This window comes from Williamsia sp. z71 (genome assembly GCF_059553375.1).
Map to the genome: position 1 here is coordinate 1 of NZ_JCANWX010000013.1, position 110,546 is coordinate 110,546.

Genomic DNA, 110,546 nt, shown 5'->3' on the forward strand with positions numbered 1-110,546 from the left:
GTTTCAAAAAAATATGTCCTGAAGAGATTTCATAATCCCAACCAAACAAAAACTGACACCACCACAGGACTCAAAACCTGCGATGGGATCAAAAAATTATCTAACTAATGCCGGCACCACACATCCGCCAACCCGACCAAACCCCAGACTGGGATTTCGTCACCGTGACAGACATACAGCACCTAAATTGGCACTAACAATCCATCGACACACTATCGAGTTCTCAAAGAACACACCCGCACCGACTTCGACACTGTCTAGCAGCGCCATCCCGGAGGAGTAGTTATGTTATGTAGCTTAGAAGTTTCTGCGTCCCAGACTCTGTCCGGCGCAGGTCTCCCAACCTACCAGCTTCGAAACTCTCCTGCAACACGCTGGTAACCAGCTTGCGGCGTTCGGGTTTCTCAACCTCGTTCCACCCGCGCTTGAACGCTCCACTCGAAGGTGGATCTGATTCTCACTTGGGCGGTCTGCGTTGTTCCTTCAGGAAAAGACTTCCCTGTCGGTGTTCTCGGCTCCCGGCTTCTTGCTCTCCGGCGCCTCACTCGCTGACTTGAAGAAAGTTACGCGGTTGTCGGCAGTGCGTCAAATCGGCTGGTCAGAGGCTTTTGCGTTCCGAACCATCGAGCGACGACTCATCCGATCTTCGCGCCGGCCAGGTTCTTCTTGCCGCGACGCACCACGAGCCAGGCACCGTGGAGCAGATCGTCGCCCGCCGGCGTCCACTCGTCACTGGTGATCTTGACGTTGTTCACGTAGGCGCCGCCCTCGTTGATGGTCCGACGGGCAGCCTTGTTGCCTTCGGACAGCCCGGTCGCAACAAGCAGCTCGACGATCGTCGGGGTGGAGCCGGCCTCGAACTCGGCCACAGTGGTCTCCGACAACGCGGCAGCCAAGGTGCCTTCGTCCAGGCTGTCGAGCTCGGCCCGACCGAACAGCGCCTGACTGGCGGTCTGCACCGCATCAGTGTTGGCCTGCCCATGAACCAGGGTGGTCATCTCCTCGGCCAACCGTCGCTGAGCCGCCCGCAAATGCGGCGAATCAGCCGTGACCTGCTCGAGTTCCGCGATTTCCTCCCGACCCAGGAACGTGAACCACTTGAGGTAGCGGATGACGTCGGCGTCGGCGGTGTTCAGGAAGTACTGGTACCAGGCATACGGCGTGGTCATCTCCGGGTCGAGCCACAGGCTTCCGCCCCCGGTCGACTTACCGAATTTTTTTCCGTCGGACGAGGTGACCAGCGGCACCGTCATTGCGTGTACCGCGTGACCGTCCACCCGCCTGGTCAGGTCGACTCCGGCGATGATGTTGCCCCACTGATCCGATCCGCCGACCTGCAACGCGCAGCCGTACTCCCGGTGCAGCTGCAAATAGTCGTTGGCCTGCAACAACATGTAGCTGAACTCGGTGTAGCTCATCCCGTCGGATTCGAGACGGCGACGAACCGTCTCGCGGGCGAGCATCACATTCACGGAAAAGTGTTTGCCCAGGTCACGTAGGAAGTCGACGGCCGTCAGTTTGGCGGTCCAGTCCAGGTTGTTGACCACGATGGCGCCGTGGGGCGAGTCGTCGAAATCGACAAAACGCTCGAGCTGGCCCTTGATCCGACGGGCCGACTCGGCGACGGTCTCGGCGGATTGCATCGTCCGCTCCCCCACGTCACGGGGATCACCGATCAGCCCGGTGGCACCGCCGGCCAGCACGATCGGACGGTGACCTGCGCGTTGGAACCTCTTGAGCGTCAGCAGCGGTACCAGGTGCCCGGCATGAAGGCTCGGTGCGGTGGGGTCGAAGCCGGCATAGAGGGTGGTCAGCTCGGACAGCACTTTCCCCAACTCGTCGAGGTCCGTGCTCTGGGCGATGAGCCCACGCCAAGTCAGTTCGTCCAGGATGTCTGCCGGTGCGAGATTTGCTGCGGTCACGAAGTCGATCCTCCCCCATCGGCGACCGGTACCGACAGCCGGAGGGGTGCGGCCCGCCGGTACTTGGACACCGCGGGGCTGCGTTCGTCCCAGAGTCGCCACGGATGATCCTGTGCGGTACTCACTCCGACCCGGGGGCCATGTACGACGGCTGATGCCGGGATGCGCGGTCCGCGAAACAGACGCACCGGCGAGTCCGCGGTGCAGACAGCTGCCCCGTTGAAGCTCCGGTCGATCGCCATCGCAGACCCGACATTGCCTGGGCCACAAGCCAATTGATTGTCATTACGCGCGGTCGGCCGTCGGTTGCGGGCAACCTCGATACCGGCGACGACCTCGCCGGCACGCATCAGCACACCACCGCACTGCCCGACCGGGCCATAGGAGATGTTGCCGCACCAGTGGATGCCATACGAGCGGTAGACGTACAGGTGCCCGGCCTCGCCGAACATCACGACATTTCGGTCCGTCGGGCCGCGGTAACCGTGCGAGGCCGGATCCGGGTACGGGCTGCCCGGCGGACCGCCGTAGGCCTCGACCTCGACGATGCGCATCCGCACCGTCCCACCCGGGCCGTCGACCTCGAGGTAGGACCCGAGCAGACGGCGGGCGGCCTGCGCCGGCGTGGCAGTTGCCAACCGGCGGACATCGAACAGGACGGGCGCGGACAAACGATCAGTCGGCGACGGGGCCGGTTGTCGCTGTCGCGCGCGAGAGAAGTTGCTCATGCTCGTCGTCGTCGACGTCACGGGCGTCGTCGATCAGCAACGCGGGAATTCCGTCATCGATCCGGTAGGCCCGGCGCAGGCGTGGGTTGTACATCTGCTCGTTGCCGATGACCAGCAAGGGACCGTGATCTTGTGGGCAGGCCAGCAAGGTCAACAACAAGGGACTCAATCCGGCTTCGTGTGACACGGCGTCAACGGTACCCGGGACCCGGTTCCCACCCGCGTTGGTGGGCGATCGCCTTGGTGAGTCTGCGGTATCGGCCTCCCTCGTCGCGGTACCAGACCGACGCACCGGCGGCCGGAATCCCGGCGGCCCGGAGCGCCGATGCCTGCGGTCGGAACGAAGGGGTCAGATCGATGTGGTCGAGGATCGAGATGATGTGGGGACGCTGCGCAGGCGTCAGGCCGGCCAGCGCCAAACGCAGTGCGGATCCGGTCGGTGAACCGGTACCGTCCTGCTTGGAGACCGCAGCGATCGCGATCTCGTCCCCCGGTTCCCCCAACTTGTAGACAACCGCGTGTTTGACCTGGACCAGACGGGACAAGCCGTCCACGATCGGCTGTGGGTAGATGTATCCGTCGGCCGAATCGACCACGGCGCAGGCGTGCCCCATGAACCAGAAGTCGCCGTCGGCGTCGCGGCGGAACATGTGCTCCGACAGCTGCCACCGGTCGCCCACCGCGAACACATCACGGAGCACCGTGGCACCGACTTCGTACTGCTGCTGACCTTTTGACATCATCACGCCGACCTCGTCGACCCGCGCTTCGCGCACGAAACCGGTGTCATCGGTGATCAGGCGTCCCTCGGACAGATCAAATGCGGCGACCGCGACATCGTTGACACCGGGTACCGGACGGCCGGACGAACCCACCTTCGTACCGGTCACGTTCGCCAGGATCGCCGACCCGTCGCCGGTCGCGAAGAACTCCAGAACCCGGGCCCGCGGGAACTTCTCGTTCACGTCCTCCCACAGTCCCGCAGACATTCCCGAACCCATGAACAGCCGGATCGTGTTGTGGTCGGAGATGGTGAAGTCGTCCGAGCCGATGATGTCCTGGAGCATCGACCACGTGTACGAGACGACGGTGATCCCGTACCGGGAGATCTCTGCGGCAAACGTATCCGGGTCGAGCCCGGCGGACAGGGCGATGCGGGCGCCGCCGGCAACGGTGCCACCGAGAGCTGTCAGGAGTCCGGACGCATGGTGGAGCGGCGTCAGGCAGTACACGGTGTCGTTGCCGCTGAGCGCGGCCGCAGAGGCGGCGCCGAACGCCGACAACGCCCACCGATGGTTGGTCACCGGCCATCTCTCGAGGTTGTCGCCGTTCTTGCTGAACAGCACAAACGCGAGATCTCCCGCGCGCCCGGGATCGGGCCGATACCAGGAGGGCACCTCCACCGACTCCGGATCGATCTGTTCCATGTCGATGATGCGCTCGCCGTCGGCCTGCGCGAGTGTCCGCTCATCACCGCCACCGAGTACCAGCACCCGGTCGGCCACCGCGGCGACCTCGTCGAGGTTGGTCGGATCGGTCATGACCAGCGAGCAATCCCCCAGCCGCAGCGACAACTCGAGGTCGGCGCCCGCGGACAACATCACCGCGACCGCTCCGAGCCGCGACAATGCGGCAATGGCCACCAGCGCGCTCGGACGGGTCGGCATCCGCACGCCGACATGTTCGCCGGGCCGGACCCCACAAGAGATGAGTCCGCGGACCACATTGTCGATCCGGTCGTTGACCTGGCGATGACTCAGGACGCGGTCCTCGAACAGGAACAACTCCTGTCTGCCGTTGCGGCGCGCGTTCTCGTTCATCAACTTGCCGAGTGAAATGGTTGTGCGGGACTGGATCTGACCGAGTCTGACCAGTCGGGGCAACACCCGCAGCGATTCGCGCCGCACCGCATCGGCGGTCCGACCGACCGAGATGGCCGCACCGACGATGTCGCGTCCGGTGTCGGCACCGACCCCGGCGGCCGACCCGAGCCCATGGGCAACCCGGGACGAGAAGCTGACACCGGTCCCCCGGCCCTGGTCGACGTCGTCGCGCATCTTCTCGATGGCTTCGGGCTGATCCCCCGATCCATCGATCCAGCGGATCCACTGCGCCGATGTCGGCCAGGTCCGTGAGCCTGCGGTCGATCCGACGACCAGCCCGAAATGCCCTACCGGCAATGACGATTCATAGACCTGCGCCATCGGTGAGGCTCGCAGGATGCCGCGGACCGCCACCGGTTGCCCGATGTCGTCGGCCTCGCCCACGAACGCCAGCACCGGGCAGGTGATCTCGGCGAGCGTGACCGCCTGATCGTTGATCACGAACCCACCGCCGACGAGCCGATTGTGGACCACGAACTGGCGCAGCAACTCTGCCACCGCGGGTCCGGACCACGCCACCCAGCCGTCGACCTCGATGAACCGTCGTGAATCCTCGCGCGGCAGCAACGCTTCCCGGTCGTGGAGTTGGCGCAGGAAATCGATCCGGCTCCGGGCGGCCTTCACCGGGTCGACGAGCTGAAAACCGGTGCGGGCCAGCCACCCCGGGATCGCGATACGGTTGAACACGTTGTCGGCCAGGAACTGTGCGCCGGGTGTCACCAGCGCCGCGGGCAGGCCCAGGGGAAGCGCGCCCAGCACATCCACCGGGCTGCCATAGGTGACGATGCTCGCGATGCCCGCCGAACGCCGGTAGGCCGCAGCCTGATAGCAGAACATGCCGCCCTGCGAGTACCCCGCCAGGTGCACGTCCTTGCCGGTCACCGCGCACACGCGGTCGATGATCTCGTCGATTGCCACGATGTGGTCCGCCAGCGTGCGGCGCATGCCCCCGGCGACCTTGTCGGGTGAACCGAAGTCGACGACCCACGGGTCGAGTCCGGCCCGGTGCAGGATGCTCACCGCTCCGTTGTCGGTGGTGACGTCATAGACGTTCGCCGACACCATCATCGGCGGGACCAGCACGACCGGCGGACCCTGCGCCACATCGTCCGGGAAGTACCGACGGAGCCGGTACATCGGGACGGTCTCCTCCACCCGGAACGGAGCGGGCCGGGTCCCGGTTTCGAGACTGCCGTACCGGATGACCTCTAGCCCGTTCTGCGCCGTGGCCACAACGCGATCAAGGGATTCCTTGATGTTGGGAACGCCTCGCACAAAACCCCCCTCAGAACCGCAGCCAAGTATTGGAGACTGCCGTCACATGCTACCCGGCGTCGTGGCCTGCGCCCCCCGGTCGAGCATCCCTGCCGTCACTTCCCCCCGAACTCAGAAGTTGCGGTGCGCTGCCGCCTTCTCCGCCAGTCGCTGCAACTGCTCGGCGACCCGCACACCGGCCGTACCGCCGAGTGCGTCACGGGAAGCGATCGAGCCCGCCACCGTGAGGACCTCGCGAACATCGGGGGTCAACGCCGGATTGATCGCCGCGAACTGCTCATCGGTCAGATCAGCAAGTCCGACACCACGTTCCTCGGCGGCCCGCACGCAGGCACCGGCGACTTCGTGGGCGACCCGGAACGGCACACCGGCCCGGACGAGCCACTCCGCGATATCGGTCGCGAGGGTGAATCCGGCCGGAGCGAGCTCCGCCATCCGCTCCTCGTGGAATGTCAGCGTGCCCACCAGACCCGCGATCGCCGGCAACAGCAACTGCAACTGGGCAACGGAGTCGAAGACCGGTTCCTTGTCCTCCTGCAGGTCGCGGTTGTACGCGAGCGGTTGCGCCTTGAGGGTGGCCAGCAACCCGGTGAGGTTGCCGATCATCCGGCCCGACTTGCCTCGCGTGAGCTCGGAGACGTCCGGGTTCTTCTTCTGCGGCATGATCGAACTACCGGTCGACCATTCGTCGGCAAGAGTGATGTAGCCGAATTCCGGTGTGCTCCAGAGGATCACCTCTTCGGCCATCCGAGACAGGTCGACACCGATGAGCGCGAACACGAAGGCCGCCTCGGCCGCGAAGTCCCGCGAGGACGTGGCGTCGATGGAGTTCTCGGCCGCGCTGTCGAACCCGAGGTCTTCGGCGATCGCGGCGGGGTCCAGCCCGAGCGACGATCCGGCCAACGCACCCGAACCGTACGGGGAGACCGCAGCACGCTTGTCGAAGTCCTTGAGTCGCTCGACATCCCGCAACAACGGGTGCGCGTGGGCCAGCAGATGATGGGCCAACAGGACCGGCTGTGCTGCCTGTAGATGTGTCTTGCCGGGCATCACCGCATCGGGATGGGCCTTTGCCTGGGCGATCAGCGCATCGACCACGTCGAGCACGCCGGCGGCAACCTGACGGACCGCGTCCCGCAACCACATGCGGAACAGCGTTGCCACCTGATCGTTGCGTGAACGACCGGCCCGCAGCCGTCCGCCGACCTCCGGACCGACCCGCTCGATCAGGCCGCGCTCGAGGGCGCCATGGACGTCCTCATCGGACTGCGCCGGACCGAACGCACCGGACCGGACGTCGTCGGCCAGCCGGGAAAGCCCTTCCTGCATCGTGGCCAGGTCGTCGTCCGACAACAGTCCGGCCTTGTGCAGGATCCGGGCGTGCGCCTGCGACGCCCGGATGTCGTACGGAGCCAGCACCCAGTCGAAGTGGGTCGACTTGCTCAGGGCCGCCATGGCGTCGGCCGGTCCGGCTGCGAACCGGCCGCCCCACAGCGAACCCTCGTTGGTCCCGGAACCTGAAGACGGGGTCATCTACAGGCCCAGGTCCCGCTTCGCGGCGATCTTCGAGGACAGGCCGTGCAGGTGAACGAATCCCTTGGCGGCCGACTGATCGAAGGTGTCGCCCTCGTCGTACGTGGCGAGGTTGAAGTCGTACAGCGATTCACCGCTGCGTCGCCCGGTGACCGCGATGTGGCCGCCGTGCAGGTCGAGCCGGATGTCACCGGAGACGTGCTGCTGGGTGTGATCGACAAACGCTTCGAGCGAGGCCTTCAGCGGCGAGAACCACAGACCGTCGTAGACCAGCTCGGCCCACTTCTGATCGGTGTGGCGCTTGTAGCGGCCCAGCTCGCGTTCGAGGGTGACGTGCTCGAGCTCCTCGTGCGCACGGATCAGGACCATGGCGCCGGGCGCCTCGTAGATCTCGCGGCTCTTGATGCCGACCAACCGGTCCTCGACGACGTCGAGACGACCGACGCCGTGTGCACCGGCGCGACGATTGAGTTCGACAATCGCCTCGAGCACGCTGACCGGTCGGCCGTCGATGGCCACCGGGCGGCCCTTGTCGAAGCTGATGATGACCTCGTCGGGAGCCTGCCAGTGCGTGGTCGGGTCCTCGGTGTACGAGTAGACGTCCTTGGTCGGCGCGTTCCACAGATCCTCGAGGAAACCGGTCTCCACCGCGCGACCCCAGACGTTCTGGTCGATCGAAAAAGGAGACTTCTTCGACACGTTGATCGGGATGCCGTTCTCCTCGGCGAACGCGATCGCCTTCTCCCGGGTCCAGGCGTAGTCGCGGACCGGTGCGATGACGTCGAGTTCGGGCGCCAACGACGCGAAACCGACCTCGAAGCGCACCTGGTCGTTGCCCTTACCGGTGCAGCCGTGGGCGACGATCGTGCCGCCGTGATCACGTGCGGCGGTGACCAGATGCTTGACGATCAGCGGCCGCGAGATCGCCGACACCAGCGGGTACCGGTCCATGTACAGCGCGTTGCTGGTGATGGTCGGCAGGCAGTACTCGTCCGCGAACTCGTCCCGGGCGTCGACCACCACCGACTCGACAGCGCCACAATCGATGGCTCGCTGACGAACCACCTCCATGTCCTCGCCGCCCTGACCGAGGTCGATGGCAACGGCCACGACCTCCTTCCCGGTCTCTTTACCGATCCAGCTGATGGCCACCGAGGTGTCCAGGCCGCCCGAGTACGCGAGGATTACGCGCTCCGCCATGAGGGGGTCACTCCTTGTTTTTTGTCTTGATTGTGAAGTCTTGATGTTCGGATAACGTGTGCGCGGTGGTACACGGCCATGGTCAGAATCTCATGCCAGGGCCTCCAGCATTTCGGCCAGGTCTGCTCCGGTCATGGGTTCTCGGGCGAGTACGAACAAAGTGTCGTCTCCGGCAATGGTTCCGACCACCTCCGGAAGGGTCGCCCGGTCCAGTGCGCTGGCGAGATAGTGCGCCCCACCCGGCGGGGTCCGCAGCACCGCCATCGTGCCGCTGGAGTCGACCGAGACCAATAGCTCGCCGAGCAGCCGGGACAGGCGATCGGTGCCGCCGGTGACGCCGCGAACCGGCGACCCGTCCTCCGGCACGACGTAGATACCCGATCCACCGTCGGCCCCGCGCAGTTTCACCGCACCGAGCTCGTCGAGGTCCCGCGACAGCGTCGCCTGGGTGGCCTCGATGCCTTCGTCCGCCAGCAGCGTCTGCAACTCGGTCTGGCTGTGCACCTGCGCACCGGAGAGCAGTGCCACGATCCGGGCGTGACGTCCCGCCCGGGTGGTCACCGTTGTCCCAGAAGCCACGAGAGCACCGCTTTCTGTGCGTGCAAACGGTTTTCGGCCTCGTCGTAGACCACACTGCGCGGGCCGTCGAGGACCTCGTCGGTGATCTCTTCCCCGCGGTGGGCGGGCAGACAGTGCATGACGATGGCCTCGGGGTCGGCGAGCGCGACCAGTTCGGCGTTGATCTGGTACGGCCAGAACGGCGCCACCCGGTCTTTGCCGTCGTCCTCCTGGCCCATCGACGTCCAGGTGTCGGTGACCAGGACATCGGCCCCGGCGGCGGCTTCGCGGGGATCACCGATGACGGACACGCTGCCACCGGTCAGTGCGGCGCGTTCGGTGGCGTAGCCGACGAACCTCTCGTCCGGGGTGAATCCCTGCGGTGCACTGACCCGGATGTGCATACCGGCGGTGGCGCCGCCGAGCATCAGCGAGTGGGCCATGTTGTTGGCACCGTCACCGAGGTAGGTCAGCGTCAACCCGGCCAGTGTGCCCTTGTGCTCGGCGATCGTCTGCAGGTCCGCCAGCACTTGGCAGGGATGGAAGTCGTCCGAGAGCGCGTTGACGATCGGGACCGTCGCCGCCGACGCCATCTCCTCGAGCCGGTCCTGGCCGTAGGTCCGCCAGACCACGGCCTCGACGTACCGGGACAGCACCCGTCCGGTGTCGGCGAGTGTCTCCTCGCGGCCGAGCTGGGTGGCCTTGCCATCGACGACGACGGCGTGACCCCCGAGTTGCGCGATGCCCATCTCGAACGAGAACCGGGTCCGGGTGGAGTTCTTGTCGAAGATGACACCGACACCCCTGGGGCCGGCAAGTGGCTTGTGGGCGAAGGGATCCCGCTTCATCTCGGCGGCGAGTTCGAGCACGCGGGCCTGCTCGTCCGGCGACAGGTCGTCGTCGCGCAGGAAGTGGCGGGTCATGACGCAGCCCCTTTCGCGGCGTCGAGCATCTCCGGGAGGTCGTTCACGAACGCGGTTGCCTGCTCCTCGGTGAGGATCAGCGGCGGGGCGAGTCGCAGCACGTCCGGACCCGGGGCGTTGATGAGATAACCATGGTCGCGAGCCACCGCCTCGACGGCCGGAGCTATCGGCTCGGTCAGCACGATGCCGATCAGCAGACCCGAGCCGCGCGAGTGGTCGATGATCCGGTGACCGAGCTCTTCGATCGACGACGTGATGTGCTTGCCCAGTCGCGCAGCATGATTGGTCAGATCGAGGGTGTCGACCTGTTCGAGTACGGCCAGAGCCGCTGTGGCGCAGACCGGGTTGCCGCCGAACGTGGTCCCGTGTTGTCCGGGCTGGAACAGATCGGCAGCTACGCCGGTGGCCACCACGGCACCGATCGGCATACCACCACCGAGGCCCTTGGCCAACGTCATCACGTCCGGGGTGACTCCGGACGCCTGATGCGCATAAAACGTTCCGGTACGGGCGATTCCGGTCTGGACCTCGTCGAAGATCAGGAGTGCGCCGTGCTCGACGGTCAACGCCCGGACCGCGGCCAGGTAGTCCACCGGCGGCACGATCACACCGCTCTCCCCCATGATGGGTTCGAGGATGACCGCTGCGGTCTGCGGCCCGATCGCGGCCTTCATCGCCTCGAGGTCGCCGTAGGGAACGTGGCGCACCCCGGCCGGCATCGGCTCGAACGGTTCCCGCTTGGCAGGCTGACCGGTCATCGCGAGCGCGCCCATGGTCCGGCCGTGAAAGGCCTTCTCGGCAGCGATGATCTCGGGCCGGCCGGTCAGGCGCGCGATCTTGAACGCGGCCTCGTTGGCCTCGGCGCCGGAGTTGCAGAAGAACGCCTTGCCCTGCACACCCCACCTCGACAACAACGACTCGGCCAGCTTGACGACCGGTTCGGTGAGATAGAGATTCGACGTGTGTCCGAGCGTGGAGAGTTGCTCGGTGACCGCATCGATGATCGCCGGATTACCGTGCCCGAGGATGTTCACCGCGATGCCACCGAGGAGGTCGAGGTACTCGCGACCATCGACGCCGGTCACCACCGCACCCTTGCCCGAGCGCAGCGCCACCTTCGGGGTGCCGTAGTTGTTCATCATCGAAGCCGTCCACCGCTCCTGCAGTGCGACAGTCGGATCGGTCTGCTGACTGACATCGGCTTGCTTGGTCATGATTTGTCCTCGATAGGTGGCTGCCGGCCGTAGGCGGCCGGGACCGCATGGTCGGCCTCGGGCACGACCATGGTGCCGTTGCCTTCGGCGGTGAACAGTTCGAGCAGTGTCGAATGCGGTGTGCGGCCGTCGATCACGTGTGCACGGGGCACTCCCCCGGCCACCGCGCGCAGGCAGGCCTCCATCTTCGGCACCATCCCGGCATCGAGGGTCGGCAGCAATTCGGCCAATGTGGTCGTGTTGATCTCCGACACCAGCGATCCGCGATCGGGCCAGTTGGTGTAGAGGCCTTCGACATCCGTGAGGACGACGAGCTTCTCGGCACCGAGCGCCTGGGCCAGCGCTGCCGCGGCGGTGTCGGCGTTGATGTTGTGGACCACGCCGTCGGCGTCGGGCGCGATGGTGGAGACAACCGGAATGCGCCCGGCCGCAATGAGATCGGTGACCGCTCCCGGATTGACGGTGGTGACATCGCCGACGAGACCGATGTCGGTCGCCGCGCCGTCGACCATCACCGAACGCCGGGTCGCGGTGAACAGGTGTGCGTCTTCACCGGAGATACCGACCGCATACGGTCCGTGGGCGTTGATCAGGCCGACGAGTTCGCGACCGACCTGTCCGAACAGGACCATCCGGGCAACATCCATCACCTCGGGCGTGGTCACCCGGAAGCCGCCCTTGAACTCACCGGTCATCCCGAGTCGGGCGAGCATGGCCGAGATCTGCGGACCGCCGCCGTGCACCACGACGGGATGAATCCCGCAGGTACGCAGGAACACCATGTCTTCGGCAAACGCCGCCTTGAGGTCTTCGTCGACCATCGCGTTGCCGCCGTACTTGACGACGATGATCTTGCCGGCGAACCGCTTCAGCCAGGGCAGCGCCTCACCGAGCACATGCGCCTTGTCCAGGGCGCTCAGTGTCTCCGTCACGGGTCGAGCTCCGCTCCGCTGCGTCTCCGTCATGACGAATAGGCCGAGTTCTCTTCGACGTAGGCGTGGGAGAGGTCGGTGGTCCGGATGAACGCCGTCCCCGAACCGATGCCGAGGTCGACGGTGAGGTCGATGTCGATGCCGGACAGGTCGGCGTCGCGCGCACCTTCCACGCCCATGCCGTTCTCGCAGACCGGATGGTCGTTGAACCGCACCGAGATCCGATCGGGGTCCAGTTCCACCGGAGCCATGCCGACCGCGGCCAGCACCCGGCCCCAGTTGGGATCCGAACCGAACAGCGCCGTCTTGACCAGGCTGTCGCGGGCGATCGTGCGAGCGGCGGCCAGCGCATCGGCATCGCTCGCCGCACCGGTCACGGTCACCACAACCCGCTTGGTGACGCCCTCGGCGTCGGCCTGCATCTGGACGGCGAGGTCATCACAGACCAGCCGGACGGCCTCGTTGAGCGCGGACTGATCCGGCGTCTTCTCGCTGGCACCCGAACTCAGCAGCAGCACGGTGTCATTGGTGGAACACGAACCATCGACGTCCAGACGGTCGAACGTCAGCGCGGTGGCCGCCCGCAGCGCTTCGTCCAACTGCGCGGCCGATACCGCGGCGTCGGTGGTGATCACACAGAGCATCGTGGCCAGCGACGGCGCCATCATTCCCGCGCCCTTGGCCATGCCGCCGACATTCCAGCCATCACTGTGGTGGAAGGCCGCTTGTTTGGGCACGGTGTCGGTGGTCATGATCGCGTATGCGGCGTCGGTGCCACCGGTCAGGCCGCCGCCCATCTCGTGAACGATCTCGGTGACGCCGGCGAGCACCTTGTCCATCGGAAGGCGATCGCCGATCAAACCCGTGGAACAGATCGCAACTTCGATGGCACCGGTCTCGGTGCCCCAATCGCTGATCGCCGCTGCGGTCGCTTCGGCGGTGGCATGGGCATCCTGGAATCCACCCGGACCGGTGCAGGCATTGGCGCCGCCCGAGTTGAGGACCACTGCGCGCAGCCGTCCGGTGCTCAAGACCTGCTGGCTCCACAACACCGGGGCAGCCTTGACCTTGTTGGAGGTGAACACTCCGGCCGCCGCATAGTCGGGACCCTCGTTGAAGACCAGCGCCAGATCTTCCCTGCCGCTGGCCTTGATCCCGGCCTTGATGCCCGCCGCCCGGAAACCCAGCGGTGCGGTCACACCCTGCAGGTTCGTCATGCGGTGTCCACCGTCGACGTCGCGCCAGTTCGCGGTCACATCCACCACCTCGTCACCGGTTCCATCTGCCCCGCTTGCAGCCACATCGTCACTGCCCTTGTTCACGGTGCCACTCCCACGGTGCTCAGTCCTTCGGTTTCGCCCCATCCCAGGGCCAGATTCATCGATTGCACGGCACCGCCACCGGTGCCCTTGGTCAGATTGTCGATTGCGCCGACCGCGATCAGGGTGCCCGACCGCTCGTCGACGCCGACACTGAGCTGCACCGCATTCGACCCGATCACCGAGCCGGTGGCCGGCTGACGGCCCTCCGGCAGCACGGTCACGAACGGTTCATCGGCGTATGCCTTCTCGTAGATCGCCCGCGCCTGCGCCGACGTCGCCGACGTCGGTGCGGTGCAGGTCGCCAGGATTCCGCGGGCCATCGGCGCCAGTACCGGCGTGAACGAGACACTGACCGGGGCGTTGGCCACCGCCGACAGGTTCTGGATGATCTCCGGGGTGTGCCGGTGAGCGCCGCCGACGCCGTACGCGCGGGCCGAACCGATCACCTCGGCGGCGAGCAGGTCGACCTTCGGCGACCGCCCGGCGCCAGAGGCACCGCTGACCGCGACGATGGTGATCTGCGGGGCGATGATGCCTGCGGCGACCGCAGGCAGCAGCGCGAGCGTGCTCACGGTCGGATAACAACCGGGCACCGCGATCCGGTTGGCACCGGAGAGGACATCACGGTTCCCGGGCAGCTCCGGGAGTCCATATGGCCAGCTACCGGCGTGGGTACCGCCGTAATACCGCTCCCACTCCGCCGGATCCTGTAGCCGGAAGTCGGCTCCGCAGTCGATCACCAGGGTGGCAGGCGGCAACGCATCTGCGACGGGCCCGGAGGTTCCGTGCGGCAGGCCCAGGAAGACGACGTCGTGCCCGGAGAGGATCTCGGTGGTCGTCTCCGACAACTCCCGATCCGCCAGCGGCAACAGGTGGGGATGGTGCTCCCCCAGCAACGAACCGGCATTCGATCCGGCCGTCAGGGCACCGATCTGCAGCTCTCCTGTTGCATATTTCGGATGACCGAGAAGCAGACGAAGAATCTCGCCACCTGCATACCCGCTTGCGCCGGCTACTGCGACTGTGACACTCATATGATTCATTATGCACCCCACCGTAAGTTAATTCACAAGCGGGTCCCTGCGCTTCACCGGCGGACCGGGTGCGCGACGCGGTAAGACTGAACGGTGACCCCGTCCGCAGCGATCATCGCGCAGTCGCTTGTGGTCAAGCGAGGCGGCAAACCGGTCCTGCACCACCTGGATCTCACGGTACCCGCGGGATCCATCACCGGGCTTCTCGGTCCGTCGGGCTGCGGCAAGACCACCCTGATGCGCGCCATCGTCGGCACCCAGCAGATCGAATCCGGCTCGGTGACCGTCCTCGAGCAGCCGGCCGGCACCGCGGCGCTGCGACATCTGGTCGGCTACGTCACGCAGGCCCCGTCGGTTTACACCGACCTGACCGTCGAGCAGAACGTGGCGTACTTCGCCGACCTCTACGGCAACCGGGCCGGCGTGGGCAGCGCCATCGACGCGGTCGGTCTGAACGAGTTCCGCACGCACAAGACGCGGCACCTGTCGGGCGGTCAGGTCAGTCGCGTCTCGATCGCCTGCGCACTGGTCGGCTCCCCGACGCTGCTGATCCTCGACGAGCCGACCGTGGGCCTCGATCCGATCCTGCGTGAAGACCTGTGGAACCGTTTTCACGCGCTGGCCGATGCCGGTGCGACCTTGCTGGTGTCGAGTCACGTGATGGACGAGGCAGACCGCTGCGACAACCTGATCCTGATGCGGGAGGGACGGATGGTCGCCGAACTGACACCGGACGAGCTCCGAGAACGCACCGGCCAAACCAACCTGGAAACCGCATTCCTTCGGCTGATCACCAAGGGATCGCGCTGATGCACCGGCGTCCGTTCGTGTCCACCACGCGACGCATCCTCCGGCAACTGCTGGACGACCGCCGCACCGTCGCGCTGATCCTCGTGGTGCCGTGCGTCCTGATGGTGTTGCTGTACTACATGTTCGAGGACCAGCCCGGCCGGATCCCGGGGACCTCACGCTTCGACGAGATCGGGATCATCATGCTCGGCATCCTGCCGTTCGTGTTGATGTTCATCACCACGTCGATCGCCATGGTCCGGGAACGCACGTCCGGCACGCTTGAACGCCTACTGACCACACCGCTGGGCAAACTCGACCTGCTCGCCGGGTACGGGGCCGCCTTTTCCATCGCCGCCGCGGCGCAAGCACTGCTCGCCAGTGCCGTGGCCTTCTGGATCCTCGACCTCGACATCGCCGGCCATGCCATCTGGGTGGTCGTGATCGCCGTACTGGTCGCGATCCTCGGGGTGGCATCGGGACTGTTCTTCTCGGCATTCGCCCGCACCGAATTTCAGGCCGTGCAGTTCATCCCGGTGGTGGTCATACCCCAGCTCCTGCTGTGCGGACTGTTCGTGCCACGCGATCAGATGGCTTCCTGGCTCGACTGGATCAGCAGGATCCTGCCGGTCACCTATGCCGTCGACGCACTGCAGCAGGTCGCGGCGCACCCTGGACCCACCGGCCAGATGTGGCGCGATCTGCTTGTGGTGCTCGCCTTTTCGATCGTCGCCCTGTGCCTGGGTGCGGCCACCCTGCGTCGCACCACGGCCTGAGGCCGCGCCCCTCACTCGGCAATACTGAGCGCAAGGACGAAATCGACCCTGTCGTGCAGCGTCGCCAGACTTCGCTCGGTCAGTTTCTCGACCCGCTGCAGCCGATATCGCAACGTGTTGACGTGGATGTGCAGCCGTTCGGCGCTGCGGCTCCACGACCCCGACTCCTCGAGAAACACCTGCAGTGTGGGAAGCAGGTCGGTCCGGTGCCGTTCGTCGTGTTCGGCGATGACGCCGACCAGCCGTCGCCGGAAGACCCGCTTGATCTCCTCCGGCACCGCAGCCACCAGCAGCAGATGCGACGACAGGGAATTGTTGTCCGCGAACCTGATCGGTCCACTGCCCTGAGTCGCGTACCGGTGGGTGTACTCGGCCTCGCTCATCGACACCCGGGCACCTTCGGGCAGCTGCCCGGGGGTACCCGTGCCGATGGCCACGTACCCACGATCCAGCAGCGGACTGAGCCGCTGCGCGATCGAACGAACCTGCGCGGAAAGGCTGTTCGCCGCCTCGGACGTCAGCTCCGGATCGACGCCGACGAACATCAGGAATGCCTCTGAAGGCAGTTTCACCGGAGCAGTCGACAGCGGCATCTCGTCGTGCAATTCCTCGAGGATGACACCGGCCAATTCGGTTCCGTAGCGGGTGTCCCGAGAACTCACCACGATGCAACTGACCGGTGCGTCGCCGTCGAAGCCCAGACTCCGGAACTGGCTGTGGGCGCCGGCCGAGTCATGCCGCTGCAATCGGGCCAGCACCTCCCGGACCATGCGCTCCTCGAGCCGCCGCGATTCATATCTGGTGGACCGGTCCATCGCGAGCAGTGCACAGACCTCCTCGACCGCGGCGGACATCCATGGCGCCTGGGTGCGGTGGTCACTTGCGATGGCCACATAGGCGACAGCCGGGCGCCGGGCCACCGGCGATCCGACCGCGAAGAAGGAGACGTCCTCCTGATCGCCGACACGCTGGGCCGAGGGGAACGTCCACTCGTTCAGCGCCTTTCGGAAGGCGTCGGCCAACTGGGCAGGTCCGGTTCCGGTCAGCCCACCGGCCACCATTCGACCCGTCGCGGTGATCACCGCACAATCGACACCCAACGCCCGGCGAAGCGAGGCGACCAATCCACTCGGCCCCTCCCCGGATGCGAGATCCGCCACCAGATCGCGGTGCAGCGTCAGCTTTCCCGCCGCGCCGGCGAGCACCCGCATCACGGTTTCGGTCAGGAAGCGGAAGGACACGGCGCCCTCGACCGCGAACAGCGCCAGCCCCGCCTCTTCGCAGGCCCGGACCAGAGGTGGCGGCACCTCACCGATCGCGGCCAGACCCACCACCAGAGCAGTGGCATGACCACCGGTCAAGGCGCCCACAAAGGTCTGGGCGTCGGCCGGTTCCCGGTACCACAGCCCACTGGTCAGCACCAGTTCCCCGCCATAGAGGAACGCCAATGGATCTCCGAGATCGGTGGTGTAGACACCGTGGACCTGAGGATCGCCCTCGCCGGCCACCACCTCGATGAAATCGAGATCGGGAATGGTCGCTATATCCGACAACCGCACCGCTCAACCCCTTTCGGCACCGACATGTGATCAGTACCTCAGCGGACGCCAACGAGTTGTTACGCCCAGGAAACCACTTTAAATCAGCTTGGAGATTCCTACTACTCGGCGCGACTCGAGGCCCACCGTTTTCGGTGAATCGTCCATGTCGGGGCGCGCGTGCGTGGACTTGACTGTTGACACAGCCCACGCGCCGCCATCAGGTACACAGAGGAGAAGTCATGAACGCTCGAAGTCCCGAAACGGGTTTTCGCGCAACCGGTATCGACCTCGCAGGAGTGTCGAAGCGGTTCACGATGAAGCGGCAGCAGGTGACCGCTCTCGACAATGTGAGCCTGCAGACCGACCGGGGAAGCTTCGTCTCCCTGCTCGGGCCGTCTGGCTGTGGCAAGTCGACCATCCTGCGCCTGCTCGCCGACCTCGAGTCCCCCACCAGCGGATCGATCCTGGTCGACGGCCGGACACCGAACGAGCTTCGTAACGAACACATTCTGGGTGTGGCGTTCCAGGATTCGGCGCTGCTTCCCTGGCGCAGCGTCGAGGCCAACATCCGCGTTCCGCTCGAAGCCGCCGGAAAGCCGGTGTCACACAAAGAGGTCAGCGATCTGATCAAACTCGTCGGACTGGACGGTTTCGAAGGCGCCAAGCCCGGCCAGCTCTCCGGCGGTATGCGGCAGCGGGTGTCGATCGCACGCGCGCTCATCCTCAAACCCATGGTCCTGTTGCTCGACGAACCGTTCGGTGCGCTCGACGACATGACCCGGCAACGCCTCAACACCGAACTCATGCGCATCTGGACCGAACGGCCGTCCACCACACTGATGGTCACCCACGGCATCTCCGAGGCGATCTACCTCTCCGATCGGGTGGCCGTGATGTCGGCGCGCCCGGGCCGGATCCAGCAGGTGATCGACATCGACCTGCCCCGTCCCCGAAAGCCGGAGATCATGCGGAGTCCGGAGTTCCGGAGTTACGTCGAACAGGCATCCGACCTCCTGTTCGCACCACCGGCGGAGTCGGTGCAACGATGACCACAGCAACCACGCCCCTGACCGCCGGTGTGATGCGCCGGCTGCCCAAAGCCGAAGTCCACGTTCACCTCGAGGGCTGCTTCGACGTCGCCGACCTCGTCCAGTCCGCGCGCGAACTCGGCGTCGGCCTACCGGGACCGGCCGCAACACTTTTCGACACCTCCACCCATCACGTCGAGCGTGATCCGCAGGGTGCTGCCGTCAAGGGCATGGGCGTCGGCACCTTTCTGCAGTTCCTGGACTGGGAGGGATCACTGGTCCGGACCCATGAACACCTCGCGAGCGCCGCGTACCGCGCCTGCGCACGAGAGAGCGCCTCGGGTGTCCGGTACGCGGACATCATCGTCAACCCCACCCACTGGGGTAGCTGGCAGGGACGGCTGACCGACTTCACCCGAGCCATCGCCGAGGGTTTCGACGAAGCCGCCCGCGACGGCCTGTGCGAGGCCAACCTCTGCGTCTCCCTGTTGCGTCAGCAGTCCGGAGAGTCGGCGATCGAGGTGGTCGAAGAGATGATCCGCGCGCGTGTCCCCCGGGTTGTCGCACTCTCGATCGACGGCGATGAAACCCATGCCGGCGACACCAACGCGAAGTTCGCACCCGCCTTCACCCTCGCCCGCGACGCCGGATTCCGGCGCACGGTGCATACCGGCGAATCCAGTGGCCCGGAAAGCGTCTGGGGCGCACTGGATCTGCTCCACGCCGAACGGATCGACCACGGGGTCCGGTCCATCGAGGACCCACGACTGGTCGAGGTACTCGCCGAACGTGAGATCCCGCTGGGGATGTGCCCCCGCTCCAACGTCGAAGGACTGAAGGTGTATCCATCGTTGGACGTACATCCCATCGAGCCACTGCGTCTGGCCGGGGTCAAGGTCTCGATCAACACCGATGACCCGGCGCCGATGAGTGTTCGGATCGAGGATGACTACGCCGACTGTGCGCGCACATTCGGCTGGGATCTCGCCACGGTGAAATCCATCGCCGCGACGTCGATCCACGCCAGTTTCGCATCCGACGAGCTCAAGTCCCGCATGCTCGCCGACCTCGACGCTTTCGAAGGCTGAGGCCCACATGTCGACAACCCTGACCGCGCCGATCCCGCCGCGTCTGAACCTGACCGGCCTCCTGGCGAAGGTGAACGTACTAGCCCTCGGCAGCGTCATCGCCCTGGTCGTCGTATGGCAACTGCTCGCAAAGACGGTCTTCAGTGATGTCTACGCCATCGCCGCGCCCCTGGACATCTTGGCCACCGCAATCGACGACTTCGCTTTCGTCTGGCCGAACCTGCTGACCACCGCCGGCGAGGCGGGCTGGGGATGGTTGCTCGGAAACGCGATCGCCGTGACACTCGCGGGATTGTCACTACTCCTGCCGTGGACCCAGGCCATCGTGATGAGAGTCGGCGTGGTCGCGTATTGCCTTCCCATCGTCGCCATTTCGCCGATCCTGGTCGCGGTCACGACCCGATACATGTCGGTCGTGCTCATCTCCGCGCAAGGCGTTTTCTTCACCACGCTGGTCGGGGCCGTCCTCGGTCTGCACAGTGCATCGGCCACCCGGGTGGACGTCATCCGGGCGGCGGGTGGTGGACGCGGAAAAGTCCTGCGGATGGTCCAGATCCGGTCGGCCGTACCGGCCCTGTTCGCCGCGCTCCGCGTCGCCGCACCCCTGGCGGTCCTCGGCGCGATGATCGGTGAGTATCTGGGCGCGGACAAGGGACTCGGCGTCGCGATGGTCTACTCGCAGCAGTCACTCGACGTCGACCGCACCTGGGCCCTGGCGCTGTACGCCGCCCTGCTCGCCGCCGGTGCCTACGGGCTGACCGTGCTCGCCGAGAAACTCGTCTACACGTGGCGGGATCAGGAGACCGTCTCCGATATCTCGGTGGCCTCCGCGCCTCAGGTGACCAAGTCCCGAAACATGATGGGCGTCGTATCGCAGTTCGCGGTGACTTTGGTGCTGGTCTTGGGTGGCTGGTACCTGATCGCGCGATCGGTCGACCCCTACTTCGGGAAGACACCGGTGGATGTCTGGAACTACCTGACCTCCGGCCGAGATCTGTCGGACATGTGGGCGGCGTTGCGGCTCACCATCGTCCACACGGTGGTCGGATTCGCCAGCGGCCTGGGACTGGCGCTGATCGGCGCCGTTGTCGTCGTCCTGTCCCGCACCGCGGAGTCGATCATCATGCCGATCGCCATGTCGATCCGCACCGTCCCGCTCGTGGCGATGACCCCATTGATCGCGCTGATCTTCGGGCGCGGGTTCATCACCTTGATCGTGGTGTCCGGCGTCGTGACGTTCTTTCCGGCACTGGTGACGATCGTCGGCGGTATCCGGTCCGTCCCGCCCAGCGCCCGCGAGGTGGTGTCGGTTTCCGGCGGCGGTCCGGTGAAAGTGCTGTGGATAGTCCAGCTTCCGGCCGCCCTGCCGTCGTTCTTTGCCGCCGCACGCGTCACCGCACCGCTGGCGATGACCGGTGCACTCCTGTGCGAGTGGCTCGCCACCGGGGACGGAGCCGGCTTCATGATGCTCAGAGCCGGTGTGAGCGGCAACTATTCACTGATGTGGACACTGGTTGCCCTTGTCACCCTGTCCGCGGCAGCGCTCTACGGGATCGCGGCACTGGCCGAGAGCGCCATCAATCGCATTCGAACCTGATCCCTCCCACATCTTCTCGACCACGGTCAACCCTCTCGCAACCAGGAGTTCCCCATGCCGTTTTCACCTTTGTCCGCACCGATCAGCCGCCGGTCACTCTTCCGCGGCGGTCTCGGTATCGGCGCCACCGCTCTCGTCGGTATCCCGATCCTCAGTGCCTGCGGGTCGGATTCCACATCGCCGGGCGACGGCAGCGTCTCGGCCCAAACCGGCTGGGTACCAACGGTCGAGCAAGCCGGAACCTATATCGCCGCGAGCAACGGCTACTTCACGTCCCGGGGCGTCGACGTCAACATCCTCGCCGGCGGACCCAACACGGCTGTGGACACGGTGGTCGTGTCGGGCAAGGCGGCACTCGGGAACGGCTACGCGGACGCGGTGGCCGAGATGATCAACAACGGCGCGGACGTCAAGATCATCGCGACCCGTTTCCAGCGCAGTCCGTTCTGTGTGTACTCACTCCAGGACAAGGCCCTGACCGAACCGAAGCAGATGGTCGGCAAGAAGATCGGCGTCGCGGCGCAGAACGAGGCGCCGTTCCGCGTCCTGTGCGCGATCAACGACATCGACGTCGACGATCTGGACATCGTGCCGGTGCAGTTCGACCCGGCGCCGACCGCGAACGGTGAGGTCGACGCACAGGTCGGCTTCCTCATCGACCAGCCGGCCACGCTGCGGGCCCAAGGCCTCGACGTCAACACGATGTTTTTCTCGGACTTCGGTTACCAGGCCTTCTCGAGCGTCTGGTTCGCCACCACGGAAACCATCGAGAACCGGTCCGACATGCTCGTCTCGTTCCTCGGCGGCGAGCGGCAGGGCTGGCAGGAAAATCTCGAGGACCCGGCGCTCGGCGCCCGGCTCGCCGTGGAGGTGTACGGCAAGAACACCGGCCTGGACCTCGCCCAGCAGACCCTCGCCTCGGAAAGCATCGAGGCACTGATGGTCAGTCAAGAGGTTCCCGCGGCCGACCTCCTGACGATGACCGACGCCCAGATCGCCGGCAATATCGCCACACTCAAGTCTGCCGGAATCGACATCTCCGCCGATCAGCTGTTCGACACCAGCATCTTGGCCCGGTTGTGAGTTTCGACCACCGCCCCGGCCGGGAGATCACCGGCGAGCGCATCCAGCACGCACCAGCACACGACCACACGAGGAGCCCGGCATGATCCAGCAGGCCGACATCGCCATCACCGGAACCACCGTGATCATGCCGGACGGTATGGATCCATTGGTCGACCACACGGTCCTGGTGGCCGACGGGCTGATCTCGGGTCTGGTGCCCGCCTCGACACCCGTGCAGGCGGCAAGGGTGATCGACGGGACCCACTCCGCGGTACTACCCGGAATGGTCAACGCGCACACCCACATCGCGTCGAACATGTTGCTGCGCGGACTGCTCGAGGACACCGAGCTGTTCGCTTGGCTCGACACCATGTGGCGGCTCAAGCAGAACTTCGACCACGAGACCCTCTACTGGGCGTCGATGTGCGGGCTGGTCGAGATGGCCAAGGCCGGGATCACCTGTTTCAACGAACATTTCGACGCCTACGCGGTGACGCCACAGGCGCGGGCCCTGCGCGAGGTGGGCCTGCGGGCCACGCTCGGTTACGGGTTCGCCGACGGCGGGGTCTACCGCGATGTCGGTCCGTGGTCCTGGGCGGCGGTCGAGGACTTCGACGCCGCGACCGCACCGGTGTCCGGGCTCATCGATGATCGCGTCCGCCTGGCGCTCTCCCCCCATGCGCCGTACTCGTGCAGTGGTCCACTCTGGCAGGCGATCCGAACTCTGGCCGATGAACGGTCACTGCCGATCCACACCCACATCGCCGAGGGCCTGAACGAGAGTGCCTACATGGCCTCGACCTACGGTCGCACCACCGTCGAATGGCTCGACGACCTCGGCTTCCTGGGGCCCGACATCACCGCCGCACACTGCACTCAATTGACCGCAGGCGACATTGCTCTGTTCGCCGAACACGGGGTCAAGGTGGCCCACTGTCCTTGCTGCAACGCAAAACTGGTGTCCGGCACGATGGATTTGAAGGGGCTGTGGTCGGCCGGGGTCACCGTCGGCCTCGGCACCGATGGACCGGCGAGTCAGAACACCCTGGATATGTTCGGGGAGATGAAGTTCGCCGCCGTCACCCACAAACAGTCCACGGCCGATCCCACGTTCCTGACCACCCGCGAGGTGCTGACCATGGCCACGGAGCGGTCGGCGATCGCGATGCATCGACCCGAGTTGGGTGCGATCCGGGTCGGGGCGCCTGCCGATCTGGTTGTCGTCGACCTCGACCGCCCGCACGTGGCACCGGTCTACGACGTCGAGGCGGCCCTGGTCTACAGCACCCGCGCCGACGACGTCACGCACACCATCGTCGGCGGCGAGTTCGTCGTCGACAACGGTGAGGTCATCGGGGTCGACGAAGCACAGGTGGTCGCGAAGTTCCGAGAAAGCGCACTGCGCCTTCGTGATCGGTCACAACCCACCGGACCACGCTGACCCCGCCCGTCCACCATCTCTCCGGTGGTGTGGGCGCACCCCCCGCCGTCAGCCCCGCATCACGGCGCCGACGGTCAACGTCGCATGAGCCAGCGCGGCGTCGCGGCCGGCGGTGGCCTCGTCTTCGGTCAGCGTGCGGTCGTCGGCGCGGAAACGCAGTGAGAACGTGAGCGACTTCTTGCCCTCACCGACCTGCTCGCCGGTGAAGACATCGAACAGGACGATGCTCTCGAGCAACTGTCCGGCTCCGGCCTCCAGCGCGGAGCGCACGTCCTCGGCGGCCACATCGTCATCGACGACCACCGCGAGATCCTGCAGGACCGGCGGGTACGGCGAAATCCGCGGGGAGACAAGGTCATTGTTCACCGGGACGGCGTCGAGGTCGATCTCCAGCGCCAGCGAGCGCGGCGGCAGGTGCAACTTCTCCAACACCGCCGGGTGCAGTTCACCGGCCCAGCCGACCACTGCGTCGTCGGCGAGGATCTCACCGCAACGACCCGGATGCCAGGGCACCTGCGCGGCGGACCGCAGTTTCAGCTCGACTCCGGCGGCCTGTCCGATGATCGCCACCGCGTCGAAGATGTCGGTGGTGTCGGCTGTACGTCCCTTGCCCCACGGCCCGGCCGGTTCACGCAGACCGGTCAGCACCGCCGCGACGTGCAGCGGCTGGGCCGGAAGCGATTCGACCAGCTCGGCGATCTGTTCCGCAGTCGGCCGCCGGTCCACGGGCAGCGCATCGATCGGGCGGACGTTCTGTCCACCCAGCACCACCTGGCCGATGGTGTACATCGACAGATCACGTTGTCCCCGAGCAATATTGCGGCCGACCATCTCGAGCAGTCCGGGCAGCAACGTGGTGTTCAGCTCGGGGCGGTCGGCCTCGAGCGGATTGAGCACCCTGACCGTGGCCCGACGCGGATCGTCAGCGGGCAGATTCCAGAGGTCGAAGACGCCGGCGGGCATGAACGGGTACGGCAAGACCTCCACGTACCCCGACAACGCCAGGCTGCGTCCGACACTGCGGCGACGGAGCTGACCCTGGGTCAGGCCTCGTCCACCGGGCGCCTTGGGGAGCACGACGGGAATGTTCTCGTAGCCCTCCAGACGCAGCACCTCCTCGACGAGGTCGGCACTCAGACGCAGATCCGGCCGCCAGCTCGGCGGGGTGACGGTGAGCATGTCGCCCGCCGGTTCCACCGAGCAACCGACCTGGACCAGACGCCGCTGCGCGGTGCCGACCGGGTAGTCGATCCCGGCAGTATCCGACGGAGCCCGCTCCGACATCAGCACGGACACCGCAGGTGCCACCGAACCGGCGTCGGTGTAGGTGGAATCAACGGTGCCACCGCAGATCTCGGCGAGCAGCGAGGCTGCTCGCAGAAGTGCGATGTCGGTGACCTCCGGGTCGACGACCCGCTCGAAGCGCTTGCTGGCCTCGCTGGTGAGTCGGTGGCGCTTGGCGGTCCGGAACACCGCGACCGGGTTGAACGTCGCCGATTCCAGCAGCACATCGGTGCTCTGCGCGTTGATCTCGGTGGCACCGCCGCCCATGACACCGGCCAGGGCGATCGGACCGGTGTTGTCGGTGATGACAACGTCTTCCGGATCCAGATCCCGCACCACGTCGTCCAGGGTGGTCAGCTTCTCCCCCGCGATCGCCCGGCGCACCCGGATGTCACCGGAGAGCTTGGCGGCGTCGAAGGCGTGCAGCGGCTGGCCGAGTTCGAGCATCACGTAGTTGGTGATGTCCACGGCAGCCGAGATCGGCCGCACCCCGGACAGCATCAGCCGCTTGACCATCCACCACGGACTCGGAGCCGACGGATCGATACCCCGCACGATCAGCGCGCAGTACCGGGTGGCCCCGGACTCCGGATCGAGGTGCACGGTTGGGCCCGACTCGCCGGCCGTGGTCGGCAGCACCGGCGCTGTCGCCGGATCGGCGAACGGCAGATCGAAGCTGCAGGCGAGCTCGCGGGACAGACCACGCGCCGAGAACGCGTAGCCGCGGTCCGGGGTGACATTGATGTCGATGATCGTGTCGTCGAGACCGAGCACCTCGCGTGCGTCGGCACCGGGTGCGGCGGTTTCGGGCGGCAGCACCAGGATGCCGCTGTGATCGTTGCCGACACCCAACTCGGTGACCGAACAGATCATCCCGTCGGACACCCGGCCGTACGTCGTGCGGGTCGCGATCGCGAAGCCACCGGGCAGCACGCAGCCAGGCAACGCCGCAACGATCAGGTCACCTTCGGTGAAGTTCCTTGCACCGCAGACGATGTCGCGGTCCTTGTCCTCACCCACGTCGACCTGGCAGAAGCGGATGGGCTTCTTGAACTCGGTGAGTTCTTCGATCCGGGTGACCCGGCCGACCACCAGCGGTCCGGTGATCTCCGGCAACGGTGTGATGTCTTCGATCTCGAATCCGACGCGAACAAAGGCCTCATCGATCTCGGCGGACGGCTTGGACCACCCGGGAGTGCCCTGTTGCAGGATCTCTGTCAGCCACGACTGCGCTAATTGCACTGGAAACTCAGCTCTTTCGTTGGTTCTGCGTACTCAGGCGCCGGGACCGAAGGGCACCGTGAAGCGGATGTCGCCCTCGACCATGTCGCGCATGTCGGGTAGGTCGTTGCGGAACTGCAGGGTCCGTTCCAGTCCCATCCCGAAAGCGAAACCGGAGTAGACGTCGGGATCGATCCCACTGGCGCGCAACACATTCGGATGGACCATGCCGCAGCCGCCCCATTCGACCCAGCCGGCGCCACCCTTCTTGCCGGCGAACCAGACGTCCACCTCTGCCGAGGGTTCGGTGAACGGGAAGTAGCTCGGACGCATCCGGGTGACCGTCTCGGGGCCGAACAGCGCCTTGGCGAAGTGGTCGAGGGTGCCCCGCAGATGCGCCATCGTCAGGCCCTTGTCCACGGCGAGGCCTTCGACCTGATGGAACACCGGGGTGTGGGTCGCATCGAGCTCGTCGGTCCGGAAGGTACGGCCCGGGCAGGCCACATAGATCGGCAGCTCGCGCGACAACATCGCGCGCACCTGCACCGGGGAGGTGTGCGTGCGCAGCACCTGCCGCGACTCGGGCGGTGCGATGTAGAAGGTGTCCTGCATCGACCGGGCCGGATGATCCGGCAGGAAGTTCAACGCATCGAAGTTGAAGTGCTCGGTCTCGACCTCGGGACCTTCGGCGATCTCCCAGCCCATCCCGACGAACACGTCGGCGACCTGGTCACCGATCACCGTGATCGGGTGGCGGGCGCCGGGTGTCCGGCGTGCGGTCGGCAGGGTGACGTCGATGGTCTCGGCGACCAGCACCGCGGCGTCGCGCTCGGCCGTCAGAACCGCGAGCCGGTCTTCGTAGGCCTTCTGCGCCTGCCCACGGGCAACGTTGACGAGCTTGCCGGCCTGCGCCTTCTGCTCCTTCGGCAACGCGCCGAGTTCGCGGCGGGCCAAGGCGATCGGCGAGCGGTCACCGAGGTGCTCGGTCTTGGCGGTTGCCAGCGCTGGCAGATCAACCGCGGCGGAAAATGCTGCGACGGCAGCGTCCACTGCGGTCGCCAGGCTCTGGCTGTCGACGTCGGCCACGGCTGTGTTGACTCCCTTGAATATGACTTCGTCGAGCTGAAGTACGTCTGATGGAACCGGCTTGGCTCACCTGCGAGGGTAGTCGACCGCTCGGGTGGCATCGGCGCTGGCATAGAGGCAGATCGCGGCCGCGGCAGCCAGGTTGAGGCTCTCCGCGCGACCATGGATCGGAATGGAGATCCGATGATCGGCCTGCGCCAGGATGTCGTCGGGCAGTCCGTGTGCCTCGTTGCCGAACAACCAGGCGGTCGGCCCGGCGAGCACGTCGCCGGCGTCCGGCAGGCTCAACTCGGCATCTCCCGCGGTGGCGCAGATCGCCACACCGGCCCGGCGCAGCGCGGCCAGGACCTCGTCGACACTGCGCTCCCGGGCGACCGGAACGTGGAACACACTGCCTGCGGTGGACCGCACACACTTGCCGTTGTGGGGATCGACACTGTCACCGGCCAGGATGACACCGTCGGCGCCCATCGCATCGGCGGTCCGGATGAGGGTGCCGGCGTTGCCCGGATCGGTCATCTCCACGGGCACCGCGAGCAGACGCGGGGTGGTGCTCAGCACGTCGGACATCGGCACGTCGACCAGATCGCACACGACGAACAACCCGGTGCTGGTGATGGTCTCGGCGAGCTTGTCGGCAGCACCCGAGGTCACGTGCAGGACCTCGACGCCGCCGGCCTGCGCCAGGCTCACCAGGTCTCCATATCGGTCGAGGGCCTCATCGGTCGCGAGCAAGACCCGCGCGCGACGCGATGCGATGGCCGCGTCGACGGCGTTGAAACCTTCGGCCAGGAAACTACCCGCTTTACGCCGCGCCGCGGAACGGTGCAGCTTTGCATATGAAACAACCCGCGCCGAACGTTCGGTGAGAACGTCCGGCGCGGGGATGTTTATCTCGCCGCCGATTAGGCTGCGGGGGCGTTGACGTCAGCCGGCAGTGCCTTCTTGGCAACTGCGACCAGACCGGTGAATGCCTCGGGATCGCTCACGGCGATCTCGGCGAGGATCTTGCGGTCGACCTCGACACCAGCGATCTTCAGACCCTGGATGAAGCGGTTGTAGGTGATGTCATTGGCCCGCGCCGCAGCGTTGATACGCGCAATCCACAGCTTGCGGAACTCACCCTTGCGAGCACGACGGTCGCGGTAGGCGTAGGTCAGCGAGTGCAGCTGCTGCTCTTTGGCCTTGCGGTAGAGACGCGAACGCTGTCCGCGGTAGCCCTTGGAAGCTTCCAGGGTCGAACGACGCTTCTTCTGGGCGTTTACCGCCCTTTTTACGCGTGCCATTGTTGATTTACCTCTTAGAATGTGGCGGCCGGGAACCGGCAGCGAGTGGTCTGGTGGGGAGCGTTAGATCTTCAGCAGGCGCTTGATGCGGGGCGCATCGTTCTCGGAGACGACAACGGTGCCATCGAGACGACGGGTCTGCTTGGAGGGCTTGTGCTCCATCAGGTGGCGACGGCCCGCACGCTGACGGACGATCTTGCCGCTACCGGTCACCTTGAAACGCTTAGCGGTTCCCTTGTGGGTTTTTGTCTTGGGCATGGGAATGCCTTTCTCTTCGTAACGCCTGTGGAGAGGTCAGCTCTCAGGGTTGGCGGCCGGAGCCGGTCCTGAATCTGCCGCAGGCTTGGTGGGTGCACTCTGCTGGGGTTGCGCTTTTGGTGCTTGAGCTTGCGCTTGTGCTTGCGCCTTGGTCTTGGCGCCCTTGTGCGGGGCCAGGACCATGGTCATGTTGCGGCCATCCTGCTTGGCGGAGGTCTCGACGAACCCGTACTCGCCTACGTCGGAGCCCAAACGCTGCAGCAGTCGGTAACCGAGTTCGGGGCGCGACTGCTCGCGGCCACGGAACATGATCGTCACCTTGACCTTCGACCCGGCTTCGAGGAAGCGGATGACGTGACCCTTTTTGGTCTCGTAATCGTGGTCGTCGATCTTGGGGCGGAGCTTCTGCTCCTTGATGACGGTCATCTGCTGGTTGCGACGCGATTCGCGCTGCTTCTGTGCCGCCTCGTATTTGAACTTGCCGTAGTCCATGATCTTGCAGACCGGCGGACGAGCATTCGGGGCCACCTCGACCAAGTCGAGATCGGCCTCGATTGCCAAGCGCAGGGCATCTTCCACGCGGACAATGCCTACCTGCTCCGAGTTGGGGCCGACAAGACGGACCTCGGGAACTCGGATGCGCTCATTGATACGAGTCTCAGTGCTGATGGGGCCTCCTCATTTGTGTCCGCGTACGAAGTGGTTCCTCGTGGCAGACGTTTTCGTCTCAGGTTGACCGCGGTAGCAACTGGTGAAACAGATCCTCAGCGAAAAGGCCCCGGATCGATGATGATCATCGACGGGGCCCACACCGACCGGCACATGTCACCTATCGCATCCCAGCGATCCCAGCCTTCAACCAGAAGACTCCCGGAGATATTCCGCTTTCGCGGCATCTCCGGCGACAAAACCGGACCGTTCAACCGTACAATTCTTCTTGCGAAGAGATCGACGTCGAGCGGTGGGAGTGTGAACTCCACTTGCAACCCCGGCGTGAACCAGGGCGGTCGTAGGTGAAAGTCTAACAGCCATGACGGAAAACCTGAATTCCGAGCCCGAAGTGCGCGACCTGGCCGAAATCCCGGCCATCGAAGTGATCACCCGAGCCGCGGTCATGCTGATGAGCGCTGCGGCCGAAAAACTCGGCCTGTCCGAGCAAGATCCGTCGAGCAGCCCGCACCTCGATCTCGACGAAGCCCGCAAACTGATCACCGCCCTCGCCGGCCTCATCCAGTCGTCGGTCGCCGACCTGGGCATCCACGCCTCCGCGCTGCGGGACGGCCTCAAGAGCCTGCAGCTCGCGTTCCGCGAGGCCAGCGCCCATCCCGACGAACCCGGCCACGGTCCGGGAGAAAAGCAGACCGGCCCCGTCGCCGACTAGCCCCACTCCCCGATGATGTGCCCTTTTGGCGGTGCCCACCTGGGCTTTTACTCGCCAAAAGGGCACATCATCGGGGTGCGGCAGGGGGTTCGTCAGTGGGTGACGGCGCCGACCGAGGCCGAACGGACGAGCTTGGCGTACTTGGAGAGCACACCCCGCTGATATTTGTGGTCAAGCGGCTGCCAGTCCTGCTTGCGTGACTCGATCTCGTCGTCGTCGACGAGGAGGTCGAGGGTGCGGCCGGCGATGTCGACCCGGATACGGTCACCGTCCCGGATGAAGGCGACCGGTCCCCCGTCGGATGCCTCCGGCGCGATGTGCCCGATGCAGAGTCCGGTGGTGCCACCGGAGAACCGACCATCGGTGAGCAACAACACATCTTTACCCAGGCCGGCGCCCTTGATCGCACCGGTGATCGCCAGCATCTCCCGCATTCCCGGTCCGCCCTTGGGGCCCTCGTACCGGATCACCACCACATCGCCCGCCTGGATCACGCCATCGGCCAGAGCTGCCAACGCACTTTGTTCGCGTTCGAAGACCCGCGCCGGACCCTCGAAGGTGTCGGCGTCGAAGCCGGCCGACTTGACCACCGCGCCCTCCGGGGCCAGTGAGCCGCGCAGAACGGTGATGCCACCGGTCTTGTGAATCGGATTGTCCAGTGCGCGAATGACTTTCCCGTCGAGCGGGCCGATCTCCATCGCGTCCAGATTCTCCGCCATGGTCTTGCCCGTGACGGTGAGCGCGTCACCGTTGAGCAGGTCGGCGTCCAGCAGGGCCTTCATGATGACCGGGATGCCGCCGTGACGGTCGAAGTCGTTCATCACGTACCGGCCGAACGGCTTGAGGTCGCCCAGATGGGGTGTGCGGTCACCGATGCGGTTGAAGTCGTCGAGGTTCAGATCGACCTCGGCCTCATTGGCGATGGCCAGCAGATGCAACACCGCGTTGGTCGATCCACCGAGGGCCATCGTGACGGTGATCGCGTTCTCCAGGGCGGGCTTGGTGATGATGTCGCGGGTCGTGATCCCCAGACGCAGCAGGTTGACGACGGCCTCACCCGAGCGATGGGCGAAGGCGTCCCGACGACGATCTGCGGCCGGAGGCGCGGCCGAACCCGGCAGGCTCATCCCGAGCGCCTCGGCGATCGACGCCATGGTGTTGGCGGTGTACATGCCACCGCAGGCACCCTCACCCGGGCAGATGGCCCGCTCGATACGCCCGAGGTCTTCCTCGGACATCTTGCCGGCCCGACAGGCCCCGACCGCCTCGAAGGCGTCGATCAGGGTGACGTCGCGCTCGCTGCCATCGGCAAGCTTGACCCAGCCCGGCGCGATGGTGCCGGCATAAAGGAACACCGAGGCCAGGTCGAGGCGGGCCGCGGCCATCAACATGCCCGGCAACGACTTGTCGCAACCGGCCAGCAGGACCGAGCCGTCGAGGCGTTCGGCCGACATCACGGTCTCGACCGAGTCGGCGATCACCTCACGCGAGACCAGCGAGAAATGCATGCCCTCGTGGCCCATCGAGATGCCGTCGGAGACCGAGATGGTGCCGAACTCCAGCGGGTATCCGCCACCGGCGTGCACGCCCTCCTTACTGGCCTGAGCCAGTCGGTCGAGCGAGAGGTTGCAGGGAGTGATCTCGTTCCACGAACTACCGATGCCGATCTGGGGCTTGTCCCAGTCCTCATCACCCATCCCGACCGCACGAAGCATCCCACGACTCGGAGCCGCACTGATCCCATCGGTGACGGTGCGGCTACGGGGCTTCATGTCGACCATTGGATCTCCTTGGTGTTGTCGTCGGCCGGCGAGAACCCCCCGCCTGACCCGATCAGTCGTTCCGCACTCAGCCTGCGGTGACCGCTTTCTTACGTCCAGTCTGCTTGGCCGCGGCCTTCCGCGGGGCCGCTTTACGTGCAGGCGTCGGCGCCGCTGCACTGGTTGGCTTCAGGATCTCCGCGAGAAACTTACCCGTGTGACTGAGCGGTTCGGCCGCGACATCCTCAGGGGTTCCTTCGACGACGACCGTGCCGCCACCCGAACCACCCTCGGGGCCCATGTCGATGACCCAGTCGGCGGTCTTGATGACGTCGAGGTTGTGCTCGATGACAATCACCGAATTGCCCTTGTCGACAAGGCCGTTGATCACGTGGATCAACTTGCGGATGTCTTCGAAGTGCAGACCCGTGGTGGGCTCGTCGAGGATGTAGGCGGTGCGACCGGTCGACCGTTTCTGCAGTTCTGCGGCCAGCTTCACGCGCTGCGCCTCACCGCCGGACAGGGTTGTCGCCGGCTGCCCGAGCCGGACATAGCCGAGCCCGACGTCGTTGAGGGTCTTGAGGTAGCGGTGGATCGAGGTGATCGGCTCGAAGAACTCCGCAGCCACCTCGATGGGCATGTCGAGTACCTCGGAGATGGTCTTGCCCTTGTAGTGGACCTCGAGCGTTTCGCGGTTGTACCGCGCCCCGTGGCAGACCTCGCACGGCACGTAGACGTCGGGCAGGAAGTTCATCTCGATCTTGATCGTGCCCTCGCCCGAACAGGCCTCACAGCGTCCACCCTTGACGTTGAACGAGAACCGTCCCGGCTGATAGCCGCGGACCTTGGCTTCGGTGGTCGCGGCGAACAGGGTGCGGATCTTGTCGAACACACCGGTGTAGGTGGCCGGATTGGATCGCGGGGTACGGCCGATCGGTGACTGGTCGACACGGACCAGCTTGTCGAGGTTGTCCATCCCGTTGATCCGGGTGTGCCGGCCGGGCACCTGACGCGCTCCGTTGAGCTTGTTGGCCATCACCGTTGCCAGGATGTCGTTGACAAGTGTGGACTTGCCCGACCCCGAGACCCCGGTGACCGCGGTGAGAACGCCCAGCGGGAACACCACATCGATGTCCTTGAGGTTGTGTTCCCGCGCCCCGACAACGGTCAGCTGCCGTTTGCGGTCGATCGGTCGCCGGATCTCCGGGACCTCCAGCCGCGAGCGCCCCGACAGGTAGGCGCCGGTGATGGACTCCTCGTTCTTCAGCAGGTCTTTGTAACTGCCACTGTGGACGACCCGGCCGCCGTGTTCACCGGCGTGCGGACCGATGTCGACGATCCAGTCCGCCGACCGGATGGTGTCCTCGTCGTGCTCGACCACGATCAGGGTGTTGCCCAGGTCGCGCAAGCGGGTCAGGGTGTCGATGAGCCGGCGGTTGTCGCGCTGATGCAGGCCGATCGACGGTTCGTCGAGGACGTAGAGAACACCGGCCAGGCCGGAACCGATCTGGGTCGCCAGTCGGATGCGCTGCGCCTCGCCGCCGGACAACGAGCCCGCCGCCCGCGAGAGCGACAGGTACTCCAGTCCGACGTCGAGCAGGAAGCGGATGCGTGACTGCACCTCTTTGAGAACCTGGCCGGCGATGGCCTCCTCGCGCTTCCCGAGCTTGAGGTCGGAGAGGTAGTCGGCGCATTCGGCCACCGACAGGGCACAGACCTCCGCGATCGACTTCTCCCCGAACCGCTGGTGGTCGAGGGTGACGGCCAGGATCTCGGGACGTAGCCGGGCACCCTTACAGGTGGGACACGGGATGTCCCGCATGTAGCCCTCGTACCGGTCTTTCATCTGCTCGGACTCGGTCTGTTCCATGCGGCGGTGCAGGAACGACATCACACCTTCGAACTCGGTGTAATACGAACGGGTACGGCCGTACCGGTTACGGAACTTCACGTGCACCTGGTGGTCACTGCCGTTGAGGATCGCCCGGCGTGCCTTGACCGGCAACTTCTTCCAGGGGGTGTCGGTGTCGAAACCCATGGCGTCGCCGAGTCCGGACAACAACCTCAGGAAGTAGTCGGCGTTGTGGCCACCGGCCCATGGTGCGACGGCACCCTCGGCGAGCGTCAGATCGGAATCGGGGACAACGAGTTCCTCGTCGACCTCCTTGCGGATTCCGAGGCCGTCGCAATCGGCGCAGGCGCCGTAGGGCGAGTTGAACGAGAACGAGCGGGGCTCGAGATCGTCGATGGCGATGGGGTGCCCGTTCGGGCAGGCCATCCGCTCGGAGAACCGGCGCTCACGATCCGGATCGTCTTCTTCGAGATCGACGAAGTCGAGGACGATCACACCGTCGGCCAGTCCGAGCGCGGTCTCCACCGAGTCGGTCAGGCGCTGCTTCGCGGAGGCCTTCACCGACAGCCGGTCGACCACCACCTCGATGTCGTGCTTCTCCTGCTTCTTGAGCTTCGGCGGATCGGCCAGCGGATGAACCACACCGTCGATCCGGGCCCGGGAGAAGCCCTGCGTCTGCAAGGTGCCGAACAGGTCGACGAACTCACCCTTGCGGGTCCGCACCACCGGGGCCAGCACCTGGAACCGGATGCCCTCGTCCATCGCGAGCACCTGATCGACGATCTGCTGCGGGGTCTGCTTCTCGATGGCCGCACCACACTCGGGGCAATGTGCCTTGCCTGCGCGCGCATACAGCAGACGGAGGTAGTCGTAGACCTCGGTGATGGTGCCGACCGTCGACCGCGGGTTGCGGTTGGTCGACTTCTGGTCGATCGACACGGCCGGCGACAGGCCTTCGATGAAGTCGACGTCGGGCTTGTCCATCTGGCCGAGGAACTGCCGGGCGTATGCGGAGAGCGATTCGACGTATCGGCGCTGGCCCTCGGCGAAGATCGTGTCGAACGCCAGGCTCGACTTGCCGGAGCCCGAGAGTCCGGTGAAAACGATCAAACTGTCGCGCGGGAGATCCACGTCGACGCCGCGAAGATTGTGTTCGCGGGCTCCGCGCACGATGAGTCGATCAACCACTGTGGTCCTTTTCGGGGTCAATTTGTACTATGCCAACCGTCACTGATCAGCTGGTGGGCGTGCGCCAGGGGCGTACCCGGCAATGCTAGAGGCACCTACTGACAAGATACCGGTGGCAACAAACGGCACCGGCCACCCGCGCTGGCGGCGCCGCGGCCTCAAACCTTCTGACCTGCGAAAACACGCACCACCCAGAGTGTGAGCAAGGCAACGATCACAAAGGGCAACCAGACCGCCGACATACCTATTCCGCGGTAGGCGCCGGCACCGGCAAACGCGCCGACGGCCATCGACGACCACAGCAGGAAATGCCGCGCCCAGACCCATCGCGGGCCGCCGAACGCCGCGTCGACCAACCGCTGTGCCGCCTTCACCAGGGTCCCGGTCATGTAGGTCAGGCCCACCGAGACCTCCCCACCTTTCTCGAACACCGAGTTGAGCGCGCCCATCGCCACCGCCACGACCATCAAGGACGCATATCCCGACCATGTGGCGGCGGTCACTGCGGAGACCGCGAGAAGTGTTGTCACCGAGCACAACACCGCGATCCGCCCGTGGGCATCGGCGATGAGCCTGCGGACGACCGAGCCGGCGATGACACCGATGACGAACAATCCGATGATCAGCAGGCAACGCAGCCCCGCGCTGGTCATGTCCTCGACGAACGACGTCGACATCTGTGTGGTGTTGCCGCTCATGAACGAGATGAAGTAGCCCCCGAGGTGGATGAACGCGATCGCATCCAGGTATCCGGCGACCGCGGTCAACGTCGCGGCCAGCGCCAGTTCGCTGCGATCGATCGTCTTCAAGGCCGCACCGTCACAATCCACACTCCTGCCGAGTCCGGCCAACGGGCTCAATTATGCGCCTCCGGTCCGGTTCAACACGCTCGGCGGCCGACCCGCCACGAATGCCCCTGCCCTGCGCGGCGACACCGTCGGCACATGCTCCCCGGACAGGACACCGACAAACCCTCATCCGGACGGTTAGGGTTGACCCCATGAGCGCAGCGGCCCCGATTTCCGACACCTACACCGGCGACTTCAGCAATTCGGATGTGCCACAACGCAAGACCACACCGAATGCGACGATCCTCAAACTGTCCGTCGGTCCGATGGACAACAACGTCTACGTCGTCACCTGCCGGGAAACCGGCAAGGGTCTGCTGATCGACGCCGCCAACGACGCCGAGGTCCTGATCGACCTGATCAAGGCACACGGCAACATCGAATCGATCTTCACCACCCACTGGCATCCCGACCACTGGATCGCACTCGAAGAGGTGGTCAAGGCGACCGGATTGCCCACCGCCGCGGGCCGGATCGATGCCCCACCGATCCAGGTTCCCACCGATCGGCTCGTCGACGAGGGCGACATCATCGAGGTCGGCAACCTGAAGCTGGGCACCATCCATGTCAAGGGCCACACCGACGGTTCGATCGCCCTGTTCTTCGACGACGACGTCACCCACCTATTCACCGGTGACTGCCTGTTCCCCGGCGGCGTGGGCAAGTCGCAGACCCCGGAAGACTTCGAGTCGCTGATCAGCGACGTCAAGACCAAGCTGTTCGACCGATTCGACGACAGCACGATCGTGTACCCCGGGCACGGACTCGACACCACTCTCGGTGCCGAGCGTCCCCATCTGGACGAGTGGCGCGAGCGAGGCTGGTAGAAGTTCGCCCGGCGGGGTACCCACGGAACGTCTATAGGCTCCAAGAGTCCAGTAGCCGAGAAGTTCGACAAGCAGTTTCGACTTAGAACAGTGTCTTTGAGGAGGCCCTTCATGCTGATTCGCCGAATTGCCCGTCCCATGCTCGCAGCAGCGTTCATCGCCACCGGGGTCGAGGTGATCCGACGCCCGGAATCCCTGGCCGAGACCGCGCAGCCCTACATCGACAAGGCGAAGGGTGCGCTGCCACCCACCGCCGCAGATTTCATCCCCTCCGACCCGCAGGTGGTCGTCCGTGTGAACGGCGCCATCCACATCGTCGGCGGTCTGGCCCTGGCCACCGGAAAGTTCCCTCGACTGGCGGCACTGTCGCTGGCGAGCGTTGTCGTCCCGACCACACTGGCCGGACACGACTTCTGGAACGAGACCGACCCGCATGAGCGGGCGGAACAGCAGGCCCACTTCATCCAGAACGTCGGCCTGCTCGGCGGACTGTTGCTCGCGACCGTCGACACCGAAGGCAAACCATCACTCGCCTGGCGTGGACGGAAGGCCGCTGCCGTCGCGGGCGAGAAGGTGGCATCGGCACTGCCCACCGGTTCGTCCGGTTCGGCGACCACAGAGGTACTGACGGACAAGGCCTCACACCTGGCCGGATTGGTGTCCGAACGCACCGGGGAGCTGGCCGAGGTCGCCGCAGATCGAGGTGGCAAGTTCGCCGACGTGGCCTCCGTACGCGCCGCCGAACTGGCACACAAGGCCTCGGAGAAGGCCTCGATCATCGCTGATGTGGCGGTCGAACGTGGGTCCGAGTTCTCCGATGTCGCGGCCAAGCGAGGAGCTGTTCTGGCAGCCATCGCTGCCGACCGGGCCGCCGAACTCGCCGATGTCGCCTCGAAGAAGGGCGAACATCTGACCGTGGTGGCGTCCGAACGGGCGGCCACGCTCTCGAAGGCTGCTGCCAAGAAGCAGGCCAAGCTCGGTAAAGAGGCCGGCAAGAAGCAGGCGAAGTTCGCCAAACTCGCTGCGAAGGAACAGTCCAAGCTCGCGAAGAAGGCGGCCAAGAACCGCTCGGCCGCCAAAGATCTGGCTGCCGAGCGCAGCGCGGAGCTCGCGGATTCGGCAGCCAAGGCATGGGCCTCGACCAACGGCTACGCCGAGCACTACCTGAACACGGTGCGCGACAAGGCGCCCGAGTTGGTCGAGCGCGCCGCCGACGAGCGCGCCCGACTCGCGGCCCTGGCGCGTGAGCAGGCCAAGAAGGCGCAGAAGAAGGCAGAAAAAGCGCTCTAGATCTCTCTGATCCGGTGGGTGCGCGGGCCTCAGCCCAACACCGCGCGTGCCGCGGCCCGCGCGCCCGCCGGATCTGACGTCTGCGAGACCGCTGCCGCTGCACGACGGCAGTCGTCGAGGCTGACCGTGCCGAGCTTCGCGCCGACCCCGGACACCGCGGAGGCCGCTGCCGAGAGCGACGTCACGCCCAGCCCGACCAGGACACAGGCCAGCAGCGGATCGGCCGCCGCCTCACCACAGACGCCCACCGGTTTGCCCGCCGCTGCACCGGCCGCCGCCGTCCGGGCAACCAGCGACAACACAGCCGGCTGCCAGGGATCGGTCAGCCCGGCGAGATCGCCCGACATCCGATCGGCGGCCATCGTGTACTGGGCCAGGTCGTTGGTTCCGATGGACAGGAAGTCGACGTGCTCGAGTACCCGTTCGGCCATCAGCGCGGCGGCGGGCACCTCGATCATCACGCCCGGCACGAGCCCACGTTCACGCACTTTCTCGGCGAACCACTTCGCCTCGTCCGGGGTGGCGATCATCGGGGCCATCACCCAGGGCGCCCGTAGGCCCTCCGCCGCGGCCGCCACACCGTCGAGCTGACGCTCGAGTAATCCGTTGTCCCGCAAAGCCATTCGGATACCGCGCACCCCCAGCGCCGGATTCGCCTCATTCGGGTGCGCAGCGAACCGCAGCGGCTTGTCCGAACCCGCATCGAGGGTTCGCAGTACCACCTTGGAGTCGGGAAACGCCGCGATCACCTCGCGGTAGATCGCCGCCTGCTCGTCGACCGTTGGTTCGTGGTCGCGATCCAGGAAGCAGAGCTCGGTCCGGAACAGACCGACTCCCCCGGCCGCGCTCGCGGCCGCCACCCGCGCGCCCGCGCCGTCCTGGACGTTCGCGAGCACATCGACCCGATGACCATCGGACGTCGCGCCCGGACCGGTCCACGACGCGGTGCGCTCGGCCACCAACCGGTAGGCCGCAACGGCCTGCGCCGCGGCCTCCCGATCCGGTGACACGGTCAGCTCACCGGCACTTCCGTCGATCAGCACCGGCGTTCCGGCGGCGACGGACTCGAGTCCGGACACCGCCACCACACAGGGGATCCCGAGCTGGCGGGCGATGATCGCGGTGTGACTGGTCGGTCCGCCCAGTGAGGTCGCCAGGCCGACGATCAACGTCGGATCGAGTCCTGCGGTGTCGGCCGGGGCAAGGTCTTCGGCCAGGAGCACCGACGGGACCGCCGGCACCGGGACACCGGGTTCGGGCAGACCCAGCAACTCGGCCAGCACCCGATCGCGGATGTCGTTGAGATCGGTCACCCGCTCGGCCATCAGTCCGCCGATCTTGGTGAACATATCCACGAATTGGGCGGTGGCGGCAACAGCTGCGGCGGCGGCCGAACTGCCACCGGTGATGAGATTCTCGGCCGCGCCCAACCATCCCCGATCAGTCGCCATCGCAGCGTTGGCCGCAAGCACCTCCGAGGCCGACCCGGTCGCCTTCCCGGCACGGTCGGCCAGACGCTTCGCCACCGCCGTGGTCGCACCGGCGAACGCCTTGAGCTCCGCGTCCCGTTCCGCTTCGGGCACCGGATCGGTGTCGACAACCGGTTCCACGCGGGGCCCGGGGACCACGGCCGGCCCCAGGACGACCCCGGGCACGACCGGGGTACCCCGCAGAACCCGCCGCGGACTCTCCACCTGCGCTGACATCTTCATCCGACCTCCTCTGGCAACCCAGTACACGTCATGTGACTGGACATCTCCAACGTAGCGATGTGATCTAGATTACGGAAAACTCTTGACAAGGCAATACAGTCGGGCATAAAACAACATAAAGCAACATTTCAAACCACATGCTCGCACATCGCGGCGGGACACACCGGAGGACGGGATGTACCCAGAGGAACGGCAACAGGCGATGGCATCGGTCATCACCCAGAACGGTCGGATGTCAGTCGCCGACCTCGCCGAGCTGTACGCGGTGACCACCGAGACGGTCCGCCGCGACCTGGCCGCACTGGAGCGGCTCGGACTGATCCGGCGGGTTCACGGGGGCGCTGTCCCGGCCTCGGCCCTGACCGCCATCGAGCTCGGCACCACCGAGCGCGAGAACAGCCATGCAGCCGAGAAGGAACGCATCGGCAAGGCCGCCCTCGACCATCTACCGCCGGCCGGTGGCAGCGTGCTGATCGACGCCGGGACCACCGCGGCCCGGTTGGCCGCATACCTGCCCACCGACCAGGATCTGGTTGTCGTCACCAACTCACTGCCGGTTGCCATGCGGGTCAGCGGGCTCGGCGGCCTGCGGTTGCACCTGCTCGGCGGACGCGTCCGCGGCATCACGCAGGCCGTGGTCGGCCACGATGCCCTGCGCACCCTGTCGACGATGCGAATCGACGTCGCGGTGGTCGGGACCAACGGAATCAGCGTGCGCCACGGCCTGTCCACACCGGACAGCGACGAGGCGGCGGTCAAGCGGGCCATGGTCGAATCCGCGCATCAGGTCGTCGTTGTCGCCGACTCGTCGAAGGTCGGTCGTGAGGACCTGATCAGCTTCGCCCCGATCGACCGGGTCGACGTGCTCATCACCGACACCGACATCCCGGATACCGCCCGCGCCGAGTTCACCGACGCCGGCATCGACGTAGTGACGGCATGATCATCACCCTGACCGCGAACCCCAGCATCGACCGGACCGTGACGCTGGCCGAACCGCTGCGTCGTGGTGCCGTTCACCGGGCCACCACCGTGACCTCGCACCCGGGCGGCAAGGGCGTCAACGTCGCCCGGGTCATCACCTCCGCCGGACAACGCGCCGTCGCAGTCCTCCCCGGGAACCAGAACGAACCACTCCTTGTGGCATTGACCGAAGCCGGTATCGAGCACCGCGCAGTCGCACATTCCGGTGCGGCTCGCGTGAATCTGGCCGTGACCGAACCGGACGGCACCACGACCAAGATCAATGAACCCGGCGCCGCACTGCTGCCCGAGCACCTCGATGCCCTGGCGTCCTGCCTGCGCGATCTCTCGGCGCCGGCCGACTGGGTGGTGTTGTCGGGTTCACTGCCACCGGGGGTCCCCGACCGCTGGTACGCCGAACTGGTGGCGACGCTCCGTTCGACCGGAAGCGCCCCGGTCCGGATCGCCGTCGACACCTCCGATGGACCGCTACGCGCACTCGCGGCCGAATTCCCCACGGCCGCACCCGATCTGATCAAGCCCAACGCCGAAGAACTGGGCCAGATCGTCGGGACGGACGGTCTCGAACTCGAGCGCGCCGCCGAAGAGGGCGATCCCTACCCCACCGCCCGCGCCGCCCGATCGCTCATCGAGCGCGGTGGCCCACAGACCGTGCTGGCCACCCTGGGTGCCGCGGGCGCCGTCCTGGTCACCGCGACCGGCGCCTGGCACGCCACCACACCTCCGATCGCGCCGCTCAGCACGGTCGGTGCCGGCGATTCCTCGCTGGCCGGATATCTCCTCGCTGATCTGGAAAACGCCGGACCAGCTGACCGCCTCGTCATGGCGGTCGCGTACGGCAGTGCCGCTGCCGCCCTACCGGGCACGGCACTCCCGAGTCCCAACCACATCAACCCGGACGCGGTGACCGTCACCGCGCTGACCTCGATCCTCGGCAGCTCCTGATGGCTGCACCCGATCCGAAAACCAGCGCCGCGCACCCTGCCGATCGCGCATCTCCAACCTAGGAATCAGCCATGTCGAACCCGACAGTCCACACCGGCCCCACGCCGGCAATCATCACCCCCGAACTGATCACCCTCGATGCCGGACTCGGCACCACCAAAGAGGCGGTCATCGAGGCCCTGGCCGAAAAGCTCGCCGCCGCCGGGCGCACGACCGACGTCGGCAGCCTGCGCGACGCCGCGCTGGCGCGGGAATCGCAGTCGGCCACCGGACTTCCCGGTGGGATCGCGATCCCGCATTGCCGGGACGAATCCGTCGTCACGGCGTCCCTCGGATTCGCCCGACTCGACCCCAAAGTCGACTTCGGTGCCCCCGACGGGCCGGCCGATCTGGTGTTCCTCATCGCCGCACCCGCCGGGGCCGGTTCCGAACACATGAAACTCCTCACCGCGCTGGCCCGCGCCCTGGTCCGGCCGGAGTTCGTGTCATCGCTGCGGTCGGCCGCCGGTCCGGACGACGTGGTCGCACTGGTCGAGAGCGTCCTGCATCCCGCCCCGGCACCGACTCCCGCAGCCTCTCCGGCGACCGCGCCACCGGCGCCTGCCCCGGACAACACCGGCACACAGACCCCGGGCACCGAGAAGTCGCCCGCCTCACCCACCGGGGCCACCGGTCCGGGCGGGGCCGAGCGCACCATCGTCGCGGTCACCGCCTGCCCCACCGGAATCGCGCACACCTACATGGCCGCCGACTCGCTGACGGCGGCCGGCAAGCGCGCCGGCGTCGAGGTGCTCGTCGAGACCCAGGGGTCGAGCGGCAGCACTCCCCTGTCGTCCGAGGCGATCGCGTCCGCCGACGCGGTGATCTTCGCCACGGATGTCGGGGTGAAGGCCAGAGAACGATTTGCCGGTAAACCGGTGGTCGCATCGGGTGTCAAACGGGCCATCAACGAGCCGGACACGATGATCTCCGAGGCGTTGCGCGCCGCCGATGATCCCGGCGCGGCCAGAGTCGCCGGGTCCGCGACCGCGGACGCCGAACATTCGGGTGGAGGTGGCGGCGACGTCGGCTGGGGCACCCGAGTGCGGCAGATCCTGCTGACCGGCGTGAGCTACATGATCCCGTTCGTCGCGGCCGGTGGACTCCTCATCGCACTCGGCTTCCTGTTCGCCGGGTACGAGATCTCCGACACCGCCGCCGACATCACGCTCGACAACTCGCTGACGTCCCTGCCCGAGGGCGGCCTGATGACCTACATCGGCGCGGTCCTCTACCAGATCGGCTCCTTGGCCTTCAGCTTCCTGGTGCCCGCGCTGGCCGGTTACATCGCTTTCGCGATCGCCGACCGGCCGGGCCTGGCTCCCGGTTTCACCGCAGGTGCGGTGGCCGTATTCGTCGGAGCCGGGTTCATCGGCGGTCTGGTCGGCGGTTTGATCGCCGGTTTCGCTGCCCTGTACATCGGCCGGATACCCGTTCCGCAATGGGCACGCGGCCTGATGCCGGTGGTGATCATCCCGCTGTTCGCCTCACTGGTGGTCGGTCTGTTGATGTTCATCGTGCTCGGCAAACCGCTGGCCTCGATCACCGAGGGACTGACCGATTGGCTCAACAGCCTGTCCGGTTCGTCTGCGATCCTGCTCGGCGTCATCCTCGGACTGATGATGTGCTTCGACCTCGGTGGACCGGTCAACAAAGCGGCGTACGCGTTCGCCGTGGCGGGACTCTCGGTCACCGACGACGCCTCGCTGCGGATCATGGCCGCGGTCATGGCCGCCGGGATGGTGCCGCCGCTGGCGATGGCACTGGCCTCGACCGTCCGGCCCGGGCTCTTCACCGAGGCCGAACGGGAGAACGGCAAGGCCGCCTGGCTACTGGGCGCCTCGTTCATCTCCGAGGGCGCCATCCCATTTGCCGCGGCGGACCCGTTGCGGGTGATCCCGTCGATGATGGCCGGTGGCGCCGTGACCGGTGGGTTGATCATGGCCTTCGACGTCACGCTGAGCGCGCCGCACGGTGGCATCTTCGTCTCGTTCGCGATCGGTGGGATCGTCTGGTTCTTCGTCGCACTCGCCGCGGGCACCGTCGTCTCGGCGATCTGCGTTGTCGCCGCGAAACAGTTCATCCGTCCGCGCAAGTCGGCACCCGACGAGGCCAAGGTCCTCAGCGCGGCCTGACCCTCATCACCCCCTGATCAGCATCAACAAGTAAACCAAGGAGAAATCATGCCAAGTACCACCGTTGCCGTCGGATCGTCCATCGGCCTGCATGCCCGTCCCGCGGCGACGATCGCCGAGGCAGTGGCCGCCGCCGACGTCCCGGTGACCCTGTCGGTGGCCGGCGGTGAGCCGGTGGACGCCGGTTCGGCGCTGCTGATCATGACGCTCGGTGCCACGGTCGGCACCGAGGTCACCGTGACCTGCGAAGACCAGGCGACCCTCGACAAGATCGCGCAGTTGGTGGCCTCCGACCTCGACGCCTGATCAACGACGAGGACCGCAGCTGTTAGCAGGCCTCAATACTCAGGTCACGTGGTGGGCCGGGAACGTTTACCCGGCCCACCGCGTTATTCTTTGGCACTATTTTTGTGCGCCCATGGCGCGGTCGAATACCCGATTCGGCACGGTGCTGCAGCAAACCGAGGAGGACTGTGTTCGAGGCCGAACAACACCATCTGGATCGCGTATACGGTCGTCTGGACCGGATGCGCCGCAATACCCAGACGCGGTTGGCATCTGCTCTGCGCGACACCGGCGGTACCCCGCAGGCGCGTTCCGAACGCGAATCCTATGAACGTCTCTACAACGACGACCTGACGAAATTTGATGCTGCCGAACACAACCTCTACTTCGGCCGCCTCGACCTCGAGAGCGGCGAGGTCCGCCGGATCGGTCGCATCGGCATCCTCGACGACGACGATCAGGACAGCACGCTCCTGCTCGACTGGCGGGCACCGCTGAGCCGCCCGTTCTACCTCGCGACCCCGGCCTCACCGGAGGACGTCCAGGTCCGCAGCCATGTCCGTACCCGCAATCGCAAGATCACCGCGATCAACACCGAACGCCTCGACGTCACCGAGATCGCCGACGCCGACAGCACCGGGCACGGTGACGTGGTCAACGAGACGGCACTGATCACGGCGCTCAATGCCGCCCGCACCGGGCACATGAACGACATCGTCGAAACGATCCAGCGCGAACAGGACGTCATCATCCGGTCCCCGCACCGCGGCGTGCTGGTGGTCCAGGGTGGACCGGGTACCGGTAAGACCGCGGTTGCCCTGCACCGCGCCGCCTACCTGCTGTACACCTATCGCGAAACCCTCGCTCGCAGTGGTGTTCTCATCATCGGGCCGAACACGACCTTCCTGAAGTACATCGGCCAGGTGCTCCCGTCGCTCGGTGAGAGCGGTGTGCTGCTCTCGACCATCGGCGACCTCTATCCGGGGGTTCGGGCCACCGTCACCGACAACCCGGTGGCATCGACCCGCAAGGGCGACCTGTCCATCGTGGAGGTGTTGAAGCAAGCGGTCCGCGACCGCCAGGAACTGCCGACGTCGCCCATCATCCGCAAGTTCGAGGGCTATGACGTCGCGATCACCAGCAAGGTGATCCAGCGCGCCCGCGGCCGGGCCCGGTCATCGAGACGACCGCACAACCACGCCCGATCGGTCTTCCTGCGGTCGGCGTTCGATGCCCTGGCCCAGCAACATGCCGAACGCATCGGATCCAGTGTGGTCGACGGTTCGCAGTTGTTGAGCGGCACCGACATCGCCGATATCCGCGACGAGATGCGCGAAGACCCGGATATCACTGCGACGCTGGCCCATTTCTGGCCGCAACTCTCCCCGCAGGAGGTCCTGACCGACCTGCTGACCTCACCCGAACGGATCAAGTCCGCCACACCCGGCTGGTCGCAAGCCGACCGTGACGCGCTCCTGCGGACCGAGCGTGGCGGTTTCAGTGCCGCCGATGCACCGCTGCTCGACGAACTGGCCGAGATCATCGGCATCGACAACAACGACGATGAAGAACGCGAACGCGCCCAGTGGCGGCAGAAACTCTCGGATGCCCAGGACGCACTCGACATCCTGACCGGTTCGGCACCCCAGGATCTCGAAGACGAACTCGACCCCGAGATCCTGATGGCGTACGACCTGATCGATGCCGAACAACTCGCCGCACGCCAGACCAATCGGGTCGCCCTGACCACGGCCGAACGCGCCTACAACGACCGGACCTGGACGTTCGGTCATGTGATCGTCGACGAGGCCCAGGAGCTGTCGGCGATGGCGTGGCGAATGATCATGCGCCGCATCCCGAATCGCTGGATGACCGTCATCGGGGACACCGCTCAGACCGGCGATCCGGCCGGGACCAACTCGTGGGGTGAGGTCCTGACCCCATATGTGGCCCAGCGGTGGCGCAAGTTCGACCTGACGGTCAACTACCGCACGCCCGCCGAGATCATGGCAGTTGCCGCCCCGATCCTCGAACAGATCGACAGCGAGATGTCGGCGCCCACCTCGATCAGGTCGAGCGGACGGCCACCGGTCTTCGAACACACGTCATCCGAAAAGCTCGGTGCGGTCGCCGGCCGGCTCGCCACCGAACCTCTCGACGGTATCGCCGCGATCATCGCCCCGGATGATCTGGTGGACGAGATCCGCAGTGCCACCGAGAATCTCGAGGGCACCGGAGAACTGTCCGTGCTCACCGTGGCACAGTGCAAGGGCTTGGAATTCGACCGCACGATCGTGATCGAACCGTCGATGATCGTGCGTCAGTCATCACGTGGATGGGGCGACCTGTACGTCGCGCTCACCCGGGCAACCCAGCAGTTGGCAATTGTGCACAGCGCCGAGTTGCCCGAGCCTCTGCAGCAGGCCGCTCAGACCGTGTGAACGATCAGGACGTCGCACCGCGACTTGCGGGCGACGTCCGCCGGGACTGATCCCAGCAACCGCCCGGCGATCGAGTTCAGGCCCTTGTTGCCGACCACCAGCAGGTCGGCCTTGGAGACGACCACCAGATTCAAGAGCGCGTCCACCGGCGAGCCGACGACGGGTCGGGTGGCGATATTGACGCCACCGGCCGCGGTCGCCCGCTCCTTGGCGGTCCGAAGGATTTCTTCGGTCGGCGCAGACCCATGTACCTGGTATGCCTCGTCTTTGAGCACATCGGATGCCGCAGAGAAGTCTTTGTCGTCGGTCGGGAAGTACGCACAGGCGATGATCAACTGTGCCCCGTCCCCACTGATCGCCCCCGCTCGTTCCACTGCCTTCATCGACGATTCAGATCCATCGGTTCCCACTACGACGGTCTGGTATGCGCTCATTCATTCCTCCAATAAACGTGCCTGCATAGGAAATCGCTCCACGGCGTTGCCTTCCGAGAAGGGTATATCGACACCTACGGGACACAATTGGGTATCCGGCGAAGCGCACACCGCCGGGCCCGCTGACCTGCGACAACACTTACTGTCACTCGCGTCACATGTATCTGCGGGCCGGCGGTTCGGCTAGGAGATGCCGGCGGCGTCCATACCGCGCAATTCTTTCTTGAGATCGGCTATTTCGTCGCGTAGTCGACCGGCGAGCTCGAACTGCAGATCGCGCGCTGCGTTCATCATCTGATCGGTGAGCGCGGCGATGAGGTCTGCCAGTTCCGCACGCGGCATCGCGGACACGTCCCGGCCCTCGAGAACACCCGACGAGGACGACGCCCGGCCCGGTTCGCCCTGCGCGCGCCGGCCCCGACTGGAATTGCGGCCGGAACCACCGATGGCGATCGAGTCCTCGGCCTCCTCGTACACCTGGTCGAGAATGTCGGCGATCTTCTTACGCAACGGTTTTGGATCGACACCCATCTTCTTGTTGTAGGCGATCTGCTTCTCGCGGCGACGGTCTGTCTCGTCGATGGCATTGCGCATCGAGTCGGTGATCTTGTCGGCGTACATGTGCACTTCACCGGAGACGTTTCGGGCCGCACGCCCGATCGTCTGGATGAGGCTGGTGGTACTGCGCAGGAATCCTTCTTTGTCGGCGTCGAGAATCGCGACCAGCGACACCTCGGGTAGGTCCAAACCCTCACGCAGAAGGTTGATTCCGACCAGGACGTCGTAGTCACCGAGCCGCAGCTGCCGCAGGAGTTCGACGCGGCGCAGCGTGTCGACCTCCGAGTGCAGATACCGCACCCGGATACCCATCTCGAGCAGATAGTCGGTGAGGTCTTCCGACATCTTCTTGGTCAGCGTGGTGACCAGTACCCGCTCGTCCTTCTTGGTGCGTTCCCGGATCTCGTGGATCAGGTCGTCGATCTGCCCCTTGGTGGGTTTGACCACCACGTGTGGGTCGACCAGACCGGTCGGCCGGATGACCTGCTCGACGAACTCCCCGTTCGACTGCCCGAGCTCATACGGGCCGGGTGTGGCCGACAGGTAGACCGTCTGACCGATCCGCTCGGTGAACTCACTCCAGGTCAGCGGACGGTTGTCGACGGCCGAAGGCAACCGGAACCCGAAATCCACCAGGTTGCGCTTACGCGACATGTCGCCCTCGTACATGGCGCCGATCTGCGGCACCGTGACATGCGATTCGTCGATGACCATCAAGAAGTCTTCGGGGAAGTAGTCGATCAGCGTGGCGGGCGCCGTACCCGGTCCGCGGCCGTCGATATGCCGTGAATAGTTCTCGATGCCGGAGCAGAAACCGACCTGGCGCATCATCTCAACGTCGTAGTTGGTTCGCATCCGCAGCCGCTGGGCCTCGAGCAGTTTGCCCTTGCCCTCGAGTTCGGCGAGCCGTTCTTCGAGTTCGGCCTCAATGGAGGCGATGGCGCGCTCCATCCGGTCCGGACCGGCCACGTAATGCGTGGCCGGGAAGATCCGCAACTCCTTGACCTCCCGGACCACGTCACCGGTGAGCGGATGGAGGTAGTACAGCGCCTCGATCTCGTCACCGAAGAATTCGATGCGGATCGCCAGTTCCTCGTAAGAGGGGATGATCTCGACGGTGTCACCCCGCACCCGGAAACTGCCGCGGGTGAAGCTGACGTCGTTGCGGCTGTACTGGACGTCCACGAGCAGTCGCAGCAGGGCGTCGCGGTCGACTTCCTGGCCGACCTCGAGTTGTACCGAGCGATCGAGGTAGGACTGCGGTGTACCGAGACCGTAGATGCACGACACAGAGGCCACCACGACCACGTCACGGCGCGAGAGCAGGTTGGACGTCGCCGAGTGACGAAGCCTCTCGACGTCGTCGTTGATCGACGAGTCCTTCTCGATGTAGGTGTCCGTCTGCGCGATGTACGCCTCGGGCTGGTAGTAGTCGTAGTACGAGACGAAATACTCGACGGCGTTGTTGGGCAACATGTCTCGTAACTCGTTGGCCAGCTGCGCGGCGAGGGTCTTGTTGGGGGCCATCACCAGTGTCGGCCGCTGGACCTTCTCGATCAGCCACGCGGTGGTCGCCGATTTACCGGTACCGGTGGCGCCGAGCAACACGATGTCCTTTTCACCCCTGGACAGGCGCTGCTCGAGCTCCTTGATCGCCGCCGGCTGGTCACCGGCCGGTGAGTGATCGCTGACCACCTCGAAGGTGGCTCCCGAACGTTCGATCTCGCCGACCGGGCGGAATTCCGAGTGCGCAACGATCGGATGTTCTGCTGCAAAGGCCATGTCATCAGAGTAAACGCGACCTCCGACACGGCGCGTACGCCGACAGTGAACATCGCACTGGGCTAGGTTGACGCGATGGACGCGATTCATCCGCCCAAACACGAGATCTTCGACGTGCCCGGGAGCACGAACACCGACCCCAAAGGGTTCATCCGTCAGGTGGATGTCTACCGGGCCACCGAGTTCGGCCTGTACATGGACCGGCCGGCCGATCATCGCAAGTTCAGCCGAATACAGTCCTGGCTGCTCCCCGACTTCGGACTCCGGGCCACGATATTCCACTTCCGGCCCGGGTTCGAACGTGACCAACGCCTCTACCTCGACATCGGCGAGTTCACCCGCCCCGACGCCCAGGGGTGCTGGCATTCCGAGGATTGGTACCTCGACCTGATCGAGCGCCCCGAATACCTGGAACTCGAGGACGTCGATGAACTGTTCGACGCCCACGCCGCGGGGATGCTCCCCCGCGAACACGCCGAGGCCGCGGTCCGCATCGCCACCCGCACGATGACCGGCGCGGCCGCGCACGGCAACGACGTCGAGGCCTGGCTCGCCGGCCAGGGCGCCACACTGGTCTGGCAGTGACCCCGGCCGGACGGTGAACCCTCAGGTCATGGTGTACGTGACACCGGATTGACCGTCACACCAGCCTGATCGTCACCGCACGCCCGGGGTCGGCGTTGGCATGCACTCCGGGACTGCTCACCGGGAAACCACCGTCCGAGAGCGGATCGATCAGATCTGCGGCCGAGACCCCGGCGGCCGGCGAGATGTCGAGGTCGATGACGTCGACGGCCGCGGATCCGACCACGGAGGTGGGGCCCACGTGTTTGATGTCGGCGATCTTCTCGGCACCGAGCACTCTGAGCCGATTGGCCAGCCGGGTGGCATCGACCGGCCATTGCTCCCGGTAGGCGACCTCCGTCGTCGGCTGCGGCGCGCAGACCCGGGTGCGGACGCCGCGTTCGTACGGCACGAGCCGCTCGTCCCAGAGCGTGGCCGCCAGCGCCGCGAGGTCGTCCGGGGTGCCGCTGTTGTCGAGCCAGACATCTGCGACGGCCCGCCGTTCCTCGACGGTCGCCTGCGACCGGATCCGTGCCCGCGCATCCTCTTCGGGCATGCCGCGCTGTCCGGTCAGCCGCGCCAGCCGGACGTCTTCGTCGGCGTGCACGATGACGACCAGATGGAAGAACGGCGCGGTCCGGTTCTCCACCAGCAACGGGATGTCCTGCAGCACGATCGCGTCCGCCGGGGCCGCGTCGAGCAGTTCCGCGGCCCGGGCACCGACCAGCGGATGCGTGATGCCGTTGAGAATCTTGCGCTGTTCCTCATCGACAAAGGCCTTGGCCGCCAGCGCCGGCCGATCGAGGGCGCCGTCGGCGAGCAAAATGTCCGCTCCGAAAGCCTCGACCAGCTTCGCCAGACCCTCGGACCCGGGCGCCACGACCTCACGGGCGATCACGTCGGCGTCGATGAGATACGCGCCGCGTTCTGTCAGTGTGCGTGCCACCGTGGATTTTCCGGCGCCGATACCGCCGGTCAGGCCTACTCGAATCACCGACCCAGTGTTGCAGACCGGCCCACCGTCTTCCCGCATCCACCCACCATCGGCTTATCCGGCGACTCCGGTCAGCTCGTTCGCGGCCGCGGCGAACTCATTCTCGGCGGTGATGTCGCCGGTGCCGAGATCCACCGCGACGATCTTGTTGTTCGCCGGATCGGTGACGTAGGCGGTCGACTCCATGACGAACAGGGTCGGGCGCGGAGCCTGCCACTCGACGGGCTCGGCCCAGTCCGCGATGACCTCGATCCGGTTGATCGTGGTGCCCGAGACAGGATCGATCACGTGGATATCGCCATCGGTGCCCAGGACCAGCGCTTCACCGTTCGGTCCGCGCCCCAGTGACCGGAAGCTGTAGCTGGTACCCAACTCGACGAGTCTGAGTTCGGCGGTCTGCGTGTTGGTCAAACTGATCCGGGTCGGGCGTTCGAGCTCGGCCTCGGCGTCCACCTTGTAGTCCCCGAGTACCACCGGTGACGTTTCGGTGCCTGCTTGATTACCGATCCGCCCGTAGGTGTGCGGGCTGGTGATCTTCTCGATTGTGTTGCCCTGCACCACCAGAAGGCCGTCCTGACATCCGAATGCGAGTACACCGTCGGCGGCGATGGCCTCACCGTGGACGCCGGGACATCGATCGTTGCTCGCCAGTACCGCGTTGTCGGGGCCGAGAACCTGGACGCCACTGCGGGATTCCTCGGTACCGACGGTGGTCACCAGGGTGCCGTCGGCGCGCGCCACGGCGACACCGTGATGCGCCGGGACCTGATGTCGTTCCGCCTGAGCCTTGCCCCGGGACAGTTCGGCCGGTGCGACCACATCGATGCCACCGGTTCCATCTGAGAACAGCGTGGTCCGATCATCGTGTGGCACAACATGTCCCGGATCTTCCCCGCCGAACGCCAGCGCGGTCATCGCCGGTTGCGCCGTGTAGTGGTGGCGGTGATCGCCGTGCTGACGTGTCCAGGTGCCCATGTCGAGGACGCCGAATCCCCCGGGGCGCGAGACGAACACGTGGCGTCCGTCCCCGGCCGGGTTCAGCCGGATGAATCCCTGTGTTGCAACCTCACCGACCGGGTCCAGATCGTCCGCGTCGACGATCACGATGCCTTCATCATGGGTGAATGCCAGCCGCTTGGTGGCCGAGGTCTGCTCGACGGGTTCAGAACCGGCAGCGGCTTTCTCGGCGGAGGCCCCGGCAGAGGGTGAGGTGGTGTTGTCACCGTCGGTGCCACAGGCGACAAGCAGGCTTCCGGCACAGAGGGCGGTGATCAGTTGGACGGCACGAGTATTTTTCACGCCCACATGGTCCGCCTTAATGACAATCATTGTCAAAAAGTAATAGGTGCATGGCTCGGCTTCTTGGCGTAACCGCGTCCCGCCTACGCACTCGAGCGGTACCGTCGCACTACCCCCACACGGAGCGTCCCGCCTCGCGGGATCGGCGCGTGCTGGATTACCGAGCCGCCCATCTGGTCTCCCGAAGCTCGTCCGAACGCCACTGCCTCCCAGATGGATCGCTCCCCGCGGCGTGATCGACCCATCGGAAGCGAGCAGAATGTTCCCCCCGAACCCGTTGAACACCAGGGACGTACATCAACCATCCCGTCGACCGCGACGTACCACCGCGGTCACCCTGATGCTCACCGTCGCACTGGTGGGCACTGCCTGCTCGTCGGATGTCGACACGTCACCGACGACGAGCGATTCGACGTCGACCAGCGCACTGTTGCCGCTCGACACCGCCGCCATGGACCAAGTGGTCGACGACCTCGCCACCGGATTCCATGAAGTCGGAATGCTGGTGCTCATCCGAACACCTACGGGTGACTACACCAACGCATGGGGCACCCTCGGAATCGAATCCGACGACGAACCCACCGTCGACACCAGGATTCGGGTCGGCTCGAATACGAAGACCTGGACCGGCACCGCCATCATGCAGATGGTCCAGGAGGGCACGATCTCGGTCGACGACCCGGTCGGCAAATACCGGCCGGATGTCCCGAACGGGGAGAACATCACCATCGGCCACCTTCTCGACATGCGGAGCGGGCTCTACAACTACACCCAGACACTCGAACTGAACACGGCTCTCGACGAGGACACCCAACGGGTCTGGACGCCGGAAGAGCTACTTGCTCTTGCATTCGAGAACCCGCCGTATTCCGCTCCCGGCGCCGAATATCACTACTCGAACACGAACACCGTCCTGCTCGGACTGATCGCCGAGGCACTCGACGGCAAACCGATCGCCCAGATCTTCGAGGATCGGTTCTTCTCCCAACTCGGCATGACGGGCACGTCGTTTCCTGCCAACACCGACACCGCGCTCCCGGTCCCGTACGTCAGCGGATACTCCTACAGCGGGAACGTCGAGACCCTGGGTGAGGGCAAGGAATCCCTTCCGCCCGAACGCCTGGCGGCGATCGAGGCGGGCACGGTCCAGCCGAGGGTGACGACCAACGACAACCCCTCATGGACGTGGGCCGCGGGGCAGGGCGTCTCCAGCGCCAACGACCTGGCGATCTGGGTGAAGGCCCTGGGCAGCGGCCGGTTGCTCGATGCAAAAACGCAGCAACTGCGGATGGACAGCATCCAACCCGCCGATCCCGACGACCCCGAGAGCTCGGGATACGGCTACGGCATCGCCCAGATGGGACCACTGATCGGGCACATCGGCGAGATGCCCGGATACAACTCGTTCATGGGCTACGACCCGGTCAACGACGTGACGATGGTGGTCTGGGGCAACCTGGCCCCCACCGCCGACGGGTTCCCGCCGGCGGCGATGGTCGCCAAGTCGCTCGTGCCCTACGTGTACGCCGGATCTGCCGACGACACCGGCGAGGACATCGAGGATGCGGCGGAAGACACCGGCGGCGGCTGAACCCCTGAACCCCTGAACCCCTAAACCCCTAAACCCCTGAACCCCTGAACCCAAACAAACCGCCCCCGACCGAAAGGCCGGGGGCGGTTTGGGGTTGGTGCTCTATCAGGCGTTGCCCGAAAGCTTTTCGCGCAGAGCAGCGAGCTGCTCGTCGCTGGCCAGCGAGCCACCGCTCTTCGGAGCGGACGACGAAGACGACGAGGACGATGCGGTGGCAGCGTCGTCACCACCCTTGTCAGCCGAATCCGACGAGTAATCCGTCGGAGCGTTGGCAGCGGCCTCGGCGGCAGCGGCGAACTTCTCCATCTGGGTGGTGTGCATCTTGTGGCGACGTTCTGCCTCGGCGTAGCGCGACTCCCACGCTTCCCGCTGCTTGTCGAATCCGTCGAGCCATTCGTTGGTCTCGGAATCGAAGCCTTCGGGGAAGATGTAGTTGCCCTGCTCGTCGTAGCTGTCGGCCATGCCGTACTTCGAGGGGTCGAACTCTTCGGTGTAGTCCTCGTTGGCCTGCTTGAGGCTCAGCGAGATCCGGCGACGCTCGAGGTCGATGTCGATGACCTTGACCATCGCGTCGTCACCGACGGCGACAACCTGATCCGGCACCTCGACGTGGCGCTCGGCCAGCTCCGAGATGTGGACGAGGCCTTCGATTCCCTCTTCGACCCGCACGAATGCACCGAACGGAACCAGCTTGGTGACCTTGCCGGGCACGATCTGGCCGATGGCGTGGGTGCGAGCGAACTGGCGCCACGGATCTTCCTGGGTGGCCTTGAGCGACAGCGACACGCGCTCGCGGTCCAGATCGACGTCGAGAACCTCGACGGTGACCTCGTCGCCGACGGCGACAACCTCGGACGGGTGATCGATGTGCTTCCAAGACAGCTCGGAGACGTGAACCAGACCGTCGACGCCGCCGAGATCGACGAATGCGCCGAAGTTGACGATCGAGGACACGACGCCCTTGCGGACCTGGCCCTTCTGCAGCTGGTGCAGGAACTCGCTGCGGACCTCGGACTGGGTCTGCTCGAGCCATGCACGGCGCGAGAGGACGACATTGTTCCGGTTCTTGTCCAGCTCGATGATCTTGGCTTCGATCTCCTTGCCGATGTACGGCTGCAGATCGCGCACGCGACGCATCTCCACCAGCGATGCGGGGAGGAATCCACGCAGACCGATGTCCAGGATCAGGCCGCCCTTGACGACCTCGATGACGGTGCCCTTGACGGCCTCGTCCTTTTCCTTGAGCTCTTCGATGGTGCCCCACGCCCGCTCGTACTGAGCGCGCTTCTTGGACAGGATCAACCGACCCTCTTTGTCCTCTTTGGTGAGGACCAGTGCTTCCACCACGTCACCGACGCTGACGACCTCGCTGGGGTCGACGTCGTGCTTGATGGACAATTCGCGGGACGGGATCACTCCCTCGGTTTTGTAACCGATGTCGAGCAGCACTTCGTCACGGTCAACCTTGACGATGGTGCCCTCGACGATGTCGCCATCGTTGAAGTACTTGATAGTTGCATCGATGGCAGCAAGAAAATCCTCAGCCGAGCCAATATCGTTAATGGCTACTTGCGGCGAGGTAATGGTCGTGGACGGCATATGTTAGATGGCTCCGGACAGGTTTGGTTGTAGGGACAGATAATGCAGATATTGCTGGAACGACACGGATCACTGCGAAGTGATCGGCATGTAGAACCACACGAGCTCAGGCACGCGCGTGGTTGACGATACGCCAGGCCCGGTGGCCTGGGCAAATACCGGCGGTTCGCACCCGCTGATCCGCGGCTCCGTGGACTCTCGGACGAGCGCTGCGGCGAATCGCCGCTGGTGGGACGCCGACGCCGACGAATATCACATCAGCCACGGCGAATTCCTCGGAGCGGGCAGTGAGGCGGGCGACTTCGTCTGGTGTCCCGAGGGACTCCGCGAATCCGACGTTCACCTCCTCGGCGACGTCACCGGAAAGGCCGTTCTCGAGATCGGCTGCGGGTCGGCGCCGTGCAGTCGGTGGCTCACCGGGCAAGGCGCCCATGCGGTGGGCCTGGACCTGTCCCGGGAGATGCTGCGCCGCGGTCAGATGGCGATGGCCCGCGGCGGTCCGCAGCCGCCGCTGGTCCAGGCCGGCGCCGAACAACTCCCCTTCCGCGACGAGGTGTTCGACGTGGTCTGCTCGGCGTTCGGGGCGGTGCCCTTCGTCGCGGACTCGGCGGGGGTGATGGCCGAGGTGGCCCGGGTGCTCAAGCCCGGCGGCCGATGGGTCTTCTCGGTCAACCATCCGATGCGGTGGATGTTTCCGGACGATCCCGGACCGGCCGGACTGACGGTGATCCTGTCCTACTTCGACCGCACTCCGTATGTGGAGACCGAGGACGACGGGACGGTGTCGTACGTCGAACATCACCGCACCGTCGGAGATCGGATCCGGGAGATCCGGGCGGCCGGCCTGATCCTGGACGATCTCATCGAGCCGGAGTGGCCGGAGGGGTTCGACCGGGAGTGGGGCCAGTGGAGTCCGCTTCGCGGGCAACATTTTCCGGGCACGGCCATCTTCTGTTGCACAAAGCCATGACCTCGGCTGAAGCAGGCCCGGACGGCCCGGCGTCTGACAAGGTTGATTGATGCCGGCCGTCGCCAGGGTGATCAGGTCGCTGCCCCGCCCGTTCGTGGCAGTGATCGCCGTCGGCTGCGTGGTTCTCGGGGTGATCCTGGGACTCCAGCCGTTCGCGTCGGTGGAGGTGCTGACGATCCTCGCCGGGATCAACGCACTCCTCGTCGGGATCTCGACGATCGCCACGCCCGGCGATCATCCGGTTTTTCGCCGCCTGCTCGGGGTGGCCTGGCTGCTGGTCGGCCTGGTGATCTTGATCTGGCCCCGCCTGACCACCGAGCACCTGTCGCTGATCGTGGGGGTGGCGCTGGTCGTGGCCGGCGTCGTCCACGGCTTCGATGCGGTCAGGACCTCGACAGCCGGCGGCGGCATCGACACCGCAGCAGGTGTCATCGGCGCACTGGCGACGGTGACGCTCGGCGTGGTGGCACTGTCCTGGCCCGACGTCACCGTTTTTGTGGTGGCCGTCGTGTTCGGCGCCTACGTCGTCTGGTTTGGACTCACGTCGCTGGTCGCGGTGTTCCGCCACCGCACACCGCGGGATCAGAACCGGCACAGTGCGACTCCGCCGCGGTCGACGCCCCGACAGTTCCTGCGCCTGGGTGGCCGATCGATCGCGTTGGCACTGAGTCTGGTCCTGGTCGCGGTGAGCATCGCAGCACACGTGAGCCGCCACGACCCGTTCTATGCGACCCCCGACCCGATACCGGGGCCGGCGGGCACGTTGATCAGGTCGATGCCATTCACTCCCGCCGACCTTCCCGACGGCGCGGAGGCCTGGCTGATCCTCTACAGCACCACCGATTCACACGGCAGGCCCACGGTCGCCTCCGCGTCGGTGCTGGCCGCGATCGACCGGCCCGGTGGACCGCGCCCGGTCATCGCCTGGACTCACGGCACCACCGGCGTCGCGCGGCCGTGCGCACCCTCGTTGGCGACCAACGCGTTTGACGGGATGCCACCCCTGTGGCCCGTCCTGAAAGCCGGCCGGGTCATCGTCTCGACCGACTATGCCGGGATGGGCACCGAAGGTGTCGCGCCGTATCTGATCGGCAACGGCCAGGCCTACTCCGCGCTGGACTCGATCCGGGCAGTGCGTCAGTTCGATGAGGTCGAGGTGTCCGAAAAGACTGTGGTCTGGGGTCATTCCCAGGGCGGTCACGCGGCGCTGTGGACCGGGATGCTGGCCCCTGACTATGCTCCGGACGTCAACATCCGCGGCGTCGCATCGCTGTCGCCGGCGACCGATCTGGTGGCCATGGCCCAGAGAGTGCAGGGAATACTCGGTGGCGCCCTGCTGACGGCCTATGTCACACGTTCCTACGCCCGCACCTACCCCGACGTCGATCCACGCGCCTATATCCGGCCCGGTGCGTGGGCCAACGTCCGGGCCGCGGGCGACCGCTGCATCACCGACCCTTCGCTGATGGCCTCGGTGGTGACCTCGCTGCCGGCAACACAATCGGTGACGCTCGCCGATCCGTCGTCCGGTGCGATGGGTGATCGCCTGCGGCAGAACATTCCGACGATCCCCACCCAGCCGGTGTTCATCGGCCAGGGCACCGCCGACGAGGTGATCCCCTTCGACATCACCGAGAAGTGGGTCGAGCAGCAGTGCGCTGCCGGGGCGAGCTTCGAGTTCCAGGCGTATTCGGACCGCACTCACATGAGCGTGCTGGACCGGGATTCTCAGATGATGAAGGATCTGCGGGCGTGGACCACGGCCAGATTCACCGGTACGACACAGACGCCCACCTGCTGAACGATGCCTCCGGACGGCACAGCTGCAACACTGTGGGACATGCCTGAGGAAGCAAACGTCGAACGATCGGCAGGGGTTGAACGGTCGGCAAAGGTCAACAGCTCACACTGGGGTGTCTTCACCGCTTCTGTCGACGGCGACGTGCTGAATGTCGAGCCGGATCCCGCCGACCCCGATCCCTCACCGCTCCTGGCGAACATCCCTGCATCATTCGACACCGGCGCCCGGATCCTGCATCCGTACGTCCGCCGCCGATGGCTCAGCAACGGACCCGGCGCCGACAACACCCGCGGTGACGACGATTTCGTCGAGGTGACGTGGGATCATGCACTCGACCTGGCGGCCGGCGAGTTGGCACGCGTCCGCGGCACGTACGGCAATCCCGCGATCTTCGGCGGTTCCTACGGATGGGCCAGCGCGGGCCGGTTTCACCACGCGCAGAGTCAGATACACCGTTTTCTCAACTGCATCGGCGGCTACACCCGATCAGTGCACAGCTACAGCCACGGTGCATCGAGTGTGCTGCTCCCCCACATCGTCGGGAGCGAAGAGCCGCTGTACAACCCCACCACGTGGCAGGTGATGAGCGAGCACACCGAGCTCTTTGTCTGCTTCGGTGGCATCCCCGCCAAGAACTTCCAGATCAACGGCGGCGGCATCAGCAGACACATCGTCCGCAGTGCGATCGATGCCGCCCACGACAACGGTGCGCAATTCGTGTTGATCGGCCCGCTGTCCGACGACCTGGCGCTGACGGCGCAAGACGAGTGGATCGTCACCACCCCGGCCAGTGACACCGCGCTGATGCTGGCACTGTGCTGGGTCCTCCTCGACGAAAACCTCTGCGACCGCGACTTTCTCGACCGCTACTGCGTGGGCTTCGAACGGTTCACCGACTATCTGTGCGGCGCCCCCGATGGTGTCGTGAAAGACCCGCGGTGGGCCGCAGAGATCTGCGGCATGGATCCGGATTCGATCAGCGGCCTGGCTCGGCGGATGGCAGCCAAGCGGACGATGGTGACCACGTCCTGGTCCTTGCAGAGAGCCACCTACGGCGAGCAGCCCCTGTGGGCCTCCATCGCGCTGGCCGCATTCCTCGGTCAGATCGGCCTTCCCGGAGGCGGTTTCGGCCACGGTTACGGTTCGACCGGCGGCATGGGTGCGGCCAAGCTCCCCTATTCACTGCCGACGTTCTTCCAGGGCGCCAATCCGGTGGATGAGTTCATCCCGGTCGCCCGCATTGCCGACATGCTTCTCCACCCCGGCGAGAGTTACGAGTTCAACGGTCAGACCAAGGTCTATCCCGACACCAAGTTGGTCTATTGGGCCGGCGGCAACCCGTTCCATCACCACCAGGATCTGGTCCGGCTCCGGCGCGCTTTCGCGCAACCGGAGACCGTCATCGTGCACGAGCCGTTCTGGACGGCAACTGCCCGCCACGCCGACATCGTGTTGCCGGTGACCACCACCCTCGAACGCAACGACATCGGCTGCGGACGGTACGACCAGTCCATGATCGCCATGCGACAGGTGTCCGCGCCGGTCGGTGAGTCGTTGAGCGACTTCGACATCCTGGCACAGCTCAGCAAACGTCTCGGCGTCTTCGATGCCTTCACCGAGAATCTCGATGAGCGGGGCTGGCTCGAGAAGATGTACGAGGATTGGCGTCGGGCCACGCCGGCGCACCACACCCCGACCGAGGACTTCGCCGAATTCTGGGAGAAGGGCCGACTCGAGCTGTCCGGCGCGGACACCGAACACTCGCTCTACCAAGAGTTTCGCAGCGACCCGGCCGCACACCCGTTGCCCACTCCCAGCGGCCGGATCGAGATCTACTCGGACACCATCGAGGGGTTCGGCTACGACGACTGCCCGCCCCACCCGGCCTGGCTCGCCCCGCCCGAGGCCGAGGGACTCGGTTCTGGCGAGTACCCCCTGTGCCTGATCGCGAACAATCCGAAGACGCGACTGCACAGCCAACTCGATCATGGTGACTACAGCGTCGCGTCGAAAGTCCAGGGCCGCGAGCCGATCCGCCTCCATCCCACTGACGCCGCGACGCGGTCGATCTGCGACGGCGATGTCGTCCTGGTCCGCAGCCAGACCGCTCAGATGCTGGCCGGGGCGGTCATCGACGACCGGGTCGCACCCAACATCGCGCAGCTGTCCACCGGGGCGTGGTTCGACTACAGCTCCCCCGACATCGCCGGTTGTGTCCACGGCAACCCGAATGTCCTGACCCGCGACGTCGGCACCTCCCGGTTGTCACAGGGATCCACCGGACAACTCGTCCGGGTCGAGGTCGAGGTCTACCGCGGCGACGTTCCCGCCGTCACCGTGCACGACCAGAAGCAGTGGAGCCGACGCTGAATGGCGCACTCGATCGAGCTCATCTTCGATGAGGCGACCAACGCGATAATCGGGCAGCAGTGGCAGAAGATCGCGGAGGCCGGATTGCCGAGCCAGGGCAACATCCGGTCGAAGTCCAACCGGCCGCACGTCACCCTGGTGGCGGCGGACTCGATCGACGCCGCGGTGGACGAGGGGCTCCGGGGGATCCCCGACGTTGTCGGGATGTCCGTCAATGTCGGAGCCCTACTACTGTTCTGGGGTCGCCGGGGTACCGCGGCCCGACTGGTGGTCGCCTCCGAACGCCTCCTGAGTCTGCACGCCCAGGTATTCGCCACCACCCGGCCACACATCGGCGGACGGGCATTGCCGCATATCCAGCCGGGCGGCTGGACACCGCACATCACGCTCGCCCGCCGACTGCTGCCGGGTCAGCTCGGACACATCGTGAGGGCCATCGGCGACGACCCGGAGATGTTCACCGCGCGCGTCGCCGGCCTGCGCCGCTGGAATGGCGAAACCCGCGAAGAGTTTCAACTCTTGTGAAGAATTCCGTTCTCCGGATGCGTCATCACACGGAGACGAGCCGCTCGATCGCGTTCAAGGGCAATGGCAACCAGGCCGGGCGGTGTCGGGCCTCGTACACCGCTTCATAGACGGCCTTGTCGAGCTCGTACGCCCGAAGCAGCGCGGAGTGCGTTCGTGGATCCTCACCGGTCACGGCGGCATATCCGTCACAGAACGCCGCCGAATTACGTTCCACCCATTCCCGTGCGCGGAACTCGAGTTGTCCGGTGCGCGCCGGCGATCCCTCGCCGATCAGGTGGTGGCCGGCATAGTCGAACGATCGAAGCATGCCCGCCACGTCGCGCAGCGGGCTGTCGGGTAGCCGACGCTCGGCCACCGATTTGAGCGGTTCCCCTTCGAAGTCGATCACCAACCAGGTCAAAGGTGTCCGCAGAACCTGACCGAGATGGAGATCGCCGTGGATGCGCTGCACGAGTGTCGGGCCCGCGTCCGCGGCCTCGTCGAAAACCGCCGACACCGGTTCTCGCAGTTCCTCGAGCTGCGGAACCGATTCGGCCGCGGCAACGAGTCTCGCTCGCATGTCTCCGATCACCGCGCCGTTGCCGTTTCGCTCACTCACTCCCAGGCTCCGGGCCAGGTCCGCGTGCACGTGTGCCAGCGCGGCCCCGAGTCGCTCGGCGTCGCCGGCGAAATCGCTTCCCAGCTCGGCCGCATGTAGGTCGGCCTCGGTGAACAGGTCACGCACACTGATCAGCGCCATGCTCCAACCGTCGGCGGCGTTGTCGATGAACTCCTGTGCCATGGCCAACGTCGTCGGACCACCGTCGATGTCTGTTTCGATCCAGCCGCGGAGCTCGGCCACATGCTTGCACCCGACCTCACTGAGGGCGCGGTGCAGTTCCACATCGGGATTGATCCCGATATCCAACTGTCGAAACACTTTGAACAACAGGGATTCACCGAACACCACCGACGTGTTGGACTGCTCGGCACTCATCACCCGACCGGGCGCCTCCGAGTCGATGACGCCACCGGGCAAGGTCTCGAAGCGCAGTCCGCCGATGGTCTCGTTGGCAGCCAATGCCGTCAGGAGGCGACCGGCCAGCTCCGGATCCTGCAGGCCGTCGTAGGCGGTCGCCGAACCCGAAAGCGGATCGGTCACCGCCCATGCCAGCAACGGTTCCGACAGGTGGGTTCGGTATCCGAGGGGTATTTGGTAGCGCAGATCGGGACCGGAATCGAACCCGACGGACACGAGGACCTGTTCGGCCGCGTACCCGTCGTCCGCCGCCAACGGGACCCGCGTGTTCACCCGGACCCCCGATATCTCACGGTTTTTCGCCGAGAACCACCGCTGCTGCGGGAGCCACCGGGCCAGACCCTCGGCAATTTCCTGATCGTCGGGCAATTTCACAGTCATGGTTGGACCGCCGCCTCTGCTTCGCTGCTGAGTGGATACCCCTGTGCGACACCGGCATCAGCCGGGTCGGGCTGCAACGCAAACCAGTAGAATCCGTGACCTGGCAGCGTCACCATGTACGACGCGGAATCGATCTTGGGGAACGGGATGGACCCCGTCAGTTCCACCGGAATCCGGCCGTCGAACATCGACAGGTCCATGATCACCGCTTGCGGGAAGCGCGAGAGGTTGTTGACGCAGAGGATGACGTCACTGGGTCGACGCTCTTCGGCCGACGGCGCCAGCTCCCGCAGGTAGGTGAGAACCGACGGATTGCTGTTGCCGAGTTCGGTGAATGTCCCCAGGCCGAAGGCCGGATGTTGTTTGCGCACTTCGATCATGCGTCGGGTCCAGTGCAGCAGGGTGTTGGTCGAGTTCATCTGCGCCTCGACGTTCAGCGCCTGGAACCCATAGGTCGGATCCATGATGACCGGCAGATACATCCTCGCCGGGTCGGTGCGCGAGAAGCCGGCGTTGCGGTCGGGTGTCCATTGCATGGGGGTACGCACCGAATCACGGTCACCGAGCCAGATGTTGTCGCCCATACCGATTTCGTCCCCGTAGTAGAGCATCGGGGATCCGGGCAGGCTCAGCAGCAACGCGGTGAACAGTTCCAACTGGTTTCGATCGTTGTCGAGTAGTGGCGCAAGCCTGCGCCGGATCCCGATGTTGGCCTTCATTCTTGGGTCTTTGGCGTACTCGGCGTACATGTAGTCACGCTCTTCGTCGGTGACCATCTCCAGCGTCAGCTCATCGTGGTTGCGCAGGAAGATCGCCCATTGGGCCGACTTCGGAATGGGCGGCGTCTGTTCGAGGATCTCCGAGATCGGAAACCGGTTCTGCCTCCGGACGGCCATGAAAATGCGTGGCATCAAGGGAAAGTGGAATGCCATGTGGCATTCGTCGCCGACGTCGGGCTCACCGAAGTACTCGACCACATCCGCCGGCCACTGATTCGCCTCGGCCAGCAGGACGCGTCCGGGGTATTCATCGTCGACGACCTTGCGGCACCTTTTGAGGAACTGGTGTGTCTCGTTGAGGTTTTCGCAGTTGGTCTGTTCCCGCTCGTACAGGTACGGCACGGCGTCGAGCCGGAACCCGTCGATACCGAGATCGAGCCAGAACCGCAGCACGTCGATCATCGCTTCGGCGACTTCGGGATTGTCGTAGTTGAGGTCGGGCTGGTGGGAGAAGAAACGGTGCCAATAGTATTGCCCGCGAACCGGATCCCACGTCCAGTTGGAGATCTCGGTGTCGACGAAGATGATGCGGGCATTCGGATAGCCCGAATCGTCGTCGGCCCAGACGTAGTAGTCGCCGTAGGGACCGTCCGGATCGGAACGTGATTCCTGGAACCACAGATGGCTGTCCGACGTATGGTTCATCACCAGGTCGGTGATGATTCGGATCCCGCGACGGTGCGCTTGATCGAGCAACTCGACAAAGTCGTCCACCGTGCCGAACTCGGGTAAGACGGTCCGGAAATCACGGATGTCATACCCGCCGTCGCGCAGCGGTGAATCGTAGAACGGCGGTAACCACAGGCAATCGACACCCAGCCAGGCCAGGTAGTCGAGCTTCTCGGTCAAACCGCGTAGGTCTCCGACCCCGTCGTTGTTCGAGTCGTTGAAGGCCCGTACGAGTACCTCGTAAAATACGGCCTTCTTGAACCACTCATTGTCCACACGCAGCGGCTTCGCGTGATCGAAGTCATCGGACTGTGCCTCGACCAGGTGTCCGTCGGCTGTGTGCTCAGCCTCCGACAGGTCGACTGGCGGTCGCGATGAGTCCGACTGGTTCTCCAGGGGCATGCACACCTCGGTTGCTTCGCTCGGCAATGTTCCGTGTCCAACCCTACGGGCTGTTCACGCGATTGGTTTGTCGAGCGAGCGAGTACCCGGCGAGGAGAATTGTTACACCTTCGGGTCGACTACCTGCGAAAGAGCTTGTTCCCCAACCACACCAGCGGGTCGTACTGACGATCGACGACACGCTCTTTGAGCGGGATCAGTGCGTTGTCGGTGATCTTGATGTTTTCGGGACACACCTCGCCGCAGCATTTGGTGATGTTGCACAGCCCCAGGCCGTGCTCGGACTGCGCCGACTCCCTCCGCTCGGCGACATCGAGCGGATGCATGTCGAGTTCGGCGATCCGCATCAGGTGACGAGGGCCGGCATAGCTCTGCTTGTTGTCATCGTGATCCCGGATCACATGGCAGACGTCCTGGCAGAGGAAGCACTCGATGCACTTGCGGAACTCCTGGGATCGCTGCACATCGACCTGCTTCATCCGGTACTCCCCCGCTTTCAGTCCTTCCGGTGGGGTGAACGCCGGGATCTCGCGGGCCTTCTCATAGTTGAAGGACACATCGGTGACCAGGTCGCGGACCACGGGGAACGTCCGCATCGGAGTGACGGTGATGACCTCGTCTTCGGTGAAGGTCGACATCCGGGTCATGCAGAGCAACTTGGGGCGACCGTTGACCTCCGCCGAGCACGACCCACACTTACCGGCCTTGCAGTTCCAGCGCACCGCCAGATCCGGGGTCTGGGTCGCCTGTAGGCGGTGGATGATGTCGAGCACCACCTCACCGTCGTTGGCCAGCACGGTGTAGTCGCACAGCTCACCGTCCTCGGCATCACCTCGCCACACCCGGAACTTCGCGTCATAGCCCATGTCAGTTCTCCTCGCTGCCCCCGGCGTTGGGATGACCGGCGATCTCACCGGATGTGTAGTACTTCTCGATCTCGTCGAAATCGAACAGCTCCAGCAACTCCGGGCGCATCGGGGTCTGCTCTTCTTTGACCACCGTCACCTCCGGGACCGGCGAATCGTCGCCGGGGTCGGCTGTGCAGACCAACAGCGTGTTACGCCAGGTCGGGTCCATCGCGGGATGGTCGTCGCGGGTGTGGCCACCGCGGCTCTCGGTGCGGAGCAGAGCCGCTTTGGCGACGCATTCGGAGACGAGCAGCATGTTCCGCAGATCAACGGCCAGATGCCAGCCCGGATTGAACTGCCGATGGCCTTCGACCTGCATGCCGGGCATCCGCCGACGGATGTCCTCGAGAACCCTGATCGCCTCCTGCACCTCCTCCTCTTTCCGGATGATGCCGACAAGGTCGTTCATGGACTGCTGCAGATCGGTGTGCAGCGTGTAGGGATTCTCGGGCTTGCCCTCGACAGGCGGGTCGAACGGGGCCAGTGCGAACGCCGCGGCCCGATCGATATCTGCGGCAGAGACTGCGGGACGGCTCTGCAGCGATCCGACATACGATGCCGCACCGAGCCCGGCCCGGCGTCCGAACACCAGCAAGTCGGAAAGGGAGTTGCCGCCCAGACGATTCGAGCCATGCATACCGCCCGAGCATTCACCGGCCGCGAACAGGCCCGGGACGCGCGCGGCCCCGGTATCCGGATCGACCTCGATGCCACCCATCACGTAGTGGCAGGTCGGGCCCACCTCCATGGGTTCGGCCGTGATGTCGACATCGGCGAGTTCCTTGAACTGGTGATGCATCGACGGCAGCCGGCGGATGATCTCGTCGGCGGGCATCCGCGAGGCGATGTCGAGGTAGACGCCGCCGTGTTCGGTGCCGCGTCCGGCCTTCACCTCTTCGTTGATGGCGCGGGCGACCTCGTCACGCGGCAGCAGATCGGGTGTGCGGCGGGCACTGTCGTTGTCGGCGAGCCACTTGTCGGCCTCGTCTTCCGTCTCGGCGTACTGCCCCTTGAACACCGGTGGGATGTAGTCGAACATGAACCGTTTGCCGTCGGTGTTCTTCAGTACGCCACCGTCGCCGCGAACACCTTCGGTCACCAGGATGCCCTTGACACTCGGTGGCCAGACCATCCCGGTCGGATGGAACTGAACGAACTCCATATTGATCAGGCTGGCCCCGGCCCGCAGCGCCAGTGCATGTCCGTCGCCGGTGTACTCCCACGAATTGGACGTCACCTTGAAGGACTTGCCGATGCCGCCGGTCGCGAGCACCACCGCGGGGGCCTCGAAGAGCACGAACCGGCCGGACTCCCGCCAGTATCCGAACGCGCCCGCGATGGCATCGCCGTCCTTGAGCAGTTCGGTGATGGTGCATTCGGCGAACACCTTGATCCGCGCCTCATAGTCGCCGGTGGCCGCGTAGTCCTCTTGTTGCAGCGAGACGATCTTCTGTTGCATCGTCCGGATCAGTTCGAGGCCCGTCCGGTCACCGACATGCGCCAGCCTCGGGTAGGTGTGACCACCGAAGTTGCGCTGGGCAATTCGTCCATCGGCAGTCCGATCGAACAGGGCGCCATAGGTTTCCAGCTCCCAGACCCGATCGGGCGCCTCCTTGGCGTGCAGTTCCGCCATCCGCCAGTTGTTGAGGAACTTGCCGCCGCGCATCGTGTCCTTGAAGTGCGTCTGCCAGTTGTCCTTCGAGTTGGCGTTACCCATCGACGCGGCACAACCACCTTCGGCCATGACCGTGTGCGCCTTACCGAACAACGACTTGCAGACCACCGCGACGGAGTAGCCCTTTTCCCGGGCCTCGATGACCGCCCGCAGGCCGGCGCCCCCGGCACCGATCACGACGACATCGTATTCATGGCGTTCGGTTTCGGTCATCTGGCAACGGCTCCCTAGCGTGAAGTCGATTGCGCAACAGCCGTTGCGCGCGAGAAGGGGTCAGTTCACAAAGCGAAGGTCGGAGATGGTGCCACTGGCGACGAGCATGACGTAGAAGTCGGTGAGGACCAGCGTGCCCAGCGTGATCCAGGCGTACTGCATGTGACGGGTGTTGAGCTTCGACACCTGCGTCCAGATCCAATACCGGATCGGATGCGCCGAGAAGTGCTTGAGACGGCCGCCGGTCACGTGCCGACACGAATGACACGACACCGTGTACGTCCACAGCAGGATGACGTTGCCCAGCAGGATGATGTTGCCCAGGCCGAAGCCGAAACCACCCCCCTCACCGTGGAACGCGGTGACCGCATCGTAGGTGTTGATCAGCGAAACGATCAGTGCCACATAGAAGAAGTAGCGGTGGGCGTTCTGGACGATCAGCGGAAAACGGGTCTCCCCGGTGTAGCGGTTGTGCGGCTCGGCCACCGCACACGCCGGTGGCGAGAACCAGAACGAGCGGTAGTAGGCCTTGCGGTAGTAGTAACACGTCAGCCGGAAGCCGAGCAGGAAGGGCAGGACGATGAAGCCGAGCGGAATCCACATCGGCAGCTCGGGGAACGGGGTCCCGAAGTGACTTGCTCCCGGGACACACGACTCGCTCAGGCACGGCGAATAAAACGGGGAGAGATAGTGGTAGTCCGCAGCCCAATAGGCGCTGCGGACAAATGATCGAATCGTCGCGTAGATGACGAACGCCGACAGACCGATGACTGTCAGCAGCGGCGGGACCCACCATCGATCCACTCGGAGTGTTCGCGCCAGGATGCGCGCCCGCCCGGGAGAAGTAACCCCGGATGTCTCCCGCTCAGCCGCGGGGGCGCTCACTTCGTACGCTCACGCGAATGGAAGCCCAGCCCTTCGTCTTGCGCGCCGAGCCACGCGGACTCGTCTGATTTGCTGTCCGGCACATAAACCACGTCGTCCTTGCCCACCGGCGACCGGCGCACGGGTGGCGGGGATTGTTCGAAATCGTGCAGGTCGATTTCCAAGCGATCCAGATCGTTGGTCATCCGCCGGACGGCATCGACATCCCCGTAGTGCAGTTTCAGCGTGACGATGTGATGCCGCAGCGCGCCGATGCTGCGATGGAGTTCGTTCATCTCGGCAATTGCCATGGCTTGCCCTCCAAGACCTTTGTGATACGCACCACAGTACTGGCAGGACCGATTCAGTCAACGGTTTTGACCGAACGTGTCAGACATCGAGTCGGCCCTGGCTCGCAGAACTTCGCTCTCCCTTCGGTTTCCGGCCATCGCCGCAGCCTTGCTCAGCTCCGCCCTCGCTTCGGGATACCGCTCCAGACGCGCCAGGAGTTCACCGCGCACCGCCGGCAACAGATGCGACCGGGCCAGCGCACCGTCGGCGACCAGGTCGTCGACGATCTGCAGAGCCGGACCGGGCCCGGACTCCATCGACACCGCCACCGCCCGGTTCAGGTCGACCACCGGCGACGGCGCCAGTCTTCCCAGCGCCTCGTACAGCAGAACGATGCGATGCCAGTCGGTGTCCTGTGCGGTCGCGGCGGTGGCATGACATTGGGCCAGCGCAGCCTGCAGACCGTAGGGTCCGCGGCCCCGCCCGCAGGCGTCGGCACGCTCGAGTGCTGCAGTGCCACGGGCGATCTGGGCCCAATCCCATGTATTTCGATCCTGGTCCGACAGCAAGATCGGGGTCCCGTCGGCGGCGATCCGCGCACCGAAGCGCGACGCCTGGAACTCCATCAGGGCCACCAGTGAATGGACCTCCGGCTCGCCGGGCACCAGTTCCGCCAGGACCCGGCCGAGTCGCAGCGCCTCCGTGCACAGTTCCGACCGGATCAGCCGGTCGCCGGACGACGCCGAATACCCCTCGTTGAACACCAGGTAGATGACGCTGAGCACCGCCGACAGCCGTTTCGGGTAGTCCTCGCGGGGTGGCACCTCGAACGGGACCTTCGCCGCCTTGAGTGTCTTCTTCGCGCGCACGATGCGTTGCTGGATGGTGGCGGTCGAGGTCAGGAACGCCTGCGCGATCTCGGTGGGCGTCAGACCGCCGACGACCCGCAGGGTGAGTGCGATCTGACCTTCCCTGGCCACGACCGGGTGGGCCGAGACGAAGATCAACCGCAGGACGTCGTCGTCGATGCTGTCGGGGTCCCAGCCCAGCTCGGCGTCGGGTCGGGTGTCCAGGTCCCGGGCGATCGCGGCATATTTTGCATCCAACCGCTCCTGCCGCCGCCATCCGTCCACGGCACGGCGTTTTGCAACGGTGGTGAGCCAGGCGCCCGGATTGCGCGGGACACCTGACTCCGGCCACTTCGCCAGCGCTTCGACCAGCGCTTCCTGCGCCAGGTCTTCTGCCGACCCGATGTCGCCGACCATGCGGCTCAGGGTCGCGACGATCTTCGCGGCCTCCATCCGCCACACCGCGTCGACGGTGCGGCCGATGGCGTCGGACCGGCTCACCGGCGTCAGCTCAGCTGGACTTCTGGTCCAGTTCTTCGCGCCACCGCTCTTCCTTCTGGATCCACTCGTTGTCCTGCGGGAAGTCCTCGGGACCGTGCACCCGGCGCAACTCGAGCTTGCTACCCGGCCCCAGCGGACACTGCGAGGCCCACTGCGCGGCCTCTTCCTTACTCGAGACCTCGATGATCCAGAAGCCGCTGAACAGCTCTTTGGCCTCGGCGTATGGTCCGTCGGTCACCACCGGCGGATCCGAGGCGAAGTCGACCACCAGGCCCTCCGAGGGATCCGTCAGACCTTCACCGGCCAGCAACACCCCGGCCTTGATCAACTTTTCGTTGTACGCCCCCATCGCCGCGATGATCTCGTCGAAGGGGACCTCTTTGCTCGCGTCGATCGCTTCCTGCGTGTCGCGCATGATCATCATGATTCGCATTGCCTTCTCCTCATTCGGTAGGGAATTTCGAGGTTCGGTTGCCCTCAACCCTTCGTCGAACGAGCATCAACCGGATCGACAGGCCCGCAGAAATAGTTTGCACCTAGTGCGCGGCGTCATCCCACGAACGGCCGTAACCGATCGACACATCGAGCGGTACGGACAGCTCGATCGCACCACCCATCTTGGCCCGGACCAGCTCCTCGAGACGGTCCTGCTCACCGGCGGCGACCTCGAAGACGAGTTCGTCGTGGACCTGCAGCAGCATCCGCGAGGTCAGACCCTGCTCCGCGAGCGCCTTCTGCACGTCGATCATCGCGACCTTGATGATGTCGGCGGCGGTGCCCTGGATCGGCGCGTTCAGCGCGGCACGCTCGGCCACATCGCGACGCTGGCGGTTGTCGCTGTTGAGGTCGGGCAGGTACCGCCGACGGCCGAACAGGGTGGATGTGTATTCGTTGCGCCTGGCCTCTTCGACCGTTTCCCGCAGGTAGTCCCGCACACCACCGAAGCGCGTGAAGTACGCCTCCATCTGGTCCTTGGCCTCGCCGGTGCTGATCTTGAGCTGCTGCGAGAGTCCGAATGCACTCAGTCCGTAGGCCAGGCCGTAGCTCATCGCCTTGACCCGCCGCCGCATGTCGGGCGTGACCTCCTCGATCGGCACACCGAACGCTCGCGACCCGACGAAGCTGTGCAGGTCCTCCCCCGTGTTGAAGGCCTCGATCAGGCCTGCGTCACCGGACAGGTGCGCCATGATCCGCATCTCGATCTGGCTGTAGTCGGCGGTCATCAGACTCTCGTACCCGGCGCCGACCACAAAGCCCTGGCGGATCTGGCGACCGGCGTCGGTACGCACCGGGATGTTCTGCAGGTTCGGATCGGTGGACGACAACCGGCCGGTCGCGGCCACGGTCTGGTTGAAGGTGGTGTGGATCCGGCCGTCGTCGGCAACCGTCTTGAGCAGGCCGTCGACGGTGACCTTGAGACGGGTGGCATCGCGGTGGGCCAGCAGGTGCTCGAGGAACGGGTGACCGGTCTTCTCGAACAGTCCGGCCAGCGCGTCGGCGTCGGTCGTGTACCCGGTCTTGGTCTTCTTCGTCTTCGGCATCTCCAGCTCGTCGAACAGCACGACCTGCAGCTGCTTCGGCGACCCAAGATTGATCTGCTTCCCGATCACCTCATAGGCCAGCTCGGCCGATTGCCGCACCCGCGCAGCAAAACCCGACTCCAGTTCTTCGAGATGTGCGGTGTCGACGGCGATTCCGGCGGCCTCGAGCTCGGCCAGCACGAACAGCAGCGGCAGCTCCATGTCGGTGAGCAACGAACCCGAATCGATCTTCGCCAGTTCTTCGTCGAACCGATCGGCCAGCTCCGCCACCGCCTGGGCCTGGAGCATCGCCTGGTCGGCGGCGGCCTGCGCGCCGGAGTCCTCGTCGAGCAGAGACATCTGCCCGTCGTCGGCCACCGCATCGGCGACGAGCTCACGCTTGAGGTAACGCAGCGCGAGGTCGTCGAGGTTGAACGAGCGTTGCCCCGGACGCACCAGGTAGGCGGCCAGCGAGGTGTCACTGGTGACACCGCCGAGCTGCCAGTCGCGGCCACGCAGCGCGTGGAACGCCCACTTCGCCTCGTGAATCGCCTTGGGCACGTTGGCATCCGCCAGCCACTCGGCGACGGCCTTCTCGTCGTCGGGACCGATTTCTGCGGGGTCGAAGTAGGCCGACTCCCCGTCGGCGGCCGCGATCGCGATGCCGGTGACGTCCGAGCCGTAGACCTGACGCGGCCCGAGCACGGTCAGTCCGGCGCGGGCGCCCCCGGGAGCGGCGTGCGCGTTCAGCCAGGCGGAGACCTGGCCGGCGCCCAGCACGGTGCCGCGCAGGTCGAAGCCGGATTCGGCTTCCGGCTCGGCCGACGACAGCGTGGTGAACAGCCGGTCACGCAGGACGCGGAACTCGAGGTCGTCGAAGAGCTGATGGATCTTGTCGCGATCCCACGGTGCGAGCACCAGGTCGTCCGGCCCGAAGGGCAGGTCCATGTCGCGGACCAGTTCGGTCAGTTGGCGGTTCATCTGAACATTGGCCAGGTGCGTCCGAAACGATTCGCCGACTTTGCCTTTGATCTTGTCCGCGTTGTCGACCAATGACGAGAGCGAGCCGTACTCACGGATCCACTTGGTGGCCGTCTTCTCCCCCACCCCGGGGATGCCGGGCAGGTTGTCGGACGGGTCGCCGCGCAATGCCGCGAAGTCCGGGTACTGGGCCGGCGTGAGGCCGTACTTGGCCTCGACCTCTTCCGGCGTGAAACGCGTCAGCTCGGAGACACCGCGCTTGGGGTAGAGCACGGTGACGTTGTCGCTGACGAGTTGGAGCGCGTCGCGGTCGCCGGTGACCACCAGCACGCGGTACCCGAGTGCCTCGGCCCGCGTGGTCAGGGTGGCGATGATGTCGTCGGCTTCGTAGCCCTCCTGCGCGAAGACCGGAATCCCCATGGCGCCCAGGACATCTTTGGTCAGATCGACCTGGCCGCGGAACTCGTCGGGGGCAGAGCTGCGCTGCGCCTTGTAGGCGGGGAACACCTCGGCACGAAACGTCTGCCGGGAGACGTCGAATGCGGCCGCGATGTGCGACGGCGCCTCATCGCGCAACAGGTTGATGAGCATCGAGGTGAATCCGTATACCGCGTTGGTGGTCTGACCCGAAGCGGTTTTGAAGTTCTCTGCCGGCAACGCGAAGAACGCGCGGAACGCCAGTGAATGACCGTCGAGCAACATCAAGGTCGGGCGATCACCCGATTGGGTTGGGGACTTCGCCGTTGCACGGCCGGGCTGACTGGTTTGGGCAGGACTCACGGGTCCAAGTGTATGGAGCGGCCCTGACAGGCCTTGCCTTACGGGCCAGAAACTCCCAATTTTTCATCATTAGTCGAGGTCACGAACTCGGTTACTCAACAGTAACGGCGAGGAAACTTCTAAAGCCTGCCGAGCGCGACCGCTGGCTATAGAGTCCGCAAGGATGACTTTCCGCCGCCCGGCCATGGCCGGGCGCTGACCATTTTTCGGGAGGACACACGCGTGATGCCCCATCCTGCTCAACGGGTAAGGGTCTTTGGAGCCAGATGGGGTGCAGGAGCATTACTTGCTCTGCTGATCTCACTCATGTTCGCCGGGCTGATGGGCTCCGGCCTGGCCTCGGCCGCTCCAGAGGCTCCCGCCGACGATGACACCGTGCGCGTGTTCGGCACCCTGCGCAACGGTTCTGAACCTGTTGCCGGAGTCCAAGTCGATGCGAAAGACCAGTCCGGTGTGACCGTCGAGTCCACCGTCTCCGCCGCAACCGGCGTCTGGGAAGTGTTCGTGCCGCCGGGTACCTACACGGTCGTCATCGAGAAGACCACGATCCCGAGTGGCGTCGAGGTCCAGAAGGACACTGTGCCGGTCACCGTCACCCAAGGCTCTCCGCGACCGGTGATCTTCCTGTTCGGTGAAGAACGGACCAGTACCGAGATCTCCGCGGCCGAAGAACTCACCCGGCTCACGATCGACGGTCTGCGGTTCGGCCTGATCATCGCCATCTGTGGGGTGGGATTGAGCCTGATCTTCGGCACCACCGGCCTGACCAACTTCGCCCACGGCGAGCTGGTCACCCTCGGTGCGGTGGTCGCCTGGTTCTTCAACGTCAAGATGGAGATCCACCTCATCCCGGCGACCATCCTCGCGATCATCGTCGGCATCGGGATCGGCATGCTCAACGAGCTCGGCATCTGGAGACCACTGCGTCGACGACGCTCCGGTCTGATCGCGATGCTGGTGGTCTCGATCGGTCTGGCCTTGATCATGCGGTACCTCATCCTGATCTTCTTCTCCGACCGCGCCGAACCGCTCGACGACTACCAGGTGCAGAAACAGATCGGGTCAGGTGCTTTCGCGATCACCCCGGTCAACCTGTGGTGCATCATCATCAGCCTCGTCGTCCTACTCCTGGTGGCGGTCATGTTGCAGAAGACCCGGATTGGCAAGGCGATGCGAGCCGTCGCCGACAACAAAGATCTCGCTGCCTCCTCCGGTATCAACGTCGACCGCGTGATCCTGTTCGTGTGGTCGCTGGCCGGTGCTCTGGCGACGCTCGGCGGTGTGCTCTTCGCGATGTCCGAACTCGGTGGACGTGTCCAATGGGAGATGGGATTCAAGCTGTTGCTGCTCATGTTTGCGGGCATCACCCTCGGCGGCCTCGGCACGGCCTATGGTGCGCTCCTGGGCTGTGTGATCGTCGGTCTGCTGGTGCAGCTCTCGACGTACTGGATCGACCCGGACCTCAAATACATCGGAGGCCTGTTGGTCCTCATCGTCATTCTCACCATCCGACCCCAGGGCATTCTCGGGTCCAAAGCGAGGATCGGCTGACACATGGATATCATTTCGGCACTTCAGATCTCGGTTGCCCAATTGGTCGGCCCATCGGCGATCTTCTACGCGCTCTTGGCCATCGGCCTCAACCTGCACTTCGGTTACGCCGGACTGCTCAACTTCGGTCAGATCGGCTTTGCCCTCCTCGGCGCCTACGGCGTCGGCATCATGGCCGAGAACTATGATCAGCCGCTGTGGATCGGTGCGCTCGTGGGCATCATCGCCGCCGGCGTCCTGGCCCTGGTCCTGGGCTTCCCCACCCTGCGCCTGCGAGCGGACTATCTGGCGATCGTCACCATCGCCGCATCGGAGATCCTGCGATTGATCTTCCGCTCCACCGCCGCTGACGACCTGACCCACTCCACCAACGGCATCTTCGGTTATGCCGGCGGGTTCTTCGAGTACAGCCCGTTCGAGAACGGCAAGCAGTATTCGTTCCTCGGGGTCAAGTTCCAGGGCACCGACCTGTGGGCGATGGTGGTCGGCTGGTCCATCGTGTTGCTGCTCTGCCTGCTGGTGTGGCTGCTCGTCCGCAGCCCGTGGGGCCGCGTGCTCAAAGCGGTCCGCGAGGACGAGGACGCCGCCCGTTCGCTCGGCAAGAACGCCTATCTCTACAAGATGCAGGCGCTCATCCTCGGCGGGTGCATCGGCGGTATCGCGGGTGTCTACAACGCGATTCAAACGCAATCGATCAACCCCGACTTCTACTCCACCGCGCAGACGTTCTTCGCCTACGGCGCGCTGATCCTCGGTGGCGCTGCAACGGTATTCGGCCCGGTGGTCGGTGCGATGTTGTTCTGGTTCCTGCTCGCCATCCCCGATGCCCTGCTCCGCCAGGTCACCACCGGTCCGGACGCCTGGTTCGATCTGAGCCAGCAGCAGGTCGGTGCCATCCGCTACGTCTTGTTGGGATTGGCCATTGCGCTGATGATGGTCTTCAGACCGCAGGGAATACTGGGTAACAAGCGGGAGGTGCAACTCGATGCCTGATGGACGCCATCTGAAGCCCGACCCTGCCGGTGATGTGCCCGCAGGCGAGTCGACCACCCTGACCGCAGACGCCGCTCCGGCCACGCTCGCCGAACTCAAGAGGTTCTCGGCCGCCGAACGCGCCGCGATCTTCGAGTCGGTCACGCCCGAGCCCGGCTCGGCCAAACCCGACCCGATCATCACCGTCGACGGGATCACCCGCACCTTCGGTGGCCTCAAGGCCGTCGACGTCGAACATCTGGAGATCCAGCGGGGTTGCATCACCGGTCTGATCGGCCCCAACGGTGCCGGCAAGACCACGTTCTTCAATCTGATCACCGGTTTCGACAAACCCGATACCGGTACCTGGGCGCTCAACGGCCGGGAAATGGGAAACGTTGTGCCGCACCGGGTTGCTCGCAACGGCATGGTCCGCACCTTCCAGCTGACAAAGGCGCTCTCGAAATTGTCAGTACTCGACAACGTTCGTCTCGGCGCCCGCCACCAAACGGGCGAGCACATGTTCGCCGCGCTGGCACCGTGGTTGTGGCGCAAGCAGGAAACCGAAACCACCGAGCGCGCATACGAATTGCTCAAGCGATTCAAGCTGGACGCAAAGGCCGACGACTACGCCGGCTCGTTGTCCGGCGGCCAGCGCAAGTTGCTGGAGATGGCCCGCGCACTGATGACCAACCCTGAGGTCATCATGCTCGACGAGCCGATGGCCGGCGTCAATCCGGCCCTGACCCAGAGCCTGCTCGAACACATCAAGTCACTGCGCGACGAGGGCATGAGCGTGGTCTTCGTCGAACACGACATGGATGTGATCCGTGAGATCAGCGACTGGGTGGTGGTGATGGCGCAGGGCAAGGTGATCGCGGAGTCGCTCCCCGGACGTCTGGGCGACAATTCGGCGGTGGTGGACGCCTACCTCGGTGGCCATCACGATCAGGCACTGGAGTTCGACGACGAGGGCAACCCCGTCGGTGAGACCGCGGTTCTTGCCGAAGAAGTCCAGGCGGCCATCGAGGAAACCCTGCAGGCCGGCGGCGACCTGTCCGAACCGGTCATCACCGAACCCGAGAAAAAGCTCGAGAAAAAAGCTGACGACCCGGACCGAAAGGACACACCATGAACGGGCCGGACATGTCGAAACCCGGTGAGACCCCGCCGGAACGGACGTTGACCCACGCAGAGTTCGCCGCGACCCCCGAGGCACATCGCAGGGACGCCGAGAATGCGCTGCTCCGGGCCGACGACATCACCGCGGGTTATCTGCCGGGCATCAACATCCTGGAGGGCTGCAACTTCTATCTCGACGACGGTGAGATCGTCGGCATCATCGGCCCCAACGGCGCCGGCAAATCCACCCTCCTCAAGTCGCTGTTCGGTCTCATCCCCGTGCGCGTCGGATCGGTGACCCTGCGCGGCGACGACATCACGTCCGCCAAGGCGCACGTGCTGGTGACCAAGGGCGTCGGCTACGTACCGCAGACCTTGAATGTGTTCTCGGCGCTGACCATCGAGGAAAACCTCGAGATGGGAATCTATCTGCGGCCCAAGAAGTTCAACGAGCGGTTCGACTTCGTCTCGGAGTTGTTCCCCCTTCTCTCCGAACGGCGCAAGGTCAAGGCCGGTGCGTTGTCCGGGGGCGAACGTCAGATGGTGGCCATGGGCCGCGCACTGATGATGGAGCCGTCGGTGCTGCTGCTCGACGAGCCGTCGGCGGGGCTGTCACCGATGTTCCAGGACGAGGTGTTCATCCGGATCAAGAAGATCAACGCCACGGGGGTATCCGTGGTCCTGGTGGAGCAGAATGCCCGTCGCTGCCTGCAGATCTGCGACCGAGGCTATGTGCTCGATCAGGGTCGCAACGCCTACACCGACACCGGCACCAATCTCGCCAATGATCCCAAGATCATCGAGCTGTACCTCGGGACCCTGGCCGGCAGCTCCGAGAAGAAGTAACCACTCTCGACAACGACAAAGAAAGGGGCCCAGGTCTTTCGACCTGGGCCCCTTTCCTATTGGGTTATTTATCTGCCGCTACCCGCGATCAGGTGTCGGACACCACCTTGAAGTCGGCGACCGGGGTGATCAGCTTGTTGTCGGCGTCGAACTCGAGGACACCGTACGAACCGATCGACGGTTCACCGGCGGTGACGAATGCCAATTCACCTGTGACACCGTCGTAGTCGATGTCGGTGCCGGCCTGGACGAGTGCCAGGCACTCTTCATAAGTCGTGCACTTGGTGCCGTCCTTGGTCACGTTGTTGATCTCCGAAGCGATCGACTGACCGTTGGTCGACTTGGCGATTTCCGCCGCCAAGGCCGAGATCACCACTGCGTCATAGCTTTCACCGGCGTAGTTGAAGTCGATCAGGCCGGGATCGACGGCCAGCAGGCGGCCTTCGAAGTCCGGGCCGACCTCGGTCAGCGGTGTGGTGCCCTTCATCCCCGCGAGGATTCCGGCGCCCACCGACTCACCCAGTGCGTTACCCATGTTGCCGTCGACACCGAAGACCAGTTTGTCCTTCGGTCCGATGCCCACCTCGTTCATGCGGGTGAGGATCTTGGCGCTTTCCTCGAATCCGATGATGGCGATGCCATCGGGATTGAAGTTCTTCACCTGGTCGACCTCAGCGTTGAACGACTGGGCATTGGGGTCGTAGATGATCTTCTGGATCTGGTCGGACGGAATGCCGGCAGCTTCCAGGTCAGCGACCGTGTTGGAGGCCAGGCCGGTGCCGTACGGGTCGTTCATCGCCAGGATCGAGACGCGCTGCACGCCACCTTCGGCGATGACCTGGGCCAGGGCCTGGGCCTGCAGGGTGTCGGCGGGGGCCGTACGGAAGTACATGCCCTTGTCGGCGTAGCAGGTGAACTCGTCCGACGTGTTGGCCGGCGAGAACATCACCGCGCCGGCGCTGGCGACCTTGTCGATCACCTTCAGCGACACAGACGATGACGCCGCACCGACGATCACCTGGGTGCCGGCCGCGAGCTGGCGGTCGACGGTGGCGCTTGCGGTGTCGGTGGTGGTGTCACCGGAATCGCCGTTGACCTCTTCGACGGGCTTGTCGAGGACGCCGCCGGCGGCGTTGATGTCTTGGATGGCAAGTGCCACGCCCGCGAACTCAGGCGGGCCGAGGAATGCCAGGGAGCCCGTCGCGGGAAGCAACGTGCCGATCTTCAAGGGGGCGGTGCTCACCGGGCCAGGTGTGGCCTGGGGGACGTTGTCGCCACAATCAGTGGTGGTCGTGGTCTCCGATCCGCTCGGCGACGCCTCTTCCGACGAGTCATCGTCGCTACTACATCCGGCCAGCGCCATGGCTGTTACAGCCAGCGCCACCGTTCCCCTCAAGAGATATCTATGAGCCATCAATATTCTCCTCGCGGTACATCCACAAAGCGCGGCGCGCCATCGACGACGCATACGACCGACGCTTGCTGGGGTAAAGCTAGCGCCAACGTGTTGCCCGCGAGTAACGTTCGTGAAACTACAGCCTCTGAGAGCCTGCCGTGATCAATTCGAGACCTCGGCTGGTTCAATCTGACTTCACGATCGCGAAAGTCGTTCTCTACGAGATCAGCTCGGCTTCGTTCCCAGAGTTTCGATGACCACTTCGGCGACAGCCTTCATGGTTGTCCGGCGATCCATCGCCGCCCGCTGGATCCACTTGAACGCCTCGGGCTCGGTGAAGGCGTGTGACTGCATCAAAATGCCCTTCGCCCGCTCCACCAATTTGCGGATCTCGAGCCGCTCGGTCAGGTCTGCGACGTCACGCTCCAGTACATGGAGCTCGTTGTAGCGACTGACCGCCACCTCGATGGCCGGCACCAGGTCGGCCTTGGTGAACGGCTTGACCAGGTATGCCATCGCCCCGGCATCGCGGGCCTTCTCGACGAACTCGCGCTGACTGAACGCCGTCAGCATGACGACCGCCGCCAACCGCTTGCGGGCGATCTCAGCCGCGGCGTCGATCCCGTCGCGCACCGGCATCTTCACATCCATGATCACCAGATCGGGGCGGAGTTCCTCGGTGAGGTCGACCGCGACCTGACCGTTCGGCGCCTCCCCCACGACGTCATACCCCTCTTCCCGGAGCATCTCGATCAGATCCATCCGGATCAAGGAGTCATCCTCGGCAACCAGAACCCGACACGTCGAGGGTGCGGACTCCCCGCCCTTGGCTGCAATCGCGTCCGTTGTCGCCATCAGTCCACCTCCACATTGAAAAATCGCCTGGCCACCAGCGCGGACCAGCAGCAATACACGCTACTTCCCCCGCGACGATGTGACGCAACAGTACCGGTTTGGTTGGCGTGAGGCCTGTCCTCTAAAGTGACTTCTGCGACGAGCCCCCGTAGCCCAATTGGCAGAGGCAACGGATTCAAAACCCGTCCAGTGTCAGTTCGAGTCTGACCGGGGGCACAAAACCGCAGGTCACAAGCGGTGCATAGGACCGCTAACAGAACCGGTACGCAGCGGGTATGCAGGAAGTCTGACGAACGCCCATTCTGAGTGAGTCTTAACCGAGGGCACAAAACCGCAGGTCACAGCAGTGCTTAGGATGACTAAAGTAAAGGCTGTGCAGCCGGTACGCAGTGGGTACGCAGGAGATTCAGCAGTCAGCCCTGACTCGGCGGCCAAATTTACGATTCAGCGAGCGGCCATACCTCGGCACAAATACACCATCTGGGCCGGACACGGCCGGGAAATTGCCTCCGCCGTAACCGATCTGGTGAGCGACGAACCTTGAGCGCCGTGACCCGACTGCTAACGCCGCTCAGCACGGATCGAGCCCTGCTCCGCGCCCGTCACGCCACTGAACGGATTTCTCACGGGCAAAGTTGCCTGTGTGCCGAAAAGCCGAGGTCGGCGACATGACGGACACTGGTCACCGACCCGCCTCCAAATCAGCCCTCGACAGGTTCGTGAGACCGAGAAAGCAACCAAGTACACCCGCTACCAGCCGCCCGATCCTCTGGCGCACGCCGAGCGACAATCACGATTCGTCGAGCCACCACGGACAGCTGAGGCAACGAGCACATCTGCAACCGACGTCGAACGTCTTCGAGGCAGCCCCAACGGGACGTGAACTCTAGTTCCCGGGCGACGACGTAAGGTTAGGTTATCGGCTAAATCAATGGCATAGCCACCTGTTTCGTCACCAATGACGCAACATGCCCCACAATTGCGCCCGGTGACGCGCGACCGGCTGCAGACGTGATCGTTCGAGGCCCCCTCTGGTAGCTCCCGACCCGGCGTGTGTTCGTTTGGACGCACCAGTCGGTCCCTGAGCACCTCACGACCGGAATGGAGCCTCAGACGGTTCCACCGGGACGTCGCCGAACCCCCACATTCCACGAGACTTCAACAGGTCCCTGACTGCCAGAATTTGGCCCTTCGACTGCGTGGGCTCCGCCGGCCCTACAAACACTTTGGCCAAGGGCTTTTCGGCAACCTCTTTCGTGTCAACTCTCAGCCGGGCGTTCACGACCACGTCCATGTACGGCACCACGCCGTTGGTGCGACTTTTCGTTCGCACCTGCCGGTTAGCATCGGAGACCGCTAAGAGTCGCCACTCTCGTTCTTCTTTGAAGGCTCGATGCTTCATGCCGGCGATCGCACGAAACGCGGCCATTGCGACCGCGAAACCGGGAATACCGTCGCGGTCGACGAGCAACTTGCCGTGTCGGCGTTCGTTCTTGATAGCTTGGATCAGTTCATCAGCCCGGGTGAGCGAGTCGTCCTCGCCATATGCGACCCGGACAAGCTGCGCCGGGCTCGCCAGATCATGGATGTTCCCAGCGGCCATCAGGTGAATGCCGAAGGAGTACTCGGCAAGAACTTGGCGTGGGAACCCGATCGAGAATCCGCCGACGCCGCCGGCATATCCGCGCCACTGGCTCAGTAAGTCGCCATTCTCACAGAAGCACACTGCGAAGCAGCGGAAAGGCCAGACAAACACGTTGTCTGGGTCGAACACCTTCGCAACCGATACAAACGCCGCCCGCAGGGCCTCGTCGAGACCGCTCTCCTTGGCAGCGTTCGTCAAACGCTCGTTCAAGATCCTGGCACCGAAAACCAGTTCCTGAAAATCGTTCATGTACCGAACGTCCGTCGCACGAAACAGCGCCGCCTTCCCGTTCGTGTACAGGTTGTGATCGCCCTGGTAGCGGAACTTCAAGTCATCATTGGGGAACTCAACAATGAAGGGGCCCTTCCCAGGTCCGAGGATCCCCTGCAAGCCCCCTGATTCCGTGTAGTGGTAGAGAACCGGGGGCAAGCCTTCTGCTGTCTCGCTGCGAGTCACGCAATGAGTGTCCTACACAAGGAACACAACCTTGTTTGCGGGACAAGAGATGGGTATGCGATCGATGAAGGATGAATCCGACCAACGCGTTGTCAAGCTTAGTTAACGTATTCTTCGTTAGAAAATCCAATTGTCGCACAACTTATTTCGTCACCAACGGATCTCCATTCTCCGCGCCCAGGTCGACGGTCCCATTGCCTGGAAATGCACCAGCTGCGGCGACGCGGGACGAATCAGCAACTGGGAAAACTCTCACTTTCGACCGACACCGCTGAAATCTCCGCAGACCACCCTCGGTCCCGGTGGTCTCGGGCAACAAACCCGACGAGGCACGCCGGTATCGACTCTGCGCAGAGTGTGAGGGATGGTTCGGCGGTGTCGGCGATGATGAACGCATCATGGGCATCGGTTTTGGCTTGCCCGGGAAACAGATCAGCGATCCGGCGCATTGACAGACCCGGCAGATACGCCACCTGATGGCCTTTCACGCGCGGGTTACCGTGACCGGCAATGCGCCGCTGGTGTTGGGCTGATCGACCACGATCAATACCGGTCCGTGCGTGGCGAGCTGGTCGAATACCGCCCGCAACCGGGTCTCGTCGTTGGGTAGGCCCTTGTCGTACAAGCGAGAGCCTTGACCGTCGAGGCCGACGGGATGATGTTCGGATTTGCCCACGTCAATGCCGCAAAACACGGCGTAAATCGTGTCCGTCCAGCAATCCTTCGTCCGGTCCTACCGGTCGCCGATCTGACGTCAATATTCGACACCACGTTACAACGAGACCTGCTCACGACCAGCGGCACTGTCTCTATCAGCGGTCCATCGACGCCACCACACCTGGCGACACCCCCCCCGGATCATGGATGACAGGGGCAACAAGTCATACCAGGTCTGGCGACTTCAGCCCCCGATTCCGAGGACTATCTAAAAGGTAACGGGCGATCAGGACTTCGCCGGGGGCCGCTGCGGGTCAGGCACTTGGTGCAGCTCGATGTGGGCTTGGTTTTCAGGCAGGATCCATGCGCGCACTAGTCACTCCTAGGGTGTTTGATTGTCGTCGTCAGCGCTGACCTCCGTGAGGGCCAAAAGTTCTTCCCGTACCTGCAAAAGATCATCAGCGGTCAGGTACGCGCAGTTCATCGATGCGACCAGGCCTTCGGCTGCGTACCGGATCGCCAACGCCCGCGCCTTGGGCAGCCCATCGGCTTCGAACGCATCTGTCCAGGCTAGGGCGTCTACCTCTTGGTCTTTGTGGTTATAAGAGGTGGCGATATGGGTTCCCAATGCCGCATGCAGACCAGTGGGACTGGCGGCGCGAGTCAGATAGTCACTGCCTCCGGTGAAGGCGCGCACGTAAGCACGGGTGAACTTGCCGGGGCGGTTCTCTGTGATGTCGACCTGAGCCCGCACCTCTTCCCAGGTACGGGTCACGGTGTGGTCGACCACGGCGTGGAGAAGGGCGTCTCGGCTCCTGAAATGGTGCATGAGTCCACTTTTAGTGACTCCGGCCAGTGCGGCGATCTCAGCCAGGCTGACGCCGGCGCCCTGCTGCTCGATCGCCTGTTCAGCCGCTTCCAAGATCATCCGGCGAGTGCGTTCGCGGTCACGCACCAACGTTCGCTTCGGTTGCGTCATCGGGCACCTCCTTGACGGGGTTCGAGGGAATGACTCGCCACGCGACGACTGCGGCCACGACCAGCAGAGCGGCCGCGACGAACGAAGTCGATTGCATCGCAGCGGCGAACGCTTGCTGTGCGGCGGCGATCACGGCGCCGTTGTCGACGGCGGCCATGGCCGAGGCCAGGGAGTCTTCGACGGCGGTGACCTCAGCCGCGTTCAGGCCTTCGGGTAGGTCGAGTTGCGAACGGTATGTTGCGATCTGGATGGAGCCAAGTACGGCAATACCAAGGGCGCCGCCGAGTTCGTAGGCGGTCTCGGCGACGCCGGCCGCGGCCCCCGAACGTTCCTTGGGTACCGCGCTGACGACTGCGTCGGTTGACAGGGTCATTGCCAGCCCGATGCCGAGCCCGACCACCGCCAGCGAGACACCCAATCCCCAGAACGAGTCCCAGAGTGTGGTCGCGCCGATACCGGCCAGACCGAGTGCGCCCAAACCGAGTCCGATGCCGATGGAGCGGCCGGCGCCCATCCGGGCAACCATGAAGCCGATGAGCGCGATCACGGCCATCGATGCGAGCGTGGCGGGGAGTTCGAAGAGTCCGGCCTTGAGGGGGCCGAGGCCGCGCACCATCTGCAGATATTGGGAGAAGAAGAACAGCAAGCCCAGGAAAGCAAAGATCGACAACGCGTTGGCGGCCACCGCGCCGGAAAAGGCAGGGAATCGAAACAGTGAGACGTCCAGCAAAGGAGTCGTGAGAGTCTTCTGGCGGCGCACGAACACCCAGCCAGCGAAAAGACCCACAACCGCGGCCAGCAGTACCGCGATGTCGAGGCCACTGCCAATCCAACGCTTGATGGCGTACACCATGGGCACAATCGCCACGATCGACAGCGCCGACGAAAGGAGATCGATCCGTTGGCTGTCCGAGCCACGGGACTCCGGAAGCAGGAGCCAACCGGCGACCAGTGCCAGGGCCATGATCGGCACGTTGATCAGGAACACCGATCCCCACCAGAAGTTCTCCAGGAGTAGCCCACCCACCAGCGGGCCGAGGGCAGCGCCCGCCGTGGCCCCTACTGACCAGAGCGCGATCGCGCGGGTTCGCTGCGTGGGGTCGGCAAACAGGTTCCGGATCAGCGACAGTGTGGAGGGCATCAGCGTGGCTCCCGCGACGCCGAGCAGAGCGCGGGCTGCAATCAACGTCTCAGCATTGGGTGCGAAGGCGGCGAAGACCGAGGCGGCTCCGAAGGCCGCGCTACCGATCAGCAGGAGTCGTTTCCGCCCGACTCGGTCGGCGACGTTGCCCATCGTGATCAACAGGCCGGCAAGCACGAAGGCGTAGATATCGCCGATCCACAGCACCTGGTCAGCTGTGGGAGATAGGTCGTCGACCAGTGAGGGGACGGCCAGGTAGAGCACTGTGCCATCGATGGCTAACAGCAGCACGACAAGAACCAAGACCCCCAGGGCCAGCCACTCACGGGGGCCAGCGACTGAGGGCGCGGATTGCTCACTCTTCATGCTCGAACCCTAACAGACCATATGGACGGTAATGCGAACCTATTAGTCTTTACCCAAGGCCAGAAGCCTCCTTTGCGCTCGCCGGTGGACTAGTCCGCCGGTACGACGCCCCTCCGTCCTATCTGCCTGCGGTTATGGCGAGGCTGTTGTCTTTCAGATCGACGCCGCTGCGCCCTAGCGTGCGCGCGCCCTCGACGAGTGCCGCACACACCCGGGCAGCGTCGGTGTAGCCGAGGCCGCCGGGAGGGTGAATGTTGGAGATGCAGTTCCTCTCGGAATCAGCCTTACCCGGCCGGGGTAAGTGGGTCAGATAGATGCCGACGCTGTCCGCCACCGATAGCCCCGGTCGCTCACCGATGATGACGATCAGCGTTCCAACTTTCTGCGCTGCACCGATGTGATCCCCCAAAGCCACCCTGGCCTGGGTGGCAATGACCGGCCGTGCGATCGAATAGGTAGGCGACAGCTCATCTTTCAAAGCAGTCAACAGACCCGGCCCATGTTCGGACAGGGCAACCGGCGACAGCCCGTCGGCCAGCACAAATCCCACGTCGGTATTCGCTTCGGTCAGTGCGCTCAGATCGGCGGGCGCACGACCGAGATCCGGTCGACGCAGATACTCACTGCGGTCGGTGGCCTGACTGGTGACCATCACCGGGTCTCCCAACCCCAATCCGGCCACCTCCGCAGCTAGGGCGTCAACATCGAGTGGCTGATGCACGGCGTCCCGCGCCGCGGCATGGGCGGCAGCGAACTCGAGTACCCGGTTTGTCGGCAACGAATCTCCAGCACGACCGAGCCCGATGCGCGCGGCGGTCCGCAGCCGCAGCACGTCCCATAGTTCGCTCATCAGGCCACCGAGCCAGTGAGGGCCCGGAGCGGCGATGCCTCCGGGGTCAGATCCAAGACCCGGCCGTCGGCGCCGAGCATGCCGACACGATCGAGCCAGGCCTCGAACTCTGGCGCCGGCTTCAAACCCATTGTGCGACGCGCATACAGCGCATCATGGAACGACAAACTTTGGTAACCGAGCATCACATCGTCGGCACCGGGAACGGTGATCACGAACGGCACCCTCGCCACGCCGAGCAGCGTGAGCAGGTTGTCCATGTCATCCTGATCGGCCTCGGCATGGTTGGTGTAGCAGACGTCCACTCCCATAGGCAGGCCCAGCAACTTGCCGCAGAAGTGGTCCTCGAGGCCGGCCCGCAGAATCTGCTTGCCGTCGTACAGGTATTCCGGCCCGATGAACCCGACAACAGTGTTGATGAGCAACGGATCTAGCTCGCGCGCAATGGCATACGCCCGGGTTTCCAACGTCTGCTGGTCCACCGACTTGCCACCGGTACCGAAGTGCGCTCCCGCGGACAGGGCTGAGCCCTGCCCGGTTTCCAGGTACATGACGTTCTCCCCCACCGTCCCACGGTGCAGTGATTTTCCGGCTTCATTTGCTTCCCGCAAGATAGCGATGTCGACGCCGAACCCCTTGTTGGCGACCTCGGTTCCCGCGATCGATTGGAATACCAAATCCACCGGCGCTCCGGCCTCGATCAGACCAATCGTCGTCGTGACGTGTGACAGCACGCACGATTGCACCGGGATCTCGTACCTCTGCCGAATGTCATCGAGCAGTGTCAGTAGTTCCAAAGTGGCTTGGGGCGAATCGGTTGCCGGGTTGATTCCGATCACTGCGTCTCCACAGCCCAGCAGCAAACCGTCCAGCGTCGCCGCCGCGATTCCGGCCGGATCGTCAGTGGGATGATTCGGTTGTAGCCGGGTGGCCAGCGTGCCCGGCATGCCGATCGTCGTCCGGAACGCCGACACCACCGAAACCGCACTGGCGACCGCGATCAGATCCTGGTTGCGCATCAGCTTGCTCACCGCCGCAACCATTTCCGGTGTCAAGCCGCGCGACACTGCCGCGAAGGTTGCCGCAGCAACATCCGCCGGGCCGGAGGCCACTTCGAGTAACCAATCCCGCAGGCCACCTACCGTGAGCGACCTCACGGGCGAGAATGCCTGCGCATCATGGGTATCCATGATCAACCGCGTGACCTCGTCGGACTCGTACGGCACCACGGCGTCGTTCAGGAACACCGTCAGCGGCACGTCGGCGAGCGCCCACTGCGCCGCGGCGCGTTCAGTGCCGGACTCGGCCGCGCACCCTGCCAGCTCATCACCGCTCCGCGCCGGCGTTGCTTTCGCAAGCAACTCGACGAGTCCGTCGAAGGCAAAGGTCGTACCACCCAGCGCACAACTGTAGACGGGCATAAAGCACTCCTCTTCAAGGGTTTTCCGGCAATCTGAGTCGCTCGTTCCGACCGAGCAAACGAGCTTGTAGACAGTTTCGACGCGACAGACATCAGCTGCACGTGCACGCGCAGCCAAAGGTCACGTGCCGTCGAGGTCACACCCACACCCATTGACGGACTCGGATCGAGAATAGCAGTCACGGGGTGTTGAGACAGCGCCCCAAGCAGATGCCTCCGCGCAATCCGAGCCAGACGACGCAAGGAGCGGGCGCAGGGCAATCGACGGCGAAACGAGCCATTCATGTTCAGGGGCAACGTGTTAACGCGGACGAAATATGCGGCCCTACTGAACCGCTGTCGACTGATCAGAATAGAAGGGTGCCTCGCGCAAGGCGGGGCATTTGGTCTCAAAGGAGTTCTCGCATGACATCGCAAGGTCGTTATCTGGTTGACCTGACTGCAGATCGAGTCAAGACGCCGCTCGGGGACTGGAAGACCTGGCAACTAGGTCCGAAGGGCGAGAGCGAGGTTGTCGACCTGACCTCACCGCGCCCCTACATGATTCACGCAATAACTGAACCCGGCGCAACACTTCCCTCGTTCGCCCGCAACGGTTGGTCAGGCATTGCAGTGATCGCCGGCTCGATCTCGGTCGATGGAGTGAAATACGAGAGTGGGGAGTTGGCACTTGCTGCGCCCTTTGCGCAGTCCGGTGACATCGTCAGCGGGCCAGATGGCGGCGCCCTCCTGTTCATTGTCGAAAGCGGCGCCGCTTCCACTCAAATCTTCGCAGACTCGACCGACCCGGCGGTGATCGAGCATCAGCGCGCGCTGGGGGCGTCCGCCATGGCATCGTCCGGCGAGGCTGACACCGTGACACCTGGTTGGACCAAACTGAGCAACGCCGCGAAAGGCGATTTCAGCTTCGGTCAATCCGGTACGTGGGTTGTTGGCCCCGAAGGAGTTGCCGACAACGCCGGCACAAGCAGAATCGACGGACGCCCTGCAATCTTTGCCGCGAGGAGTCGCCCAATCATCGGGCGCGCCGACGTACCCGCGGAGTCCACTCCCTGGCCAGACCACGTACACGGGGGCTATTCCGCCCTGTACCTGCTGAGTGGTAGCTACCATGATGGGGACGAGGTCTTCGCCGCAGGTGAACTCGAGATCACTCTGCCGATCAACGTCGTCTCCGGTAGTCAACGTCCTGGACCCGAAGGAACCGTTGAGATCGTCTTCTTCGATACCGGACACGGATCTCAGCCAATTGTGCTCGAGGACAACGAGAACGCAACCGCATTCATGGAACAGATGGGGCTGGTATGACCGTCTACCGACCACATCGCCGCGGCGCAGTGCGATCAACGCAACAATCGTTACCCCGCGAATCAATCTAACCCAGAACCGAACGCCCGCAACAGTGAAACACTGTTGCGGGCGTTCTCGGTGGTGCAGCTAGGACCGATGGCGAAGATTCTCGCGCAACTGCTTTGCCTGATAGCTGCTTTGCATCAACCCTTTTCGCTGCAGCGCGGGTGCTAGAAGCTCTGTCATGTCAGAGATGAAGGCTCGATGGTTCTGCCGTGCTGCACCTGCGATGAGAAATCCATCCCCACCTACCTCCTCCAAGACTTCGCCCATACGATCAGCGACCTCGTCGGGTGTGCCCGCCAACGGCACGCTCTCGGCCGCACCGTTCCACTCCGCCGCTGCTTGCGCCAATGTCTTTCCCCCTTCCGCGCCTTGCTTCATGAAGTCGTCGAGGGTGGCACGATGTCCGTTGGTCGTCAGATCAGTTGGTACAGGACCATTTGGATCGAACTTCGAAAAGTCGATACCGGTGGCGGTCGATAGTCCAGCCAGGTTGTAAATCACGTTGGCCTTCGTCGGAGCAAGTCGTTCCTCCTGTTTCGCACGTGCCTCCTCGGCAGTAGCGCTGACCGTCGGCGTGACGAGGTACAGAACCTTTATCTCGTCTGGATCGCGGCCTTCCTCGACAGCCGTTGCGCGGACGCGATCGCGGAAGGCCTTCATCCGCTCGATTCCTGCTGCCGGACAGAGAATCACTTCACCGTGTTTTGCGGCGAATGCGATCCCGCGCGGAGAACCGCCGGCTTGGACCAAAACGGGATGCCCCTGTGGCGGTGGCATCGTATTCAGCGGACCACGCGAGCGGAAGTATTTGCCCACGTGATCGATCTCTCTGACCTTGCGATGATCGACGTAGACCTGCGCCGTCCGGTCGTTCACGACAGCATCTGAATCCCAACTGGCCCACAGGTCTTTGGCCAACGTGACGTACTCATCTGCCATTTCATACCGCTCGTCATGTTCGGGCATCTTGGCTAGTCCGTAGTTTTGCGCCGCGCGGTCCTCGGTGGAGGTGACGATGTTCCACCCCACCCTGCCCGCTGAGAGGTGGTCGATGGTTGCAAGCGTCCGTGCAAGGAGGAACGGCGGATAGTAAGTCGTCGAAAGCGTTGCTACGAGCCCCAGCCGCGATGTTTGTTTCGCAAGTGCAGCGATCAGTGCCACGGGATCGTGCTTTGGTGCGGTAATAGAGACCTCGAGGTTCGCTTGCATCGATCCGCCGAAGTCGTCGTGGATCACCGAGAGGTCCTCGAACATGAGGAAGTCGAAGAAGGAGCCTTCCAGCTTTTGGGCGAGCTCGATGTAGTAATCGCCGTTAGCCCAGTTCTCGAGATCGTCTTCGGTTGTAGACGAGTGCCATCCCGGGCGATCGAAACCAAGAAAGTATCCGAATATCGGTTGGGACGAGGAGGTTTGGGACATTTTCCATCCTTTGAATCTCAATGTGCCGCCACTGGCGGTAGCTGCTTCGGCGTTGTGTATCAATCTTCTGTCACCGCGTCTGGCAAACCGGATCACTACGTGACAACGACGTTACGGACCGGCCACTCAGTGTTAATGGCGTATGTCGGGCTGGGTCCGCGTTGGCACGATGCGCCCTCGAAGCTGGCGCCCGCACATCCTCTTGGCCAGTCACAGCGGTAGCCGATCTACTCAGCTATCGGCTCTGCCGGACCACCGTCGAGCGGAAGTTCGGGATGAAATAAGCCATTCACTTGATGGGCAATTGTGTTTACGTAACTGAAACCTCGCGGAGCCGTCCATCGAGGCCGCGTCGATGAAACTTTGAAAGTTAAGATTTGACACCGCCCGGTGTCAGCCGGAGCGAAAGTCGATGTTCATGCCAACACACACCTGCACCGTCGCCGACAGGGTCCGTGCACAGGGGACCTTCGGTTGTTTCGCGATGACCGGCTTCTCAGCATGCTGATCTGCTCGTTCGACATCGGCAGGCGAAATGCTGCGCAGTCTAGGCAGAGTTTGTTCCGCACCCCAGGCCGGTCCAACTCATCTTGCCCCGCGAGTACCATTGTCCGCGTCGTCAGTGGCGCCCGGAAGTCGACCGTGTGGTCCGGTCGCCACATTCACGAGACGGGCTCCACCGATCGCCGGTCGATGCAGGGAGTTAGTAGATGAACACCACCAATACTGAGCGTCATCAAGCCCTGGTCGACAGGATCCGAGCCTGGCTTGCTGCCGGCGAATTTCTTCCCGATGAGCGAATCGCCTCGGAGCGCGGCCTGGCGGAGATCTTCGCTGTTCCACGGTCAGCAATTCGTCAAGCCCTGGACATCATGGAGGAGTCGAACGAGGTTATGCGGACGATGGGCCGGACGGGCGGGGTGTTCCTTTCGTCTTCGCGGATCGCGCGCAGTTTAGACACGGTCGAAAGTGTTCATGAGCTACTCCGACAACAAGGCATCGTCGCGTCAACCAAAGTGATCGATTTCAAGATCGGTGTAGCGTCCCCGTCCGAAGCAAGAATCCTGCATCTCCCACCCCAGTCGAACGTGTATCGCCTCGTGCGACTGCGCGAAGCTGATCACCGGCCATGGTCGTTGGACAGCGCCGCAATATCGCCTGCAATCGCGCCCCGCCTCGCCGAATGCGACCTCACCGGTTCGCTCTATGACGTCCTGTCCAGCCGCTACGACCAACATCCGACGACTGTCGAGGAGGTAATCGATGTGGCTACGGCAACCACCGACCAGGCGGCATTGCTGGGCATCAATAAGGGAGACCCGCTCTTCGACATCGGGCGCGTCACATACAACCAATCAGGCGCACCCATGGAGATGGTGCACAGTCTGTTTCGAGCGGACCGGACCAGAATCTATACGCAAAAGTACGGGAGTCGTTGGAAATCGTTGAAGGCTGCGCAAACATCCGACGACAGCAACGAAGCGTGATCCGCGGTCGTACTGCGCCTGACCCCGATACGTTGCCTGAGCTCGACGCCTCCCGATCAACGTGAACGGCGATCTCCCCCGCGCCCAGGGTGAGGCGATATCAGCCCGTCATCTTGACCAGAGGTCCCAACGCCGGGATGACCTCGCGGTGTATCAGGTCCGCTGAACTATCTCCACTCTCCGCACCATCAATCGACCGCAGGATCACTCCGTCGGCGGCTCCTGGTGTACACATCGCGTATGAGCGATATCAGACCGCGCGGAGTGCCTACATAGCGAAAGGTGTCACCGGTAGGAGCTTCGTTCAGGCGGCGAAGCGACCACCGAGCGGTGCTGGAGTCCCGCGCGATCAGCACATCGATCTCCAGCGCCACAATCAGATCGCCTGACCTTTGACCCGCGGCAACCCACTCGGACCGCAATCGCCTTCGTTCGCGAATGGCATTGCGTAACAATGATTGTCTGATCCGATACAGCTCTAGAACGGAGCCACAGACAACAGGGACCAGACGCCCTTGGCCACGATCGACATGTACAAGTAGCTCGGGCCTGTCGCTAGGAAACATCCGCTAGTCCATCTACCGCCAGAGTCCGAAACCTGCTCGCATGAAATACGATCGGCGCCACGTTCTCACTCAGCTCCAAGGCGTTGATGCCAAGCAGGACTATGGCGTGGTCCCCGGCGGGCACTTGCTGATTGACCGTGACATCGAGCCACATGCTCGCACCTTCGATGAACACCGCTCCGTTCTCGGTAGCCACAGCTTCCACGCCTTCGAATCGTGACCCCGCCTTTCCCGCAAGAGTGCGCGCTGCGACATCATGGCTTTCGCCGAGCACACTTATCCCAATATTGCTGCAAACAGCCAGTTTGGGCCACGTCGCGGAGGTGTTCTGAACACAGAACGCGACCATTGGAGGAGATAGTGATACCCCTACGAAGCTACTGGCCGCCATGCCAATCCGAGAACCATCAATATCGGCACAGACTGCGACCACGCCCGTGGGAAACTGTCCGAAAGCCCTTCGAACGGTCGCCGTTTCAAAGGGATCCACAACTGATGTCACTAGACTCGTCCAATCTTGTCGATGCAAGCAAAATCGCCGATCTGCCTGCCACTCACTTCGCGGGATCGATCCGCACTACACATCCTGCCCGAAGGGACTCTTCACAACGCGCGCAACCATTTCCACGACGTAACCAAACCCCGCGGCAACGTGAATGGCGGGTTACTTCCACTACGGCGTTCCCAGGGCCACTTCGAACGGGAGCACAAGTTCAGTGACCGCCGACGCGCTATCTGCCGTGCGCAGCCAGCGGTCGAATGCTGCACGTGCCAATACCCGCACGGCAAGCTCTGCGCCCATGACCGTTTGACTGGGTCCACGGGGCAGGAATATAAATACGAAATGAAACCAGTGGGTTTCACACAATTCGGTGGTCCCGAGGTTATGGAAGTTCTCGAGTTGCCCGATCCACACCCCGGTCCCGGCCAGGTGCGGATCCGAGTCGCAGCGGCCGATATCAACCTCTCCGATGTAGAAGCCGAGCCGGCAATCTTACTGCCGACAGCACCGACGCTTCTGCGAACAGTGACACCGATTGGTTCCCCATCAACTCGAGTGGCTATGTCGTCGGCTGGGACGCGGCGGGGGTGATCGATGAGATCGGCGACGGCGTCGAGGAACGTCTTTCTCGAGGAGACTCCGTGATTGCTCTCCTCCACCCAAAACTCACCTGCGGCGCCCAGGCGCAGTACGTAGTCGCCGCAGCAGCTTCCGTGGTAGCGGCGCCCAGAAACGCGACCTTCGTCAAGGCGTCGACTCTACTGATGAATGCACTGACCGCACGGGCAGCGATCAACGCGCTTGGCGTTGTCGCTGGAGACACCATCGCGGTCGCGGGTGCAGCAGGCGCCGTTGGCGGATACGCAGTCCAACTCGCCAAAGCCGATGGGCTGCGGGTGATCGCCGATGCAGCCCCACAAGATAAGGCCCTTGTCGCCGCGCTCGGGGCCGACACAGTACTTCCACGCGGTGACGGCTTTGCCGATGCGATCGTGAACGCCTTCGGACGCGTTGCCGGGATTGTCGACGCAGCGCCCATCGGCGATCCGATTGCGCCCGCAGTCGCCGACAACGGGGTCATCTTCAACGTCAGGGCCCACGTGGGTAGCACCGGCCGCGGTGTGCAGTGGAAATGCGAAGTCGCATACGGCTTTGTAGTCGACACGGCCGGCATGGAACGGCCTTGCGATCAAGTCGAAGCGGGAGAACTCACTTTGCGGGTTGCCGATACATATCTGCCGGAACAGGCTGCGGAGGCGCACCGGCGGCTAGCGGCGGGTGGAGTGCGGGGCCGCCTGGTCTTCGTGCTGTGAAGTAGCGGACATCACGAACAACGCGATCCGCTGTGCGTGACAGCCAACTCGGTCCTCCGCGGCAGTTCGGGGGTCCAACGTGGTTCCCACATCGTTGTCGCTGAGATCAACTTGCGTGCCAATGACTCACTTGTCATGTGCCCCGAAACGATCCCAAGGTTCAGTGCACACAAGTGGTCGAGTTAACCGGGCCATTCATCTTACGGCGCGTTTTCGTTACTCCGCAGAAATCTTTGGACGAACAATCAAGAAGCGGTTTGGACAGAATGTAAAAGTGCGGATGGTTTGGCACTGGTGACGGTTCGGCGACCCGCCGGGGCTAGTAACTCGGCGCAGAATCACAAAGTCACACACGCAGCACGCACACCGAACGTCAATTACCAAGCACCCTTCGTGTTGACAAGGATTGAGTAGAGGAACTATGCGCCACACCATATGGTTTTCCAGCGCCGGCAATGCACTGGCAGGACACCTATACATTCCAAATAAGAACGAAGGCAAAACAGACAAAGCCGCTGCTGCGGTCGTGGTGGCCGCACCTGGAAGTGGAATCAAGGAACAAACTGCAGGGCGGTATGCGCAGGAGTTGTGCGACAGAGGCATTGTATCCCTCGCTTTCGACCACCGTAGCTATGGTGAGAGCCAGGGTTTTCCCCGTTATGACGAAGATCCCTACAGCAAAGCAGAGGATATTAAAAACGCAGTCAGCTTCCTTGGGAATCGCCCTGAGATTAACCCGGAAAAAATCGGAGCGATGGGAATATGCGGTGGCGGTGGTTATGCCCCGTACGCTGCCGCAACGGACCATCGTATCAAAGCTGTGGCCACGGTGAGCGGTATGACCAACAACAAGGCGTCATTCGAGGAAATGGCGGGTGGAGATCGACACATAGTCCAAGCGATGCTCGATGGAACTTCCCTCGCCCGCCAAGCTTTCTCCCGTGGCGAGTATCCATCGTATGCGCAAGTTATACCGGACAGCCAAACTGATAATGTAATCGGCCCTCTGCGAGAGGCTCCGGACTACTACTTCAATGCAGAGCGCGGCGCTCATCCGCGCTGGGAGAACAAAGTTCTGCCGTGGTCTGTTGAGAAGCAGCTCACATTCAACGCGGTGGAGGTAATAGACTTAATCTCCCCTCGCCCACTGTTGCTGATCGTCGGATCCGAGTCCGCCAGTCGCGGGCAGAATGAAGATGCATACAGAGCAGCGTTGCAACCAAAGAACCTGGTCCTCATCGACGGAGCGAGCCACATAGACCTCTACGACATCGACTGTTACGTAGACCAAGCGGCCGATCACCTTGGGAGTTTCTTTACTGCAAACTTGTGATCGAAATGGAGGCCTAGCACGTCAAAGGGTTAAAATGTCGGGTGAACCCGTCTGGGCCTTATGCCTCCGGTCGCCGGCCAGTGCTGGAGAATGGAATCTCTTGGTGCCGTGACCCACTATCCGCAGCGGCGGCGAGATGACCAGGCGACAGGACCGCTCCGTGAAAGCAGGAGCGTGTGCAGGCTCCCCGAACTTGCGGCCTACGCGTCGCGAGCAAAACACCGCCGGAGCGGTCAAACACATCTACACAAACCATCGCGGAGCCGTGGCAGTCGAGAATCGGCACCGAAGCACGTGTCGCACTCAGTGACATGTCGTCGGGACGATGACGTAGAGGCGGACCGGCGTCGTCCGGGCCGATCGCCAGTCGTACTGATCGGACAACTACCAGGCTGCCCGTCGCAGACGGCCTGGGCACCCGCCACGCCGTGTCCCACCCGACCGCTCCCACTGCTACAACACCGCGCAAAAGACGCTGGAACCACAAGGCATGAAGCGCGCATCAGAATCCCTGGGACGAGCACCAGCCTGTCCACGCAGTCAGCACAAGCCAGATAGTGTGTCGTACAGCAGGATTCGCCCGCAGCGAGTAGATGGGCCGGAAACAAACCATTCACATACCCCGCTACCCTGTTAACCATTCCGAAACCATGGATGTTCTCCCGGCGCTACGCCGTCGACAAAACTTTTCAGTAGATGCGAGCCGACACCGTCGGGTGGCAGTTGGACGAAAGTTGACGTAGATGCCAGCACCAATTTCAACGAACTTAGCTCCTCAAGGGTTCAAGAGCGGACCTCCACCAAGGTATTTCAACCCTTTCGCCGTCGTGGCCGCGGTCTCCATGGCGATGGTGCAATACGCATTCATGGCCGCCTTCCTCAACGCCGGCATCGTCGAGATTCAAGGCGAGATCGGCGCAAGTGCTTCGTTCACCAGTTGGCTGTTCCTCGGAGGGCAACTGTTCAGTGTCCTGATCAGCTTGGTTGCAGGACGGCTGGGTGACTCGTACGGCCTGAAGAAGGTCCTCATTGTCCTCATTGCGCTTTGCGCGGTCGGTGGCGCGCTGAGTGCCATTTCGACAAACAAGTGGCTCATCGTGGTGGCGATCACCCTGCAGGGCGCGGCACTCGCATCAACAGCGCCCGCATCTGCGTTGATCGAACGCTTGGTCGCACCCAAACATGTGCCCGTTGCCATCGGCTGGCAGTACGGGAGCCAGTCCATCGGAACGGTCGCCGGCGCACTGATCGGGCCGAAGCTGCTCAGCCACGTCCCGTTTCAGCTGATCTTGGGGATCCCGGCGGTGCTGTCAGTCATCGGCCTTGTTCTCATCGCACTCTTGGTGAGGGAACCCGACGGGCATGCACACGCTCGAATCGACTGGCGATCCAGTACGTTGCTGACTTCGGCGTTCTTCCTGATCATCTTGGCGCTGAGTCAAGGGAGCGTCTGGGGATATGACTCCGCTGCACTGTGGGTATCCATCGCGGTCGGTGTAGTCCTCCTCGCTCTCTTCTACCTCTCGAATTCACGCGCCGATGAACCGCTCATACCCCTGACGGCCATGAGATCACGGTCAGTGGTGCTGTCACTCTTGGTAATCCTGGTATGGAGTGGTGCAATAGTCTTCGACTACTACGTGATCCCGTATTTCCTGGCCTACGAACACGCACTTGACTCGGATGCGATTGGATATGTCACAGCAGTAACGGCGACCTTCAGTGTGATCGGAGCCCCCATCGGTGGAATCCTCGGTCGACGATTTGGTTCCGGCAAGTCAGTGTCGATCGGTCTTGCAATGTTGGCACTAGCCCAACTGCTTCTCGCCTTCGGCGACATGCCCCTCGCTGGGGTCTACGCCGCACAGATCGTCGACGGATTGGGTGCGGGTATTTCCGTCGCCAGCGTCATGGTTGCCCTTGTCGAAGCATCAATGCTGGCAGCACCCCTGCTGGTCGCCACGCTCGTGTCCGTGGGCGCGCTCCTGACAACCATGGGCAACTCAGTCAGCATCGCCTTCATCGGCTCATTCATCGAGAGCAATACCGCCGCCGACGGCAGCATTGATTCCAGTGTATTCACCCAACTATTCTCGATCGCTGCGGTCCTGTGCATCATTGGTGCAGTAATGGCACCATTCCTCCGCCGCTCGCGCGCTGAATCCGGGGAACTGCTTGACAAGGAAACGGTCGATGCACCTATGTTCTTAACCGGTGACTAAACTGCATAGGCGCAATGGCTGATTCGGTCAATCCGCTCGGACGAGATTCGACGGTCGGGCATCTCGAGTTACGGGTAACACCTGCCAAAAAGGCGCTCCTACAGTTCTTTCAGGTACTGGGTCCAACGTTAGAACTATTTCACGCGGAACAAACTGTCCGAAATTCCAAAAAGAAATGCAAGATCCAGACTGTAAATAGTTTTCAACGACATTCAAGGGAGTAAAATGATCAAGTCTTTTATTTCAAACACTTCGGTGGACGACCTCAAAGCGGCAATTCTGACCGATGGTGCCGTGATCATCAAAGATGTCATATCAGACGAACAGATCGATAGGCTGCGCCAGGAGATCGAGCATCTCCGGTCGTCAGAAGGGGGTGAGCATGCACTTTCCGGAGGCGACTTGACCTATAGGGCCCATGGCCTTGCAGCGAAGTCCCCGACCTATGCCGAGCTGATTCCGTTGCCATTGTTCGTCGGCTTGAGCGAAGCGGTTCTCTCGCGAGAAACAAGATCGTGGCTCGGAGAGCAACCCATGATCACACGTTCCACCGTGCAGCTCTCGGATTCACTTCTGGTTAGTCCGCGTCCGGGTCAAAAAGCCCAGGACCTGCATCGAGACGACATCACCTATCACGTCACCCATCCTGGACCAGAGACCCAAATCCTCTTCATGGTCGCGTTGACCGACTTTACCGAGGAGAATGGCGCGACGAGAATCATACCTGGTAGCAATCAGTGGGATGACGAGCAGATTCCATTGGTCAAGGATGCGATCCCCGCGTGCGTGACCCGCGGATCCGTCATAGCATGGCTTGGTTCCACCTACCATGGGGCCGGCGAAAACCGGAGCGACGCCCCTCGGACTGGTATCACCTATGTCTACACCCACTCCTTTCTTCGGCAGGTCGAGAATCAGTATCTCGCAATCCCTCTCGAGACAGCACGCAAGTTCTCTCCTGAGGTCCAAAAACTCATTGGCTATTCATTGAGCGAGCCACTACTTGGTTACTGGGAACTAGGCGATCCGATCAGGTTCCTCAATGACAGCCCCGACCTGGTCAGCAGTCCGTAACCGTGTACAACTGCGAGGACTGAGTCCGTTGGACCTTCCGAGGTTCCTCTAACCTTCGAAGCAATTCGATCACCGAACCGGCGTCGCTACGGGAACACCCACCCAAAGCGACGCCGGTTCCCGACGGTCAACCCAGCCGTCAGCGACAGACAAGAGGTACGCCGGCAACGGCACTGATCGAGTTCGCAACCGGGCTTGGCCGCCATGCACGAAACTCTTTGCCAAATCGACTGCGCGTGAGAACTCACCACCCCGCGTGAACCGCCCTCACAGCTGACAGCACCTTGCTAGAAACGCCACCCGGGTACGCAGAGGGTACGCAGCAGCACCGGAACCGCCCACACTCATTCAACGGACCAAACGCGAATGCCGCTCCCCCACTGCGCCATTCATAAACCGTCAATAACGCCAACGATCTGCAAACATCCACGACCGCAGGTTCAAAACCCGTCCAGTGTCAGTTCGAGTCTGACCGGGGGCACAAAACCGCAGGTCACAAGCGGTGCATAGGACTGCTAACAGACTCGGTATGCAGTGGGTATGCAGGAGATCTGGCGAACGTCAGTTCTGAGCGAGCCTTAACCACGGGCACAAAACCGCAGGTCACAGCAGTGCTTAGGATGGCTAAGATAAAAGCTACACAGCCGGTACGCAGTGGGTACGCAGGAGATTCAGCAGACGGGCCGTCCGCCGCGGCCAGATTTGCGATTCAGCGAGCGGCCATACCTCGGGGCGAATACACCTCCGGGACCGGATATGGCCGGAAATTACCTCCGCCGTAAGCGATCTCGTGAGCGACAAACCTTGAGCGCCGTGACCCGACTGCTGACGCCACTCAGCACGAATCGAGCCCCGCTCCGCCACTGAACGGATTTCTCACGGGCAAAGTTACCGTGTGCCGAAAAGCCGAGGTCCGTCACATGACGAACACTGGTCACCCGACCCGCCTCCAAATCAACCCTCGACAGGTCCGTGAGACGGAGAAAGCAACCACGCACAGCCGACACCAGCCGCCCGATCCCCTCGCGTAAGCGGAGCAACGATCACCATTCGGCGAACCGCCACAGAATGCGACTGAGGCAACAAGCACATCCGAAACTGGAGGCGAACGGATTCAAGGCAGCGCTGACGGGATGCGAGTTCTCTAATTCCAAGGCGAGGTAATCTCTCATTTCGGCGGGATACGTTGAGCTGCTAGATATTTCGTCGCAGCGACAAATGCAGCCGGGATCATCACAGTGCGGCGAGTCACACGAGTTCGACCATCAGCGCGCTCCAGCGGACAAAGCCAGGCGGCACCTGATTCGCCGCGGAGAACTTCACCGGTCCGTCATACGAGACAGCAAACGTGCCAACACACACTTCATGGGGTGCCCGAGCTGCGAGCTCGCCGCGCTCCGGGAGACAGTCAGAGCGCCGCTCGCGGCGACCGGTGTGATCCTTTATGGAATTGTGGCCCCAGGACAAGGTGTGGGTGACTGCCCATGGCAACGAAAAGCGGGAGGTGTACACCGCGCTTTCCGACTCAGACGCGTTCGGGACGAGCCCGAAGCTGCTGTCGGACAATGATGCTCAAGATGACGAGCAGTCCGCGGTGCTGCGGGTGTCCGTTCCACGCAGGCAGGCGCCGCACCGAGCACGGCCGAGGCTGACCGCATCAACACCTTTACCGGCCGGGTCGGCCAGTGCCCAGTCGCGGTAACTGACGCCGGAAACACCGGGCACGCGTCGCCGCAGCCCATGGTGATGACCACGTCAGCGGCCCGGATGATCTCGTCGGTCCACGGTTTCGGGAATTCCCCGCGATGTCGATGCCGCGCTCGTTCATGGCGTCGATCGCGGCGGGATTGATCTCGTTGCCTGGTTCGGATCCCCCCGGCCAGCTCGCAGCTCGGGGTGGGACGGATCGAGCTGCACCATCCGCACCTCGCCGGAGGTCATCCGACGCATGATCCTGGTCGACGCGTCGATTTTGGATCGACCATCAGCACGCCACCGACGAGCGCGTTGGCTGAGGGAACTGCTGGGTTGCTGAGCCGGTCGTCAGTGCCGGTCCCGAACCCGAGTCAAGGCTGCAGCTGCCACACCAGTATTTAAATAGTTGACTCAGTATGCTGATAGTCTGATCGCGACGTCGATTAGCGGCCGATGGTCCGGGGGCTGACTCCCAGGCCAGACGCCCGGCATGAAGTGGAGAAACTGTGATGGCAATCGACGGCATCAACTCGATCGATTCGTCCCGAGGTCCTCAGTGAAGGCGCTGGCGGAGTTGATGGACCTGACCGGCAAGGTCGCGGTCGTAACCGGCGCCAGCCGCGGCATCGGACGTGCGGTGGCGAGCTTCGCCTTGGCAGGGGCCGATGTCGTCATCGTCAGCAGAAAGCTGGACGCCTGCCAGACTGCGGCCTCCGAAATCGAGGCCGCCACCGGTCGACGCGCGTTGCCGGTTGCGTGCCACGTCGGCCGCTGGGACGACGCAGAACTGCTTCTGGACACCGTGTACGAAAACTTCGGGCGCTGCGACGTCCTGGTGAACAACGCCGGGACATCGCCAGTGGACGACGGTATGAAATCCGTGACTGCGGAGCTTTATGACAAGGTTCACGCCGTTAACGCCCGAGGTCCGTTTCGGTTGTCCGCGTTGTTCGGGACGAGGATGGCCGAGGGCGACGGCGGATCGATCATCAATGTCACGAGCGCCGGTTCACTGCGCCCCAGTCACACCGATCTGCCATATGCGATGGCGAAGGCCGCACTCAACGCGCTCACTCTGGCTCTCGCCGGAACCTGGGTGCCCAAGGTGCGGGCCAATCTGGTGATGCCGGGCGCTTTCGACACCGGCATGTCCCAGGCGTGGGGCTCAGAAGCCCAGCCCAGGCCGCATCCATGAATCCGATGAAGCGCATTGGGCAACCCGAGGATCTTCGGGCTCTTTGTGTATTCCTGGCCAGTGATGCGGCCAGCTACATCAACGGCGCCCAGATCCTCGCCGACGGCGGACTCTTCCGCACGCTCTGAAGCTGTAAAGACCACCAAGGTACACAACCAACAAGGAGGAATCATGTCAGGACGGATGGCGGGCAAAGTCTCATTCATCACCGGAGCCGGACGGGGACAGGGACGAGCGCATGCGGTACTGCAGGCTCGTGAGGGCGCAGATATCATCGCCGTCGATATCTGCGAGAACATCGACTCCACGCCGTACCCGATGTCCAACTGGGACGATCTCAACGAAACCAAGAATCTCGTCGAGAAGGAAGGCCGGCGCTGCGTGGCAGTCAAGGCCGATGTGCGCCGCCGCGACGAACTCGTGTCGGCATTGGACGAGGGTGTGGCTGAACTGGGTCAGCTGACCACCGTTGTGGCCAACGCCGGGATTCTCCCGCTGGCAATGGGCGACCCGCAACCGATGGATTTCCATGACGCCGTCGATATCGACCTGATCGGTGTCATGAACACCGTGGCGGTTGCCGTCCCGCATCTCCTGCAGGTTGGACCGCGTGCGTCGATCATCATCACCGGGTCCACGGCAGCGCTCATCCCCAATACCACCTCGTCGGCGGAACCCCGGATGATCATGGGGCCCGGCGGCGCGGGCTATGGCTGGTCGAAGAAGACGTTGGTCGGCTACACCCATGAAATGGCCTTGCATCTGGCGCCCAGCGGCATTCGCGTCAACATCGTCCATCCGACGAACTGCAACACCCACCTCATGAACGCGCAAGGGATCTATCAGGTCTTCCGGCCCGACCTCGAAGGCGCGGTCACCAAGGAAGACTTCCGACCCGCGTCGGAGGCGTATCACGCGCTGCCGGCGCCCTGGCTGGAACCCGAGGATGTAGCCGAGCTGGTGCTCTTCCTTGCCTCGGACGCCTCAAAGCACATGACTGGAACCAGCACTCCGATCGACCTCGGCTGCATGGTCAAGTGGCCCGCAGGGCCGGGACAGTAGCAGGAATCGAGACAAGGCGTTGCGCATCTAGTGCGCAACGCCTTGTCTCACAAAGGGTTTGAATGGCAATCGAACTCAGTTCACTTTAGCCTTCTGCTCCGCGCGGAGTCCAGAACGCCAACTTCCAGCTGTTCATATCAAGGCTCTCGTGCATATGGATCTGACCGCTGGCGACAGCTTCCCGGATCTTCGTCATGACCTCGACTTCGCCTTCTTCCATCTCGTAGATGATGGCGTACCGTTGGTCCGGTACGGAACCGCCTGGGGCCCGGTAGATCTCGGTATCGCGCAGCGTGTATCGCTGAGCGGACTCCATGCTCACCAGGATCAGGTCGTCGATATTCATTGCTTCCTCCCAACTGCCGCAGTCTGCGGGCGTTGTCAAGATTCTTGAGACTGCTGACGTCAACCCATCAGGTCGAGCATCAACCGCTCACCAAACTCCGACTTCTCGTCGACCCACGCCGCTGTGGCGGTCAACGACTCGTCCCAGGCCGCCGCGGCACGAGCCGAATCGTGCGCGGAGGCGGCCGCGACGAACTTCGAAAAGACGGTTTGCGCCTGGGCATTCGTCTTGTGCACCCATGGAAGCCCTTTAGCGTCTGCGATCACGGCCGGCTCGACGCCGACCCGCACCCATTGCAGGATCTCGGCGATCACGGTGAGCGCGGGGTTCTTGACTGCGGAATAGGCGGTCTTCTCTGCACGCCACCACGTCTTGACGAACTGTGCGGTGTCTTCGATGGAAGCGGCCAAATCGGCCTCGGCGCTGTGCAATACGGCGAGTTGCCGGGTGCCGATGCGCGAGGCGACCAGCCCCATGATGGTGGGATCGATCATCTGCAGCGCCCGGTAGAAATCCGCGAACGCCGTCCCGCGGGCCTCCATCACCACGCCCGCCAACTGCGCGGCGACCCGGGTGGACGGGGTGTGGATGGTGGCGCCGCCACGGTCGCCGGTGCGCAGATCGAGCAAGAACTCCATCTCCAGGATTCGCAGCGCTTCGCGCAACGTCGGTCGGGAGATCGCGAACTCGTCTGCGAGATCGGCCAGTGACGGTAACCGGTCACCCTCGGCGAGCCGGCGCTCGGCGATGCGGGCCCGGATCTCGGTGGCGACGTCGAGGCCCCGGCGCACTTTGGAGTCCGATCCGGCCAGGCCGGCCTGCGCACGCCACAGCGGCGCGACATCGATGCGCTGACGGCTGACGTTTCGAGTGACCATCAATCGATTGGTAGTGAAAAGGTAGTCATTCCAAGTCTTTTGGGCCAGGGAGGAATCCCTGCGGCGTGCGGCATCCAGAAATGCGCTGTGGCTGACGACCACGCGCCGGGCAATGCGCTCCGCGGATGCCGGATCGTTGCTGCCGATGGAGGAATATACCTGGCCGGCGTAGATGTCGCGGAATACACCGGCGATGATGGCGATGGTCTTGTTGCCGGAGAGTTCGGTCACGGCCTGGTCGAACGCCGACATCGCCGTGACGAATGCGAGCGGGTCGCCTTCGGCGGCACGTTCGGCATCGTGCAACGAGACGAGATAGTCGAGGTCGTCGTATCCGGCCCGGATCGCAACCTGTTCGGCCGCAGGGGGTTCGATGACCGAACGCGCCTCCTCAACGTTCGCCAGCGTGGTGTCGCGGAGCTGCAGCAACAGCGCCACGTAGCGTCCGACGGCCTCGAGCCCGGGCCGACGTACCACGGCGCCGCCGCCGCGACCGCGTCTGATCTCGATGAGTTGTTGGGACTGCAGGATCCGAAGCGCCTCGCGCAGCGTCTCCCGGGACACCTGCAGTCGCGTGGCGAGTTCAGCCTCCGGCGGCAGTTGCTGATCGGCGGCGAGCTGGCCGTTGAGAATCTGTCGACGCAGATCCGACACCAACAGGTGAGACAACTTCTGCTTGTTCCGTCGTGGCATGTCACGCCAGACGGCGTCGTCTCCACCGACCAGGCCAGGGGCGGTGGGGCGTTGGTCGGCCGTCTCGGATTTATCTGTCATACCGCAGTCAATACTATCGCGCCGCACTGTGGGTACAGAACCACTGGTCACAACCGCGACCCGCGCGTCCGGAACCTGCCTGTCCGCGCATTCGCCACGCAGCTGAAGAACCGCCTCATTGAGGAAACCGATTCCGTGCAGCCGGCCCTCGGCGAGCTGCCCGCCGGCGGTGTTGAGCGGGAAATCACCACCGGGCCCGATGCGGCTGCCATCGCCGACCCAGTCTCCGAATTCGCCACGCCCGCACCCTCCAAGCGCCTCGATCCAGCCGGTACGTCGACGAGGTTTGCCAGGATTCGAAGCTCCGGTTGGTCATCGAGTTCGACCACTACGACCACGTATGGCAGGGATTCGAGAAATCCCGCGTGCAGCGCGCGATCCACCACGGCATAGGAGTAGATGAAGCCCTTGCCGGTGACCTCGACGGCTTCGAACTGCTCGAATGGGCGTTGCACACAGCAGATTTCGGGTGGATAGTGCAACTTTTGGCAGTGTAGGCCGCGCGGCAGGACCAGTCGGCGCTCGGCAGCGGCGTCCCAGTAAAACCGGGTGACTTCGTCAGGCGCCGGGACCGGACGGGTGTCGCCGGGTGCGCTTGCTTCCATCCGTGTCACGAGGCCCCCTTTTTTGCTGACGAGCGCCTCATCGTCGAGTTAACCGATATACTATTACCTAGTCAGCTATATTTGTACCCACGGCCGAATGTGCGCTGAACGCAGGCCGGATCACCAGAGAGGTAGGAATGTCGCTGTCGTTTCAACAAAAGGTAGATATCGTGACCGCGTACCTCGACCGGATCGGCGCGCTGGATTTCGAAGGTGCGGGTCGGTATTTGGCCGAGAACGCGGTCATGGTCGTGCCGTTTTCGCCATCAAGCCAGGAGATACCACCCTTGATGGGCGGGCAGGCCATTCTCGATCAGTTGCGCGGCACCGTGGCATCGGCGTTTGAGAGCATGACCTTCACCGTTGACCAGTGGTACGACGTCGCCGATTCGGATGTGGTCATTGCCGAGTATCACAGCGTTTGTCCGCTGAAGGGACGCAGCGGAGAGTATCGAAACTCCTACGTCGGGGTATTCCGCTTCGCGCGCGACACGATCATCCTCCACAAGGAGTACTTCAACCCGGTGCGGCTAGCCGCACTCGCGCCCGGCGACGGTTCGAGATTGTGATTTCGAAACCTGTTTCTGCTGCTGGGCGCGGCGAGGTAGCCGATGTCGTTCGGTTGGTCGCGGGGTTCACTACCCCGGGCGTTGTTCTCTCTCTGAGCGGTTTGATGGCCTGCGGTCACACAGGTGCCGGTGACCGCTTCGACGCCGGACCGGGATCGGGACGAAGCCTGACACGAGACAGTGCTGGTCCCGCCTGCATGCCGAAGCCCGAACTACAGACGTGGCACCACCGCTCGCCTTGTCGGACTAGAGCTATCGCTTCCCGACGTCCAGATCTCATAACCGAAGACAACCATCGAATATGGCAAGAATGACATTCTGAATAATAGAAATGCGTTCCGGAAGTTAGGAAGGAAGGCCCAATGGCTTGGGATTTTGAGACCGACCCGCAGTACCAGGAAAAACTGGATTGGGCCGATGAATTTGTCCGCGAAGAAGTCGAACCACTCGATCACGCGTGGCCGCATATGCAGTTCGTCCCGCTGGACGGGGGTCGCCGCAAGGCGATCGACCCACTCAAGCAGCGGGTTCGCGACCAGGGCCTGTGGGCCACCCACCTCGGCCCCGACCTCGGCGGCCAGGGTTACGGCCAGCTCCAGTTGGCCCTGCTCAACGAGATCCTCGGCCGTTCGTCGTGGGCTCCGATCGTCTTCGGCTGCCAGGCTCCCGACACGGGCAACGCCGAGATCATCGCCCACTACGGCACGCCGGAACAGAAAAAGCAGTACCTGCAGCCATTGCTCGACGGCGAATGCTTCTCGAGTTACTCGATGACCGAGCCGCAGGCCGGTGCCGATCCGACACAGTTCAAGACCAGCGCGGTCAGAGACGGCGATCACTGGATCATCAACGGCTACAAGTTCTTCTCGTCCAACGCCAAGACTGCGTCCTTCCTGATCGTCATGGTTGTCACCAACCCCGACGTCAGCGCCTACAAGGGCATGTCGATGTTCCTGGTCCCCACCGACACACCCGGTGTGATCATCGAACGCAACGTCGGCCTTTTCGGCGAAGGGATCAACGAGGGCACCCATGCCCTGATCCATTACAAGGACGTCCGGGTTCCCGACAGCGCCCTGCTCGGCGGCGAAGGCCAGGCCTTCGCGGTCGCGCAGACCCGACTCGGTGGTGGTCGAATCCACCACGCGATGCGCACGATCGGGTTGGCCCAGAAGGCGATCGACATGATGTGCGAGCGGGTGCTGAGCCGTGAGACCGCGGGCAGCCTACTGGCCGACAAGCAGATCATCCAGGGATATATCGCCGACTCGTATGCGCAGCTTGCCCAGTTCCGGCTGTTCGTGTTGAACACCGCGTGGAAGATCGACAAGTACAACGATTACAAAAAGGTCCGCAAGGACATCGCCACCGCAAAGGTTGTGATGCCGACGGTCCTGCACGATATCGCTTGGCGCGCAATGCAAGTACACGGCGCCCTCGGTGTCACCAACGAGATGCCGTTCATGACCATGATTCACGGCGCCGCGGTGATGGGTCTGGCAGACGGACCCACCGAGGTCCACAAGATGACTGTTGCCAAGCAGGTGTTGCGCGACTACAAGGGCACCGAAGACCTGTGGCCGACCGAGTGGATCCCGCGCAAACAAGCTGCCGCCAAAGCCAAGTACGCCGAATACCTCGAACTGGAAGTGGGGAATCTCTGATGGATCTGATCAAACTCGCCGACTGGATGGACCAGGCCGGGCTCGGCAAGGGCGAACCGCTCGAGGCCAAGTTCCTCTCCGGCGGCACCCAGAACGAAATCTACAAACTCACTCGCGGAGAACATGTTTCGGTCATCCGGATGCCGCCGCCGGCCGCACCGGCCAACCGCGACGAAGGCATCATGCGTGAATGGCGCATCATCGAAGCCCTCGAGGGCACTGACGTGCCGCACACCAAGGCGATCGCCGCCTGCGCCGACACCTCGGTCCTGGGCCGCTCGTTCTATCTGATGGGTTATGTCGACGGCTGGTCGCCGATGGACAACAAGCAGTGGAAAGAACCCTTCACCTCCGACCCCGAATTGCGAAAAGGGTTGGCCTATCAGCTCGCCGAGGGCATCGCATTGCTGTCCAAGGTCGACTGGAAAGCGCAGGGCCTGGGCGACCTCGGCCGCCCCGACGGCTTCCACGAGCGCCAGGTGAGCCGGTGGACCCGCTTCTTCGACCGGATCAAAACCCGCGAACTCGAAGGCATGACCGAGGCCACCGCCTGGCTCAATGCCCACAAACCACTCGACTTCATCCCGGGAATCATGCACGGGGACTACCAGTTCGCCAATGTGATGTTCAAAGAGGGCGCCCCGGCGCAGCTCGCGGCGATCGTGGACTGGGAAATGGGTACCGTCGGTGATCCGAAATTGGATCTGGCCTGGATGGTCCAGGGTTGGCCCGAGGACACCAACGGACCCGACGCCGCCACCGCCAGCTACGTCGACCTGTCCGGGATGCCCTCGCGCGATGAGATCATCAACCATTACTCCAAGGTCTCGGGCCGTCAGGTCGACGATCTGGACTACTACCTCGTGCTCGCCAAATGGAAACTCGCCATCATCCTCGAGCAGGGCTTCCAGCGCGCCGGTGATGACATCAAGCTGCAGGCCTACGGTCCGGTCATCGAGAAGCTGATGCGTTCGGCGGCCGAGTTCGCAGCATCGAGCGACTACAAGTCATGAATACCAGGACCGGGACAACCCCCGACGAACTCATCACAGAGCGGCGCGGGGCTGTCCTGGTCCTGCATCTGAACCGTCCCGAGGCCCGAAATGCGCTCACCGGCAGCCTGCTTCGCGGCATCGGCACCGCCGCACTCGAAGCCGAGGCCGACCCGGAGATCCGCGCCATCGTCCTGACCGGGACCGGCGACCGCGCGTTCTGCGCGGGCATGGACCTACGCGACTTCGCCGACGGTGGCAACTTCACCTCCGAAGGCTTCACCCGGCTCGCCGCCGGCGACCTTTCCTTGCCGGTGATCGGCGCCGCCAACGGCACCGCCATCGGCGGCGGACTCGAACTGCTCCTCGGCTGCGACATCATCGTCGCGTCGACCGCAGCCAAGTTCGGGCTACCCGAGATCAAACGCGGCCTCTTCCCCGCCGGCGGCGGGACCTCCCTCGGAACCCGCATCCCGCTCGGCATCGCCTTGGAGATGACGATGACCGGCGACTATTTCACCGCCGACCGGGCACACCAGATCGGCCTGGTCAATGCCGTTGCGGCACCGGCCGATGTGCTCGAGACCGCCATCGGCTACGCCGAACGTGTCGCGGCCAACACACCCCTGGACGTGGCCGCCTGCAAAGAACTGGTCCGGCTCTCGGTGTCGGACGCACCCGCCGCGAAGCCTTCGGCGTGCCCGAACCAGCCGTCGACCGTGCCGAAATCACCGCCGAGCGTGCCAAAGTTGCAGAGCTGCGGTAGATGTCAACCTGTGTGGAGTCATTTTGTGGCGGGTTGGGGTCCGGTGGAGTTGATTCCTGACCAGTTCGGGGCGGGTGGGGCGGTTGGTGGTTGGCGGAATCGGTCTGGGTGTTCGGTGTAGTAGGCGTCGAGTGCTTGTTGCCGGCGGCGGTGGGTTTCTCGCCAGGATCCGTCGTGGACGTCGTTGGGTGTGTAGAGGCTGATGCCGCTGTGGCGGTGGTGGTTGTTGTACCAGTCGGTGTAGGTGGTGACGTAGTCGCGGGCGTCGTTGAGGGTTTCGAAGATGCCGGGGAAATGTTTGCGGTGTTTGAGGGTTCGGAACTCTGACTCGGAGTACGGGTTGTCGTTAGAGACGCTGGGACGTGAGTGCGATTCGTTGATCTTGTTGTTGCCGAGCATGGTTTTCATGGCATCGGAGCGCATCGCTGATCCTGAATCTGCGTGTACCCATTGGGGTTTGGTTCCTTCTGTGGTGAATGCGGTTTCGAACATTTCCACTGCCATGTAGTCGAGTTCACGGTTTTCGACGCGGTTGGCGATGATCTTGCGGGAGAAGATGTCGATGATTGAGTACACCTTGAATGCTTGTCCGCGGTAAGGGGCTTTGAAGTCGGTGATATCCCAGGACCAGATTTGGTTCGGTCCGGTGGCCAGCAGTACAGGTTTTTCGCGGGGCCCGGTTTTGGTGCGGTGGGTTTTGACTGGTCGCTGTGATTGTTCCAAGGCTGCGGCGTAGCGCCACCAGGTGCGGCGTGAGCCGACTGTTATGCCCTGGTCCCAGGCGGTGGCGTAGGCCTGGTCGACGGAGTCGCCGCGCGTCCAGGCCCGTAGTACGTGCTCCTCGATCGTGGTGATCTCGGTCAGATTCAGTGCGTGTGGTTGGTGGCGTTGGGGGTGTGAGATCGGGTTGCTCACCCGGTTTCGGGGGCGTTGGCGGTATTGCCAGGTTGACCGTGAAATATTCAGTACGGCAAGGGCTTTGCGTTGGCTCATCCCGGGTAACTGTGCAAGTAGGGTGACCAGCATGTTTTCGGAGGTCAGGAACTGGGTGGCTCGGGTGGAGTGGGGGTGTCGTCGGGCGTGTGCTCGCTCCACTTGTGCATGAGCCCGATAGCTTTTCCCAACGCGTCGTTGGCCGCTCGTAAGGAGGAGTTTTCCTCGTGGAGTTCGGCCAGTTGCGCGTCGTGTTCGCGTTGTTGTTGGGTCAGGAGTTTTTCCAGATCCTCAAGTCGAGCAGGGTGGCTGGTCATTCCTCGAGTCTTGCGAGGTACGAGGTCGCGGTCAAGGTCGCCGTGGAGATAGGCGCTGCGCCAGCGTGCTAACTGTCGGAGGCTGAACGGTTTGTCCTGCAGCCAGGCGGTCTTGCTGCCGTGGCGCTGTTGCAGGTAATCGAGGACGAACTCTCGTTTCTCATCGGTGGTGAAGGCGAGCATCGGGCTTCCTCTCGGTGCGGTGACTCACCTTGAGGCTGACACGGAGGG

The 110,546-nt window shown here is 64.0% G+C and carries 88 protein-coding genes, 1 tRNA gene and 4 pseudogenes; 39 read left to right on the plus strand and 54 right to left on the minus strand.

Annotated elements, in window-relative coordinates; genetic code table 11:
• Positions 1-635: 635 nt before the first annotated feature.
• The 12 genes from tyrS to argC form a co-directional block, all read right to left on the minus strand.
• Positions 636-1,922 (minus strand): tyrosine--tRNA ligase, encoded by a 1,287-nt coding sequence (gene tyrS / locus AC51GR_RS24160; RefSeq protein ID WP_496327201.1) that lies wholly within the window; start codon positions 1,920-1,922, stop codon positions 636-638.
• A complete protein-coding gene (locus tag AC51GR_RS24165; RefSeq protein ID WP_496327202.1) occupies positions 1,919-2,593 on the minus strand; it encodes a DNA-3-methyladenine glycosylase in 675 nt (224 codons plus the stop codon). Before AC51GR_RS24165 ends, tyrS begins: the two co-directional genes overlap by 4 nt.
• Before the next feature lie 4 nt (positions 2,594-2,597).
• On the minus strand, positions 2,598-2,837 hold the full coding sequence (locus tag AC51GR_RS24170) for a Trm112 family protein (RefSeq protein WP_495515920.1): 240 nt from the start codon (positions 2,835-2,837) through the stop codon (positions 2,598-2,600).
• 4 nt (positions 2,838-2,841) lie between these two features.
• Positions 2,842-5,808 (minus strand): AMP-binding protein, encoded by a 2,967-nt coding sequence (locus tag AC51GR_RS24175; RefSeq protein WP_496327203.1) that lies wholly within the window; start codon positions 5,806-5,808, stop codon positions 2,842-2,844.
• A gap of 111 nt (positions 5,809-5,919) precedes the next feature.
• The gene (argH, locus tag AC51GR_RS24180; protein ID WP_496327204.1) at positions 5,920-7,341 is read right to left on the minus strand and encodes an argininosuccinate lyase; all 1,422 of its coding nucleotides are present in this window, start codon (positions 7,339-7,341) and stop codon (positions 5,920-5,922) included.
• Positions 7,342-8,541, minus strand: coding sequence for an argininosuccinate synthase (locus AC51GR_RS24185; protein ID WP_496327205.1), 1,200 nt, complete (start codon positions 8,539-8,541; stop codon positions 7,342-7,344). It abuts the gene before it with no gap.
• Positions 8,542-8,631: 90 nt separating this feature from the next.
• Positions 8,632-9,120: an arginine repressor gene (locus AC51GR_RS24190; protein ID WP_496327206.1), complete on the minus strand. Its 489-nt coding sequence runs from the start codon at positions 9,118-9,120 to the stop codon at positions 8,632-8,634.
• Entirely contained in the window at positions 9,099-10,022 is a 924-nt protein-coding gene (argF, locus tag AC51GR_RS24195) for an ornithine carbamoyltransferase (protein ID WP_496327207.1), read from the minus strand. The genes AC51GR_RS24190 and argF overlap by 22 nt, the downstream gene beginning before the upstream one ends.
• Complete coding sequence (locus AC51GR_RS24200) at positions 10,019-11,236, minus strand: acetylornithine transaminase (protein WP_496327208.1); 1,218 nt, start codon at positions 11,234-11,236, stop codon at positions 10,019-10,021. The genes argF and AC51GR_RS24200 overlap by 4 nt, the downstream gene beginning before the upstream one ends.
• A complete protein-coding gene (gene argB / locus AC51GR_RS24205; protein ID WP_496327209.1) occupies positions 11,233-12,168 on the minus strand; it encodes an acetylglutamate kinase in 936 nt (311 codons plus the stop codon). The genes AC51GR_RS24200 and argB overlap by 4 nt, the downstream gene beginning before the upstream one ends.
• A gap of 29 nt (positions 12,169-12,197) precedes the next feature.
• Complete coding sequence (argJ, locus tag AC51GR_RS24210; protein ID WP_496327279.1) at positions 12,198-13,385, minus strand: bifunctional glutamate N-acetyltransferase/amino-acid acetyltransferase ArgJ; 1,188 nt, start codon at positions 13,383-13,385, stop codon at positions 12,198-12,200.
• 101 nt (positions 13,386-13,486) lie between these two features.
• Complete coding sequence (gene argC / locus AC51GR_RS24215) at positions 13,487-14,524, minus strand: N-acetyl-gamma-glutamyl-phosphate reductase (protein ID WP_496327210.1); 1,038 nt, start codon at positions 14,522-14,524, stop codon at positions 13,487-13,489.
• Positions 14,525-14,617: 93 nt separating this feature from the next.
• On the opposite strand from argC, the gene AC51GR_RS24220 reads away from it, so the two are divergent.
• A complete protein-coding gene (locus tag AC51GR_RS24220) occupies positions 14,618-15,334 on the plus strand; it encodes an ABC transporter ATP-binding protein (protein WP_496327211.1) in 717 nt (238 codons plus the stop codon).
• Positions 15,334-16,089 carry an ABC transporter permease gene (locus AC51GR_RS24225; protein ID WP_496327212.1) on the plus strand — a complete coding sequence of 252 codons (756 nt, stop codon included), beginning with the start codon at positions 15,334-15,336 and terminating at the stop codon, positions 16,087-16,089. Before AC51GR_RS24220 ends, AC51GR_RS24225 begins: the two co-directional genes overlap by 1 nt.
• Positions 16,090-16,100: 11 nt before the next feature.
• Here AC51GR_RS24225 and AC51GR_RS24230 read toward each other — a convergent pair whose 3' ends face one another.
• Positions 16,101-17,648 (minus strand): PucR family transcriptional regulator, encoded by a 1,548-nt coding sequence (locus tag AC51GR_RS24230; protein ID WP_496327213.1) that lies wholly within the window; start codon positions 17,646-17,648, stop codon positions 16,101-16,103.
• Between the two features lie 221 nt (positions 17,649-17,869).
• On the opposite strand from AC51GR_RS24230, the gene AC51GR_RS24235 reads away from it, so the two are divergent.
• The 5 genes from AC51GR_RS24235 (at position 17,870) to AC51GR_RS24255 (ending at position 23,849) form a co-directional block, all read left to right on the plus strand.
• Positions 17,870-18,679 (plus strand): ABC transporter ATP-binding protein, encoded by an 810-nt coding sequence (locus AC51GR_RS24235; protein ID WP_496327214.1) that lies wholly within the window; start codon positions 17,870-17,872, stop codon positions 18,677-18,679.
• Complete coding sequence (add, locus tag AC51GR_RS24240) at positions 18,676-19,746, plus strand: adenosine deaminase (protein ID WP_496327215.1); 1,071 nt, start codon at positions 18,676-18,678, stop codon at positions 19,744-19,746. Before AC51GR_RS24235 ends, add begins: the two co-directional genes overlap by 4 nt.
• 7 nt (positions 19,747-19,753) lie before the next feature.
• Positions 19,754-21,343, plus strand: coding sequence for an ABC transporter permease (locus AC51GR_RS24245; RefSeq protein WP_496327216.1), 1,590 nt, complete (start codon positions 19,754-19,756; stop codon positions 21,341-21,343).
• Positions 21,344-21,397: 54 nt separating this feature from the next.
• The gene (locus tag AC51GR_RS24250) at positions 21,398-22,426 is read left to right on the plus strand and encodes an ABC transporter substrate-binding protein (RefSeq protein ID WP_496327217.1); all 1,029 of its coding nucleotides are present in this window, start codon (positions 21,398-21,400) and stop codon (positions 22,424-22,426) included.
• Between the two features lie 82 nt (positions 22,427-22,508).
• Positions 22,509-23,849 carry an amidohydrolase family protein gene (locus tag AC51GR_RS24255; protein ID WP_496327218.1) on the plus strand — a complete coding sequence of 447 codons (1,341 nt, stop codon included), beginning with the start codon at positions 22,509-22,511 and terminating at the stop codon, positions 23,847-23,849.
• Between the two features lie 48 nt (positions 23,850-23,897).
• Here the strand turns inward: AC51GR_RS24255 and pheT are convergent, their stop codons facing one another.
• The 6 genes from pheT to infC all read right to left on the minus strand — a co-directional run bounded on the left by pheT (position 23,898) and on the right by infC (position 29,653).
• A complete protein-coding gene (gene pheT / locus AC51GR_RS24260; RefSeq protein ID WP_496327219.1) occupies positions 23,898-26,375 on the minus strand; it encodes a phenylalanine--tRNA ligase subunit beta in 2,478 nt (825 codons plus the stop codon).
• Positions 26,376-26,408: 33 nt separating this feature from the next.
• Entirely contained in the window at positions 26,409-27,440 is a 1,032-nt protein-coding gene (pheS, locus tag AC51GR_RS24265; protein WP_496327220.1) for a phenylalanine--tRNA ligase subunit alpha, read from the minus strand.
• A gap of 66 nt (positions 27,441-27,506) precedes the next feature.
• Positions 27,507-28,328 carry a TrmH family RNA methyltransferase gene (locus AC51GR_RS24270; RefSeq protein ID WP_496327280.1) on the minus strand — a complete coding sequence of 274 codons (822 nt, stop codon included), beginning with the start codon at positions 28,326-28,328 and terminating at the stop codon, positions 27,507-27,509.
• 17 nt (positions 28,329-28,345) lie between these two features.
• Positions 28,346-28,726, minus strand: a complete 381-nt coding sequence (rplT, locus tag AC51GR_RS24275) for a 50S ribosomal protein L20 (protein ID WP_331879940.1) — start codon at positions 28,724-28,726, stop codon at positions 28,346-28,348.
• Between the two features lie 63 nt (positions 28,727-28,789).
• The gene (gene rpmI, locus AC51GR_RS24280) at positions 28,790-28,984 is read right to left on the minus strand and encodes a 50S ribosomal protein L35 (protein WP_495515901.1); all 195 of its coding nucleotides are present in this window, start codon (positions 28,982-28,984) and stop codon (positions 28,790-28,792) included.
• Between the two features lie 36 nt (positions 28,985-29,020).
• Entirely contained in the window at positions 29,021-29,653 is a 633-nt protein-coding gene (gene infC / locus AC51GR_RS24285) for a translation initiation factor IF-3 (RefSeq protein WP_496327281.1), read from the minus strand.
• A gap of 361 nt (positions 29,654-30,014) precedes the next feature.
• On the opposite strand from infC, the gene AC51GR_RS24290 reads away from it, so the two are divergent.
• Positions 30,015-30,365 carry a DUF1844 domain-containing protein gene (locus tag AC51GR_RS24290; RefSeq protein ID WP_496327221.1) on the plus strand — a complete coding sequence of 117 codons (351 nt, stop codon included), beginning with the start codon at positions 30,015-30,017 and terminating at the stop codon, positions 30,363-30,365.
• Between the two features lie 92 nt (positions 30,366-30,457).
• On the opposite strand, the gene ilvD is transcribed toward AC51GR_RS24290, so the two are convergent.
• From ilvD to AC51GR_RS24305, 3 genes are all read right to left on the minus strand, one after another.
• Complete coding sequence (ilvD, locus tag AC51GR_RS24295) at positions 30,458-32,146, minus strand: dihydroxy-acid dehydratase (protein ID WP_496327222.1); 1,689 nt, start codon at positions 32,144-32,146, stop codon at positions 30,458-30,460.
• A gap of 67 nt (positions 32,147-32,213) precedes the next feature.
• Positions 32,214-35,165 carry an excinuclease ABC subunit UvrA gene (uvrA, locus tag AC51GR_RS24300; protein ID WP_496327223.1) on the minus strand — a complete coding sequence of 984 codons (2,952 nt, stop codon included), beginning with the start codon at positions 35,163-35,165 and terminating at the stop codon, positions 32,214-32,216.
• A gap of 158 nt (positions 35,166-35,323) precedes the next feature.
• Positions 35,324-35,950 carry a YoaK family protein gene (locus AC51GR_RS24305; protein WP_496327282.1) on the minus strand — a complete coding sequence of 209 codons (627 nt, stop codon included), beginning with the start codon at positions 35,948-35,950 and terminating at the stop codon, positions 35,324-35,326.
• Positions 35,951-36,165: 215 nt separating this feature from the next.
• Here AC51GR_RS24305 and AC51GR_RS24310 point away from each other — a divergent pair, with 215 nt between their 5' ends.
• Together AC51GR_RS24310 and AC51GR_RS24315 are read left to right on the plus strand one after the other, a co-directional pair.
• On the plus strand, positions 36,166-36,840 hold the full coding sequence (locus AC51GR_RS24310; protein WP_496327224.1) for an MBL fold metallo-hydrolase: 675 nt from the start codon (positions 36,166-36,168) through the stop codon (positions 36,838-36,840).
• A 111-nt stretch (positions 36,841-36,951) separates the two neighbouring features.
• Positions 36,952-38,130: a DoxX family protein gene (locus AC51GR_RS24315; protein ID WP_496327225.1), complete on the plus strand. Its 1,179-nt coding sequence runs from the start codon at positions 36,952-36,954 to the stop codon at positions 38,128-38,130.
• Between the two features lie 29 nt (positions 38,131-38,159).
• Here AC51GR_RS24315 and AC51GR_RS24320 read toward each other — a convergent pair whose 3' ends face one another.
• Positions 38,160-39,842 (minus strand): putative PEP-binding protein, encoded by a 1,683-nt coding sequence (locus tag AC51GR_RS24320; RefSeq protein WP_496327226.1) that lies wholly within the window; start codon positions 39,840-39,842, stop codon positions 38,160-38,162.
• 175 nt (positions 39,843-40,017) lie between these two features.
• Here AC51GR_RS24320 and AC51GR_RS24325 point away from each other — a divergent pair, with 175 nt between their 5' ends.
• The 5 genes from AC51GR_RS24325 to AC51GR_RS24345 all read left to right on the plus strand — a co-directional run bounded on the left by AC51GR_RS24325 (position 40,018) and on the right by AC51GR_RS24345 (position 46,671).
• Positions 40,018-40,785, plus strand: coding sequence for a DeoR/GlpR family DNA-binding transcription regulator (locus AC51GR_RS24325; RefSeq protein WP_496327227.1), 768 nt, complete (start codon positions 40,018-40,020; stop codon positions 40,783-40,785).
• Complete coding sequence (locus tag AC51GR_RS24330; RefSeq protein WP_496327228.1) at positions 40,782-41,771, plus strand: 1-phosphofructokinase family hexose kinase; 990 nt, start codon at positions 40,782-40,784, stop codon at positions 41,769-41,771. The genes AC51GR_RS24325 and AC51GR_RS24330 overlap by 4 nt, the downstream gene beginning before the upstream one ends.
• Positions 41,772-41,842: 71 nt before the next feature.
• Positions 41,843-43,945 carry a PTS fructose transporter subunit IIABC gene (locus AC51GR_RS24335; RefSeq protein WP_496327229.1) on the plus strand — a complete coding sequence of 701 codons (2,103 nt, stop codon included), beginning with the start codon at positions 41,843-41,845 and terminating at the stop codon, positions 43,943-43,945.
• Between the two features lie 48 nt (positions 43,946-43,993).
• Positions 43,994-44,251 carry an HPr family phosphocarrier protein gene (locus AC51GR_RS24340; protein WP_496327230.1) on the plus strand — a complete coding sequence of 86 codons (258 nt, stop codon included), beginning with the start codon at positions 43,994-43,996 and terminating at the stop codon, positions 44,249-44,251.
• 167 nt (positions 44,252-44,418) lie between these two features.
• Positions 44,419-46,671 carry a HelD family protein gene (locus AC51GR_RS24345; RefSeq protein ID WP_496327231.1) on the plus strand — a complete coding sequence of 751 codons (2,253 nt, stop codon included), beginning with the start codon at positions 44,419-44,421 and terminating at the stop codon, positions 46,669-46,671.
• Here the strand turns inward: AC51GR_RS24345 and AC51GR_RS24350 are convergent.
• Together AC51GR_RS24350 and uvrB are read right to left on the minus strand one after the other, a co-directional pair.
• A complete protein-coding gene (locus AC51GR_RS24350) occupies positions 46,659-47,105 on the minus strand; it encodes a universal stress protein (protein WP_496327232.1) in 447 nt (148 codons plus the stop codon). The two genes, AC51GR_RS24345 and AC51GR_RS24350, sit on opposite strands and share 13 nt — an antisense overlap.
• Positions 47,106-47,288: 183 nt before the next feature.
• Positions 47,289-49,445: an excinuclease ABC subunit UvrB gene (uvrB, locus tag AC51GR_RS24355; protein ID WP_496327233.1), complete on the minus strand. Its 2,157-nt coding sequence runs from the start codon at positions 49,443-49,445 to the stop codon at positions 47,289-47,291.
• A 75-nt stretch (positions 49,446-49,520) separates the two neighbouring features.
• On the opposite strand from uvrB, the gene AC51GR_RS24360 reads away from it, so the two are divergent.
• Entirely contained in the window at positions 49,521-50,030 is a 510-nt protein-coding gene (locus AC51GR_RS24360; protein WP_496327234.1) for a ribonuclease FAU-1 family protein, read from the plus strand.
• Positions 50,031-50,085: 55 nt separating this feature from the next.
• Here the strand turns inward: AC51GR_RS24360 and coaE are convergent, their stop codons facing one another.
• Both coaE and aztD read right to left on the minus strand, forming a co-directional pair.
• Complete coding sequence (gene coaE, locus AC51GR_RS24365; protein ID WP_496327235.1) at positions 50,086-51,003, minus strand: dephospho-CoA kinase; 918 nt, start codon at positions 51,001-51,003, stop codon at positions 50,086-50,088.
• Positions 51,004-51,057: 54 nt separating this feature from the next.
• Positions 51,058-52,332, minus strand: a complete 1,275-nt coding sequence (gene aztD / locus AC51GR_RS24370) for a zinc metallochaperone AztD (protein WP_496327236.1) — start codon at positions 52,330-52,332, stop codon at positions 51,058-51,060.
• 229 nt (positions 52,333-52,561) lie between these two features.
• On the opposite strand from aztD, the gene AC51GR_RS24375 reads away from it, so the two are divergent.
• Positions 52,562-53,893 (plus strand): serine hydrolase domain-containing protein, encoded by a 1,332-nt coding sequence (locus AC51GR_RS24375; protein WP_496327237.1) that lies wholly within the window; start codon positions 52,562-52,564, stop codon positions 53,891-53,893.
• 105 nt (positions 53,894-53,998) lie between these two features.
• Here AC51GR_RS24375 and rpsA read toward each other — a convergent pair whose 3' ends face one another.
• A complete protein-coding gene (gene rpsA, locus AC51GR_RS24380; protein WP_496327238.1) occupies positions 53,999-55,492 on the minus strand; it encodes a 30S ribosomal protein S1 in 1,494 nt (497 codons plus the stop codon).
• Between the two features lie 142 nt (positions 55,493-55,634).
• On the opposite strand from rpsA, the gene AC51GR_RS24385 reads away from it, so the two are divergent.
• From AC51GR_RS24385 to AC51GR_RS24400, 4 genes are read left to right on the plus strand one after another with little or no spacing between them, the layout of a single operon-like run.
• The gene (locus AC51GR_RS24385; protein ID WP_496327239.1) at positions 55,635-56,462 is read left to right on the plus strand and encodes a class I SAM-dependent methyltransferase; all 828 of its coding nucleotides are present in this window, start codon (positions 55,635-55,637) and stop codon (positions 56,460-56,462) included.
• A gap of 49 nt (positions 56,463-56,511) precedes the next feature.
• Positions 56,512-58,263 (plus strand): lipase family protein, encoded by a 1,752-nt coding sequence (locus tag AC51GR_RS24390; protein ID WP_496327240.1) that lies wholly within the window; start codon positions 56,512-56,514, stop codon positions 58,261-58,263.
• A 39-nt stretch (positions 58,264-58,302) separates the two neighbouring features.
• A complete protein-coding gene (locus AC51GR_RS24395; RefSeq protein WP_496327241.1) occupies positions 58,303-60,633 on the plus strand; it encodes a molybdopterin-dependent oxidoreductase in 2,331 nt (776 codons plus the stop codon).
• On the plus strand, positions 60,634-61,158 hold the full coding sequence (locus tag AC51GR_RS24400) for a 2'-5' RNA ligase family protein (protein ID WP_496327242.1): 525 nt from the start codon (positions 60,634-60,636) through the stop codon (positions 61,156-61,158).
• Between the two features lie 25 nt (positions 61,159-61,183).
• On the opposite strand, the gene AC51GR_RS24405 is transcribed toward AC51GR_RS24400, so the two are convergent.
• From AC51GR_RS24405 to polA, 9 genes are all read right to left on the minus strand, one after another.
• Positions 61,184-62,560: a maltokinase N-terminal cap-like domain-containing protein gene (locus tag AC51GR_RS24405; protein ID WP_496327243.1), complete on the minus strand. Its 1,377-nt coding sequence runs from the start codon at positions 62,558-62,560 to the stop codon at positions 61,184-61,186.
• Positions 62,557-64,410, minus strand: coding sequence for a maltose alpha-D-glucosyltransferase (gene treS / locus AC51GR_RS24410; protein WP_496327244.1), 1,854 nt, complete (start codon positions 64,408-64,410; stop codon positions 62,557-62,559). Before treS ends, AC51GR_RS24405 begins: the two co-directional genes overlap by 4 nt.
• Positions 64,411-64,529: 119 nt before the next feature.
• Positions 64,530-65,276: a succinate dehydrogenase/fumarate reductase iron-sulfur subunit gene (locus AC51GR_RS24415; protein ID WP_496327245.1), complete on the minus strand. Its 747-nt coding sequence runs from the start codon at positions 65,274-65,276 to the stop codon at positions 64,530-64,532.
• A 1-nt stretch (position 65,277) separates the two neighbouring features.
• Positions 65,278-67,206: a fumarate reductase/succinate dehydrogenase flavoprotein subunit gene (locus tag AC51GR_RS24420; protein ID WP_496327246.1), complete on the minus strand. Its 1,929-nt coding sequence runs from the start codon at positions 67,204-67,206 to the stop codon at positions 65,278-65,280.
• A gap of 60 nt (positions 67,207-67,266) precedes the next feature.
• Positions 67,267-68,091 (minus strand): succinate dehydrogenase subunit SdhC, encoded by an 825-nt coding sequence (gene sdhC, locus AC51GR_RS24425; protein ID WP_496327247.1) that lies wholly within the window; start codon positions 68,089-68,091, stop codon positions 67,267-67,269.
• On the minus strand, positions 68,088-68,381 hold the full coding sequence (locus tag AC51GR_RS24430) for an Rv0250c family protein (protein ID WP_495515870.1): 294 nt from the start codon (positions 68,379-68,381) through the stop codon (positions 68,088-68,090). The genes sdhC and AC51GR_RS24430 overlap by 4 nt, the downstream gene beginning before the upstream one ends.
• A 57-nt stretch (positions 68,382-68,438) precedes the next feature.
• Positions 68,439-69,662, minus strand: coding sequence for an RNA polymerase sigma factor (locus AC51GR_RS24435; RefSeq protein WP_496327283.1), 1,224 nt, complete (start codon positions 69,660-69,662; stop codon positions 68,439-68,441).
• 58 nt (positions 69,663-69,720) lie between these two features.
• Positions 69,721-70,143, minus strand: coding sequence for a YciI family protein (locus AC51GR_RS24440; RefSeq protein ID WP_496327248.1), 423 nt, complete (start codon positions 70,141-70,143; stop codon positions 69,721-69,723).
• 103 nt (positions 70,144-70,246) lie between these two features.
• Positions 70,247-72,991: a DNA polymerase I gene (polA, locus tag AC51GR_RS24445; protein WP_496327249.1), complete on the minus strand. Its 2,745-nt coding sequence runs from the start codon at positions 72,989-72,991 to the stop codon at positions 70,247-70,249.
• 306 nt (positions 72,992-73,297) lie between these two features.
• On the opposite strand from polA, the gene AC51GR_RS24450 reads away from it, so the two are divergent.
• Genes AC51GR_RS24450 through AC51GR_RS24465 form a run of 4 tightly spaced genes read left to right on the plus strand, consistent with a single transcriptional unit; the run spans position 73,298 to position 77,482 of the window.
• Positions 73,298-74,542 (plus strand): branched-chain amino acid ABC transporter permease, encoded by a 1,245-nt coding sequence (locus AC51GR_RS24450; protein ID WP_496327250.1) that lies wholly within the window; start codon positions 73,298-73,300, stop codon positions 74,540-74,542.
• Between the two features lie 3 nt (positions 74,543-74,545).
• Positions 74,546-75,535, plus strand: coding sequence for a branched-chain amino acid ABC transporter permease (locus tag AC51GR_RS24455; RefSeq protein WP_496327251.1), 990 nt, complete (start codon positions 74,546-74,548; stop codon positions 75,533-75,535).
• The gene (locus tag AC51GR_RS24460; RefSeq protein ID WP_496327252.1) at positions 75,528-76,649 is read left to right on the plus strand and encodes an ABC transporter ATP-binding protein; all 1,122 of its coding nucleotides are present in this window, start codon (positions 75,528-75,530) and stop codon (positions 76,647-76,649) included. The genes AC51GR_RS24455 and AC51GR_RS24460 overlap by 8 nt, the downstream gene beginning before the upstream one ends.
• Positions 76,646-77,482: an ABC transporter ATP-binding protein gene (locus tag AC51GR_RS24465; protein ID WP_496327253.1), complete on the plus strand. Its 837-nt coding sequence runs from the start codon at positions 76,646-76,648 to the stop codon at positions 77,480-77,482. The genes AC51GR_RS24460 and AC51GR_RS24465 overlap by 4 nt, the downstream gene beginning before the upstream one ends.
• Before the next feature lie 88 nt (positions 77,483-77,570).
• Here the strand turns inward: AC51GR_RS24465 and AC51GR_RS24470 are convergent, their stop codons facing one another.
• Both AC51GR_RS24470 and AC51GR_RS24475 read right to left on the minus strand, forming a co-directional pair.
• Complete coding sequence (locus AC51GR_RS24470) at positions 77,571-78,896, minus strand: ABC transporter substrate-binding protein (protein ID WP_496327254.1); 1,326 nt, start codon at positions 78,894-78,896, stop codon at positions 77,571-77,573.
• A 207-nt stretch (positions 78,897-79,103) separates the two neighbouring features.
• Positions 79,104-79,733: an ANTAR domain-containing response regulator gene (locus AC51GR_RS24475; protein ID WP_496327255.1), complete on the minus strand. Its 630-nt coding sequence runs from the start codon at positions 79,731-79,733 to the stop codon at positions 79,104-79,106.
• Positions 79,734-79,875: 142 nt separating this feature from the next.
• On the opposite strand from AC51GR_RS24475, the gene AC51GR_RS24480 reads away from it, so the two are divergent.
• A tRNA-Leu gene (locus tag AC51GR_RS24480) sits at positions 79,876-79,949 on the plus strand.
• Between the two features lie 874 nt (positions 79,950-80,823).
• Here the strand turns inward: AC51GR_RS24480 and AC51GR_RS24485 are convergent.
• The 6 genes and pseudogenes from AC51GR_RS24485 to AC51GR_RS24510 form a co-directional block, all read right to left on the minus strand.
• Entirely contained in the window at positions 80,824-81,834 is a 1,011-nt protein-coding gene (locus tag AC51GR_RS24485) for a DUF2971 domain-containing protein (RefSeq protein ID WP_496327256.1), read from the minus strand.
• A 339-nt stretch (positions 81,835-82,173) separates the two neighbouring features.
• A pseudogene (locus tag AC51GR_RS24490) lies at positions 82,174-82,537 on the minus strand (IS110 family transposase); the annotation flags it as partial.
• Positions 82,538-82,873: 336 nt separating this feature from the next.
• Entirely contained in the window at positions 82,874-83,470 is a 597-nt protein-coding gene (locus tag AC51GR_RS24495; protein ID WP_496327257.1) for a TetR/AcrR family transcriptional regulator, read from the minus strand.
• Positions 83,439-84,977, minus strand: coding sequence for an MFS transporter (locus AC51GR_RS24500; RefSeq protein ID WP_496327258.1), 1,539 nt, complete (start codon positions 84,975-84,977; stop codon positions 83,439-83,441). The genes AC51GR_RS24495 and AC51GR_RS24500 overlap by 32 nt, the downstream gene beginning before the upstream one ends.
• Before the next feature lie 118 nt (positions 84,978-85,095).
• Positions 85,096-85,827, minus strand: a complete 732-nt coding sequence (gene eutC / locus AC51GR_RS24505; protein WP_496327259.1) for an ethanolamine ammonia-lyase subunit EutC — start codon at positions 85,825-85,827, stop codon at positions 85,096-85,098.
• Positions 85,827-87,248 (minus strand): ethanolamine ammonia-lyase subunit EutB, encoded by a 1,422-nt coding sequence (locus AC51GR_RS24510; RefSeq protein ID WP_496327260.1) that lies wholly within the window; start codon positions 87,246-87,248, stop codon positions 85,827-85,829. Before AC51GR_RS24510 ends, eutC begins: the two co-directional genes overlap by 1 nt.
• Positions 87,249-87,652: 404 nt before the next feature.
• Between AC51GR_RS24510 and AC51GR_RS24515 the strand changes: the two genes are divergently transcribed.
• Entirely contained in the window at positions 87,653-88,555 is a 903-nt protein-coding gene (locus tag AC51GR_RS24515) for a hypothetical protein (protein WP_496327261.1), read from the plus strand.
• Positions 88,556-88,684: 129 nt separating this feature from the next.
• On the opposite strand, the gene AC51GR_RS24520 is transcribed toward AC51GR_RS24515, so the two are convergent.
• Entirely contained in the window at positions 88,685-90,022 is a 1,338-nt protein-coding gene (locus tag AC51GR_RS24520) for an NtaA/DmoA family FMN-dependent monooxygenase (protein WP_496327262.1), read from the minus strand.
• Between the two features lie 710 nt (positions 90,023-90,732).
• Between AC51GR_RS24520 and AC51GR_RS24525 the strand changes: the two genes are divergently transcribed.
• Positions 90,733-91,509, plus strand: coding sequence for a GntR family transcriptional regulator (locus AC51GR_RS24525; RefSeq protein ID WP_496327263.1), 777 nt, complete (start codon positions 90,733-90,735; stop codon positions 91,507-91,509).
• A gap of 555 nt (positions 91,510-92,064) precedes the next feature.
• Here the strand turns inward: AC51GR_RS24525 and AC51GR_RS24530 are convergent.
• Positions 92,065-92,577, minus strand: coding sequence for a flavin reductase family protein (locus tag AC51GR_RS24530; protein WP_496327264.1), 513 nt, complete (start codon positions 92,575-92,577; stop codon positions 92,065-92,067).
• Positions 92,578-93,164: 587 nt separating this feature from the next.
• Here AC51GR_RS24530 and AC51GR_RS24535 point away from each other — a divergent pair.
• From AC51GR_RS24535 to AC51GR_RS24550, 4 genes are all read left to right on the plus strand, one after another.
• Positions 93,165-93,890, plus strand: a complete 726-nt coding sequence (locus AC51GR_RS24535) for a zinc-binding dehydrogenase (protein WP_496327265.1) — start codon at positions 93,165-93,167, stop codon at positions 93,888-93,890.
• A gap of 421 nt (positions 93,891-94,311) precedes the next feature.
• Positions 94,312-95,223 (plus strand): alpha/beta hydrolase, encoded by a 912-nt coding sequence (locus tag AC51GR_RS24540; protein ID WP_496327266.1) that lies wholly within the window; start codon positions 94,312-94,314, stop codon positions 95,221-95,223.
• An 827-nt stretch (positions 95,224-96,050) separates the two neighbouring features.
• Entirely contained in the window at positions 96,051-97,445 is a 1,395-nt protein-coding gene (locus AC51GR_RS24545; RefSeq protein WP_496327267.1) for an MFS transporter, read from the plus strand.
• Between the two features lie 225 nt (positions 97,446-97,670).
• Positions 97,671-98,519 (plus strand): phytanoyl-CoA dioxygenase family protein, encoded by an 849-nt coding sequence (locus tag AC51GR_RS24550; protein ID WP_496327268.1) that lies wholly within the window; start codon positions 97,671-97,673, stop codon positions 98,517-98,519.
• A 1,572-nt stretch (positions 98,520-100,091) separates the two neighbouring features.
• On the opposite strand, the pseudogene AC51GR_RS24555 reads toward AC51GR_RS24550, so the two are convergent.
• Positions 100,092-100,410: pseudogene (locus AC51GR_RS24555) on the minus strand (arsenate reductase/protein-tyrosine-phosphatase family protein); the annotation flags it as partial.
• A gap of 360 nt (positions 100,411-100,770) precedes the next feature.
• On the opposite strand from AC51GR_RS24555, the gene AC51GR_RS24560 reads away from it, so the two are divergent.
• Genes AC51GR_RS24560 through AC51GR_RS24570 form a run of 3 tightly spaced genes read left to right on the plus strand, consistent with a single transcriptional unit; the run spans position 100,771 to position 102,471 of the window.
• A complete protein-coding gene (locus AC51GR_RS24560; RefSeq protein WP_496327269.1) occupies positions 100,771-101,409 on the plus strand; it encodes an SDR family NAD(P)-dependent oxidoreductase in 639 nt (212 codons plus the stop codon).
• A gap of 5 nt (positions 101,410-101,414) precedes the next feature.
• Positions 101,415-101,537, plus strand: coding sequence for an SDR family oxidoreductase (locus tag AC51GR_RS24565; protein ID WP_496327270.1), 123 nt, complete (start codon positions 101,415-101,417; stop codon positions 101,535-101,537).
• A 43-nt stretch (positions 101,538-101,580) separates the two neighbouring features.
• Complete coding sequence (locus AC51GR_RS24570; RefSeq protein WP_496327271.1) at positions 101,581-102,471, plus strand: mycofactocin-coupled SDR family oxidoreductase; 891 nt, start codon at positions 101,581-101,583, stop codon at positions 102,469-102,471.
• A gap of 85 nt (positions 102,472-102,556) precedes the next feature.
• On the opposite strand, the gene AC51GR_RS24575 is transcribed toward AC51GR_RS24570, so the two are convergent.
• From AC51GR_RS24575 to AC51GR_RS24590, 4 genes and pseudogenes are all read right to left on the minus strand, one after another.
• The gene (locus AC51GR_RS24575; protein ID WP_496327272.1) at positions 102,557-102,817 is read right to left on the minus strand and encodes a hypothetical protein; all 261 of its coding nucleotides are present in this window, start codon (positions 102,815-102,817) and stop codon (positions 102,557-102,559) included.
• A 59-nt stretch (positions 102,818-102,876) separates the two neighbouring features.
• Positions 102,877-104,469, minus strand: a complete 1,593-nt coding sequence (locus tag AC51GR_RS24580; protein WP_496327273.1) for a FadR/GntR family transcriptional regulator — start codon at positions 104,467-104,469, stop codon at positions 102,877-102,879.
• 102 nt (positions 104,470-104,571) lie between these two features.
• Positions 104,572-104,733, minus strand: a pseudogene (locus tag AC51GR_RS24585) (thiolase C-terminal domain-containing protein); the annotation flags it as partial.
• A gap of 53 nt (positions 104,734-104,786) precedes the next feature.
• Positions 104,787-105,074: pseudogene (locus tag AC51GR_RS24590) on the minus strand (Zn-ribbon domain-containing OB-fold protein); the annotation flags it as partial.
• A 170-nt stretch (positions 105,075-105,244) separates the two neighbouring features.
• Between AC51GR_RS24590 and AC51GR_RS24595 the strand changes: the two are divergent.
• The 4 genes from AC51GR_RS24595 (at position 105,245) to AC51GR_RS24610 (ending at position 109,186) form a co-directional block, all read left to right on the plus strand.
• Positions 105,245-105,643, plus strand: coding sequence for a nuclear transport factor 2 family protein (locus AC51GR_RS24595; RefSeq protein WP_496327274.1), 399 nt, complete (start codon positions 105,245-105,247; stop codon positions 105,641-105,643).
• 362 nt (positions 105,644-106,005) lie between these two features.
• On the plus strand, positions 106,006-107,307 hold the full coding sequence (locus tag AC51GR_RS24600) for an acyl-CoA dehydrogenase family protein (RefSeq protein ID WP_496327275.1): 1,302 nt from the start codon (positions 106,006-106,008) through the stop codon (positions 107,305-107,307).
• Complete coding sequence (locus AC51GR_RS24605) at positions 107,307-108,320, plus strand: phosphotransferase family protein (RefSeq protein WP_496327276.1); 1,014 nt, start codon at positions 107,307-107,309, stop codon at positions 108,318-108,320. Before AC51GR_RS24600 ends, AC51GR_RS24605 begins: the two co-directional genes overlap by 1 nt.
• A complete protein-coding gene (locus AC51GR_RS24610) occupies positions 108,317-109,186 on the plus strand; it encodes an enoyl-CoA hydratase/isomerase family protein (RefSeq protein ID WP_496327277.1) in 870 nt (289 codons plus the stop codon). The genes AC51GR_RS24605 and AC51GR_RS24610 overlap by 4 nt, the downstream gene beginning before the upstream one ends.
• On the opposite strand, the gene AC51GR_RS24615 is transcribed toward AC51GR_RS24610, so the two are convergent.
• Both AC51GR_RS24615 and AC51GR_RS24620 read right to left on the minus strand, forming a co-directional pair.
• A complete protein-coding gene (locus AC51GR_RS24615) occupies positions 109,084-110,058 on the minus strand; it encodes a transposase (protein ID WP_496327278.1) in 975 nt (324 codons plus the stop codon). The two genes, AC51GR_RS24610 and AC51GR_RS24615, sit on opposite strands and share 103 nt — an antisense overlap.
• A 44-nt stretch (positions 110,059-110,102) precedes the next feature.
• Positions 110,103-110,498: a hypothetical protein gene (locus AC51GR_RS24620; RefSeq protein ID WP_496324071.1), complete on the minus strand. Its 396-nt coding sequence runs from the start codon at positions 110,496-110,498 to the stop codon at positions 110,103-110,105.
• Positions 110,499-110,546: the final 48 nt, after the last annotated feature.

Bases quoted from the DNA above. Each gene is read 5' to 3' on its own strand.
- AC51GR_RS24510 (WP_496327260.1), bottom strand. From the start codon at position 87,248: ATGCCCGTCTACAGTTGTGCGCTGGGTGGTACGACCTTTGCCTTCGAC.
- AC51GR_RS24235 (WP_496327214.1), top strand. From the start codon at position 17,870: ATGAACGCTCGAAGTCCCGAAACGGGTTTTCGCGCAACCGGTATCGAC.
- AC51GR_RS24320 (WP_496327226.1), bottom strand. From the start codon at position 39,842: ATGAAGATGTCAGCGCAGGTGGAGAGTCCGCGGCGGGTTCTGCGGGGT.
- AC51GR_RS24225 (WP_496327212.1), top strand. From the start codon at position 15,334: ATGCACCGGCGTCCGTTCGTGTCCACCACGCGACGCATCCTCCGGCAA.
- rpsA (WP_496327238.1), bottom strand. From the start codon at position 55,492: ATGCCGTCCACGACCATTACCTCGCCGCAAGTAGCCATTAACGATATT.
- aztD (WP_496327236.1), bottom strand. From the start codon at position 52,332: ATGATTGTCATTAAGGCGGACCATGTGGGCGTGAAAAATACTCGTGCC.
- AC51GR_RS24605 (WP_496327276.1), top strand. From the start codon at position 107,307: ATGGATCTGATCAAACTCGCCGACTGGATGGACCAGGCCGGGCTCGGC.
- argF (WP_496327207.1), bottom strand. From the start codon at position 10,022: ATGACCCGCCACTTCCTGCGCGACGACGACCTGTCGCCGGACGAGCAG.
- AC51GR_RS24185 (WP_496327205.1), bottom strand. From the start codon at position 8,541: ATGGCGGAGCGCGTAATCCTCGCGTACTCGGGCGGCCTGGACACCTCG.
- AC51GR_RS24515 (WP_496327261.1), top strand. From the start codon at position 87,653: ATGACATCGCAAGGTCGTTATCTGGTTGACCTGACTGCAGATCGAGTC.
- argJ (WP_496327279.1), bottom strand. From the start codon at position 13,385: ATGACGAACCTGCAGGGTGTGACCGCACCGCTGGGTTTCCGGGCGGCG.
- add (WP_496327215.1), top strand. From the start codon at position 18,676: ATGACCACAGCAACCACGCCCCTGACCGCCGGTGTGATGCGCCGGCTG.
- AC51GR_RS24600 (WP_496327275.1), top strand. From the start codon at position 106,006: ATGGCTTGGGATTTTGAGACCGACCCGCAGTACCAGGAAAAACTGGAT.
- AC51GR_RS24340 (WP_496327230.1), top strand. From the start codon at position 43,994: ATGCCAAGTACCACCGTTGCCGTCGGATCGTCCATCGGCCTGCATGCC.
- ilvD (WP_496327222.1), bottom strand. From the start codon at position 32,146: ATGGTCGACATGAAGCCCCGTAGCCGCACCGTCACCGATGGGATCAGT.
- AC51GR_RS24350 (WP_496327232.1), bottom strand. From the start codon at position 47,105: ATGAGCGCATACCAGACCGTCGTAGTGGGAACCGATGGATCTGAATCG.
- AC51GR_RS24420 (WP_496327246.1), bottom strand. From the start codon at position 67,206: ATGACCGAAACCGAACGCCATGAATACGATGTCGTCGTGATCGGTGCC.
- AC51GR_RS24495 (WP_496327257.1), bottom strand. From the start codon at position 83,470: ATGACGCAACCGAAGCGAACGTTGGTGCGTGACCGCGAACGCACTCGC.
- AC51GR_RS24615 (WP_496327278.1), bottom strand. From the start codon at position 110,058: ATGAGCCAACGCAAAGCCCTTGCCGTACTGAATATTTCACGGTCAACC.
- AC51GR_RS24330 (WP_496327228.1), top strand. From the start codon at position 40,782: ATGATCATCACCCTGACCGCGAACCCCAGCATCGACCGGACCGTGACG.
- AC51GR_RS24395 (WP_496327241.1), top strand. From the start codon at position 58,303: ATGCCTGAGGAAGCAAACGTCGAACGATCGGCAGGGGTTGAACGGTCG.
- argH (WP_496327204.1), bottom strand. From the start codon at position 7,341: ATGACCCCGTCTTCAGGTTCCGGGACCAACGAGGGTTCGCTGTGGGGC.
- AC51GR_RS24525 (WP_496327263.1), top strand. From the start codon at position 90,733: ATGAACACCACCAATACTGAGCGTCATCAAGCCCTGGTCGACAGGATC.
- AC51GR_RS24570 (WP_496327271.1), top strand. From the start codon at position 101,581: ATGTCAGGACGGATGGCGGGCAAAGTCTCATTCATCACCGGAGCCGGA.
- AC51GR_RS24390 (WP_496327240.1), top strand. From the start codon at position 56,512: ATGCCGGCCGTCGCCAGGGTGATCAGGTCGCTGCCCCGCCCGTTCGTG.
- AC51GR_RS24460 (WP_496327252.1), top strand. From the start codon at position 75,528: ATGCCTGATGGACGCCATCTGAAGCCCGACCCTGCCGGTGATGTGCCC.
- AC51GR_RS24375 (WP_496327237.1), top strand. From the start codon at position 52,562: ATGTTCCCCCCGAACCCGTTGAACACCAGGGACGTACATCAACCATCC.
- AC51GR_RS24455 (WP_496327251.1), top strand. From the start codon at position 74,546: ATGGATATCATTTCGGCACTTCAGATCTCGGTTGCCCAATTGGTCGGC.
- AC51GR_RS24335 (WP_496327229.1), top strand. From the start codon at position 41,843: ATGTCGAACCCGACAGTCCACACCGGCCCCACGCCGGCAATCATCACC.
- AC51GR_RS24360 (WP_496327234.1), top strand. From the start codon at position 49,521: ATGGACGCGATTCATCCGCCCAAACACGAGATCTTCGACGTGCCCGGG.
- AC51GR_RS24310 (WP_496327224.1), top strand. From the start codon at position 36,166: ATGAGCGCAGCGGCCCCGATTTCCGACACCTACACCGGCGACTTCAGC.
- AC51GR_RS24565 (WP_496327270.1), top strand. From the start codon at position 101,415: ATGAAGCGCATTGGGCAACCCGAGGATCTTCGGGCTCTTTGTGTATTC.
- eutC (WP_496327259.1), bottom strand. From the start codon at position 85,827: ATGAGCGAACTATGGGACGTGCTGCGGCTGCGGACCGCCGCGCGCATC.
- AC51GR_RS24500 (WP_496327258.1), bottom strand. From the start codon at position 84,977: ATGAAGAGTGAGCAATCCGCGCCCTCAGTCGCTGGCCCCCGTGAGTGG.
- AC51GR_RS24405 (WP_496327243.1), bottom strand. From the start codon at position 62,560: ATGACTGTGAAATTGCCCGACGATCAGGAAATTGCCGAGGGTCTGGCC.
- AC51GR_RS24575 (WP_496327272.1), bottom strand. From the start codon at position 102,817: ATGAATATCGACGACCTGATCCTGGTGAGCATGGAGTCCGCTCAGCGA.
- AC51GR_RS24325 (WP_496327227.1), top strand. From the start codon at position 40,018: ATGTACCCAGAGGAACGGCAACAGGCGATGGCATCGGTCATCACCCAG.
- rpmI (WP_495515901.1), bottom strand. From the start codon at position 28,984: ATGCCCAAGACAAAAACCCACAAGGGAACCGCTAAGCGTTTCAAGGTG.
- AC51GR_RS24475 (WP_496327255.1), bottom strand. From the start codon at position 79,733: ATGGCGACAACGGACGCGATTGCAGCCAAGGGCGGGGAGTCCGCACCC.
- treS (WP_496327244.1), bottom strand. From the start codon at position 64,410: ATGCCCCTGGAGAACCAGTCGGACTCATCGCGACCGCCAGTCGACCTG.
- rplT (WP_331879940.1), bottom strand. From the start codon at position 28,726: ATGGCACGCGTAAAAAGGGCGGTAAACGCCCAGAAGAAGCGTCGTTCG.
- AC51GR_RS24400 (WP_496327242.1), top strand. From the start codon at position 60,634: ATGGCGCACTCGATCGAGCTCATCTTCGATGAGGCGACCAACGCGATA.
- AC51GR_RS24255 (WP_496327218.1), top strand. From the start codon at position 22,509: ATGATCCAGCAGGCCGACATCGCCATCACCGGAACCACCGTGATCATG.
- AC51GR_RS24290 (WP_496327221.1), top strand. From the start codon at position 30,015: ATGACGGAAAACCTGAATTCCGAGCCCGAAGTGCGCGACCTGGCCGAA.
- AC51GR_RS24550 (WP_496327268.1), top strand. From the start codon at position 97,671: ATGATCAAGTCTTTTATTTCAAACACTTCGGTGGACGACCTCAAAGCG.
- AC51GR_RS24540 (WP_496327266.1), top strand. From the start codon at position 94,312: ATGCGCCACACCATATGGTTTTCCAGCGCCGGCAATGCACTGGCAGGA.
- AC51GR_RS24440 (WP_496327248.1), bottom strand. From the start codon at position 70,143: ATGCGAATCATGATGATCATGCGCGACACGCAGGAAGCGATCGACGCG.
- uvrB (WP_496327233.1), bottom strand. From the start codon at position 49,445: ATGGCCTTTGCAGCAGAACATCCGATCGTTGCGCACTCGGAATTCCGC.
- AC51GR_RS24580 (WP_496327273.1), bottom strand. From the start codon at position 104,469: ATGACAGATAAATCCGAGACGGCCGACCAACGCCCCACCGCCCCTGGC.
- AC51GR_RS24470 (WP_496327254.1), bottom strand. From the start codon at position 78,896: ATGGCTCATAGATATCTCTTGAGGGGAACGGTGGCGCTGGCTGTAACA.
- AC51GR_RS24435 (WP_496327283.1), bottom strand. From the start codon at position 69,662: ATGGAGGCCGCGAAGATCGTCGCGACCCTGAGCCGCATGGTCGGCGAC.
- AC51GR_RS24520 (WP_496327262.1), bottom strand. From the start codon at position 90,022: ATGTCCCAAACCTCCTCGTCCCAACCGATATTCGGATACTTTCTTGGT.
- AC51GR_RS24200 (WP_496327208.1), bottom strand. From the start codon at position 11,236: ATGACCAAGCAAGCCGATGTCAGTCAGCAGACCGATCCGACTGTCGCA.
- AC51GR_RS24430 (WP_495515870.1), bottom strand. From the start codon at position 68,381: ATGGCAATTGCCGAGATGAACGAACTCCATCGCAGCATCGGCGCGCTG.
- AC51GR_RS24610 (WP_496327277.1), top strand. From the start codon at position 108,317: ATGAATACCAGGACCGGGACAACCCCCGACGAACTCATCACAGAGCGG.
- AC51GR_RS24245 (WP_496327216.1), top strand. From the start codon at position 19,754: ATGTCGACAACCCTGACCGCGCCGATCCCGCCGCGTCTGAACCTGACC.
- AC51GR_RS24415 (WP_496327245.1), bottom strand. From the start codon at position 65,276: ATGGGCTATGACGCGAAGTTCCGGGTGTGGCGAGGTGATGCCGAGGAC.
- argC (WP_496327210.1), bottom strand. From the start codon at position 14,524: ATGAGTGTCACAGTCGCAGTAGCCGGCGCAAGCGGGTATGCAGGTGGC.
- AC51GR_RS24620 (WP_496324071.1), bottom strand. From the start codon at position 110,498: ATGCTCGCCTTCACCACCGATGAGAAACGAGAGTTCGTCCTCGATTAC.
- AC51GR_RS24250 (WP_496327217.1), top strand. From the start codon at position 21,398: ATGCCGTTTTCACCTTTGTCCGCACCGATCAGCCGCCGGTCACTCTTC.
- AC51GR_RS24315 (WP_496327225.1), top strand. From the start codon at position 36,952: ATGCTGATTCGCCGAATTGCCCGTCCCATGCTCGCAGCAGCGTTCATC.
- AC51GR_RS24450 (WP_496327250.1), top strand. From the start codon at position 73,298: ATGTTCGCCGGGCTGATGGGCTCCGGCCTGGCCTCGGCCGCTCCAGAG.
- AC51GR_RS24465 (WP_496327253.1), top strand. From the start codon at position 76,646: ATGAACGGGCCGGACATGTCGAAACCCGGTGAGACCCCGCCGGAACGG.